Origin of the sequence: Streptomyces sp. NBC_00663, from assembly GCF_036226885.1 — a bacterium.
In the GTDB taxonomy this organism is placed as follows: domain Bacteria; phylum Actinomycetota; class Actinomycetes; order Streptomycetales; family Streptomycetaceae; genus Streptomyces.
The window spans coordinates 5,187,332-5,302,674 of the sequence record NZ_CP109027.1; the positions used below are offsets into that span (position 1 = coordinate 5,187,332).

Genomic DNA, 115,343 nt, shown 5'->3' on the forward strand with positions numbered 1-115,343 from the left:
GGCCCTGGAGGAGGGGGCGCGGTCGCTCGGCCTCGGCGGTGTTCCGGGCGAGCCCGAGCTCAGGCGGATCCTCTTCCGGTGGCAGACGGCCAGGAACGGCGGCCACGGCCTGTCGTTCCGTATCAGCGGACGGAGTCAGGACCCGCGCTCTGCCGAGCACCCCGACTTTCCCCGCTCGGCCGTGCGCGAGGCCCTGATCGCGGAGGGCGCCGCACCCGCCGGCCGGGTCTTCAAGGGCACCGGGCACCTCAACTCGGTGGTGCGGGTTCCCGGGGTCGACTTCCCCGTCGTCGTACGGCGCAAGGTGGCCAACGTCTGCCGACGCGAGCGCGGCTTTCTGAGTGAGCACGCGGTGCTGCGGGCCATCGAGCAGTCGGGGGCCGCCGTGGCGGTGCCGAGGTTCCTGGCCCTGGGGTCCAGCTACGAGGGGGAACCTTTCGCCATCCACACCTACGAAGGGCCGCAGGACACGGACCAGCCGCCCAACCACCCCGTGCACGGCCTGCTGCCGCACGAGGCGGACGGGCTCGTGGCCCAACTGCACGCCCTGACCACCGTGGACTACAAGCAGCTCGACCCCGCCGCGGGCCAGGGCAACTTCTATCCCTGGCTGAGCGAACAACTGGTCCTGCTCGTCGGCGGGCTGCCGAAGGAGTCCCAGCAGCTGGCCCGGATCCTAGGTCTGCCCGATGCCGCGCGCCTCCGCGAGATCCTGAAGCGGCACCGGGTGAGCCACCGCACGCCCACCCTGCTGCACGGTGACCTGAACCCGTGGAACCTGGTGCGCCGCCCCGGCAAGCGGGCGCTGACGATCATCGACTGGGAAATGGCCGTCGTGGGCGACCCGCTCTACGACCTCGTCCGGCACATGCACCTCACCCCGACCCGCCCGGAGATCCGCGAGCGCATGTTCCGTCGTTGGTCGAGCCTGCTGTCCCCCGAGCACACCGTCGCCTGGGAGCGGGACTGGGACGTCTACCGCTGGATCGAGATCGTGCGCTCCGCGTACATCGACCTCGACCGCCTCGTCACCGGCGCGAGCCTGGACGCCCCCAACGTCCGCCGGGCACTGGACTCCTACGCGATGACGCTGGCGTCGGCGACGGCGTCCCTCGGTCTCCCGGCGCGCTCGACGGCCAGTCCGCACCTGGCCCGGGCGCTCGCGTAGCCACCGCGCGACGGCCCCGCGACGGCCGGCACGGCCCGTGCCGGCCCGTGGGGTCACATCTGCAACACCACCTTCCCCACCACCCCCCGCCCCTCGATCCGCGCATGCGCCTCCCCGGCCCGGTCCACCGGGAACACCTCCCCGACCACGGCCCGCAACCGCCCCGCCGCGGCCTCCTCCAACGCCCGTGCCATGAGCCGCCGTACCTCGGCCGGCCCGAACTGCACGTCGCCGATGCCGAACACCTTGATGCCCCGCCGCCCGGCCTCAGCGCTGTCGACGCTCGCGAAGCCGCCGGTCGGCGCGCCGTGGGCGGAGAAGCGGCCGGTGTCCGCCGTCAAGGCGAGGGCCGCCGCCCCCAGTTGGCCGCCCACGCCGTCCAGGACCACGTCCGCCCCGTCTCCGCCTAGCGCCTCGCGAGCCCGTTCCGGCCAGTCGGCTCCCGCGATGTCCACGGCGGCCGTAGCCCCCAATTCCCTTACCAGCGCCAGCTTTTCCGCACCCCGGGCCAGGGCCGTCACCCGAGCGCCCCGGGCCCGCGCCAGCTGGACCAGCAGCGTGCCCATCCCGCCCGACGCGCCCAGGACGAGGACCCGGTCGTCGGCGCTGACGGCCGTCAGCTCCAGCAGGCCCGTCGCCGTCACGCCGTCGTGGACCAGGGCCGCCGCCGTGAGGAGGTCCAGGCCGGCCGGGACCTCCGTGAGAGACGGGACCGGTGCCGTGGCCTTCGACGCGTAGCTGCCGGTGACGAGGGAGACGACCCGGCGGCCCCGCCAGGCCCCGTCCACGTCCGGACCCACGGCGGCGACGACTCCGGACACGCCGCCGCCGGGGACGTACGGCGGTGTCGTCGGGAAGTACTCACGGCCCCAGCCCGCCCGTAGCTGCGTCTCCAGGAAGATCGTGTCGGCGTACGCGACCTCGATCAGCACCTCGCCCGGGCCGGGGGCCGGGTCCGGGAGGTCCACCGGGACCAGCGTCTCCGTGCCGCCGAACCCCTGCACCTGTGCCGCTCGCATGAGCTGCCTCCGTCGTTCGTCGTCGATGTGTCCGTGCGGGCAGTCTTCGACCTCGACCGGACTTGAGGTCAAGGGCGCCGGGCAGGGGCGTTGACGGGCTTCTGCCGCGGCGCCCTTACGCTCGACCCCATGGACGAGATCGGGCTGCGCGAACGCAAGAAACAGCGGATGTACGAGACGGTCTCCGAGATCGCGATCCGTCTCTTCCTGGAGAAGGGCTACGACGCTGTTCCGGTGACGGAGATCGCCGCCGCGGCCGAGATCTCCAAGCCGACCCTCTTCCGCTACTTCCCGGCGAAGGAGGATCTCGTCTTCCATCGCATCGCCGACCACGAGGACGAGGCCGCGCGGGTGGTACGGGAGGGGCGGGGGGCGCCGCTGGAGTCGTTGCGGCGGAACTTCCTGGAGGGGGTCGAGCAGGCCGATCCCATCACCGGGGTCAACGATCACCCCGCCGTCCGTGCGTTCTACGAGCTCCTCTACGGCACGCCCGCGCTCGTCGCCCGTATGTACGCCCACCTGGAGCGTTCCGAGGAGGCCCTCGCCGCGGCCCTCGGCGGTGACCTCGACGCGCGGCTGGCCGCCGGGCAGATCATCGCCGTACGCCGCGTCCTCGCTCAGGAGAACTGGCGGCGGATCGGGGCGGGGCAGGCCGCCGACGAGGTGCGGGCGGCGGCGCTCGGGGACGCCGAGCGGGCCTTCGATCTGCTGGAGGCGGCGCTGCCGCGGTACTCCTAGCCCAGCGACGGTGGGCAGCGGATGATGCTCGGTAAAAAATTTAACTCGGTAACGAAATGCCGGTAGGCTCGTTCCCATGACCTCACCCCACCCGGCCGCCCTCCCCGCTCTCCCCTCCCTTCACCTCGAACGCGCCCACCACGACGCCTGCCGCGCCGCCCTCGCCGCCATGGTGGACGGCGCCCAGGAGCAGGTCGTCGTCGGTGAGAACGTCTCCGCCTCCGGGGCCGACGCCGAAGTCCTCGGGTACCAGCTGCGCAGCAAGGCCAAGGAGATGCGGGAGCTGCCCGAAGGGCCGTTGTTCTTCGGCCGGCTGGACTTCGACGGCGGTGAGCACGCCGGGCAGGCCTACCACGTCGGCCGGCTCCGGATCAGCGAGCACCCCGCCGCCCCGCCCCTCGTCGTCGACTGGCGCGCCCCCGTCTCCCGCGCCTTCTACCAGGCGAGCGCCCACGACCCGCAGGGCGTCGCCGTGCGGCGGCGGTTCGGGTGGGCGCCGGGGAGCAAGGGGGAGTCGCGGGACCTGACCGGTCACGAGGACGAGCACCTGAGCCGGGGAGAGGACCGCGCCAGCGACATCCTCGTCCGCGAGATCGAGCGCCCCCGCGTCGGCCCCATGCGCGACATCGCCGCGACCATCCAGCCCGAGCAGGACGATCTCGTACGAGGTGATCTCGCCGTCTCCGTGTGTGTGCAGGGCGCTCCGGGGACGGGGAAGACCGCCGTCGGGCTGCACCGGGCCGCCTACCTCCTCTACACCCACCCGCAGCGCATCCGGCGCGGCGGCATGCTGATCCTCGGGCCCAACCGCACCTTCCTCTCCTATATCGCGGAGGTGCTGCCCGCCCTCGGCGAGACCGGCGTACGGCAGGCCACGCTGCCCGAGGAGATCGGCCGGCACCCGGTCACCGGCCACGACGACGCGCGCGCCGCCGCGCTGAAGCACGACCCGCGGATGGCCGAGGTGCTGCGGCGGGCGCTGTACGCGCGCGTGTCGGCGGCGAGGGCCGAGGAGATCGCGATTCCCGAAGGGGCGTACCGGTGGCGGGTGCCGGCCGGCGAGTTCGCGCGGATCGTGGCCGAGGTGCGGGCCGAGGAACCGCCGTACGCCGTCGGGCGCGAGCGGGTGCGGACACGGGCGGTCGGCCACCTCCGGGCGCTGGCCGAGCGGCGGGCCGGGCCGCCGCCGTACGCGTGGGTGCGCAAGATGTCGACGGCGGTCAGGCCGTACGTCGACGCCGTCTGGCCGCGGGTGCGGGCGGAGGAGGTCGTCGCCGAACTGCTGGGGACGGAAGGGGCGTTGGCCGTGGCCGCCGAGGGTCTGCTGGACGCCGACGAGCAGCGGGCGCTGCTCTGGGCCAAGCCGCCGCGGTCGTGGAAGTCGGCCCGCTGGTCGGCCGCCGACCTCGTGCTCCTCGACGAGGTCGGCGGGCTGATCGAGCATCCGGAGGGGTACGGCCATGTCGTCGTCGACGAGGCGCAGGACCTCTCCCCGATGGAGTGCCGGGCCATCGCCCGGCGGGCCGCGTTCGGCTCGTTGACCGTGCTGGGGGATCTGGCGCAGGGAACCACGCCGTGGGCGGCCCGCAGCTGGGGCGCGCTGCTCGCCCACCTCGGCCGGCCCGACGCCGCCGTCGTGCCGCTGACCACCGGGTTCCGGGTGCCGGAGGCGGTCGTAGGGCTCGCCAACCGGCTGCTGCGGCACCTGGACGTCGACGTGCCGGAGGCGCGATCCCTGCGCGGGGACGGGGAGTTGAGGATCCGGGAGGCGGGGGACGACCTCACCGGCGCGACGGTCGCCGCCGTGCGCGACGCCCTGGCCCGGGAGGGTTCGGTGGGCGTGATCACGGCCGACGCGGACGTGCCCCGGGTGCGGGCGGCCCTCGACGCGGCCCAAATCCCGGCGGCCGGCCCCGACGACCTGGGCGCCCGCCTGACCCTGGTCCCGGCCTCGCTGGTCAAGGGGCTCGAGTACGACCATGTCGTGGCCGTCGAGCCCGCGGCGATCGCGGAGGCGGAGGAACGGGGGCTGCACCGGCTGTACGTGGTGCTCACGCGGGCGGTGACGGGGCTGGAGGTGGTGCATGGACGGCCGTTGCCGTTCCAGCCACTCCCGTAAGTGGCGTGGCACACTTTTGCAAGCGGGTGCTTGCAACAGTTAGCGGTCGTGCGGCACAGTGGAGGCATGGCATCGCTGAACGTCGGCAATCTCGGTGAGTATCTGCGCGAGCAGCGGCGCAACGCGCAGCTGTCGCTCAGGCAGCTCGCCGACGCCGCCGGGGTGTCCAATCCGTATCTGAGCCAGATCGAGCGCGGGCTGCGCAAGCCGAGCGCGGAGGTCCTCCAGCAGGTCGCCAAGGCGCTGCGGATCTCCGCCGAGACGCTGTACGTCCGGGCCGGGATCCTCGACGCGGAGCGGGACCGGGACGAGGTGGAGACACGTGCCGTCCTCCTCGCCGACCCCACGTTGAGCGGGCAGCAGAAGCAGGTGCTGCTCCAGATCTACGAGTCCTTCCGCAAGGAGAACGGATTCGGGACCGACGCCGACACCGAGGCCGTCGAAGCCGACGGCACCACCGGCATACAGGACCGCGGCGACGACGCCGCGCCTGGCACCCGCACAGCCGACGGCGGCGACGCCGATCCGCAGCAGACGGCCAGTTGAGGCGGACGCACACCGATGCGGACGCACGACCGACACAGAGGCCACTGACCGCGGAACCCAAAACCCTCATCTGCAAGCGACCCGGGAGAACCATCACCATGGCCATCACCGACGACCTCCGCAAGACCCTCAGCGACCCCACCCCCCTCTACTTCGCCGCCGGCACCGCCGACCTGGCCCTCCAGCAGGCGAAGAAGGTCCCCGGCATCGTCGAGCAGCTGCGCGCCGAGGCCCCGGCCAAGATCGAGGCCGTCCGCGGTACCGACCCCAAGGCCGTCCAGGAGAAGGCCGCCGCCCGCGCCAAGGAGGCCGGTGCCAAGGCCAAGGAGGCGCAGGAGTCCCTCCAGGCCAAGGTCGGCGAGTTCATCGCGAGCCTCGACGGCGACATCAAGAAGCTCGGCAGCACCCTCGACGCCGATCTGAAGAAGTTCGGCGAGAGCGCCCAGGACTTCGCCCTGCGCGGCGTCGGCGTCGCCGCCGAGTACGCCGTGAAGGCGCGGGAGACCTACGAGAAGGTCGCCGAGCACGGCGAGCAGGCCGTGAAGACCTGGCGTGGCGAGGCCGCCGAGGAGATCGAGGAGCTGGCCATCGCCGTCGAGCCGAACGCCGAGCCCGTCGAGGTCAAGGCGGAGCCCAAGCCGGCCGCCGCCGCTCCGGCTCCCGCGCCCGCTGCCGCTTCGGCGCCGGCGAAGAAGACGGCCGCCAAGAAGGCTCCGGCGAAGAAGACCACCGCCAAGAAGACGACGCCGCCCGCGAAGTGACGACGGGCGCAGCTGTACAACGGGCCGGGCACCTCGGGGGTGTCCGGCCCGTTGTACGGGTACGGTGACCGCGTAATGACGAGCCGAGTCAGGTGGTGGACGTTGTGCTGATGCAGGGTTTCGCGGGATTGATGTGGCTGCTCTACCTCGCGATGCTGGCCTTCGCGGTGGTGGCCTTCGTGATGGCCGCCCTCTTCCGTGAGGACGCGTACCGCGCGGCCGACAAGCAGGGCAAGGGCTTCTGGCTGATCATCCTCGGCATCGCGGTGGCCGTGAACCTCCTGGTCCCGATGCTCTTCCTCCAGCTCGCCGGCCTGGTCGCGTCCATCGTCTTCTTCGTGGACGTCCGCCCGGCGCTGCGCCAGGTGTCCGGCGGGCGGGGCCGCAGGGGCGGCGGTTCGAGCAGCGACGGCCCGTACGGCCCGTGGAACGGCGGCCGGTAAAGGCTTTTCAGGGCGCGGGGCTGTTCCGATGCACGGCTCCGCGCGGGCGCGGCCAGCCACAACGGACGCGCACCCGGCACACCACAGGATCCAAAACGGCGCTCAGGCCGCCCGATCCAGCAGCACCACCGCCACGTCATCGGCCAGCTCGCCCCCGTTGAGCTCCCGCACCTCGTTCACGGCGGCCCGCAGCAGCGCCTCGCCCCGCAGCCCCTCCCTCAGCTGCCGGCGCACCATCTCCACCATGCCGTCCTGCCCGAGCCGCTCCCGCCCCGCCCCGATGTGCCCCTCGATGAGCCCGTCGGTGTAGAGCATCAGGCTCCACTCCCGCCCCAGCTCCACCTGCATCCGCGGCCAGCGGGCCCCGGGCAGCAGCCCGAGGGCGGGACCGTTGTTGTCGTACGGCAGCAGTTGTGCCGGCCGCCCCGGGCGGGCCACCAGCGGCGCCGGATGCCCGGCGAGGCACAGCCCGGCCCGGCGTCCGTCCGGCGCGATGTCGACCGTGCACAGCGTCGCGAAGATCTCGTCGTCGGCCCGCTCATGCTCCAGGACCTGCTGGAGCGTCCCCAGCAGCTCGTCACCGCACAGCCCCGCGAGGGTCAGCGCCCGCCAGGCGATCCGCAGCTCCACCCCGAGGGCCGCCTCGTCGGGCCCGTGCCCGCAGACGTCGCCGATCATGGCGTGGACGGTGCCGTCGGAGGTCCGTACGACGTCGTAGAAGTCACCGCCGAGCAGGGCGCGCGAACGCCCCGGCCGGTACCGGGCGGCGAACCGGAGAGTCGAACCCTCCAGCAGCGGTGTGGGCAGCAGCCCGCGCTCCAGGCGCCGGTTCTCCTGCGCCCGTACCCGGCCCTCCGCGAGCCGCCGCTCTGCGGTGTCGGAACGTTTCCGCTCCACGGCGTAACGGATCGCGCGGCTCAGCAGCCGACTGTCCAGTTCGTCCCGGAAGAGATAGTCCTGGGCGCCCACGCGCACCGCTTCGGTGCCGCGCTCGGCGTCGCCGGAGGCGGTGAGGGCGATCACGGCGTGCCGCGGGGCGAGCTGGAGCACGTGCTTGAGCACGGCGAGCTCGTCGTGGTCGTCGCCGCGCGCCGGGGCCGGCAGGGCCAGGTCGAGCAGGATGCAGTGGACGTCGTCGGTGAGCAGGCGCTCGGCCTCGGTGAGGTTGCGGGCCGTGCGGACGCGGATGGGGTTGCCGGCGGAGTCCAGGAGCTCGGGCACGAGCGTCGAGCCGCCGGGATCGTCCTCGATCACCAGCAGCGTCAGAGGGGTGCCGTGGTGCTTCTCGACCGTGCCGTCCTTACGCGGGGCCTCGTCCTTCGCAGGGCCGCCGAGGGGGCCGCCGACCGGGCCGCCGACTGCTGTCGCGGCCTGCGCCTGACCACCTTCCACGGCCGGGATCGCTCTCTGCCGCGGTACGGGTACGGGCATCGTCTTGGGTTCCTTCCCTCCCCCCGAGGGCATGGTGGGGCGAGGGACCTCGACCCACCGACGGGGACCATAGCGGTAGTCGGCGTCGCAACGGAATGGTGCACGGCACGCGGCTCCGCAGGCGGCCACTGTCATATGCCGCGTTCCCTACCGCAGTTGGACACCCCGCCCGAGGTGGCGGAATGACGAACGTCACGTCCACACCGGGTTTGTACGACGCCCGAGGTGCCCTGCGTCACGTGACCCCCGCCACGCGGCCTCACGCGTCCGGCCGCACCACCGCCAGGATCGGCATCGACCCCGCCCCCGCGATCGTCACCGTCCGCCCCGGCCGCGGGGCGTGCACGATCGCGCCGTCACCCAGGTACATCGCGACATGGCTGGCATCGGAGTTGTAGATGATGAGGTCGCCGGGCCGCATGTCCTTGACGTCGACCTTCTTCAGCTGCTTCCACTGCTCCTGCGAGGTCCGCGGAATGGGCTGCCCGGCACTGGCCCAGGCCTGCGAGGTGAGCCCCGAGCAGTCGTACGACCCCGGCCCCTCGGCGCCCCATTCATAGGGCTTGCCGATCTGCGCGGTCGCGTACGCCACGGCCTTCTTGCCCTGGGCGGACGCCTTGCCGTCGATCTCGTCGAGTATCCCGGAGTCGAGCCAGGCGGTCTGCGCCTTGTAGGCGGCCTGCTGCTCCAGCCGCGCGAGGCGCTCCTTCTCCTCCTTCTCCAGCTTGGACTCGAGTTCCTCGGCGGCGGCGATCCGCTTCTTGACCTTCTTCTTGGCGGCGGCCTTGGCCTTGCGGTTGGCCTCCAGCTTGGTCCACTGCGCGGAGGCGTCCTCGGCGTACTGCTCCAAGTCCTGCTGGGCGCGGGTCATTTCCGCCAGGAGCCCCTTGGTGGCGCGCTGCCCCTGGAGCACCCGCCCGGCGCCGTTGAGAAAGTCCTCCGGGTCGTCGCTGAGCATCAGCTGCGCCTCGTCGGGCAGTCCGCCGCTGCGGTACTGGGCGGCGGCCGCGGCCCCCGCCCGCTGCTTCAACTCGGCGAGCTTCTCCTGCCCCTTGACGATCTTCTTCGCCAACGCCACGATCGCGGCCGACTGCTGGTCGGCGGCCTCCTCGGCGGCGTTGTACTGGTCCGTGGCCACGGCGGCGTCGTGATAGAGGTCGTCCAGCTGGGTGCGTACGGCCTCAAGGTCCTTGTTGGTCACGGGGGTGGCGGACGCCGAGGGCGTCGGAGTGGGGGCCGGCGCCGCGAACGCCGTACCGGGCGCCGCCAGCACAGTGACCGCACAGACCACGGTCACGGCAACAGTCACCAGCCCACGCTTGCCCGCACCCATACCCCAGCCCCCATATCTGATTTACCGTCAGTAACTTACGGACGCCTGGGGATCGTGCCATGTCATGACAGAAAACGACAGAGGCAGTGCATCCCTCCCCCTGATCCACCCGCCCCATGACGATCTCCCCATCCTTGTGACGAACGACTCACAGAGATCGTTCCCCGCAGGTCAGCGACCCCGAGGCGCCAACGCCTCCCACGCCACGGTCACTTCGCCCTGCCGCCATCGCACCGGCCCGTCCAGCACCGGCCAGTCGGCCCGCAACTCCCGTACGGCCCGCATCCACCGCTGCCGGGCCCCGTACGACGCATAGGGCGCGGCAGTGGCCCACGCCCGGTCGAAGTCCCGCAGAAAGGCATGTACCGGCTCCCCGGGGACATTCCGATGGATAAGCGCCTTGGGCAGCCGCTCGGCGAGATCGGACGGCCGCTCCAGTGACCCCAACCGTGCCGCGAAGGTCACCGTCCGCGCCCCCTCCGGCCCGAGCGCGACCCACACATGCCGCCGCCCGATCTCGTCGCAGGTCCCCTCGACGAGCAGCCCGCCGGAGGCCAGTCGGGAGCGCAGCCGCTCCCAGACGGCCGCCACCTCGTCCTCGTCGTACTGGCGCAGCACATTGGCCGCCCGGATCAGCATCGGCCGCTGGGCAATCGGAATCTCGAACCCGCCGTGCCGGAACACCAGCCCGTCCTGTTCGTACGGTTTCGCCGCGGCGACCCGGGCCGGCTCGATCTCCACGCCCACCACACGCGCGCGTGGAGCGACGGTACGCAGCCGCGCGAGCAGCTCCACGGCCGTCCAGGGAGCGGCCCCGTACCCAAGATCCACGGCGACGGGATCAACGGCCCGCCGTAGCTCGGCACCATGAACGGCGGCGATCCATCGATCCATCCGCCGCAGCCGATTGGGATTGGTGGTCCCGCGCGTAACGGTGCCCACAGGACGACGGGCGGCGCGAGATGTCATACGTACGAGGTTATGCGGCACACGAGCCCCCCCGGCGCGGCCCCGACCCACAACGGGCCCGCACCGGCCGCCCCGCAACGCAACGCAAGCCCGAACAGTTGAGCGACCCACGGTAATGCGAGGGCAAAAACCGCCCAGCCCGGAATGGGAACGAGCCCCTCCGACGTTGCACCCCCTTGGAGGGCGCCCCACACCCTCCGTCCGGCATGCCCGCTGCAAGGAGGAAACGCCACGTGAGCCAGTACGTCAGCAGGCTCGGGCGTCGTTCCCCGGCCACGCCCCCGCGCCTCAGGCTGCACCGCCGCCCCCGCCGCGTAGCGATGCTCTCCGTGCACACCTCCCCCCTGCACCAGCCCGGCACCGGCGACGCGGGCGGCATGAACGTCTACATCGTCGAGCTGGCGCAGCGCCTCGCCGCGATCAACATCGAGGTCGAGATCTTCACGCGCGCGACCACGGCGTCCCTCCCGCCCACCGTGGAGCTGGCCCCCGGCGTCCTGGTCCGCCACGTGGACGCGGGCCCCTACGAGGGCCTCGCCAAGGAGGAGCTCCCCGCCCAGCTGTGCGCCTTCACGCACGGCGTGATGCAGGCCTGGGCCGGCCACCGCCCCGGCTACTACGACCTTGTCCACACCCACTACTGGCTCTCCGGCCACGTCGGCTGGCTGGCCGCCCAGCGCTGGGGCGTCCCCCTGGTGCACGCCATGCACACCATGGCCAAGGTCAAGAACGCCAACCTCGCCGACGGCGACACCCCCGAGCCCGCCGCGAGGGTCATCGGCGAGACCCAGATCGTCAACGCGGCGGACCGGCTCATCGCGAACACCACCGAGGAACGCGACGAACTCGTCCACCACTACGACGCCGACCCCGCCAAGGTCGCGGTGGTGCACCCCGGCGTGAACCTGGACCGCTTCAGCCCCGCGGACGGCCGCGCAGCGGCCCGCGCCCGCCTCGACCTCCCCCAGGACGCGCTCATCCCCCTCTTCGCGGGCCGCATCCAGCCCCTGAAGGCCCCGGACATCCTCCTGCGCGCGGTCGCCGTCCTCCTCGACGAACGCCCGGAACTCCGCTCCCGCATGGTCGTCCCGATCGTCGGCGGCCCCAGCGGCAGCGGCCTGGCCAAGCCGGAGGGTTTGCAGAAGCTGGCCGCCCGCCTGGGCATCGCGGACGTCGTACGCTTCCGCCCACCCGTCGGCCAGGACCAGCTCGCGGACTGGTTCCGAGCGGCGTCGCTGCTGGTGATGCCGTCGTACAGCGAGTCCTTCGGCCTGGTGGCGATAGAAGCACAGGCGGCCGGCACCCCGGTCCTGGCGGCCGCGGTCGGCGGCCTCCCGGTGGCGGTCCGCGACGGCGAGACCGGCTTCCTCGTACGGGGCCACAACCCCGCCGACTACGCGCGCGTGCTCGCGAACTTCGCCGACGACCCCCAGCTGACCGCCCGCGCGGGCGCCGCCGCCGCGCGGCACGCGCAGTCCTTCGGCTGGGACACCGCCGCGGCGGCGACGGCCGACGTCTACACGGCCGCGACCCAGGCCCACCGCCGTCACGTACGCTCCCACCATGGCTGACACGGAGAAGGCGGCGCAGGTCATCGAGGCCGTCCTCAAGGACAACGAGCTCGACTGGGAGAGCCCCGCCCCCGGCACCTACGTCGTCCAGCTCCCCGGCACCCGCAAACTGAAGACGACGGTCTCTCTCCTCGTCGGCCGCCACTCCCTCTCCCTGAACGCCTTCGTCATCCGCCACCCCGACGAGAACGAGCCCGGCGTCCACCGCTGGCTCCTGGAGCGCAATCTCAAGCTGTACGGCGTGAGTTACGCCGTCGACCGGCTGGGCGACATCTACGTCACCGCGAAGCTCCCGCTCGCCGCCGTCACCCCCGACGAGATCGACCGCCTCCTCGGCCAGACCCTGGAAGCGGCGGACGACAGCTTCAACACCCTGCTGGAACTGGGCTTCGCGACCGCCATTCGCAAGGAGTACGAGTGGCGCGTGTCCCGTGGCGAGTCGACCCGCAACCTGGACGCGTTCACGCACCTCACGCAACGTCCGGCGGACGGCCCCTCAAGCTGACGTGGCGTACCGCCCCGGTGTGACCCCCACCAACTTCCGGAAGTGCCGGGTCAGATGGGACTGGTCGAAGAAGCCGGTGGCCGCCGCGACCTCGCCGGGCCGCCGTCCCTCCAGCAGCAGTCGGCGGGCGCGGTCGACGCGGCGGGAGTTGAGGTACTGGTGCGGGGCGATGCCGTAGGCCGTGCTGAACGCCCGTACGAGATGGGCGGGATGGGCGTGCAGCAGTGCGGCGGCCTCCTCCAGGGCGACCCCTTCGACGACCCGCGCGTCCAGCAGCTCACGCAGCCGGCGGGCGAGCCCGGGGTCGGCGCGCGGGACGTCGGTGGCGAGGCGGGGCCGCAGATGTGCGGTGAGCCGCTCCCCGATGAACGTCAGCCTGCCGGCCGCCTCCAGCTCGTCGCCGGGATGGTCGAGGGCGTGGTGAAGCTGCCCCACGCGCCGCCGCAGGAGCGGGTCCCGCAGATCGGGGGTGTCCACGGCGGGCCCCACGAGATCCTCGCCCAGCACCGTGGTGTCGAGATAGACGACGCGTTTGCGGAAGCCGCCGGGGCCGGCGGGGGAGCCGTTGTGGGGGACGTGCGGCGGCAGCAGCGACACGGTGTCGTGCGGGGTGCCGTGCTCGTGCCGGTCGAGGTCGTACCGTACGGCCCCGTCGTCCACGATGAGCAGCGTCCACGCCTCGTGCACATGCATCGGATAGGCGTACCCGGTGAAGTGCGCGTGGAAGACCTCCCTGACACCCGGGACGGCCGGGCGCCAGGCGGAGACTTCCTGCCGGGCGGTCATGCAAAGAACGTACAAGACCGCGTCGGACCACGGCCCGCAAGCTTCCCGCATGAGTACTGAACCGATCCGCTTCGACACCAAGATCGCCGTGCTGCTGCGCGAGGACCTGGAGACCTGGCAGCGGCTGAACGTCACCGCGTTCCTCGTCAGCGGCCTCGGCACGGAGGTCCCCGAGGTGATCGGGGAGCCGTACGAGGACGCCGACGGAGTGCCCTCCCTGCGGATGTTCCGCCAGCCGGTGCTGGTGTTCGAGGGCACCAAGGAGACGCTGAGGACGGCTCACGCGCGCGTGCTGTCCCGTGCGCTGCCGCGCTCCGTCTTCACGAGCGACCTGTTCTCGACCGGCAACGACCGCGACAACCGGGCGGCCGTGCGGGCCGTGCGGACGGCCGACCTCGACCTGGTGGGGATCGCGGTGTACGGCCCGCGCAATGCCGTGGACAAGGTCATGAAAGGCGCGCGGATGCATCCGTGACGGAATCTGCACAGCGCTCGCGCAACCGCGCGGTGGGCGCAGGCCGCCGGGGCGAGTTGTCCGGTTCGCGGCCGCGGGGGCAACAGCTGTCGGCTCCCTGTGTGGGACGGGGTGTAGAGAAGCTGCCCCCAAACGGTGTGCGTGTCCTCATGGTTCGGGCGCGCCCCTGCTCAACTGCCGTGCCCCGGGAGCCGGGGAACTGGATGCCGGGCACGCTCCGTGGTTTGATCCTGCGCACCGCGCCCCGCCCGCTGTCCCCCGCGGGGCGGTTCCCCCCATGTGCTGTGCACCTCCATGTGAAGGGCAGTCTCCCCATGAACTCCGCTCCCCAGGTCCGGACCCTCGACCTCTCCGACGCCGAGCTCGACACCGTCTCGGGCGGTCTGGCCCCGCAGATCACCGTCACCGCCGGTGACACGACCCTCAGCAGCGACGACGTCCTGACCCAGCTCGACGGTGTCAAGGCGACGGCCCTGGGCGCCCTCGGTGGCACCCTCGGCGCGCTGCCGCACCAGGTCGGCGTGACGGTCGGTCTCTGATCCACCGACAGGCTCCAGGCCCCCTGCCCGCCGGGAAGTGCGGGCCGGGGGCCTGTCGCCGTCCGGTCAGGCCGCGCTGACCTCGGGCTCGGCGGCGGCGAGGGCCGGTGCGCCGGTGTTCGTCTCCTCGTCCGGCAGCCGCCGCATCAGGACCGCGTACCCCACTCCGGCCACCGTCCCGACGACGGCGCACAGCCCCCACAGCCACTCGGCGCCGTAGTGGTCGATGACGAGCCCGGACATCAGCGGGGCGACGAGGGCGGCGGCGGACCAGGACAGGGTGTACATGCCCTGGTAGCGGCCGCGGCCGTGCACGGGGGAGAGGCGGACGACGAGGCCGGTCTGGGTCGGGGCGTTGACGATCTCGGCGAGTGTCCAGACGCAGACGGTGAGGGCGAAGACGCCGATGGACCCGGCGAAGGCGGTGAGCCCGAAGCCGTACCCGGCGAGCAGGGACGAGATGACGAGCAGCCGGCGCGGGTCGCGGTGCTGGATGAACCGGGTGACCGGGATCTGGAGCGCGACGATGAGGACGCCGTTGACGGCGATCGCCATGCCGTAGTCGGCGGGCGTGAACCCGGCCTCGCCCATCGCCACCGGCAGTCCGACCGCGCCCTGCTGGAAGACGAGGGCGATGAGGAAGGACAGCCCGACGACACCCATGTAACGCCCGTCGCGCAGCACCGTCCCCAGGCCGACCTTCCCGTCCGCCGCCTTGTCGACGGGCGTGCGCTCGGGGCGTGACTCGGGCAGCTTCAGGAAGACGACGATCGCGCAGACGGCGGTCATGCCCGCCTCGATGAGGAAGCCGGCGAGATAGCTGAACTCGGCGATGAACCCGGCGCCCATGGAGGAGATCGCGAAACCGAGGTTGATGGCCCAGTAGTTGAGTGAGAAGGCCCGCACCCGGTCCTCGGGCCGCACGATGTCGGCCATCATCGCCTGCACCGCCGGCCGCGAGGCGTTGCTCGTCAGGCCGACGAGGAAGGCGACGGCGGCGATGGCGACAGGGTCGTGCATGAAGCCGAGCAGGGCGACGGAGGCAGCGGTGGAGGCCTGGGCGACGAGGAGCGTGGGCCGTCGCCCCAGCCGGTCCGTCATCACCCCGGCCCCGATGGAGGAGACGACTCCGCCGAGCCCGTGGAGGGAGGCGACGAGTCCGGCGTAGGCGGCGGAGTAGCCCCGGTCGAGCGTCAGATAGAGCGCCATGAAGGTGGCGACGAAGGCGCCGAGCCGGTTGACGAGGGTGCTGGTCCACAGCCACCAGAACTCGCGGGGGAGCCCGGAGACGGTCTCCCGCAGGGCGCGTCTCACGGTGACGAGTGGCATGGCGGATCCCCCGGTGCGGTAAGTGTCCCAAGCGGCGACCAGAACTTACGGCGGAGGCCGTCGGGGAGGCCACTCAATTAACAGATCCAGTCAACAGTCCGCCCATCGAGCGCCCGCGCGGGCGCCGCGGCCCTTGGATTACGCTCATACGCATGGCCGACGCACCGTACAAGCTGATCCTCCTCCGCCACGGCGAGAGCGAGTGGAACGCGAAGAACCTGTTCACCGGCTGGGTGGACGTCAACCTCAACGAGAAGGGCGAGAAGGAGGCGGTCCGCGGTGGCGAACTCCTACAGGCCGCCGGTCTCCTCCCCGACGTGGTCCACACGTCCCTCCAGAAGCGCGCGATCCGCACCGCCCAGCTCGCCCTGGAGTCCGCGGACCGCCACTGGATCCCGGTCCACCGCAGCTGGCGCCTGAACGAGCGCCACTACGGCGCCCTCCAGGGCAAGGACAAGGCCCAGACCCTCGCCGAGTTCGGCGAGGAGCAGTTCATGCTCTGGCGCCGCTCCTACGACACCCCGCCCCCGCCCCTTGAGGACGGCACGGAGTTCTCCCAGTCGGCGGACGCCCGCTACTCCTCCATCCCGCCGGAGCTGCGCCCCCGCACGGAGTGCCTGAAGGACGTCGTCGTCCGCATGCTCCCGTACTGGTACGACGGCATCGTCCCGGACCTCCTGGCCGGCCGCACGGTCCTCGTCGCCGCCCACGGCAACAGCCTCCGCGCCCTGGTCAAGCACCTCGACGGCATCTCCGACGCCGACATCGCGGGCCTGAACATCCCGACAGGCATCCCGCTGTCCTACGAACTGGACGCCAACTTCAAGCCCCTCACCCCGGGCGGCACCTACCTCGACCCCGACGCGGCAGCGGCGGCGATCGAGGCGGTCAAGAACCAGGGCAAGAAGAAGTAACCGTCACGATCATGCCCCTGAACTGCGCGGACGGCGCGGTTCAGGGGCATTTTCAGGTTCTGGGGTCAACCGGTGTGGGGGCGGGGTGCCCAGCGTCGTCGGCGGCTCGGCGGGCCGGTCTCAGATCATCAGGGTCACCGCGTGGACCTCGTCCGCCTTGTGGCCCGCGCGCTCGTGGACGCGTTGGACCGCCTCGGCCGAGGGGGCCTCCGAGAGGCAGTAGACCGTGCCGGACTCCGGGTCCGCCCAGGCGCGTTCGAAGTGGACGTTCTCGTCCTTCTCTATGGCGAGGTCTGCCTGGTGGGCCTCGCGCAGCTGGTCGGCGGTGATGCCTTCCATGCCGTGGTGTACGTCCATGAACCGGGTCATGGTCCGACACCTCCTTCCCGTTCCGCGCTCCCCTCCATGCTGCGCCCGGCACCCCGCCCGTGCGACCGCACAGCGAAGGGCCCCGGCGCGCACGCACACCGGGGCCCTTCACGTCGTACGAGATCCAAGCCGCCGTAGGTCAGCCGCACTGGCAGGGATTGCCCGACTGGCACCCGCACCCGCAGCCCGAGCCGCAGCCGCACGCGCCTATCAGCATCAGGTTCCTGACCTCGGCGGGCTGCTCGGTCTCGCGTTCCTGCGTGGGGTCGGGCGTCTTGCTGGGGGATTCGGCCATGGGTCCCTCCTCGGAACAGGCTGGATGCCTGTGTTCATTGCATGCCCGCCCAGGAGGTCGCATCAACGGCGCACTGAGGCTCGTACGCGCCCCGAACAAGCGCCATCACGCCGTCATCAGGCCGCCGCCGCGCCGCCGTCACGCCTTTGTTCAGGCTCCTTCCACGCCCGTCACCGGCTGGATGTCCGCCGCCTGAAGCTCGTCCGCGTGCTCACCCGTCACCAGGTACACCACCCGCTTCGCCACCGACACCGCGTGGTCGGCGAACCGCTCGTAGTAGCGGCCCAGCAGGGTGACGTCGACGGCCGTCTCGATGCCGTGCTTCCAGCGGTCGTCCAGCAGGTGCTGGAAGAGGGTGCGGTGCAACAGGTCCATCTCGTCGTCGTCCTGCTCCAGCTGGAGCGCCAGGTCGACGTCCTTGGTGATGACGACCTCCGCCGCCTTCGCCATCAGGCGCTGCGCGAGCTGGCCCATCTCCAGGATCGTGGCGTGCAGGTCGGCCGGGATGGCGCGCTCCGGGAAGCGCAGACGGGCCAGCTTGGCGACATGCTGGGCCAGGTCGCCGGAGCGCTCCAGGTCGGCCGACATCCGCAGCGACGTGACGACGATACGGAGGTCCGTCGCCACCGGCTGCTGCCTCGCCAGCAGGGCTATGGCCCGCGCCTCCAGCTCGTGCTGGAGGTCGTCCACCTTCTGGTCGGCCTCGATGACGCTCTCGGCCAGCTTCAGGTCGGAGTCGAGGATGGCCGTCGTGGCGCGCCCGATCGCCGACCCGACCAGCCGGGCCATCTCCACCAGACCGTCGCCGATCGAGTCCAGTTCCTCGTGGTACGCGTCCCGCATCAGGGGTCCCTCTCTTACGTCTGCCTCGGGGGTTCCGGGGGCCAGAACCAGCCTCCGGGAAGCCCGGGAAGGCTCCGGAGAACCGGCGCTGTGAACCCCACGCTCCCACGTTCGGCCCCGTACGCGTCGTTTTCCGCCACCCCAAATGAACCAACCCTGGCTCCAAGGTGAACTCTGGGCGACGAGTGTTCGAGGTCGCACCCCGATGGCTGTGGCCAGGACCGATCCCGTGCCTAACCTGGATGCATGGACGTGAACGCGGCGGTCGCCGCAGCGGCAGCGATCGCCGGAGTGCTCACCGGCGTGATCGCCATGCTGGCGTTCCGCTTCAGCGAGCGGGAGCAGAAGCGCCCCACACGTACCTCCCTGCACACCGACCCGGTGCTTCCGCCGGGCGTGGACACCGTCCTGTCCGTCCTCCGCTCCTCCGCGGTCGTCCTCGACGAGGCCGACTCCGTCGTCAAGGCCAGCTCGGCCGCGTACGCGCTCGGCCTGGTCCGGGGCGGGAAGCTGGCCGTGGAGCCCATGCTCCTGATGGCCCGGGACACCAGACGGGACGGGGAGATACGACAGGTCGAACTGGACCTCCCCAGGCGCGGCACCGGGCGCGGGGAGGCCCTCGCCGTCTCGGCCCGCGTCGCGCCCCTGGGGTCGCGTCTGGTGCTGCTCCTCGTCGAGGACCTCACCGAGGCCCGGCGCATCGAGGCGGTACGGCGCGACTTCGTCGCGAACGTCAGCCATGAGCTCAAGACGCCGGTCGGCGCGCTCTCCCTGCTCTCCGAGGCCGTCATGGACGCGAGTGACGACCCCGAGGCCGTGACGCGCTTCGCCGGCCGGATGCAGATAGAGGCGACCCGGCTCACCAACCTGGTCCAGGAACTGATCGACCTCTCCAGGGTCCAGAACGACGACCCTCTGGAGGACGCCGAGCCCGTCCGTGTGGACGAGCTCGTCGCCGAGGCCATCGACCGCTGCCGCCACCAGGCCGGCACCAAGCAGATCACCATGGCCTCCGGCGGTACGGCCGACCTGAGGGTCTGGGGCAACCGCGGCCAGCTCGCCGCCGCCCTCGGCAACCTCGTCGAGAACGCCGTCAACTACTCCCCGGCCCGCACCCGCGTCGGCATAGCCGCCCGCCGGGTGACCGCGCCCGGCGGGGACCTCATCGAGATCGCCGTGACCGACCAGGGCATCGGCATCTCCGACAAGGACAAGGAGCGCGTCTTCGAGCGCTTCTACCGCGTCGACCCGGCCCGCTCCCGCCAGACGGGCGGCACGGGCCTCGGTCTCGCGATCGTCAAACACGTGGCCGCCTCGCACGGCGGGGAGGTCACGGTGTGGAGCTCCGAGGGTCAGGGCTCCACCTTCACCCTGCGACTGCCGGAGGCGGGGGCCCCCCGCGACCGCGCACCACACCACCCCGGACTCGACGACGAGACCGGCGGGCCCACCGACTCATCCCCGTACGAACCGCTTCCCGCCCCGGAGGTCCTTCCGTGACCCGAGTGCTTGTCGTCGAGGACGAGGAGTCCTTCTCCGACGCCCTGTCGTACATGCTCCGCAAGGAGGGCTTCGAGGTCGCAGTGGCGACCACGGGGCCCGACGGACTCGACGAGTTCGAGCGCAACGGCGCCGACCTCGTCCTCCTCGACCTGATGCTGCCCGGCCTGCCGGGTACCGAGGTCTGCCGCCAGCTGCGCGGCCGTTCCAACGTCCCGGTCATCATGGTGACCGCCAAGGACAGTGAGATCGACAAGGTCGTAGGCCTGGAAATAGGAGCCGACGATTACGTCACCAAGCCGTTCTCCTCGCGCGAGCTGGTCGCCCGTATCCGCGCCGTACTGCGCCGCCGCGGCGAGCCCGAGGAGGTCACCCCGGCGGCCCTGGAGGCGGGGCCGGTCCGCATGGACGTGGACCGTCACGTGGTCACGGTCTCCGGCTCGAAGGTCGACCTCCCCCTCAAGGAGTTCGACCTCCTGGAGATGCTGCTGCGCAACGCGGGCCGGGTCCTGACCCGCATGCAGCTCATCGACCGCGTCTGGGGCGCCGACTACGTGGGCGACACCAAAACCCTCGACGTCCACGTCAAGCGCCTCCGCGCAAAGATCGAACCTGACCCGGGCGCGCCGCGGTACCTGGTGACGGTGCGGGGGCTGGGCTACAAGTTCGAGCCGTAGGCCGTAACCCGTAACCCGTAGCCCATACGCCGTCGTACGACGCACGAAGGGCGGGGCCTCCTTTTCGGGAGGTCCCGCCCTTCGTCGTACGGCTGGTTACTGGGCCGCGCTCTCGCTCGTCGTCGCGGAGGCCGACGCCTCGCCCGACGGGGTCGCCGAGCCCGTGGCGGACTCGGTGGGGGAGGGAGAGGTCTCGGCGGGGGCCGAGGGCATCTCGGTCGGGCCCCACTTCTCGAAGTAGCTCCCGGCCGGGACGACGAAGGCCTTCAGGCTCACGTCGCCGGTCTTGCTGAAGGAGAAGGTGACCTTCTGCGCGTTGCCGTCCTTGACGGCCTCGCTGCTGTTCTCCAGGACCGCGGTGGCGTTGCCCTTGCCGCCGAGGACGAGGGAGCCGCCGGCCGGGATGGTCAGCTTGCCCTTGCCCTTGGCGGGGGAGAGCTCGGCGGTGGCGCCGGCGCCGTCCACGGCGATCGCGTCCAGCGTCTGCGCGCTGGTGCCGTTGTTGAACAGGGTCGCGGAGATCACGGCGGGGCCGGTGGACTCCTGGTCGGGCTGGGTGATGACGACGGCGTTCTGCACCTTGATGTCGCCGACGGTGGTGGCCGCGTTGTCCGGCTTGATCTCCAACGTCTGGGCGTTGTTGCCGGCACCGCACGCGGCGAGCGAGGCGATCGAGAACGCGATGGCGGCGGCGGCGAGGGCACCGCGTCGATGGCTGCTGCTCACGGCGGCGGCAACTCCTTGACTCGAACGGGCGGGGACTGCATAAAGCCGCCCTAAGTGTCTGTCAGCGGCCTTAGGTTACCGAGCCGTTCCCGCGTCATCGCACCCGACCCTCCCCTCGGGGCGTCCGCTTCCCTCAGCAGGGCGTAGTCGGCGCTCGGGTCACCGGCTTCACAAGCGACTCCCTGGTCACTTTGGAGCAGTACTCGTCCGGCATTCACATAACAGCATGCGCATCCGCTCGCAAATCTTCCGTGAAGGAATCCGCGATCGCCCACGGAATTGATCAACGGGTGATCCGGTGGGCGCCGGTGATTGTGCGTGATCAATTCCGGAATCGGCGGGGAACGGACTCCGGACACCGAACGGAGTAGCGGAAGTCGCACACCTGGAACCAGACATATGGGGACGTTCGTCCTCTCTCGGAGGGCTCCGGATGCGTGTAACGTACGCGTTTCACCTCCCCCGGAGAGCCGCTCCGACCTGCGAATACTTTCTTCCGCTAGGCCTCCGCAGCACGTTCCTGTTGCTGTTGTCAAGCCCCGAGATATGCCCTGACCTGCGAAAACGCCATTCAGAACCCGCAGTTTCCGTGTTACCCTGGATAGCCACGGAAGGGGTACCTGTCACATGACGTTCAAGGTTGGCGACACCGTGGTCTATCCCCATCACGGGGCCGCGCTGATCGAGGCTATCGAAACTCGCCAGATCAAAGGCGTGGACAAGACCTACTTGGTGCTGAAGGTCGCCCAGGGTGACCTGACGGTACGTGTGCCAGCGGACAATGCGGAGTTCGTCGGCGTGCGTGATGTGGTCGGTCAGGACGGGCTGGACCGGGTCTTCGAGGTGCTGCGCGCGCCGTACGCCGAGGAGCCCACGAACTGGTCCCGTCGCTACAAGGCAAATCTGGAGAAGCTCGCCTCCGGCGATGTCATCAAGGTCGCGGAAGTAGTGCGTGACCTGTGGCGTCGTGAGCGCGAGCGTGGACTCTCCGCCGGTGAGAAGCGCATGCTCGCCAAGGCCCGCCAGATCCTGGTGAGCGAGCTCGCCCTCGCGGAGAACACGAACGAGGACAAGGCCGAGGCCCTGCTCGACGAGGTCCTCGCGTCCTGACGACGCCCGCTGCCGCCAGGCCCGGCTCAGCACACTGATAATGCCGCGGTGCCCGATGACGACGTAAAAGCTGTCGCCGGGCGCTGCGGCATGTTCATGCCCGGAAACATGCGTGCAGGCGCAGGCAATCGCAGGCATTCATCTGCATGCCCGTAATTCTTCGGGGGAAGCCCCCGATACTTGGCGTGCCGGGCCCGGGCACTGGCTCGACCGGCGCGTCACGGAAGGGTCCGGTCAAGGCGTCGCGCCCGGCACGCTGTCTGTCGTACCCACGTTGGCCGAGCACACAAACCTGACAGGAACCGATGTCTGACGATTCGCGCTCCTCGCTCGCGACAAGCCGTGCGGAAGCCCGTACCGCCGTCGTGATCCCGGCCGCCGGCCGGGGCGTACGCCTTGGCCCGGGCGCCCCCAAGGCGCTTCGCGCGCTCAATGGCACCCCCATGCTGATCCACGCGGTCCGCGCGATGGCCGCCTCCCGCGCGGTCTCCCTGGTCGTGGTCGTGGCCCCGCCCGACGGCGCCGCCGAGGTCAAGAGCCTCCTCGACGTCCACGCCCTGCCCGAGCGCACCGACTTCCTGGTCGTCCCGGGCGGCGCCGAGCGCCAGGACTCCGTCAAGCTCGGCCTGGACGCCCTGCCGCCGGAGTACGACATCGTCCTCGTCCACGACGCCGCCCGCCCGCTGGTCCCGGTGGACACCGTCGACGCCGTGATCGAGGCCGTACGGGACGGCGCGCCGGCCGTCGTGCCCGCGCTGCCCCTCGCCGACACGGTGAAGGAGGTCGAGCCCGCTTCGGTCGCGGGTGACCCCGAGCCGGTCGTCGCCACCCCCGAGCGCGCCCGCCTGCGTGCCGTGCAGACCCCGCAGGGTTTCGACCGCGCGACCCTGGTCCGCGCCCACGAGACGGTCACCGACAACGTCACCGACGACGCCGGCATGGTCGAGCGGCTCGGCCTCACCGTCGTGGTCGTCCCCGGCCACGAGGAGGCCTTCAAGGTGACCCGCCCCCTCGACCTCGTCCTCGCCGAGGCGGTCCTGGCCCGCAGGAGGCTCAACGATGGCTTCTGAGACGCCCGTGCTCCTGCCCCAGGTGGGCATCGGGACCGACATCCACGCCTTCGAAGAGGGGCGCGAACTGTGGTGCGCCGGTCTGAAGTGGGAGGGCGAGGGGCCGGGTCTCGCCGGCCACTCCGACGCCGACGTCGTCGCCCACGCCGCCTGCAACGCGCTGTTCTCCGCGGCGGGGCTGGGCGACCTCGGGCAGCACTTCGGCACCGGGCGGCCCGAGTGGTCGGGCGCCTCCGGCGTCGTACTGCTCACGGAAGCGGCCCGGATCGTGCGGGACGCCGGATTCCGGATCGGGAACATCGCCGTACAGGTCGTGGGACCGCGCCCGAAGATCGGCAAACGGCGGGACGAGGCGCAGAAGATCCTGTCCGAGGCGGCCGGCGCTCCCGTGTCGGTGTCGGGCGCGACCACGGACGGACTCGGCTTCCCCGGACGCGACGAGGGGCTGATGGCGGTGGCGACCGCGCTCGTCGTCCGAACCGCAGGGTGACTGTTATCCACATCCGTCCGATGCACTAGGCATCGCCTACTACCCTGGACCCGTGACTATTCGCCTGTACGACACCAACGCCCGGCAGATCCGTGACTTCGTCCCGCTCACAGCGGGCTGTGTCTCGATCTACCTCTGTGGTGCCACCGTGCAGGCCGCACCGCACATCGGGCACATCCGGTCGGGGCTCAACTTCGACATCATGCGCCGGTGGTTCGAGTACCGCGGCTACGACGTGACCTTCATCAGGAACGTCACGGACATCGACGACAAGATCATCAACAAGGCGGCCGAGCAGGGCCGCCCGTGGTGGTCGATCGGGTACGAGAACGAGCGGGCGTTCAACGACGGTTACACCGCGCTCGGCTGCCTGCCCCCGACCTACGAACCGCGTGCCACCGGGCATGTGACCGAGATGGTCGAGATGATGCAGGGCCTCATCGAGCGCGGTCACGCCTACGAGGCGGAGGGCAACGTCTACTTCGACGTGCGCTCCTTCCCCGGCTACCTGGAGCTGTCCCGGCAGGAGCTGGACAACCTGCTCCAGCCCGCCGGTGACGGCGAGACCGGCAAGCGGGACCCGCGCGACTTCGCCCTGTGGAAGGCCGTGAAGCCGGGTGAGCCGAGCTGGTCGACGCCGTGGGGGCGTGGCCGCCCCGGCTGGCACCTGGAGTGCTCGGCCATGGCGCACAAATACCTCGGCACCGCCTTCGACATCCACGGCGGCGGCCTCGACCTGATCTTCCCGCACCACGAGAACGAGATCGCCCAGGCCAAGGCCTTCGGCGACGACTTCGCGCAGTACTGGGTGCACAACGCCTGGGTCACCATGGCCGGCGACAAGATGTCCAAGTCGCTCGGCAACAGCGTGCTGGTCAGCGAGATGGTCAAGGCCTGGCGCCCCATCGTGCTGCGCTACTACCTCGGCACTCCGCACTACCGCTCGATGATCGAGTACAGCGAGGAGTCGCTGCGCGAGGCGGAGTCGGCGTTCGCCCGCATCGAGGGCTTCATCCAGCGGGTGGTCGAGAAGGCCGGGGGAGCCGTCGAGCCGTCCGCCGAGGTGCCGCTCGCCTTCGCCGAGGCCATGGACGACGACCTGGGCGTCCCGCAGGCGCTCGCCATCGTCCACACCACGGTCCGCCAGGGCAACAGCGCCCTGGCCGCCGACGACAAGGAAGCCGCCGTGGCCCGCCTCGCCGAGGTCCGCGCCATGCTCGGCGTCCTTGGCCTCGACCCGCTCGACCCGCACTGGGCCGGTGAGACCGACCGAGGCGAGGATCTGCACGGCGTGGTCGACAGCCTCGTACGCCTTGTCCTCGACCAGCGCGAGGCCGCCCGCGGACGGAAGGACTGGGCCACCGCGGACGCCATCCGCGACCAGCTCAACCAGTCCGGACTGGCCATCGAGGACGGTCCGCAGGGACCGCGCTGGAGCCTCGGCCCCCGCTGAGTCCCACCCCGGCCACGAAGATCGATTGTGCCGTCCGGCTCTCCGGGCGGCACACTTCATAGACGTACTCATAGACGTACGAACATTTCGACGACGTAGGACAGGTAGGTCATGGCAGCCAACAACCGCCGCATGTCCGGCAAGAAGGGCGCGCAGGTCGGCAGTGGCGGCCAGCGACGCAAGGGTCTCGAGGGCAAGGGCCCGACCCCGCCCGCCGAGATGCGCAAGAAGCACAAGGCGAACCGCATCGCGAACGCCAAGGCGAAGCAGGCGGCGCGCCGTCCCGCGCCGCGCGGCCGGGGCGGCAAGGGCACGTCCGAGATGGTCGTGGGCCGTAACCCCGTCTTCGAGGCGCTGCGCGAGGGCGTGCCCGCGACGACGCTCTACGTCCAGCAGTTCATCGACAACGACGAGCGGGTGCGCGAGGCGCTCCAGCTCGCGGCCGAGCGCGGCGGGATCAACCTCATGGAGGCCCCCCGCCCCGAGCTCGACCGTATGACCAACGGGCTCAACCACCAGGGTCTGGTCCTCCAGGTCCCGCCGTACGAGTACGCGCACCCCGAGGACCTCGCCAGCGCCGCCTACGACAACGGCGAGGACCCGCTGATCGTCGCCCTTGACGGCGTGACCGACCCGCGCAACCTCGGTGCCGTCGTCCGCTCGGTGTCGGCCTTCGGCGGCCACGGTGTCGTCGTGCCCGAGCGCCGCGCGGCCGGGATGACCGCCGGTGCGTGGAAGACGTCCGCCGGTACGGCCGCCCGTACGCCGGTCGCCCGCGCCACCAACCTCACGCGCGCGCTGGAGGGTTACAAGAAGGCCGGCATCGCCGTCGTCGGCCTCGCCGCCGACGGAGAGCACGAGGTCGGCACACTCGAGGCTCTCGACGGCCCGGTCGTCATCGTGGTCGGCAGCGAGGGCAAGGGCCTGTCCCGACTCGTGGGCGAGACCTGCGACTTCCGGGTCCGCATCCCGATGCCGGGCGGCGCCGAGTCGCTCAACGCCGGTGTGGCGGCCGGGATCGTGCTGTACGAGGCGGCGCGCCGACGCGCCTGAACACGCGTGCCCGTCCTCACCCGTACGGGGTAATCGGGGTGTTCTGCGCAAGCTTGACGCGGTCCGGACACATCCGGGCAGTCAAAGCAGTGTCCTAAGCACACGTCACTCGGTTAGATGAGTGTGGACACCAGAACACCCCGCACACCCACGGGGGACCGCTCGTCGGGCTTCAACTCCGGATTCGCCTCCGGACTCGACGACGCTCCCGCGCTGAGCATGGTGAAGGTGCCGAGCGATCCGGCGCAGATCATCGTCAATCACGCCAGCTTCCGCGTGCAGTTGGGCGCGACGACGAGACGCGCGGCCCAATCCCCGCGGATCGCCCGGCACTTGAGCGCCGCCGAGGACACCGCCCGGATGCCCGCCGTCGGCACCGCCGGCACCGGCGCGGCGCGCCGCCGGCCCGTCGTGTGGAGCGGCAGGTCCGCCCCCGACGACACCGGCGCCCACCGCCTGCTCCAGGCCGTTCGAGGCGGCGTCCGCCCGCTCGAGGAGCCGGGCGCCGCCGACGCCGGAGCCACCCAGGTCATCCCCCGCATCGACGTGGACAGCGGCTACGGCCCCGGCTACGACGACGCGTTGACCCAGACCGTCGAGACCCCCGTCGTCGGCGCCCAGCGCACCCACGAGCCCCTCCTGCCCGGCATGCGCACCGTCGGCAGCGCCTACGACGAGGAACTCGCCTACGCGGACGAGCAGTTCGCCGAAGCGGTCGACGAGGAGACCGGCACCCCCGGCAGGCGCCACGGCGACGACCCCGCCCGGCACGCCTACTACCCGGGCCGCCGGATGAACCTCGGCGTCGTCCTGCTCCCGCTGCGCATCTTCCTCGGCTTCATCTCCATCTACGCCGGCATGGGCAAGCTCTGCGACCCCGTCTACTTCGACGGCGGCAAGCGCGGCTCCATGGTCAAGTGGCTCAACACCCTGCACCCCTGGGAAGTCGCCGAGCCGCTGCGCCAGTTCGCCCTGCACCACCCCGTCGGCTCTGGCCTGGTCATCGCCTTCCTCCAGGTCATCGTCGGCGTCCTCACCATCCTCGGCTGCTGGCAGCGCGTCGCCGCCGTCGTCGGCGCGATGCTCTCCGCCGCGCTGCTCCTCACCGTCAGCTGGAAGAGCGTCCCCGCCTACGACGCGCCGGACATCATCTATCTCGCCGCCTGGTCCCCACTGATCATCGCCGGCGCCCCCGTCTACTCCATCGACGGCCGCCTCGCCGGCAGCGCCTGGCGCCGCCTCGGACCCCGCTCCGACATCTGGGAGCTGCGCCGCTACGTTCTGCGCCGCGGCGCCCTCGTCAGTGCCATCGTCATCGGCCTCACCCTCCTCATCGGCTCCCTCCTCGGCGGTGCCGTCCGCGACGCCGACCGGGTCGTCGTCCCGGGCCCCGGCGAGGCCCCGCGCAACGAACTCCCGGGCTCCCCGCTCCCGCAGGACCCGGCCAAGCACAAGAAGCGTCCCTCGGCCTCCACGTCCCCCACCCAGGGCGCCACGGCCGGTTCCACCCCCTCCGGCGCCGCGACCACCCCGGGCGCCACCCGCGACACCAGCACGGCCGGCACGCCCAGCCAGACCCAGGGCACCGGCCAGGCGCCGCCCCAGCAGTCCTCCCCGGCCCAGCAGGCCCCCAGCACCAGCGCAGGACCGACCGGCTCCACCGGCGGCACCGGCGGCACCGGCTCGAGTGGCGGCACGGACACCGGAGGCACCTCCTCCGGCGAACCGGGCCTGGTAGGCGGCCTGTTGGGGTAGAGGGGCCGGTGGGAGGCATCCTCGGGCAACCCACCGGCTGAACCGCAAGCCCGACGACGAAGGGCCCCGCAACTGCGGGGCCCTTCGTGATGTCCGTACCACGGGGGCCGCTAGCGGCCCAGCGCCGCCAACTCCGCGGCGGCCTCCGTCAGATCCTTCGCCGTGTCGATCGCCCGCCAGTACGCCCCCTGCGGGATCGGGAACCCGGCCAGCCGCAACTCCCGCGCCAGATGCGGGAACGTCGTCCGCTCGTGGTCCCCGCGCTCCGGGAGCAGCTCGGCGAACTCGGGCGAGAAGACGTAGACACCGGCGTTGATCTCGTACGTCGTCGGCGGGGCCTCGATGAAGTCGGTGATGTGACCGAACCCGTCGGTCTGCACGGCACCCCACGGGATCCGCGGACGCGCCAGCGCCAGCGTCGCCACCGCGTCGCGCTCGGTGTGGAAGTCCGCCATCTCGCGCAGCGAGAACCGGGTCCAGATGTCACCGTTGGTCGCGTACCAGGGCTTGTCGGGGTGCGGAAGGTGCGCCGCCGCGTACTTGAGGCCGCCACCGCGGCCCAGCGGCTCCTGCTCGATGACGGTCGTCACGTTCACCGGCAGATCGGCCGAGTCGAGCCACTTCTGTAGGACATCGGCGAGGTGGCCACAGCTGACCACCACGTCGGTCACGCCCTCCTCGGCGAGCCAGACAAGCTGATGGCCGATGATCGGCGTCCCCGTACCGGGGATCTCGACCATCGGCTTGGGCCGGTCGTCGGTGTAGGGGCGCAGCCGTGAACCCTGGCCGCCGGCCAGGACGACGGCTTGAACGGGGCGGGACGCGGCGTTCGGATCGGTCATGACCGAACTGTACGGCGCGTCCCGCCGGCGGCTTCTGCCGGTGACCGCTCAGCTGTTGCGGAGGCGGCCGCCTCAGGTGTGCGAGGCGGCCACACCCGTGGCGAAGGAGGTGTCGCAGACGGGCCGGGCGTACGACTGCGCACGCGTCGGGCCGTACACCCGCACCGCCGCACGGCCCAGGGCGCGGGCGATCGAGGCGCAGTGCTTCGCGAGCGAGGGACGGTCGTTGACGGCCTCCTGGAGGTGGGTGAGCGCGACACCAGGGTTCTCCTCCTGGAGCTCCGCGAGGAGCTTGTCACGCAGCACGTCCTGCGGGGCACGGGCCTTCGCACGCGCCGCCGAGATGTCGGAGGCGGTGAGCACCGAGTCCGAGGGGCTCCCCGTCCAGTTGACCCGGGTGACCGCGAGGGTTCCGGAGAGCACCAGGAAGACGGGCAGGACAAGGGCGAGCGTGCGGCCGATACGGCGGGCGGGGCCCCGGCCGCGACGCGTCTGTTGGTTAGTGGAGTGCTTCACGCGTGTGAGGGTAGCGCGGGGTGATGATTTGGCGACATTTAGTCACCGGTTCGGGGGATGAACTGGTGCCCCGAATTGGGTAAGGGGTTGACGCACACGGCTCGAAATGCCCGGTCTGTCGGGGTATTTGGTGGCAGTCTCCCGAACACGACAAGGGCCCCGCAGACGTCTGCGGGGCCCTTGTCGTCAACCTGGGTGATTTACCCGGGTTGTTCTGCTGTGGGTCAGTCCGACAGGCGGGCGCCCGTGGACGTCGAGAACACGTGGGTCTCGCCACCGCGCGGCACGACGTGCAGCGTGCTGCCCTTCTCCGGGACGTCACGGCCGCTGACACGGACGACGAGGTCCTTGGCGTCGGCGCCGACCTTCGCGGTGCCGTAGACGTACGCGTCGGCGCCGAGCTCCTCGACCACGTTCACCGTGACCGCGAGACCCTGCTCCGACTCCGCGCCGGCCACGTCGAAGTGCTCCGGACGGACACCGACGGTGACGGTCTTGTCCGTGGCCGCGGCGAGCGCCTCACGGTCCACCGGCACGACTGACTTGCCGAACTTCACACCGCCGTCGGTGATCGGGACCTCGACCAGGTTCATGGCCGGGGAGCCGATGAAGCCGGCGACGAAGAGGTTCGCCGGGCGGTCGTACATGTTGCGCGGGGTGTCGACCTGCTGGAGCAGACCGTCCTTGAGCACGGCCACCCGGTCGCCCATCGTCATGGCCTCGACCTGGTCGTGGGTGACGTAGACGGTGGTGATGCCGAGACGGCGCTGGAGCGAGGCGATCTGCGTACGGGTCGAGACACGGAGCTTGGCGTCGAGGTTCGACAGCGGCTCGTCCATGAGGAAGACCTGCGGCTCACGCACGATGGCGCGACCCATGGCGACACGCTGACGCTGACCACCGGAGAGCGCCTTCGGCTTGCGGGCCAGGTAGTCGGTGAGGTCGAGGATCTTCGCCGCGTCCTCGACCTTCTGCTTGATCTCCGCCTTCGGCACGCCGGCGATCTTGAGCGCGAAGCCCATGTTGTCGGCGACGGTCATGTGCGGGTACAGCGCGTAGTTCTGGAACACCATGGCGATGTCCCGGTCCTTCGGCGGCAGGTGCGTGACGTCACGGTCACCGATGCGGATCGCACCGCCGTTGACGTCCTCGAGCCCCGCCAGCATGCGGAGGGAGGTCGACTTGCCACAGCCGGACGGACCGACCAGAACGAGGAACTCTCCGTCCTCGATGTGGATGTCAAGACCGTCTACGGCGGGCTTCTCGGTGCCCGGGTAGATCCGGGTCGCCTTGTCGAACGAAACAGTGGCCATGGTGATGGGCCCCCTTCTACCGGCAGGAACGTGCCGGACGATCCGTTGTAGGAAGGTGGTGGTGTAGTCCACACAGGTGAACTTGGAGGGACGCTACCTGGCGTTTGCCGGATCTGTCAGTAGTCCGGGGCATGTGAACTTCGTCGAAATTTTCGAGAGGGCTCTGCCGGGACCTGGGTACACTGCACGGGCGCGTACGCGACAGACGTACGTCTGCCTCCTTAGCTCAGATGGCCAGAGCAACGCACTTGTAATGCGTAGGTCGTCGGTTCGAATCCGACAGGGGGCTCTCGTGATGCCCAGCCCAGACAGTGTCTGAGCTGGGCTTTTGTGTTCATCGGATGCGGCGTCGGCGACGTGCGCGGGCCGTGCGTCGGTCCTCGGTCTCAGTTGTGGTCTCAGTCGGGAGTTCCGGGCCCGGCATGAAGTGGTCTCCCATACGACGCATGGCGTCCTTGGAGAGGTGGGATCTGCCCTTCACGTAGCGGCGGGTCTGGCTGATCTGGGTGTGGCGGAGGATCTCCATGATCGTGGGCATGTCCACCCCGAGTTCGTTGAGGATCGTGCCGGCGGTGTGGCGGCTGCCGTCGTAGAGGCGGCGGTCGTCGATTCCGGCTTCCGCGAGGAGTTCCTTGAATTCCTCCCAGTCCTGGCGAGGGTCGAGGGGGCGGCCGTCCGGCCGCGCGAAGACCAGCTTGTGTTCCTCCCACGAGTCGCCGGCCGCGATCCGCATCGCTTCTTGCTGGGCTTGGTGCTCGCGCAGGTAGGGGATGAAGGGTGGCGGGATGGGCACGGGGTTCTGGCTCTTCTTGGTCTTCGGTCGGGTGAAAACGAGCCCGCCGCCTTTGCGCTCGGGGCAGACGCTCGCGTGCCTGGTGCAGCCCTTGGGGCAGGGCTTGGGGCACCCGCGTTTGTAGCTCTCGTGACGCTTGCAGCCGGGCGGGCACGGCTCGAAGCGGTGGAGGCGCGCGCCGCACGCGTGGGGGTCCTCGCAGCCGTGGCGCCACGTGAGCCGCTGGAGCTGCCACCGGGGGTGGAACAGCTCGTCGTCGAGGTCGACGTACGGCCACCGCAGACCGAGCGTCTCGCCCTGGCGAAAGCCCATGCCGACGCCGACGCACCACCGCATGAAGGTGGGGCGCCTTGCTGCGGCTTTCAGAAAGGCCTTGGCCTCTTCTTTGGTGAAGGGGTTCGCCTCGGTCTCGTCGACCGTTGGCGGGTCTACCAGGGTCGCCACATTTTCGACGATGAGGCGGCGGCGGTGGGCGATTTTCAGGGCGCGAGAGAGGATGCGGTGCACCTTGAGGACGTGGGACGGTGCGTGACCCTCGTCGAGCATGACGCGGTACATCCGCTCAAGATGTTCCGGCTGGAGCTTGTCGATCCGGTGCTTGCCAATGCCCGGGATGATGTCGTTGCGGGTCTTGGACCAGTAATCGTCCAGGGAACGCGGCTTGAGCTTCAGGGAAGCGATGTCGGTGAGGTAGGTGGTCATCCACTCTTCGACGGTGGGCTTGCGGCCGGCCTTGGGGGCGCGGCCCTTGTCGCGGAGGGCTTCCAACTCGCGGACCTTGCGCTTCACTTCAGCCTCGGTCCGGGCCCGGCGGTGGCGGCGGTCGGGGCTGCCGTCGTCCTTGACGCCCATGGTCACGCGGCCGTGCCACCAACCGTCGCTGCCCTCGTAGATGGACGACTCCATGTTCGCGTTGCGGGGGCTCATGTGCTCCTCCATGCGGGAGGCGGCCCCGGACTGGTGGTCCGGGGCCGCCTCGGGTGTGCGTGGGTTAGTTGGGCAGGGGTTCGAGGTTGTTCACGTAGGCCTCAAGGTCGCTTCGGCGGATGCGGCGGGCGCGACCGCGCTTGACGTACTTCAGGGACCCTTCGGCCATCAGCTCGTAGACGGTGGAGCGACCGAAGCGCAGGACCTTTGCGGCTTCGGTGGGGGTGTAGAGCAACTGGTCGGGTGCGAGGGCGGTGTTCATCAGGTGTCTCTCCTCGGAGGCTGCTCGGGGTGCTCTGAGAAGTTCGGGTGATGGGTGCGGCTGTCCGCGTCTGTCCGAGGCGCGGATTTCTGCGTCATCGCGTCACATACGTCATTCAGGCCTCTGAGCTGGGCTTATGTGGTGACGCGGATAGTGCAGGGCGTGTCACAGGGCGGGGGTGGGCTCTGTCATCCGTGACACGGATGACGCGGGATGACGCAGCGTTCGGCCGTCTGCGTCATCGCTGGAGCCGCTGGTCAGGGACCGGTTTCGTGGGGCTGGTGACGTGGGTGACGCAGCGTCTCTCTTCTTAGGAAAAGCAGAGGGGGTTGGTGTCTGTTGTGGTGCGCCGCTCAGGACGAGAAGAAGGAGCCGCTGCGCGGCACGTCTTGTGCAGCGGCGGCAGGCCGCCGCAACAGCAAGAAGAGCACCCGGCGCGGGGTGCTCCTCTTGCTTGTGCAGTTCAGAGGCGCGGTCAGAATGCCGCTTCCTGCTGGTGCGAGGGCTCGACCGTGGGGCGGGTCATCTCGATGTAGCGGGCTGCGCTGGTGCGGCCCCAGTCGATGAGGACGCCCCGTGCCGCGAGGGTCGGCTGTAGCCGCTTGAGCCGGTCGGAGAGAACCTTGCCGGTCGTGGGCCAGCCCTTGGGCAGGGGACGGCACTCCTCGCCGCTGTAGAGGCTGGTGAGGCAGTGCAGCCACTCCGATGACGTCATCCGGACCTCGGCGCCGACGTCGAGCCCCGCGGCGTGCTCCAGAACCGTCTGAGCCAACAGGTCGCCCTCGATGACGTCGTCGTTGAGGTCGTCGAGACTCGCCCGGTACGCGGCCAGTGCTCCCCAGCCGGTTGCCGCATCGAGCTGGGCGCACAGGTGGGCGAAGTCAGCCATCCGCAGGTCGGTGGGGGTGTCCGCCTGCGCGGCCCGCACCCTCACCGTCAGGTCCAGCAGGGAGCCGAGAACGACGGGGAGGATCTCCGCGTACTCCGTCCACAGCTCCGCCTCGGTGCGCCGCACCTGGGGCCGCACGAGGCGCAGCGGCAAGAGGCGTTCGGCGAGGTCGGGGCGGATGACGCCGACGTCGATCCCGGTCAGCAGCATGGGGCGCCGGTAGCGGGAGCGCACGACGTCACCATCGGTGAACAGCGCGCGCTTGATGCTCTCGGCACCGGTCACGATGCAGCACATGAGGTCGGACAAGTCCGGCGGCAGGTGGGAGAGGTTGTCCAGCGCGGTGACCCATCCGGCGGCAACCGCCGTGATCATGTTCTCCTCGTCCTTCGGGGCCCGACGCAGGTCGCCGCTCATTCCCTCGATGATCCGCACGAGCATCCGGCCGCCGGTGGACTTGCCGGCGCCCTGGGGGCCGGTGAGGAACGGGGCGGGAACGGGCACGGACGGCTCCAGGCAACCGATGAGCCAGGCGAGGGCCAGGCACTCGGTCTCCGCGTTGGCGAAGTTGCAGAGCCTGAGCAGGAGGTCGATGCCCTTGCCGTTGGTGTCCTTGACGGGCAGGGGCAATTCGCCGGTGAGCTGGGTGCGCCGCCAGCAGACCTCTTGGGGGTCGGGGGTGCGGATGTCCCAGCCGGTGGGGTGGATGCGGACGGACTTGCCGTCGGTGCGGCCCAGGTCCAGCCATGTGGCCCCGTCGTACCCAGGTGCCACGCGAATGTGGGTGGGCTGTACGTCCTCGGTCAGGGCGAGTGCTTCGATCAAGTCCAACGCCTCCTTGAGTGCTGTGCCGTTGAAGACGCCGACCCCGTCTTTGAAGAGGCCGACCATGAGTTCTTGGCGGTGGCTGCCGGTGGTGCCCTGGGAGCGGATGGGGCGGGCGACGGGGTGGCCGTTCTTCTGTGCGTAGACGGTGCCGTCGATGGTGCGGAAGTAGCGGAAGTGGGCTTGCGCGTAGTCGGTGATGATCTGGCGGGCCGGAGTCTTCTCGTCCTCGGACACGGTCACATCCCCAGTGCGGTGCGGGCGTTGGTCCACGCGTCGGTGCAGTGCCGGGCCGTCTCGCCCTTGGCCCGTGCGGCGGTGAACAGCCGGGCGACGTGCGTTTCGGTGAGGCAGCCGCACCGGCCATGGGTGGAGAGCACCGCGAGGAAGGTGCGGTAGACCGTCGCGTGGATCTCACTGCGGGCTTCCGTAATGCGCTGCTCCGCCATGGCGAGACCACGGGCGAGGTAAGTGGGCGTGCGGTGCGGGCAGGCGCCCCGAATGCCGGGTACGGGCGCTGTGAGTCTCTGTGGCGCGCCGAGAGGCTTGGGTGCCTGCTTTACCGCCAGGGAGCGCACAACGTCCGGCAGGGGCGCCGTGGCGCCCTCGCCGGGAGCAAGCCAACGGGCGTACTGCATAAGGGACTTGACGTCCACGCCGGGCCGAACCGCGTTGGATGACGGCATGGTGCCCCGGTAGATCCAGTGCTCGCCCCGCGTCGTCGGCACGGTCCGCGTGGCGGGCAGCGTGGCGCGAGCCCATTCGATGGCGCCTGTGCTGTCGAGGTCGACGACGGTGAGGCCTGCGCCGCCGGGGTGGTAGGCAACAGCCGCCGCCTCACGCCACGCGCGCGCCCACGCCGGGGAGTTGAGGACGTCAGGGTCTGTGGTGGCCGCCGCCCATCCGTGGCACGGGGCCGGGCAGGTGCAGCGGCCGGGGGTCCGCATGTTCGGCCGTCCCCCGCACGCGTTTCGCGTGCAGGTGGGGCAGTTCCCGAACGGCAGCTTCCCCGCCCGTAGCGGCAGTACGGGCAGGCCGCCAGCGGCGAGACGCAGAGCGGTCATAAGGTGCTCGTTCATGCGGCCACCTCCCACGTCTCGTGTGGCCTGGTCGTGCGGGAGCGCAGGAGGAGTGCGTAGGCGTGGCGGCCCTGTCGGGGGACGACGCCGTTGCCGATGATGCGGAGTTGCTCCTTGCGGGGGATGTCGGGCACAGCGGTGACCCAGCCGGCTGGCAGGCCCATCATCCATTCCGCGAACGCGGGAGACAGCCGGCGGTTGCCTCGGGTGCCCGGCTCGGTGGGGCAGGGCGCGGCCTGGCCGGTGACGTGCTCCCATCGGCGGATGGCCGGCCCGTAGTCGATGCCGTCCGTCGAGATCCATGTGCCGCTGTAGGGCAGGCGGTTGACGACGAATTCGTTGAGCGGGCGGGAGTTGTGGTCCATCAGGTTGGAGGCGCCGGACTTCCAGTCCCGTGCGGCCGGGGTGGGCAGCAGCGTCACGTTTCCGGCGGGGGTGCCGGCAGGCGTGTCACTGCGGTGCGCAGGTTCATCCCGCCCTTGCGCTTCGGGCTGGTGCCGGGGCCACCCGTGCCGTCCGAGGTGGTCGGGGTCGGCATCAGCGGGATGGCCAACTGCGAACCAGCGGTCGCGTTCGTGCGGGGCGCCGGTTTCGGGGTCACCAGCTCGTACACATGTCCACCGGACGTCATACCCGATCGCGGCCAGGTCCGCGGCGACGACGTCCAGCCCCCGCGAGCGGAGCGCCGCCACGTTTTCCAGGAACACGAGACGCGGTCGAATGTGGCCCACAGCCTCAGCGACGTTTTTCCAGACTCGCGACCACTGGCCATTGATCCCGTCCTTCCGTCCAGCGTTGGAGGTGTTGCGGCAGGGGAACCCGGCACTGATCACGTCCGGCCGGTACAGGGCACGAACCCACTCCCAGTCGGCGCGGGTGATGTCCCCGAGGTTGGGCACGCCCGGGTGCCGGTGGGCGTGCACGGCGGCGGCGTAGGGGTCGTTCTCTGCGAAGGCGACGACCTGGCCGCCGATGTGGGCGCGTACGGCGGCTTCCAGTCCGCCGTAGCCGGCACACAGGCCGACGATGCGGGCCGGCGTGTCTGGGGCTCGCCGGATGTCGGTGGGTTGCGTCATGCTGGGAGACCTCCAACAGGTCTGTAGAGGACTGGAGACAAGGGCGACCCCGGTTCTTGGCGGAATGGGGGGTCGCCCTGCCTGTTGCCGATCCAGTAGGGGGATGGTGTGTCTGAGGATCTGATCAGCGCTCGACTGCACGCACGGATTCAGCGGGACTTCCCGGACCCCGGTGCAGCGAAGGGGATAGAGGGCGCACTGCGGAAGCTCGCGGAAGAACTCCAAGACTCCCGACAGGACATGGAGCGTTTGTTGGCGGCAGCGGTGCTGTCCGCGAACGGAGACGTAAACGCGTTCCGCTCAGCAGTCCGCGTTGCCCGGGTGGACTGGCGTGACCTGCTCATGGATGGCGGGTTGGCCGACGAGGACTGGCCGGGTGTTCTGGATGAGGAACTGGGCAGCCGCCGGTAGCCCATGATCAGCCGTAGAACCTGTTCCGCTTGATCACTGCCTTGCGGATGTTGACGGTCGTTCCTCCGCCGTGGCCGCGCGTGCCGAGCACCTGCACGGCGAACCATCCGCCGAAGATCACGGCGGCGAGGACGATGAGCTGAGTGATCAGCGCAGTGAGCGCGGCGATGAACGTGGTCAGCAGAAGCAGCCCACCGCACACGGCGAGGAACCCGACGCCCCCAAGGGCAACGTTGACGGCCGCGCGGGAGACGGGCGGCTTGGCGACCACCGGTTCGGGCTGCATGGGGTTCATGGCGTAGCCGGTGACGACGCGGCCGTCGGGCAGGACGATGCTCGCCACCGCCGGGACGTGGCCCGGCTGGACGGGCACCATTGGGGCCGCCGGCTGAACGACGACAGGCTGTATCGGGGTGGGCTGGTGGACTTCCACGGCCCGCTCAGCGGCCGTGGGGCGGGCAGGTTCGGGGTACATGCGGAATCCCTTCCGAACGCGGGTCAGGGAGGCAGAGACACCCCCTTCCGGGGGCGCTATGGAGGGGGTCTCGGGGTCTGACCTGGGGTGCCTCCCTGCCTCCCTGAGTGATAATTCGTGCAGGTCAAGGCCAGGGAGGCGGGTCAGGGAGGGGTTCAGGGAGTTCTCCCTGCCTCCCTGACCCGGGGCGGCTCGCCTCCCTGTCACTCGGAGGCGGAAGCGGAACCGTCTGCGTCGCGGTTGGCGAGGGCGGTGGTGACGCGGTCGCGGGCGACGACCATGCGGCCGTCGGACTTGTACGGCTCCGCGCCGGCCGCGTCGAGAACGCGCTTAAGGTCGAGGAACGACCAGCCGCCGTACGCGTCCGCGTCCAACGCGGCGAGCCGGTTGATGACCTCCTGCGTGCGCACCCGGGCATCGCTGCCCAGCACGCCCGCGATGTCCGCCAACGCGTCCCGCTCCACACCCTTCTCGATGACGTGCAGCGTGGTGACGCCGCTGCGCATCGCCTTGGCGCGGGCGGCGATGGCCTTGGCGTCGTCGTCGCCGATGAAGTGCGTGCGCACCGTGATCGAGGACTGGCCCTTGGGGATGTCGATGCCGTCGGAGGCGACGACCAGCGTTCCCTTGTCCAGACCGGGGCGCAGCAGGTTGGGGGCGGCACCGCCGTTGACGGCCTTCTCCCCGAGCGCCATGACGGCCTGCGACTCCGTACCGAGGGCGAGAGCGGCGCGGGTGTGTGCGCCCTCGCGGACCAGCTTGGGGAGGTTCTGGTCGGTGGGGTCCTGGGTGCCCTGCCACATCAGCACGTTCACGACACGGCCCTGGTTGTGAATCTTACGAACGGCCATGAAGTACCGGCTGGTGGCCTTGGAACCGCCGTAGGGGCGGCCCTCCTCGTCCTTGACCGGGCACATGAACGCGACCTGTGCCTCGTCCACGATGCAGATCAGTGGATCGAAGACCATGCTCGGATCGTGCTGACGTGCGGCGATGCGGCGGTTCATCTCATCGACCACGGCTTCGACCATCTCGGTCGCTTCGATCACGTGCTCATCGGTCGGTCCCTGGATCAGGACCGTGGCGATGCCGTCGAACATGGCCCAGTCACCGCCCTTGAGGTCCGCAAGCCGGAATTCCACGGTCTTGTCGAGTGCGGCCCACAGAGCGAGAGAACGCAGGGAAGCGGTCTTGCCCTGGTTCGACAGGCCCGTGATGAGCAGGTGACGCTGATACAGGCTCAGGGCGGCGGCATCGCCGCGCAGATCCTGACCCCACGGCGCCCTGCCCGTCTTGTAGTTCGCGGTCAGGCTCTCGTCGGTGACCAGCGGCGAGGGCCCGATCGGCTCATCGAGCGCCCCGGAGTCGGCGATCCACAGTCGCACGGTGCGGGCGGCCTCGGGGATGGTGATGAACACTTCGTGTTCGTGCCGGGTGAGGTTCTCCGCGAGCTTCCTGCGCCGGTTCTGCACCTCGTTCGTCGACACTCCCGAGGGGAGGGTGACGTCGACCTCGACACCGCATCCGGCGATCGTGATCGGCGACAGCATCGACGCGCCGACGTCGCCCATCTCCTTGATGGCGTTCCTGAGGGCAGGGATGCCCAGGTCGCGCAGGGCCTTGACGACGATCGATGGGGTGATCGGCTCGCCCTCGCCGGAACGGACGTTGGCGGGCAGCGCCCACTGGGGTGCGGCCTGCTGATGCCGGCCGACCGACCACATGCCCAGCAGGCCGAACAGCGGGCCGAGGACGACCGCGTACGGCCAGATCACCTGAACGATGTGGATCAGCGCGCCGATGAACTCGATGGTGGCCGACAGCGGGGTGATGACGTCTTTGACTTCCTTGGTGTTCAGGGCCATCACGATGCCGAGGGCCACGAGGACAGCGATGCCCATGCCGGTGCCCGCGGCGACGCCCTTGGCTGCGTCCAGCGGGGAGTGCAGCAGGTCCATGCGGCGGCGGTGGCGGGCGTCGCGGAAGCGCTGGAGACGGTCCTCCCACTCCTCGGCCACCTCAAGGTTGCCCTGTGCTTCGGCGGCGCGGAGCATGCGCTCATAGCGGGCCCCGGTACGGCCGTCCCACGTGCGGCGGGCCATGATCCGGCCGCCGTTGAGGGTGTAGAGGGTGTGCCGGGCGATGGCGCGGCCGGTGGTCGTGGTGCGCTCGTCGGTGGCGATGCGCCGTATGGCGCGCCCGGAGCGCACCCACAACGGAACGAACGGGGCCGGGGCGGGGTCGGTGACCACGGTCAGCGTGGTCACGGTGCCCGTGTCGGCGGTCGGGTCGGTGTCCTTGTGCAGGTTGATGACGTTCTCGGTCATGCTGGGACTGCTCCTGACTGCCCTCATGGGGGCGGGAGTTGAGAGAAGAGCCGGGGCGGTCGGGACCGTGGCAGGGACGGCCGCCCCGACGCTCAAAGCGGGAACGTGCAGGTCACACAACGTGCAGGGGGTGGGCGGTGGGGATGCTCACCACCAACACCGCTTCCTCTTCGGCACGGGGTTCGGGCAGCCGTTGACCATGTGATCCACACACGCCGGGCAGTCCTGCCGGGGCTTGAGCCTGCGGTGGATGCTCTTGTCGTGGGCGTGCTGCCAGCACTGCGGACACTCACCCGGAGGCGTTTGTGTGGCGGCCATGGTCACCACCAGCCCGACGACTTCTTCGCGGCCTTGGCCTGCGCGTACTCGTTGACGATGCGCTGCCGCTCGGTCTGCAACGCGGTCATCTCAGTGGTCAGCCGGGTCAGAACCGACTGCTTTATGGCCGCCAGCTTCTGTTCCGCGCGGCCGGTGCTTGTGCCCCGCACCACCCGGTACGAGCCGCCCGCGAGCGCGCCCATGATCTGGCGACGCTCGGAACCGGTCAGCGGCCACCACTGCTCGTCGTGAACCGCTTGGATCTTGTCCTGCGTCTCCCGGATCTCCTTGTCCAGGCGACGGGTGTTGGGCTTGCCCATGGTCAGCCCCTTTCCTGGGTGAGAGGGGTCGTGGCACGGGTCAGGGAGATGGCGTCGGCGTCGACCGTGCAGCCTTGGGAGTCCAGCCACGCGACGACGCTTCGGAGGGCGCCGGCGCGGCCTTGGTCGGCGGGCACGGTCACGGTGCCCACGGCCCACGCCTGGCCCCTGCCCGGCGCGTTGACCCAGCCGTCCCAGTAGTAGGAGCACGCCAGCGGCGCGGTGTTGTTGCTGCTCACAGCACAACTCCTTGCTGATGATGGGGTGTTGGGGTTCAGGCGGCGGTGCGCTGTTCCTCTGCCGCCAGGCACAGTCCGCAGATGCCGTGCCGGGTCGACAGGCAGTAGGAGTAGGTGATCTGGCAGGCCGGGCAGGTGCGGCGGGCGTGCACCGCCAGGGCGAGGGCGCCCCACTTGCGCGAGGTCATCGGCCGTACCGGCAGCGCGAGATCGAGCCGGTAGAGGTAGGCCACGCGAGGGCCGCCGGTACGGCGGTTGATGCGCATGACCTGCGCCGCTACCGGCTGACCCCCCGGACGCAGACCCAGGGTCCGTAACTGCCGGCGTGTGGCCAACCCGTCGGGGGCGAGCTTCCACGGGTAGGTGGGTATGCCGTGCAGGGCGCCGGTGGGGTCGAAGCACTTGCCGTACACGCCGGACATCACGGCGCCCCGACAGTCTTCTTGGCCGCGCGCTCAGCGAGCAGCGCGTCACGGAGCTTGCGGGCGTTGGCCGGGGAGGTGTGGATCGCGCGGCGAATGCCCTCAGCGGTCACCTTCTTGTCCGACCAACCCTCCGCTGCGGTCCGTGCCTCATCGAGCAACTGGGCCCAGGTGCGCTTGGGCCGAGGCGATCGAGCAGCGTCGGGAACGCGCCCGGTCACGCCGCGCGGCGGAGTCGATGCCGCAGCGACCGAACGCGGTGCCGGGGCAGCGATCGGGGCGGCGGGCGCGGCGATCGAGGGCATCGGCTTGAGCGGGAGCATCGACTTACCCAGGTCGACCGCGACCGGTTCGGGCACGCTCAACCGGGACAGAGTGACGACCGGAGCGGGGGTCGATTCGGGCAGGTCAGCCATAGACCGTTTCCTGATGGTCTCAGTAGATTCCTCCGCATTCGCGGCCCGGGGGAGCGCCGGGGCGGTGGGGGTGTTGAACATGGCTGCGAGGGCGGCATCGGCGCCCTCGGTGACCCGATCGCGCTGCACGTCGAGCAGCCTCGATCCGAGCGCCGTGTCACCGACACCGATCCTGCGAGCCAGACGCCACGACTTGCGTTCCGACCACTTCCTGACCCAATCGGTCGGGTGCTGGGCGGCGCGGGCGCGGTGGTAGGCGAGGGCCTGTACGAGGTCGGCGGTGTGCCGCTCGTGCTCCGCGTCGCGGCCGTCGGTGTGCACCACGATCCGCCGGGCGAGGAACGCCATGCCCTCGGCTGAGACGGACATGCCCAGCGGGGTCAGGGCGTAGATGACGGTGCGGGCCGCATCGGGTGCGGCCATGGCCCCCATCACGGACGCGGCGGCGGGCAGTGCCCACAGTCCGAGTCGGACGATGCGTGGGGAGGACTGGCCCAGCATGGTCAGGCCGAGCAGGACCAGGGCGAGTACCGCGGTGGCGCCCTCGCCCGCTCCGAGCGCTCCGAGGGCGGTGCCGGTGCCGTAGGCGTGGCCGATGTTGCTGTACGTGCCGATCCCGCCGACCACGCCGGTGGCGAGCATGGGCACGAACGCGGCCGTCAACACTCCGATCTGAACCTTCGTCAACTCGGTCCGGTTCACCGCGCACCCCCGGCGGTCAGCAGGAGGGCGAGGACGAGCAGGGCCCCACCGGTCAGGGTGAGGTCGACCGCACGGCGCAGGCAGGTGAACTTGGCGACCGCCAGCCGGGACAGGCCCGCGACGTCGGCGGCGAGATCCCCGCCGTTGAGATGCTGGGTGATCTCCTGAGCGGTGAGGGTGGCCCACAGCGGGAAGCCGTGACGGCCGCGCAGGTCGGGGCGCACCGACCGCAGAAGCAGTCCGGCCGCCGCGACCAGCAGCGCCACCCCGGCGCCGCCCGCAACACAGGCGGGCACGTTCAGCGGCAGCTCCCGGGCGATCGTCCAGGCGCCGGCGAGGACCGCGCCGACGAACGCCAGGAGCAGTGCGGTCTTGTTGTCGGTGCGGGCGATCTCCGCCTTCAGCTCGGCGTGCGCGGCGGTCAGCTTCGGGTTGATGGTGCTCATGCCGCACCGCCGGTTGCGCCGGAAGCGCGGTTGGCCAGAGCCCGCCGCTCGGCGAGCACACGCCGGCGGGCGCGGCGGATGCGCCGGGCGTCCAGCTCGGTCGGCGTGCGGTCAAGGGTGATGATCTGCGCGTCGATCAGGTCGACATCCGCCAGGATCAGCGGCATCTCCCGCTCGATCGCGTCCAGCTCCGCGGCCGTCGGCTCCATGAAGTCGGCGAACGCGGTAACAGCGTCCTGAACAGTCACGATGGTGCTCATGGGTCGTGTTCTCCCTGGTAGGTGGAACGGCCCGAACAGCACCCCCGGAGTTGCCCCTCCGGGGGTGCGCGCCGTTGATGGGGAAAGCCGCACATCATGTGCGGCGCGGCCTACCGAGCGGCGGCCGAAGCGCCCCGACCAGGAGTCGAACCTGGCCTGCGACCATCGGGGCGGGTGCGCGAACCTGAGCCGCGCCGGCCACCTTTTTCGGGAGGTGACGGCCCGTCGTACGCGATATGGATCTGTGCCTCAGTCCCGCTCTTCCGAGGAATCGCAACTCGGTCTCTTCGCGCGGCGTATGCGCCCTTGGGCAGATCCGTTCTTTTGAGTCGGCACGTGTCCCTGACGGGAGATGACCGACTGGTCTCCACTCGCCTCGGCTGGTGTCGTCACGGCCGTCGTATCTGCGGTGGATCACGCTGTGGAGTTGTCAGTGCAGACGGGCACACTTAGTGGTGTTGCACCACCTGCTCAGCTTGTTGGTACAAGCTGATGCAGTGATGCTGCACCCACGGACAGTGAGTCGTCAAGGGGGTTGGGCCCGCATGTACCAACAAGTTGCGCGAGTGCGTCATGATGAGGGCATGAGCAAGCAGCCGAAGTACCGACAAGTTGCGGACGTCCTGCGCCGCGAGATCGCTAACGGCACCTACGCGGCCAACGGGGGCCGGCTGCCTTCTGAGAACGATCTACAGCAGCGCTTCGACGCGTCGCGGAACACCATCAGGAACGGCCTAAGCCTGCTGGTCGGCGAGGGTCTCATCTCATCCAGCCAGGGCCTTGGCTACGAGGTGAAGTCACAAGAGGTATTCGAGCTCAACGCCTCTCGCTTCGAGAACCTGACCTTCCCGCAGAACGGCGACGCCTACAGCACGGACGTCACCAACGCAGGGCGACGGCCGCACCAGACGTTCCGAGTCGAGATGCTGCCGGCGCCCCAAGAGGTCGCTGAGCGCTTGAAGGTCGAGCCCGGTACGACGGCAGTATTGCGGTTTTGTCATCGCTACGTGGACGACGTCCCTTGGTCCACTCAGGCGACCTATTATCCATCGTGGCTGGTCAACGCGTCCCCACGACTGGCTGAGCCTGGAGACATCGAAGAAGGGACGACCCGGTACCTGGCCGCTCAAGGCATCGAGCAAATCGGGTACTTCGACGAAATCGCCGCGCGGATGCCGACCCCGGAGGAGGCACGGCTGTTGGAGATCGGCGTAGGCGTACCGGTCCTGCTCTGGACGCGCACCGGCTACTCAGCTGACCGCCCCATCCGGTGCACCACCACCACCTTCCGGGGCGACTTGAACCGGATGAACTACGAGATCGGCGATCTGGCCGCCCGGAGCGAGAACACGTGATCATCACGCTTGCTGAGCCGCACGACGTAGCCAAGCTGCTGGCCTTCCGCGAGGAGGCCGCCGCTTGGCTACGCGGCCTAGGCTCCGACCAGTGGAGCCGCCCGTACCCCGCTGACAAGCTGCTCGCCACAATCGAAGCGGGCACGGTGTTCATGCTGCGCGACGGGCACACCACCGCTGGGACCATCACGCTCACCCCAGATGCCGAAGAGGGCCTCTGGACTGACGATGAACTGACCGAACCGTCGATGTTCATCAACAAGCTCACGGTCGCCCGTGAGTACGCAGGGCAGAACCTTGGCAGTCGCCTCCTCGACTGGGCGGGCGACCGGGCCCAGCGGGCGGGAGCCCGATGGATTCGGTTGGATGCATGGACGACGAATCATGCACTCCAGCGGTACTACCTGGAGCAGGGGTTCACGCACATTCGTACGGTCCGGGAGGGCGCGGCGGTGAACGGTGGCCCACGAGTCTCCGGTTGGCTTGCCCAGCGAACGGCAGAGCCAGCAGATCACGGATTCACGGACCGCACACCACCCCCATCACGGCTTCCGCTCGCGGCCTGAGCGTCGAAGCGAATCGCAGGAATTTCCCCGTCCCAACAAGCACTCGGTTCCGATCGGGCGCAGCTCCTGCCGTAGGCCGCACAGCACCGGCAGCGCTAACGCTCGCCCGCTTATGGACAGGCCCGCGGGCCTGAGTCGAGCACCCGTCGCAGCCACCCACGGTGCGAGCGTGGCTGCCGAGCCACATACAGATCAGCTCCTGCCTGGGCTCGCCAAGTCGGGCCGCACTCGGGTGGATTGACTGACTGCCAATCCTTCTGATAGGTGGGCAGCCTATGGCATGATCGTGTGCCTGTTGACTGGCAGAGGGTCCGGCGCTACGGCTCTTCGGGGAATGGGACGGACGGAAAAATGACGAACGGCGATTCAGCGATCACGCCAGAGGATCAAGAGGCGGCAGAGCAGCAGATCGTTGATCAGTCAAAGCGTATCGATTTCTACATTACAGAGTATTCGGTCGAGATTCTGGCCAACAAGATGCGCGATGGCGAATACGTGGTTCCCACTTATCAACGTGAATTTACCTGGGAACATGATCGCAAATCGAAGTTCATCGAATCCCTCATCATGGGCCTTCCAATACCCTTTGTTTTTTTCTGGGAAATGTCAGACGGCAGGCTGGAGATCGTGGACGGATCCCAGCGCTTGCGCACGCTGGAGCAATTCCTATTCGGCGAACTTAGGCTCGTCGGACTTGAAAAGCTATCTCTCCTTTCCGGCTTCACCTTTCACGACCTTCCAGAATCACGGCAGCGAAAGGTCCGTAATAGGTCGATTCGCGGGATCATTCTCAATGAGCATGCAGACGAGGCCGCGCGCCTAGACATGTTTGAACGGATTAATACTGGAAGCAAAAACGCGAATACTGCCGAAGTTCGCCGCGGAGCGCTTGCAGGTCCATTCATGGAATTGGTCATGGAGCTGTCCGAAGACCCGCTACTTCAATCGCTAGCACCTATGAGCTACAAGCGGAAGCTTGAACGTGGATACGACGAGCTCGTAACGCGCTTCTTCGCCTACAGCGATGGCCTGGCTACCTATAAGGATCGACCGTCCGACTTTATTTACGAGTACACCGAAAAGAAAAACGTTGAGTTCCGCGTCGATCGCAACGCTGCCGAGACGTACCGTAAGCGGTTCCATGAGACCATGAAATTTGTCGACCGCGTATTTCCTCACGGATTCCGCCGATCTGCTACAGGCACGGCGACACCGCGAGCGAGGTTCGAGAGTATTGCGATCGGCTCCTACTTGGCTCTCAAGGAGCGTCCCGAACTAGCGACGATAGACAGCGACAGAATCGCTGTAAGCGAGTGGACACAGGGAACAGAATTCACCCGCGCCATCGGCGCCGATGGCGCGAACGCCCGCTCTCGCCTTGAAGGGCGAATCAACTTCGTCCGATCTCGGCTGGTGGCAGTATGAGCACATCAGATCTGGTCACCTTCTTCGATGAAAGATTCAGCGAAGTCAGCGCTTATCTGGAACTACTAGAACAAGTAGAGATGGTAGCGCGTAATGGTCCGCCCAAGCTTGCAGGCTCGGAATATCGCATCACGGCGCCACAGCAGAAAATCCTATACTCCAGCGTCTACCTTCAACTTTATAATCTCGTTGAAGCGACTATGGCCAGGTGCATATCTGAGATAACAAAGGCAGCCGCAGCATCCGCGAGGTGGCAGCCCCACGAGCTTAGCGACGAGCTCCGCCAGGAGTGGGTCCGCAGTTCCGCACGCACTCATGCTGACATGGCCCCTGATAGCCGCTTGAAGTACGCCCTTCAAATGACTGATCATTTGGTCAACCAGCTACCTATCCGCGACTTCGAGATTGAGGCTGGTGGAGGGGGAAACTGGGATGACGAAGCCATTTATGCGATGGCTAAGAGATTAGGGTGCCAGATTACCATCAGCAGCACCGCTCTCGCGGGCGTCAAGCGTGTAAGACGGGATGGGATGGGATCGATGAAGTTGGTCAAGGATCGCCGAAATAGTTTGGCTCATGGTTCAATTTCGTTCGTGGACTGCGCCGATGGTATCATTGCGACGGAACTTCGAGAAATGTCGCAACAAGTTGAGAGTTACTTGCGCGAAGTAATCAAGTGCTTTGCTCACTATATTGATTCCTATATCTTTCTGCGGCCGGAGATACGGCCGAATGGTGGCACAACGTGAACGACCGTATCCCTGATATCGCTGCCGTGGACCTTTTCTGCGGCGTTGGCGGGCTCACTCATGGCCTTGTCAGAAGTGGCATCAATGTTCGAGCGGGCGTTGACCTTGATCCGCATTGCAAGTACCCATTTGAAGCAAACAACAGCGCACCATTCCTTGAACGCGACGTGAATGAGCTCAAGGCTGATGAACTCAAGGCTTACCTGAGCCCGGGCGATTACTCATTGCTGGCTGGGTGCGCGCCATGTCAACCCTTCTCCACTTACAGTCAAAGCGGGAGGAGTAAGAAGCGCGGTTTGGACTGGCAACTGGTCCTAAAGTTTGGCGCCCTAGTTGCCGAGTTGCAGCCAGATCTAGTCACCATGGAAAACGTGGCACAGCTCGCCCAGCACGAAGTTTTCGTAGATTTCTTGAAGTACCTGGATGGATATTCCGTCCATTATTCCATCGTCGAGTGCTCCAAAATTGGCGTTCCCCAGTCCCGTAAGCGGCTCGTGCTAATTGCCTCAAAATTGGGCGACGCTGGATTGAGCCTGGCAAGCCAGACCAACGCTCCCCTTCGAACCGTCCGGCAGGAGATCTCGAAACTTCCCGCCATCGCCGCCGGCGAGCAGCACAGTCGCGATCCTCTTCACACCGCAGCTTCGCTCAGCGAGATGAACATGCGCCGTATAAGGGCATCCAAGCCTGGTGGGACTTGGCGCGACTGGGATCCAGAGCTGATTGCCGCATGCCACCGAAAGACCACCGGGGCCACGTACCCGAGCGTCTACGGCCGAATGGAGTGGGATGCTCCCGCACCCACCATCACCACGCAATGCTTCGGTTTTGGTAATGGCCGCTTTGGGCACCCAACGCAGGACAGGGCCATCTCCCTCCGCGAGGCAGCTATGCTGCAAACTTTCCCTAGGAACTACAAGTTCCTCCCTAAGGGTGAGCAGGTTCGATTCAATCGCCTTGGTCGACTCATTGGCAATGCTGTTCCGGTTAGACTTGGTGAGGCTATCGGAAAAGTGATCATGGAGCATGTTCGATCAGTAGAAGGTGGTAAGAAGATGGAACCTTCGGATCGGCTTTTTTGACAAGCTTCGGTGTGTACGACAGTTCCTACTGTGGACCATTGTGGACAAGGCTGCCGAGGCTTGCCTGTGTCGCTGAACTGTGGAAATCGCCGAGGGGGAGCTAGCCTCCGGAGCAGCATGTGCCGTGAAGGCACGGAGAAATCCGTTCGAATGGCTTCCTCAGATGAGTGCTGCGGATCTACTGTTGGACTTTTTCCCTTTTGGGCAGAGCTTGCAATGCTCTGAACCATGCGGTTGGCAGAGTAGTCCCTCTCTAATCATCTTTTTGACCCCTTTGGCTGGCAAGGGGCCTTGCTTCGCCGTTTCTCGTGCTCTACGACGGGCTTCTATGGCGAGCATCTTCCTGTAGCGCGCATTCACGGTGGCTTTGGATTTGCGTCCGCCCATTGCTTACGTGCCTCCTTGTCTTTACACCAACCCCTGACGTAATAGCACCATTGAATCACCCCTCCAAGGACGACAGAGAAGGCGGCGAGCCAACGAGGGATGTTCTCGTCCGAGCGTCCCATTGGAATGAGAACGAGGCCGATTCCCGCCGCAAGGCATACGATCCCGATGTGGTAGGTCCACTCAGCCGTCCACTCCCACTTGCGTGCCGTGCGAGCATTCTCAATCTGTGCATGACGGAGGGACTCCGATTCGTCCGCAGTAAAGACGTGCGGGAGCCATTCCGTAATCTCCGCGTAGGAGTACATGCGGGCCCGCGCATTGAACCCGCATTGAACACATGCGACGAGAGCGATGGCAGCAAATGTGAGAGTAAAGAGCGCCCATCCGGGATATCGGATCATGTTTGGAGCCTGGGCAATAACGCCGACGGTGGCGGCGGAGAAACCTGCAAGGAGGGCAGCTGATCCACTAGCCATTGATTGCCGAGCAGCGGTCAGGCCGATGGGTGTCGGTCGGTACCAGCGCGCTTGGGGCGCCGCGCGGGGTGGCGGCTCAGGCTGATCGTGCGGGCAATGTCCCCAGCAGATGTGAAGGCCCACGAACCTCACCTACCTCATGCCTCTCACCATGGTTGGACGTGGCATGTCACGCTGCAAGTGGAGCAGTCGGCAACGGTGTGAACCTCATGCGAGTCCTCACGGCTGGGCCGTCTGTGGGCCATCCGAGAGCGGCCAACGACGACAGACGACGACACGGCGACAGCCCTCCCCTGCTCAGAGAGGGCGCCTCGGGTGCCAGCGCAGGTTCTCGTACGCGAAGGGGAGTTGAGGGAGTCCGGAGCTACCGCAGCGCTCGGAGCGTCTTCGGGCTGACATTGAGGTCAGCACGGTCTCAGTTGTGGTCTCGATACATGCAGGTTCCGCGAGCGCCCGCGGACGTCCACTGAAGTCCGCCATGCCTGCTGACCAGGAACGAAGCCCGTCTGGCGGACATCGGTGGACACCCCCGCATCGAGATCGGACAACTTGTAATGCGTAGGTCGTCGGTTCGAATCCGACAGGGGGCTCCAAGAACGGGCGGGGCCGGGCCTCCCGCGTTGCCTTGTTACCCCTGAGTGACCGTCCGGGTGCCAGGGTGGGGGCATGCGCGTACTGATCGTGGAGGACCACAAGGATCTCGCGGAGAGTGTCGCGAGGGGGCTTCGGCGGCATGCGATGGAGGTCGAGCTCGCGCACGACGGCGAGCAAGGACTGAGCCGGGCCTCCAGCGGGGTCTACGACGTCGTCGTACTCGACCGTGACCTGCCGCTCGTGCACGGTGACGAGATCTGCCGGGCGCTGGTGCGGCAGGGCTGTCCGTCGCGGGTGCTGATGCTCACCGCCGCCGGGACGCTCGCCGACCGGGTCGACGGCCTCGATCTCGGCGCCGACGACTACCTCGCCAAGCCCTTCTCCTTCGCCGAGCTCATCGCCCGCGTCCAGGCCCTCGACAGACGCGACCAGCCCGCCGTGCCCCCCGTCCTCGCCCGCGGGGACCTCGAACTCGACCCGGCCCGCCGCACCGTGCTGCGCGGCGGGCGCAGGCTGGAGCTGTCGCCGAAGGAGATGGCCGTCCTGGAGGTGCTGCTCGCCGCCGGCGGTGCCGTCGTCTCCGCCGAGGAACTGCTGGAGCGGGCCTGGGACCGGGACGCCGACCCGTTCAGCAACGCGGTCAAGGTCACCGTGAGCCGGCTGCGCCGCAAGCTCGGCGACCCGCCGGTCATCGAGACGCTCCCGCACGTCGGCTACCGCATCTGAGGACCCCGGTGGGCGTGTTGCGACGCGGAGGGCCGTACGCCAGCCTGTGAGGGAGGTAACCCGGGTGTGACCGGGGGTGCGGCAGCCTGGGGTCCGTGGCGCGTGTCTCGTAGGGGGAATGATGAGGGTACTGGTGGTCGAGGACCATACGGAGCTCGCGGACTCGATCACCAGAGTCTTCCGCCGCCAGGGCCTCGCCGTCGACACGGCCTACGACGGCGCGACCGCGCTCGACCTCGTCGAGGAGGTCGACTACGACGTCGTCGTCCTCGACCGTGACCTTCCCGACGTGCACGGCGACGAGGTCTGCGGTGAACTCGCCGCCAAGGGCGTGCGCACCAAGGTGCTCATGCTCACGGCCGCCGCCTCCATCGCCGACCGCGTCGAGGGGCTCGGCCTGGGCGCCGACGACTACCTCGCCAAGCCCTTCGCCTGGCCCGAACTCCTGGCCCGCACCCGCGCCCTGGGCCGCCGCGCCCACCCGGAGCGGCAGCCCGAACTCGTCCGAGGCGCCCTGCGCCTGGACCCCGCACGCCGCACCGTCAGCCACTCGGGCACCCAACTGCCCCTCACCACCAAGGAGTTCGGCGTGCTCGCCTATCTGCTCGGCGCCGAGGGACGGACCGTCCCGGCCGACGAGCTGCTCGCCAAGGTGTGGGACGAGGTCGCCGACCCCGGCACCACCACCGTCAAGGCGACCGTCAACCGGCTCCGGGCCAAGCTCCTCGACGCCTCCGTGATCGAGACCGTGCCCGGCCGGGGCTACCGGGTCTGACATGGCGCCGCCCCTCCTCGCCCGGCTCGCCCGAGCCCGCGACCGCGCACTGCGCTCCGCCCCCGCGTCCTGGCTGCGCGCCCTGGCCCGGCGCCTGACACCACGCCGGGTGCGGGTCCGCTTCGCGGTCCTCTTCGGCCTGCTGTTCATCGCGTCCGGCGCCGTCCTGCTCGGCATGACCTATCTGCTGGTCAACCGGCCCACCCACAGCAGCGTCGTCAAGTACGAGATCAACGGCGGCGACGGCGCGCAGCCCACGATCCACATCCAGCCCGGCGGCCAGAACGGCGGCGACGCCCCGCCACCCGAGTTCGCACTCGACGCCCAACTCCGCGAACAGGCCGCCCGGATGCACGAGGCCCAGATGCACGACCTGCTCGTGCAGTCCTGTATCGCCCTCGCCATCATGGCCTGTCTCTCCGTCGCGCTCAGCTGGCTGCTGGCCCGCCGGGTGCTGCGCCCCATGCGCACCGTCACCGCCGGCATCCGCAGCATCTCCGCCCGCAACGTCCATGAGCGGCTCGCCGTCGAAGGACCCGGCGACGAGATCAGCGACCTCGCCGACAGCGTCGACGGCCTCCTCGACCGCCTGGAGGCCGCCCTGGAGTCCCACAAACGCTTCGTCGCCAACGCCGCCCACGAACTGCGCACCCCGCTCACCGTGGAACGCGCGCTCCTGGAGGAGTGCCTGCTCGATCCCGACGCCACCGCCGCGTCGTTCCGCGAGAACTTCGAGCGCCTGCTGCGGATCAGCACCCACCAGGGAGCCCTGCTGGAATCCTTGCTCACCCTGGCCGTCAGCGAGCGGGGCATGGACCGCACCGAGCCCGTCGACCTGGCCGAGGTCGTCGAGTCCGTCCTGCTCACCCAGCTGTCCCGGACCGAACAGCAGGACGTACGGATCGCCGACCGCACCGAGCCGGCCCAAGTCGCCGGTGACACCGCGCTGCTGGAGCGGCTGGTCGCCAACCTCGTCCACAACGCCGCCTACTACAACGTGCCCGACGGGACCGTGGACGTCACCGTCCGCCGCCACGACCGGCACGCCGTCCTCACCGTCACCAACACCGGCCCCGCCGTCCCCGAGGAGCGCGTCGCCCAGCTCTTCGAGCCGTTCCAGCGCATGAGCCGCACCGCGGGCGACGGCCACCACGGCCTCGGCCTGTCGATCGTCCGGGCCATCGCCGCGGCCCACGACGCCGCCCTCACCGCCCGCCCCGGGCCGGCCGGCGGACTCGTCGTCGAACTCTCCTTCCCGCTCCTTGTCAAGGACGCGGAGCGATATGCGGTCTGGCCGCAGACACGCGCGGCAACCGCGTCCAAGTGACCAGAACGGCCGGTTGGACGACACCGTTCGCTAGGTATCGTTCTGATTGACCGGCCCCGGTCGTGAACGGGTTTTGGAGACGTTTCACCGGGCCATTCGGTCCACGGGGTGAGATTCCCAGGAGCTTCCCGAGTGGAAGCTCTTTTCCTTTGGAGAGGGAATTAGGGGTGAGGGGCGGAAAATGAGCGAGCGAATCGGCGGCGGCATTCCCCTGTCCGACAGCCAGGAGGGCATCTGGCGGGCACAGCGCCTGGCGGGCCCCCGCGCGCTCTACAGCGTCGGGCAGGCCGTCGAGATCACGGGCGCGCTCGACGTGCCCGCCTTCGAGGACGCGCTGCGCCGCACGGTCGAGGAGACCGAGATCCTGGGCGTGCGCTTCGTCGAGGACGCGGGCGGTGAGGTGCGAGTCGTGCCGGGGGACGCCGGAGGGCGGTCACCGCGAGTCCTGAGTGTCGAGGAATGGGACGGGACCGGCGGCGACCGGCGGGCGTGGCTCGAAACCCGTATGCGTGCCGAACTCGCCGCGGTCGAGGATCCGCTCGCGGCGCGACTCCACTCGTTCGTGCTCTTCAGACTTGACTCCGATCGGCACTGCTGGTTCCAGGGTTATAACCACCTTCTCCTCGACGGGTACGCGTGCACCCTGATAGCCCGGCGGGTCGCCGATCTGTATTCCGCTCTCGTGGCGGGCGGGGAATTTCCGCAGTGCGATCTCCTCTCGTTGAGCGAGGCCCTTGACGAGGAGACGCGGTACCGGAACTCGGCCGAATTCACGGACGATCGGCGTTATCTGTGCGACCGATTCTCGGATCGCCCGGAATTGGCGGAGGTCGCAGGGCTTTCCGTCGGCTTCGACCATGCCCTTCACGAAGACGCCGGACCGGTGCTGCGCACGAGCGGCGCCCTCGCACCCGCCGCCGTGGACGCGCTGCGTACCGCCGCGGCCGGCGCCGGCCTGCCGACGTCCCGGCTGCTCGTCGCCGCCGCCGGCGCCTTCGTGAGCGGCATGGCCGGGTCGTCCGAGGCGCTCCTCAGCCTGCCCATGACCGGCCGCGTGACCGAGACCGACCTGCGCGCACGCCTCACCCGGGCGAACATGCTGCCCCTGCGGTTCCCGGTCCCGGCCGGGGCCGGCCTGCTCGACCTCGCACGGACGGCCGACGGGGCCGTCGGCGCCCTGCGTCGGCACCAGCGGTACCGGGGTGAGCGGCTGCGCCGGGAACTGGGCTGGCCGGAAGGCGACCGCTGGCACTTCGGGCCGTATGTGAACATCCTGCCGCCCGCCGGAGAGCTGGCCTTCGGCGACTGCCGGGGCGTGGCACGGGACGTGTCGACCCGTGTCGTCGAGGACTTCGGCGTGCTCATCGACCGGACACCCTCCGGGATCGAGATCACCGTCGAGGCGAACGCGGCCCGCTATGACCGAGCGTGGACGCGTGCGGTTCACCGTTCCCTCGTCGGTTACGTGGAGCGCGCGGTTGCGGACCCCATGGCGCCGGTACGGCGGATCGGGGTCGCGGGGGAGGACGAGCGGGGCCTGGTGGTGGGGGAGTGGAACGCCACGGGGCGGGACGTGGATGCGTCGTCGGTGGTGGAGCGGTTCCGGGGGTGGGTGGCTGAGGCTCCGGGGGCGGTTGCGCTGTGGGCCGGGGGGCGTGGGTTGTCGTATGCGGAGGTGGATGCTCGGTCGGATGCGTTGGCGCGTGGGTTGGTGGCGCGTGGGGTGGGCCGCGAGTCTCGGGTGGGGTTGTGTCTGCCGCGTGGTGCCGAGATGGTCGTGGCGATTTTGGGGGTGTGGAAGGCCGGTGGGGCGTACGTCCCGCTGGACCCGGAGTACCCGTCTGACCGGTTGGCGTTCATGGTCGCGGACAGCGGGGCCGAGGTGGTGCTGGTCTCGGAGGAGACGGCCGGTCGTGTGGCTGCGGGTGTGCTCCTGGACGAGGTGGTGGGTGAGTCCGGTGTGCTGCCGGAGGTTGGTGAAGGTCAACTCGCCTATGTGATCTATACGTCGGGGTCGACCGGGCGGCCGAAGGGTGTGGCCGTCGCGCATGCTTCCGTGGCCAATCTGGCGTCCGTGATGCGTCCCGTCCTGGGCGTCGAACCTGGCGTTACGGCGTTGCAGTTCGCGTCCTTCAGTTTCGACGCGGCGGTGCTGGATGTTGCCGTCACGCTGGCCGGCGGGGGCACGTTGGCGATCGCCTCGGCTGAGGAGCGCCAGGATGCGGCTGCGTTGGCGGCCATGGTGAAGGCGGCCGGGGTGACGGTCGCGAGTGTGGTGCCTTCGCTTCTCGGGGCGTTGGAGCCGGGTGCTGTTGCCGGGGTCGGGAACTGGGTGCTGGGTGCTGAGCGCCTGGAGGCGGGGCTGGCGGCGAAGTGGCGTGAGGGTGCCCGGGTTTGGAACACGTACGGGCCGACTGAGGCCACGGTGATCTCGACTGCGGTGTTGCTGGAGGAGGGCATCACGGGTGAGGACGCCCCGCCTGCGATCGGCCGGCCTCTGGGCAATGTCCGTACCTATGTGCTGGATGCGTTTCTGCGGCCTGTTCCGGTGGGTGTGGCGGGTGAGCTGTATATCGCTGGTGGTGGTCTGGCGCGTGGGTATGTGAATCGTCCGGATCTGACGGCGGAACGGTTCGTCGCGTGTCCGTTCGATGAAGACGGCGGGCGGATGTATCGCTCCGGGGACCTGGCTCGGTGGACGGCGGACGGGCTGTTGGAGTTCGTGGGGCGTGCGGATGCTCAGGTGAAGATCCGTGGGTTCCGGGTGGAGTTGGGCGAGGTCGAGGCTGTTCTTGCCGCGCATCCGGGGGTTGAGCGGGCGGTGGCCGTCCTGCGGGATGGCCGTCTGGTCGGGTACGTAGTCGGTGGCGCGGAGGGTGAGGACGTACGGGCGTATGCCGGTACCCGGTTGCCGGAGTACATGGTGCCGTCGGTGGTCGTCGTGCTTGACGCGTTCCCGCTGACCGTCAACGGGAAGGTGGATCGGGCCGCCCTGCCGGTGCCCGAGGCTGCGGTGGGGGCTGGGCGGGCGCCGTCCACTGCGGGCGAGGAGGTGCTGTGCGCCCTGTTCGCGGAGTTGCTCGGGGTGGAGAGCGTGGGCGCGGAGGAGAGCTTCTTCGCGCTGGGTGGTGACTCGATCACGGCGATGCTGCTGGTGTCGCGGGCTCGCCGGGCGGGTCTGGCCGTCAGTGCGCGGCAGGTGCATGAGCTGCGGACGCCTGCGGCGCTGGCCGGGGTGGCGGCGCCGCTCGACGGGGTGGCGGATGGCTCGGTGGGTGGTGCGGTGGGCGGTGCGGTGGGTGGTGCCCGGCCGGTGGACTCCGCCGTGGGTGAGGTGCCGCTGACGCCGGTGATGCGGGAGGTGCTGGACCGGGTCGGTGCCGACGGTGTGCGCGAGGTCGTGCAGTCGATGGTGGTGGAGGCGCCGGCGGAGCTGGACGAGGTGGCGCTGCGGGGCGCGGTGGCGGCTCTGGTGGAGCGGCATGAGGTGTTGCGGGCGCGACTGGTGGCGGATCCCGGGCGGCTCGTGGTGCCTGAGCGGCTGGTGGTGCCGGTTGACGGGCTGGTGACGCGGGTCCGGGCCGTGGGCGCGGACTCGGGGGCGGACTCAGAGGCGGAGTCGGGCGCGGAGATCTCGGCGTTGGCCGAGGTCGAGGTCGCGGCTGCGGTGCGGCGGTTGGATCCCGTGGCCGGGGTGATGGTGCAGGTGGTGTGGCTGGACGCGGGGGCCGGGGCGGTGGGGCGGCTGGTTGTGGTGGCCTGTCACCTGGTCGTCGACGCGGTGTCCTGGCAGGTGCTGCTGCCGGATCTGTGGTCCGCGTACGAGAGCCTCGCCGCGGGGCGGACCGTGGAGTGGGACCCGGTTCCGGTGTCGTTCCGTGCGTGGGCGCGGGAGTTGGCGGCGCAGGCGGGGCGGCCGGAGCGGATGGCCGAGCTGGCGGCCTGGCGGGCGGTGCTGGAAGGCCCGCAACTACCGCTCACCGAGCTGCCGTTGGACCCGGCCGTGGATGTCGGCGCGACGGTTCGCGAGGTGTCGGTGTCGGTGCCGGCGGAGGTCACGGCGGCGCTGTTGACGGAGGTGCCGGCGGCGTTCCGGGCCAGGGTGGACGAGGTGCTGCTCACGGGCCTGGCCGGGGCGGTGGGTGAGTGGGCCGGGGCGGGCGGGTTCCTGGTGGACGTCGAGGGCCACGGCCGGGAGCCGCTCTCGGGCGGCCAGGACCTGTCCCGGACGGTGGGGTGGTTCACGTCCTCGCGTCCGGTGCGGTTGCGCGCGGGCGTCGATGCGTCGGTGCCGGGGAGGCCAGAGGGGTCAGAGGGGCCAGAGGTGCCCGGGGTGCCGGGGGTGTCCGAGGTGAAGGAGCGGGTGCGGGCGGTCCCCGGTGACGGGCTCGGCTACGGCCTGCTGCGGTATGTCCGTCCGGACACGGCCGGGGACCTGGCGGGCCTGCCGTCGGCACAGGTCGGCTACAACTTCCTCGGGCGGGTGGGGACGGGCGAGGGCTTCGGGGCGGGGAGCGCGCCGGACGCCTCGGTGATGCACGCCCTGGAACTGCTGGGCGCGGTACGCGACACGGCGGACGGTCCGGTGCTGGAGCTGCGGCTGGACTGCCCGGCGCGGCTGCTGGGCGAGGGCCGGGCGCGTGGACTGCTGGAGGCGTGGGCGGACCGGCTCGCCGCGCTGGTCGCGGACGTCCGCTCCGGGGCGGGCGGTCACTCGCCGTCGGACTTCTCGCTGGTCGCGCTGGACCAGGCGGGGGTGGAGGAGATCGAGGCGGCGGTGCCGGGGCTGGTGGACGTCCTTCCCGTCGCGCCGTTGCAGGAGGGCCTGCTGTTCCACTCCCTCTTCGACGAGGACGGAGTGGACGTCTATGTCGAGCAGCTCGTCCTGACGCTCGACGGCGAGGTGGACGGAGCCCGGCTGCGTGCCTCGTGGCAGGCGCTGCTCGACCGGCACACGGCGTTGCGGGCCGGATTCGTCCAGGTCGCGGACGCGGCGGGACCCGTGCAGGTCGTGGTCGACCGGGCCGAACTGCCCTGGCGCGAGGTCGATGTGACGGGCCTGGACGGGGACGGCGGCGCCGCCGCGGACCGGGTGGGCGTCGCGGAGCGGGCCGCGCGGTTCGACCTCGCGGCACCGCCGCTGCTGCGCGTGGCGCTGGTCCGCGAGGGCGCGGGCCGGTCGCGGATGGTCGTCACGCTCCACCATCTGCTGCTGGACGGCTGGTCGTTGCCGCTGGTGCTGCGGGAGTTGTGGACGCTCTACGCGGCCGGCGGCCGGGCGGAGGGGCTCGGTGCGCCGGTGTCGTCCCGCCCGTACTGGGCGTGGCTCGCCGGGCGGGACAAGGCGGCGGCGCTGGCGGCGTGGCGGGCCGAACTGGCGCCGGTCGAGGAGTCGGTGCTCGTCGCCCCGGCCGAGCCGAGCGCGACGACGTCCGTCGTCCTGGACCGGGTCACCGAGTGCACGAGCATCGAACTGTTGCGCGATCTTGAGCGGGTCGCCCGTGGCACCGGCGTGACCCTGAACACGGTGGTGCAGCTGGCCTGGGGGGTGGTGCTGGGGCAGCTGACGGGCCGGCGCGCGGTGACGTTCGGAGCGACGGTGGCGGGGCGTCCGGCGGAGCTCGCCGGCATGGAGACGATGCTCGGCCTGTTCATCAACACCCTGCCGGTGCGCGTCGATCTGGACCCGGCCCGTCCCGTGGGAGAGGCCCTGGCGGAACTGCACGCACGGCAGTCGGCGCTGCTCGACCATCAGCACGTGGGGCTGAGCGAGGTGCAGCGCGCCGCGGGCCCCGGCGCGACCTTCGACACCCTGCTGGCCTTCGAGAACTACCCGGGCGACCTCGACGCCCAGCCCCTCGGCACCGACCTCGCGCTCACGGCCACGGAGCTCCGCGAGTCGACCAACTTCGCGCTGGCCCTGGGCGTCACCCCCGGCGACGGCCTGGAGATCCGCCTCGACCACCGCGCCGACCTCTTCGACCGCCCCACCGCCGAGCGGATGGCCCGCCGCCTGGTGCGGGTGCTGGAGCAGGTGGCGGCCGATCCCAGCCTGCGGCTGCGGCTGCGGCTGGGCACTCTGAATCTGTTGGACGACTCCGAACGCGGGCTGGTGGTGGGGGAGTGGAACGCCACGGGGCGGGTGCTTGAGCCGGGTTCGGTGGTGGAGCGGTTCCGGGGGTGGGTGGCTGAGGCTCCGGGGGCGGTTGCGCTGTGGTCCGGGGGGCGTGGGTTGTCGTATGCGGAGGTGGATGCTCGGTCGGATGCGTTGGCGCGTGGGTTGGTGGCGCGTGGGGTGCGGGCGGAGTCCCGGGTGGGGCTGTGTCTGCCGCGTGGTGCGGAGATGGTCATTGCCATCTTGGGGGTGTGGAAGGCCGGTGGGGCGTACGTCCCGCTGGACCCGGAGTACCCGTCTGACCGGTTGGCGTTCATGGTCGCGGACAGCGGGGCCGAGGTGGTGCTGGTCTCGGAGGAGACGGCCGGTCGTGTGGCTGCGGGTGTGCTGCTGGATGAGGTGGTGGGTGAGTCCGGTGTGTTGCCGGAGGTTGGTGAAGGTCAACTCGCCTATGTGATCTATACGTCGGGGTCGACGGGGCGTCCCAAGGGTGTGGCCGTCGCGCATGCCTCGGTGGCCAACCTGGCGTCTGTGATGGGTCCGGTGCTCGGGGTTGAGCCCGGGGTGGTGGCGTTGCAGTTCGCGTCGTTCAGTTTCGACGCGGCCGTGCTGGATGTTGCGGTCACGCTGGCTGGCGGCGGGACGTTGGCGATCGCCTCGTCTGAGGAGCGGCTGGACCCCGCTGCCCTGGCCGGGATGCTTCAGGACGCCGGCGTGACGGTCGCGAGTGTGGTGCCCTCGCTTCTCGGGGCGTTGGAGCCGGGTGCTGTTGCCGGGGTCGGGAACTGGGTGCTGGGTGCTGAGCGCCTGGAGGCCGGGCTGGCGGCGAAGTGGCGTGAGGGCGCCCGAGTTTGGAACACGTACGGGCCGACTGAGGCCACCGTGATCTCGACTGCGGTGTTGCTGGAGGAGGGCATCACCGGCGAGGACGCCCCGCCCGCGATCGGCCGCCCCCTGGGCAACGTCCGCACTTATGTACTCGACGCGAGCCTGCGGCCTGTTCAGGTGGGTGTGACGGGTGAGCTGTATATCGCCGGGGGTGGTCTGGCGCGTGGGTATGTGAATCGTCCGGATCTGACGGCGGAACGGTTCGTCGCGTGTCCGTTCGATGACAGCGGCGGCCGGATGTATCGCTCCGGGGACCTGGCTCGCTGGACTGTCGACGGCCAGTTGGAGTTCGTGGGGCGTGCGGATGCTCAGGTGAAGATCCGTGGGTTCCGGGTCGAGCTGGGTGAGGTCGAGGCCGTCCTCGCCGCCCACCCGCAGGTCGAGCGGGCGGTGGCCGTCGTACGGGATGGCCGTCTGGTCGGCTACGTCGTCGGCGATGTGGACGAGGACGCGGTACGGGCGCATGCGGCGACCCGGTTGCCGGAGTACATGGTGCCGTCGGTGGTCGTCGTGCTCGACGCGTTCCCGCTGACCGTCAACGGCAAGGTCGACCGGGCTCTCCTGCCGGTGCCGGAGGTCGCGGCGAGTGAGGTGCGGGCGCCCGAGAACTCCGCGGAGAAGGCGTTCTGCGAGCTGTTCGCCGAGGTGCTGGGGCTGGAGAAGGTCGGGGTCGGGGACGGGTTCTTCGAGCTGGGCGGTGATTCGATCATGTCGATGCTGCTGGCTTCCCGTGCTCGGCGCGCCGGGTGGGTGGTGACGCCTCGGCAGGTCTTCGAGGAGAAGACACCGGAGCGGCTGGCGCTGGTGGCGGCCGTGACCGGGGACAGGGTGGAGGAGGCCGAGGACGGCGGTGTCGGTGAGGTGCCGTGGACGCCGGTGATGCGGTCCCTGGGGGCGGAGGCGCTGCGGGCGGGGTTCGCGCAGTGGATGGCGGTCGGCGCGCCCGCCGGGCTGGGGACGGAGGTGCTGACTGCGGGGCTCGCGGCGGTGCTGGCCGTGCACCCCATGCTGCGGGGAGGTGTGCGGGGCGGGTCTGACGGCCGCCCGGTCCTGGTGGTGCCGGAGGCCGATGCGGTGGACCTTTCCGGCCGGGTGGTGCGGGTGGATGCTGTTGGTGTTCCTGACGGCGGTCTCGACGACGTGGCCGGGGAGGCTGCCCGGGCCGCGGTCGCGGCGCTGGACCCGGTGGCGGGTGTCATGGTGCGCGCGGTGTGGGTGGACGCCGGGCCGGACCGCGTCGGCCGGGTGGTCGTCGTAGCGCATCACCTGGTGGTCGACGGGGTGTCGTGGCGGGTGCTGATGCCGGATCTCCGGGCGGCCTGCGAGGCTGTTGTCGCGGGACGGAAGCCGGAGGGCGTCCTGGAGTCGGGTGGTGCCTCCTTCCGTTCCTGGGCACGGCAGTTGGAGCGGGCGGCGCTGCGTGCGGAGCGGGCGGCGGAGCTGGACGGCTGGGTGGAGCTGCTGGCCCGGGCCGACGGGCTGCGGACGGTCGGGCCCCGGGCCGACGGGCTGCGGGTGGTTGGGGCCGACGGATTGCCGGTCGTTGGGGCCGGTGGACTGCGGGTGGTCGGATCGCGGGCCCTGGATCCGGACCGTGACACCGTCCGGACTCTCTCCCGCCGTGAGTGGACGCTGGCCGCCGATCGCAGTGCCGTCCTGGTGGGCCGTACTCCGGCGCTCTTCCACTGCGGTGTGCACGAGGTGCTGCTGGCGACGTTGGCGGGTGCCGTGGCGCGCTGGCGTCCGCGGGCCGGTGCCGGTGGGCTGCTGGTGGACGTGGAGGCGCACGGCCGGGAGCCGTTGGCGGAGGGCATGGACGTGTCCCGGACGGTGGGCTGGTTCACCGCGGTGCATCCGCTGCTGCTGGAGGTGTCGGATCTGGATCTGGACGATGCCGCGGTCGGCGGTGCCTCCGCGGGCGCGCTGGTCAAACGGGTGAAGGAGCAGGTGCAGGCGGTGCCGGGGGACGGCCTCGGACACGGTCTGCTGCGCTGGGCGAACCCGGACACGGCACGGGTGTTGGCGGATCTGCCCGTGCCGGAGATCGGTTTCAACTATCTGGGCCGGTTCGCCGCCGCCGGCCCGGACGACGGGCCGGTCCGCGCCTGGCAGACGGCCGGGGGCGCGGCGATGGCCGGTACGGCGGATCCCGACATGCCGGTGTCGCATGCGCTGGAAGCCGGCGCCCTGGTGGCGGACACCCCGGACGGGCCGCTGCTCACCCTCACACTGAGCTGGCCCGGCAGGCTGCTCGACGAGAGCCGGGCGGAGTGTCTGGGCCGGGCCTGGCTGGAGCTGCTGGAAGGCGTCGCCGCCCACACCGCCGACCCGTCGGCCGGCGGCCACACCCCCTCCGACTTCGCGCTGCTGGATCTCGACCAGGACGAGATCGAGGCCCTCGAATTCGAGTTCGCCGCCGACGACGACCACCACTGATCGCTGCGCCCGTCCTTCCCCATCCCCATCCCCTTCCCCTTCCTCTCCCTATCTCCCTCCCTTCTCCCGTCTTCCTTCGCTCTTCCCCAGCGCCCGCTCCGGGCCGTCCCTTTTGTGACTTCTGTCTGTGAGGAGATCTACGCGATGACCCGGACTCGGAACGCCATCGAGGACATCTGGCCGCTGTCGCCCCTTCAGGAGGGACTGCTGTTCCACGCGGCCTTCGGGGACGGGGCGTCCGACGTGTACGCGGGGCAGCGGGCCCTCGCCCTCGACGGGCCGCTGGACGTCGACCGGCTCCGCCGCTCCTGGGAGAGTCTGATCACCCGGCACGGCGCGCTGCGGGCCGGCTTCCGCCGGCGCAGGTCGGGCCAGGCGGTACAGGTGGTCGCCCGCCACGCGGAACTCCCCTGGCGGGAAGCCGACTTGAGCGGCCTGGCGCAGGAGGAGGCGGAGGCCGAGGCGGCCCGGCTCTCCGAGGCCGAACTGTCGGCCGGCTTCGATCTCGCGCGGGGTCCGCTGCTGCGGCTGCTGCTGATCCGCCTCGGCGGGCGACGCCACCGTCTGGTCATGACGACCCATCACATCGTGCTGGACGGCTGGTCGTTGCCGATCCTGGTCGACGAACTGTCGACGCTGTACCGGGCCGGAGGCGAGGCCGGGGCGCTGCCCCCGGTCCGCTCCTACAAGGATTACCTGGCCTGGCTGGGCCGCCAGGACCGGGAGGCGGCACGGAACGCGTGGCGCGCGGAACTGGCGGGGGCGGACGAACCGACCCTCGTCGCCCCGGCCGACCCCGCCCGGACACCGCTGCGGCCGGAGGCGCTGACCGTCGAATGCAGCGCGGAACTGACCCGAGCGCTGGAAACACTGGCCCGTGACCACGGGGTCACCATGGCCACGGTGGTGCAGGGCGCGTGGGCCCTGGTCCTCGCCCGGCTGTCCGGACGCCAGGACGTGGTGTTCGGCACCACGGTCGCCGGCCGCCCCACGGACCTGCCGGGCGCCGACTCGCTCATCGGCCTGTTCATCAACACCCTGCCGGTACGGGTCGAGCTGGCCGGCGGCCAGTCCGTCGCCGACCTGCTGCGTATCCTGCAAGCGCGCCAGGTCGCCCTCCTGGGCCACCAGCACCTCGGCCTCACCGAGATCCGGCAACTCACCGGACCCGGCGCCGAGTTCGACACACTCGTCGTGTACGAGAACTACCCGCGCCCGGCGGACGCGGCGCCGGACGGCCCCGATGCCCTCACCATCCGGCTCGACGGCCGGACGAGGGACGCCAGCCACTACCCTCTCGGTCTGATCGTCGGGCCGGGCGAGCGACTGGAGCTGCAACTCGACCACCGCACCGACCTGTTCGACCGGGCCCTCGCCGAACAGGTGCTCGGCGCGCTCCAGCAGGTACTCGAAGGCTTCGTGGCCGACCCGCGGACACCGCTGGCCCGCCTCGGCCTGCTGACCGGCGGCGAACTGACCCGCGTCACTCGGGACTGGCAGGACATCCAGCCCGAGGCGCCCACCGGGACACTGCCCGAACTCCTCGCCGGGCAGGTGCGACGGACACCGGACGCGATGGCCCTGGACTCGGACGACCGGACGTACGGCTACGCCGAATTGCAGGACGAGGCGGGCCGCCTCGCCCGGCACCTGATCACCCTGGGAGTGGGGCCCGAGCGCCGGGTCGCCGTGGTCGCCGAACGGTCGGCGGACACCGTCGTCGCACTCCTCGCCGTCTCCATGGCCGGCGGCGCCTTTGTCCCCCTCGACCCCGGGCACCCCGCCGACCGGCTCGCCCTCGTCCTGGAGGACGCCGACCCGGTCGCGGTCCTCTGCACCGAGGCCGGCCGCGCGCTGCTGCCGCAGGCCGCCCGGGACCGGGCGATCGCCCTCGACGACCCGCAGGTCGCGGCAGCGGTGGCACGCCAGGCACCCGGCCCGGTGACCGACCCCGAACGCACAGCTCCGCTGCGCCCCGCCAACGCCGCCTACGTCATCCACACCTCGGGTTCGACGGGGCGGCCGAAGGGTGTGGTGGTGTCGCATGCGGGGTTGGTGAATTTGGCGGGTGCGCAGGTTGAGCGGTTTGCGGTGGGTGTGGGTTCGCGGGTGTTGCAGTTTGCGTCGTTGAGTTTTGATGCGGCGGTGTCGGAGTTGTGTATGGCGTTTGGTGCGGGTGGGGTGTTGGTGGTTGCGGGGGCTGGGGCGTTGCCGCCGCGGGTGTCGTTGGGTGAGGCGTTGGTGCGGTCGGGGGCTTCGCATGTGACGGTGCCGCCTGGGGTGTTGGCGGTGGAGGAGGGGGTGTTGCCGGCGGGGTTGGAGACGTTGGTGGTGGCGGGGGAGGTGTGTGCGCCGGGGTTGGTGGATCGGTGGTCGGTGGGTCGGCGGATGGTGAATGCGTATGGGCCGACTGAGGTGACGGTGTGTGCGGCGATGAGTTTGCCGTTGGAGCCGGGTGCGGGTGGTGGTTCGGGTGTGGTGCCGGTGGGGCGTCCGTTGCGGAATGCGGGGGCGTTTGTGCTGGATGCGTTTTTGCAGCCGGTGCCGGTGGGTGTGCGGGGTGAGTTGTATGTGTCGGGGGTTGGGCTGGCGCGTGGGTATGCGGGGCGTGCTGGTCTGACATCGGAGCGGTTTGTGGCGTGTCCGTTCGGTGAGGGTGGCGGGCGGATGTATCGCACGGGTGATGTGGTGCGGTGGCGTGCGGATGGGCAGTTGGAGTTTTTGGGGCGTGTGGATGAGCAGGTGAAGATCCGCGGGTTCCGGGTGGAGCTGGGTGAGGTGGAGGCTGTTCTTGCCGCGCATCCGGGGGTTGAGCAGGCGGTGGCGTTGGTCCGGGACGGCCGCCTCATCAGCTACGTCGTCGGCGATACGGAGGGTGCGGACGGAGCGGAGCTGCGGACGTATGCCGGTACCCGGTTGCCCGAGTACATGGTGCCGTCGGTGGTCGTCGTCCTGGACGCCTTCCCGCTGACGGTGAACGGCAAGGTGGACCGGGCCGCCTTGCCGGTGCCGGACCTGGGTGCGGGAGCCTCTCGTGCGCCGTCGACCCCGACCGAGGAGGCGCTTGCGGCCCTGTTCGCCGAGGTGCTGGATCTGGAGCGGGTGGGGGCGGAGGAGAGCTTCTTCGAGCTGGGCGGTGATTCGCTGCTGGTGATGCGGCTGATCGCCCGGATCAGGTCGGCGTTGGGCGTGTCGGTCGGGGTTCGTGAAGTGTTCGCGGAGCCGACCGTGGCGGGTGTCGCGCGGCTGGTCGAGGGGGCCGGGGCGTCGACCGATGTGGCGCTGGCGAGGCGGGAGCGGCCTGAGCGGATGCCGTTGTCGTTCGCCCAGCAGCGGATGTGGTTCCTCAACCGCATGGACGGGGCGGGTACTGAGGGCGCCGCTGCCTACAACATGCCTTTCGCCCTTCGGCTGTCGGGGCGACTGGACGTGGCCGCGCTGGATGCGGCGTTGGGTGACGTCGCTGAACGTCACGAGAGTCTGCGCACGGTCTTCCCGGACGTGGAGGGCGTGCCGTATCAGGAGATCCGTGAGGGTGTCGAGGGGCGTCCTGTGCTCCAGGTGGTCGAGGCCGGCGAACGGTGGCGTGACGCCCTGCAGGAGGAGGCCGGGCGCGGATTCGATCTGGCAGCTGAACTGCCTTGGCGGACCAGCCTGTTGAAGGTCTCGGAGTCGGAGTGGGTGCTGCTCCTGGTCGCTCATCACATCGTCACGGATGCCTGGTCGATGGGTGTGCTGGCGGGCGACCTTCAGGTTGCCTACGGAGCTCGGCTCTCCGGGGAGACTCCGGGCTGGGAGCTGCTTCCTGTCCAGTACTCGGATTACGCGCTGTGGCAGCGCGAGGTGCTGGGTGAGCTGGAGGACCCGGACAGTGCGGGGGCGGCCCAGGTCGCGTTCTGGCGGCGGGCGTTGGAGGGGGTGCGGCAGGAGACTGCGCTGCCGTTCGACCGTCCGCGAGGGGCGGTGCCGACGTTCCGTAGTGGGTCGGTTCCGGTCGGGGTGGATGCGGGGACGCATGCCCAGTTGGTGGAGCTGGCCGCGCAGGGCGGGGCGACCATGTTCATGGTCGTGCACGCGGCGCTGGCACTGCTGCTGGCCCGGATGGGGGCGGGCGAGGACGTCTGCGTCGGCACCCCGGTCGCCGGGCGGCCGGATGCGCAGTTGGAGGGGCTGGCCGGGTTCTTCGTCAACACGCTGGTCCTGCGGTCCGATGCTTCGGGGAACCCCACGTTCGGTGAGCTGCTGGCACGGGTGCGCGAGGCTGATCTGTCGGCGTACGCGCATCAGGACGTGCCGTTCGAGCGGCTGGTGGATGAGCTGAACCCGGCGCGTTCCGCGGCCCGGAATCCGCTGTTCCAGGTGATGCTGGCGCTTCAGAACGTGCCCGAGGCCCGGTGGGAGTTGCAGGGGCTGTGGGTGGAGCAGGTTCCGCCGGTGGAGGATCCGGCAGCCCGTTTCGACTTGGCGGTGGACCTCAGCGAGCAGTGGAACGAGAGCGGTGCCCCGGCCGGGCTGGGCGGGGGGATTCTCTACGCGGCCGATCTGTTCGATGAGCGGACGGTTCGCGGGCTGGCTGGGCGGCTGGTGCGGGTGCTGGAGCAGGTCGCGGCCGATCCGGAGGTGCGGCTGAGCGATCTGGATCTGCTCGGTGAGTTTGAGCGGGCCCTGGTGGTGGGGGAGTGGAATGCCACGGGGCAGGTGCTTGAGCCGGGTTCGGTGGTGGAGCGGTTCCGCGCCAGCGTGGTCAGGGAGCCGGGGGCGGTTGCGCTGTGGTCCGGGGGGCGTGCGTTGTCGTATGCCGAGGTGGACGCGCAGTCGGATGCGCTTGCGCGTGGGTTGGTGGCGCGTGGGGTGGAGGCGGAGTCCCGGGTGGGGCTGTGTCTGCCGCGTGGTGCGGAGATGGTCATCGCCGTTCTGGCGGTGTGGAAGGCCGGTGGGGCGTATGTGCCCCTTGACCCGGAGTACCCGTCTGACCGGTTGGCGTTCATGGTCGCGGACAGTGGGGCCGGGGTGGTGCTGGTCTCGGAGGAGACGGCCGGTCGTGTGGCTGCGGGTGTGCTGCTGGATGAGGTGGTGAGTGACTCCGGTCTCCTGCCGGATGTCACCGGCGTCCAACTCGCCTATGTGATCTATACGTCGGGGTCGACCGGGCGGCCGAAGGGTGTGGCCGTCGCGCATGCTTCCGTGGCCAACCTTGCCTCGGTGATGCGGCCCGTCCTGGGCGTCGAACCTGGCGTTACGGCGTTGCAGTTCGCGTCGTTCAGTTTCGACGCGGCGGTGCTGGATGTTGCGGTCACGCTGGCTGGCGGGGGCACGTTGGCGATCGCCTCGTCCGAGGAGCGGCTGGACCCCGCTGCCCTGGCCGGAATGCTTCAGGACGCCGGCGTGACGGTCGCGAGTGTGGTGCCTTCGCTTCTCGGGGCGTTGGAGCCGGGTGCTGTTGCCGGGGTCGGGAACTGGGTGCTGGGTGCTGAGCGCCTGGAGGCCGGGCTGGCGGCGAAGTGGCGTGAGGGCGCGCGGCTGTGGAACACGTACGGGCCGACCGAGGCGACCGTGATCACCACCGCAGTGCTCCTGGAGGAGGGCATCACCGGTGAGGACGCCCCGCCGGCGATCGGTCGCCCCCTGGGCAACGTCCGCACCTACGTGCTCGACACGTTCCTCCGCCCGGTCCCTGTCGGGGTCACAGGTGAGCTGTACATCGCCGGAGACGGCTTGGCGCGCGGTTACATCAACCGCCCGGACCTGACCGCGGAACGCTTCATCGCCTGCCCGTTCGATGAGGACGGCGGCCGGATGTACCGCACCGGTGACCTGGCCCGCTGGACCGCCGACGCTCAGCTGGCCTTCGTCGGCCGTGCCGACGAGCAGGTCAAGATCCGTGGCTTCCGGGTCGAACTCGGTGAGGTCGAGGCCGTCCTCGCCGCCCACCCGCAGGTCGACCAGGCGGTGGCCGTCGTACGGGATGGCCGTCTGGTCGGCTACGTCGTCGGCGATGTGGACGAGGACGCGGTACGGGCTCATGCGGCGACCCGGCTGCCGGACTACATGGTCCCGGCTGCCGTGCTGGTGCTGGACGTGCTGCCCCTGACCGTGAACGGCAAGGTGGACCGGGGTGTGCTGCCGGTGCCGGAGCTGAGTGCCGGCGCTTCCCGTGGGCCGGTGACGGCGACGGAGGAGGCGCTGTGCGGGCTGTTCGCCGAGTTGCTCGGCGTGGAGAGCGTCGGGGCGGAGGAGAGCTTCTTCGAGCTCGGCGGTGATTCGTTGCTGGTGATGCGGCTGATCGCCCGGATCAGGTCGGTGCTGGAGGTGTCGGTCGGGGTCCGTGAGGTGTTCGCGGAGCCGACCGTGGCCGGTATCGCGAGGCTGGTCGAGAGTGCCGGGGCGTCGGCGGGCGTGGTGGTGTTGGCGCGTCGGGAGCGGCCCGAGCGGGTGCCGTTGTCGTTCGCTCAGCAGCGCATGTGGTTCCTCAACCACTTGGAAGAGGTCGGTGCGGAGAGTGCGGGCGCCGTCTACAACCTGCCGCTGGTGCTGCGTCTGAACGGGCGGCTGGACGCTGCCGCGCTGGCTGCGGCGTTGGGCGACATCGCCGACCGGCACGAGAGTCTGCGCACGGTCTTCCCGGACATCGAGGGCGTGCCGTATCAGCGGGTGCTGGTGGGGGCGGACAGTCGTCCGGAGCTGGTTGTGGTCGAGGCGGGTGAGCGGTGGCGCGAGCTTGTGGAGGCTGAGATCGGGCGTGGCTTCGACGTCGGGGCCGAACTGCCCTGGCGTACCACGCTGTTGAAGGTCTCCGAGGCGGAGTGGGTCCTGCTGCTGGTGGCCCACCACATCGCCACCGACGCATGGTCGATGGGCGTGATAGCAGGCGATCTCCGGGACGCCTATCGGACCCGACTCGCCGGGGAGGACCCGGGCTGGGGCCTGCTCCCTGTCCAGTACGCGGATTACGCGCTGTGGCAGCGCGAGGTACTGGGTGAGCTGGATGACCCGGACAGTGCGGGAGCGGATCAGGTCGCCTTCTGGCGGCGGGCGCTGGAGGGCGCGCCGCAGGAGACGGCCCTTCCGTTCGACCGTCCGCGGTCGGCGGTGCCGACGTTCCGGAGTGGGTCGGTTCCGGTCGGGGTGGATGCGGGGACGCATGCCCGGTTGGTGGAGCTGGCCGCGCAGGGCGGGGCGACCATGTTCATGGTCGTGCACGCGGCGTTGGCTGTGCTGCTGGCCCGGATGGGGGCCGGGGAGGACATGTGCGTCGGCACGCCGGTCGCCGGGCGGCCGGATGCGCAGTTGGAGGAGCTGGCCGGCTTCTTCGTCAACACGCTGGTCCTGCGCTCGGATGTGGCAGGGGACCCGTCGTTCGTCGAGGTGTTGCGTCGCGTGCGTGAGGCTGATGTGTCGGCGTACGCGCATCAGGACGTGCCGTTCGAGCGGCTGGTGGATGAGCTGAACCCGGCCCGCTCCGCGGCCCGGAATCCGCTGTTCCAGGTGATGCTGGCGCTCCAGAACGTGCCCGAGGCGCGGTGGGAGCTTGAGGGACTGACTGTCGAGCAGATCCCGCCGCAGATGGCTCCCGCCCGTTTCGACCTCTCGGTGGGCCTCAGCGAGCAGTGGTCCGGCCAGGGTGTCCCGGCCGGTCTGGATGGCGGGATTCTCTACGCGGCCGATCTCTTCGATGAGGGGACGGTTCGTGGGCTGGCCGGGCGGCTGGTGCGGGTGCTGGAGCAGGTCGCGGCCGATCCGGAGGTGCGGCTGAGCGCTCTGGATCTGCTGGAGGAGTCCGAGCTGGCGGCGGTCGTCGAGGAGTGGAACGCCACGGCTGAGGCGCTTGAGTCCGGTTCGGTGGTGGAGCGGTTCCGCGCCAGTGTGGCCAGGGAGCCCGGGGCGGTTGCGCTGTGGTCCGGGGGGCGTGCGCTGTCGTATGCCGAGGTGGATGCCCGGTCGGATGCGTTGGCGCGTGGGCTGGTGGCGCGTGGAGTGCGGGCGGAGTCCCGGGTGGGGCTGTGCCTGCCGCGTGGTGCCGAGATGGTCGTGGCGATGTTGGGGGTGTGGAAGGCCGGTGGGGCGTACGTCCCGCTGGACCCCGAGTACCCCTCCGACCGGCTGGCCTACATGGTCGCCGACAGCGGGGCCGAGCTGGTGCTGGTCTCGGAGGAGACGGCCGGTCGCGTGTCCGCGGGTGTTCTGCTGGATGAGTTGGCGACCGATTCCGGCGTGCTGCCGGAGGTCGGATCCGAGCAACTGGCGTACGTCATCTATACGTCGGGGTCGACCGGGCGTCCCAAGGGTGTGGCCGTCGCGCATGCCTCGGTGGCCAATCTGGCGTCCGTGATGCGTCCCGTTCTCGGCGTTGAACCTGGCGTCACGGCGTTGCAGTTCGCGTCCTTCAGCTTCGACGCGGCGGTGCTGGATGTTGCGGTCACGCTGGCCGGCGGGGGCACGCTGGCGATCGCTTCGTCCGAGGAGCGCCAGGATCCGGCTGCCTTGGCGGCCATGGTGGAGGCGGCCGGCGTGACGGTGGCGAGCGTGGTGCCGTCGCTGCTGAACGTGCTGGAGCCGGAGGCGGTGTCCGGGGTCGGGAACTGGGTCCTGGGCGCCGAGCGCCTGGAAGCCGGCCTGGCGGCCAAGTGGCTTGCAGGCGCCCGGGTTTGGAACACCTACGGCCCCACCGAGGCCACTGTGATCACTACCGCCGTGCTGCTGGAAGACGGCATCACGGGTGAGGACGCTCCGCCCGCGATCGGTCGTCCCCTGGGTAACGCCCGTACGTATGTGCTCGACGCGTATCTGCGTCCTGTCCCGGTCGGTGTGACGGGTGAGCTGTACATCGCTGGGGACGGCTTGGCGCGCGGCTACGTCAACCGCACCGACCTGACGGCGGAGCGGTTTGTGGCGTGCCCGTTCGGTGAGGGCGGGGGGCGGATGTATCGCTCTGGTGACCTGGCTCGGTGGACGGCGGACGGGCTGTTGGAGTTCGTGGGGCGTGCGGATGCGCAGGTGAAGATCCGTGGGTTCCGGGTCGAGCTGGGCGAGGTCGAGGCCGTCCTCGCCGCTCACCCGCAGGTCGAGCGGGCGGTGGCCGTCGTACGGGATGGCCGTCTGATCGGGTACGTCGTCGGTGGCGCGGACGATGAGGACGTACGGGCGTATGCGGCGACCCGGTTGCCGGAGTACATGGTGCCGTCGGTGGTCGTCGTGCTCGACGCGTTCCCGCTGACCGTGAACGGCAAGGTCAACCGTGAGGCCTTGCCGGTGCCGGATCTGGGGGCGGGTGCTTCGCGTGAGCCGGTGACTCCGGCCGAGGTGGCGCTTGCGGTTCTGTTCGCCGAGGTGCTGGGGCTGGAGCGGGTGGGGGCGGAGGAGAGTTTCTTCGAGCTGGGTGGTGATTCGCTGCTGGTGATGCGGCTGATCGCCCGGATCAGGTCGGTGCTGGAGGTGTCGGTCGGGGTTCGTGAGGTGTTCGCGGAGCCGACGGTGGCGGGTGTCGCGCGGCTGGTCGAGGGTGCTGGGGCGTCGGCGGGTGTGGTGGTGTTGGGGCGTGGGGAGCGGCCTGAGCGGGTGCCGTTGTCGTTCGCCCAGCAGCGGATGTGGTTCCTCAACCGGATGGACGGGGAGGGCGCTGAGGGCGCCGCTGCCTACAACCTCCCGTTCGCCCTGCGGCTGACCGGCAGCCTGGATGTCCAGGTGTTGCAGGCGGCGCTGTGGGATGTCGCCGATCGTCACGAGAGTCTGCGGACGGTCTTCCCGGACGTGGAGGGCGTGCCGTATCAGGAGATCCGTGAGGGTGCCGAGGGGCGTCCTGTGCTCCAGGTCGTCGAGGCCGGCGAGCGGTGGCGTGAGGTCATTCAGGGCGAGGCCGAGCGCGGGTTCGATCTCGCGGTCGAGTTGCCGTGGCGTACCTCGCTGCTCAGGGTCTCGGAGGCGGAGTGGGTGCTGCTGCTGGTGGCCCACCACATCGCCACCGACGCCTGGTCGATGGGCGTGCTCGCCGGTGACCTGCAAACGGCGTACCGGTCGCGGTTGAACGGTCAGGCACCGGAGCGGGAGCTGCTTCCTGTCCAGTACGCGGATTACGCGCTGTGGCAGCGCGAGGCGCTGGGCGAGCTGGACGACCCGGACAGTGCCGCGTCGGGGCAGGTCGCTTTCTGGCGGCAAGAGTTGGACGGGGCACCGCAGGAGACGGTGCTGCCCTTCGATCGTCCGCGGTCGGCGGTGCCGTCGTTCCGGAGTGGGTCGGTTCCGATGGAGGTGGACGCGGGGACGCATGCCCGGTTGGTGGAGCTGGCCGCGCAGGGCGGGGCGACCATGTTCATGGTCGTGCACGCGGCGTTGGCTGTGCTGCTGGCCCGGATGGGGGCCGGGGAGGACGTCTGCATCGGTACGCCGGTTGCCGGACGGCCGGATGCGCAGTTGGAGGAGCTGGCCGGCTTCTTCGTCAACACGCTCGTTCTGCGGTCCGATGCTTCGGGGAACCCCACGTTCGGTGAGCTGCTGGCGCGGGTGCGCGAGTCCGACCTCGCGGCGTACGCGAACCAGGACGTGCCCTTCGAGCGGCTGGTGGATGAGCTGAATCCGGCCCGTTCCGCCGCCCGTAACCCACTGTTCCAGGTCCTGTTGGCGCTTCAGAACGTGCCCGAGGCCCTCTGGGATCTCGAAGGGCTGGCGGTCGAGCAGATCGCGCCTCTGGCGGATCCCCCGGCTCGCTTCGATCTCTCCCTGACGCTGAGCGAGCGCCGGTCGGAGGGCGGGGCCGCCGGTGGTCTGCGTGGCGGGATCCTCTACGCGGCCGATCTGTTCGACGAGGGGACGGTCCGTGGGCTGGCCGGCCGGCTGGTGCGGGTGCTGGAGCAGGTTGCCGCCGATCCGCAGCTGCGGCTGAGCGCCGTAGAGGTGCTGGAACCGGGGGAGAGGTCCACGGTCGTCGAGCAGTGGAACGGGCCCGTGAGCGAGGTCGAAGCCGCGACGGTGCTGGAGCTGTTCCAGGGGTGGGTGGCGCGGACGCCTGAGGCGGACGCCCTGTGCTCCGAGGACAAGACGCTGTCGTACGCCGAACTGAACGCGCGTTCCGACGCGTTGGCGCGCGGACTGGTGGCGCGTGGTGTGGGCCGGGAGTCCCGGGTGGGGCTGTGCATGCCGCGGGGGCTGGATGCGATCGTCGCGATCCTGGCGGTGTGGAAGGCCGGTGGGGCGTACGTCCCGCTGGACCCGCAGTATCCGTCGGACCGGCTGGCCTACATGGTCGCCGACAGCGACGCCGAACTCGTCCTGGTCGCACCCGAGACCGCCGACCGGCTGGCCGACGGCGTGGAGACGGTCCTGCTCGACGAGCTGGACGGCGACTCGTCCGCACTGCCCGACATCGTCCCTGATCAGCTCGCCTACATCATCTACACCTCGGGTTCGACGGGGCGGCCGAAGGGTGTGGTGGTGTCGCATGCGGGGTTGGTGAATTTGGCGGGTGCGCAGGTTGAGCGGTTTGCGGTGGGTGTGGGTTCGCGGGTGTTGCAGTTTGCGTCGTTGAGTTTTGATGCGGCGGTGTCGGAGTTGTGTATGGCGTTTGGTGCGGGTGGGGTGTTGGTGGTTGCGGGGGCTGGGGCGTTGCCGCCGCGGGTGTCGTTGGGTGAGGCGTTGGTGCGGTCGGGGGCGTCGCATGTGACGGTGCCGCCTGGGGTGTTGGCGGTGGAGGAGGGGGTGTTGCCGGCGGGGTTGGAGACGTTGGTGGTGGCGGGGGAGGTGTGTGCGCCGGGGTTGGTGGATCGGTGGTCGGTGGGTCGGCGGATGGTGAATGCGTATGGGCCGACTGAGGTGACGGTGTGTGCGGCGATGAGTTTGCCGTTGGAGCCGGGTGCGGGTGGTGGTTCGGGTGTGGTGCCGGTGGGGCGTCCGTTGCGGAATGCGGGGGCGTTTGTGCTGGATGGGTTTTTGCAGCCGGTGCCGGTGGGTGTGCGGGGTGAGTTGTATGTGTCGGGGGTTGGGCTGGCGCGTGGGTATGCGGGGCGTGCTGGTCTGACGTCGGGGCGGTTTGTGGCGTGTCCGTTCGGTGAGGGTGGCGGGCGGATGTATCGCACGGGTGATGTGGTGCGGTGGCGTGCGGATGGGCAGTTGGAGTTTTTGGGGCGTGTGGATGAGCAGGTGAAGATCCGCGGGTTCCGGGTGGAGCTGGGTGAGGTGGAGGCTGTTCTTGCCGCGCATCCGGGGGTTGAGCAGGCGGTGGCGTTGGTGCGGGACGGCCGCCTCATCAGCTACGTCGTGACGGGTTCGAGCGCCGACGTGGACGCGACCGCTCTGCGCGCCTTCGCTGCCACGCGTGTGCCGGATTACCTGGTGCCGTCGGTGGTCGTCGTGCTCGACGCGTTCCCGTTGACCGTGAACGGCAAGGTCAACCGTGAGGCCTTGCCGGTGCCGGACTTGGGTGCGGGAGCCTCTCGTGCGCCGTCGACCCCGACCGAGGAGGCGCTTGCGGCCCTGTTCGCCGAGGTGCTGGATCTGGAGCGGGTGGGGGCGGAGGAGAGCTTCTTCGAGCTGGGTGGTGATTCGCTGCTGGTGATGCGGCTGATCGCCCGGATCAGGTCGGTGCTGGAGGTGTCGGTCGGGGTTCGTGAGGTGTTCGCGGAGCCGACGGTGGCGGGTGTCGCGCGGCTGGTCGAGGGGGCCGGGGCGTCGACCGATGTGGCGCTGGCGAGGCGGGAGCGGCCTGAGCGGGTGCCGTTGTCGTTCGCCCAGCAGCGGATGTGGTTCCTCAACCGCATGGACGAGACCAGCGCTTCCGCCTACAACATGCCCTTCGCGTTGCGGCTGACCGGCAGCCTCGATGTCGAGTCGCTACAGGCCGCCTTGGCTGACGTTGCTGATCGTCACGAGAGTCTGCGGACGGTCTTCCCGGACGTGGAGGGCGTGCCGTATCAGGAGATCCGTGAGGGTGCCGAGGGGCGTTCTGTGCTCCAGGTCGTCGAGGCCGGCGAGCGGTGGCGTGACGCCATGCGGGAGGAGGCCGGGCGGGGCTTCGACGTACGAGGCGAACTGCCCTGGCGGACCACGCTGTTGAAGGTCTCGGAGTCGGAGTGGGTGCTGCTCCTGGTCGCTCATCACATCGCTACGGATGCCTGGTCGATGGGTGTGCTGGCGGGGGACCTTCAGGTTGCCTACGGTGCTCGGCTCTCCGGGGAGGCTCCGGGATGGACGCCGTTGCCGGTGCAGTACGCGGATTACGCGCTGTGGCAGCGGGAGACACTCGGTGAGCTGGACGACCCGTCGAGCCCAGGAGCGGGTCAGGTCGCGTTCTGGCGGCGGGCGTTGGAGGGGGTGCCGCAGGAGACTGCGCTGCCGTTCGACCGTCCGCGTCCGGCGGTTCCGTCCTTCCGTAGTGGGTCGGTTCCGATGGAGGTGGATGCGGGGACACATGCCCGGTTGGTGGAGCTGGCCGCGCAGGGCGGGGCGACGATGTTCATGGTCGTCCATGCCGCGCTGGCCGTGCTGCTGGCCCGGATGGGGGCAGGCGAGGACCTGTGCCTCGGCACCCCGGTCGCCGGGCGCTCGGACGCCCAACTGGAGGAGCTGGCGGGCCTCTTCGTCAACACGCTGGTCCTGCGGTCCGATGCTTCGGGGAACCCCACGTTCGGTGAGCTGCTGGCACGGATCCGGGAATCTGATCTGTCGGCGTACGCGCATCAGGACGTGCCGTTCGAGCGGCTGGTGGATGAGCTGAACCCGGCCCGTTCCGCGGCCCGTAATCCGCTGTTCCAGGTGATGCTGGCGCTCCAGAACGTGCCGGAGGCCAGGTGGGAGTTGCAGGGGCTGGCGGTCGATGAGGTCCAGCAGACGGACGACCTCGTGGCCCGCTTCGATCTCTCTCTTTCGCTGAGCGAGCGCAGGTCGGAGGGCGGCGCCGCTCGTGGTCTGCGTGGCGGGATTCTGTACGCGGCCGACCTCTTCGATGAGGGGACGGTTCGTGGGCTGGCCGGGCGGCTGGTGCGGGTGCTGGAGCAGGTTGCCGGTGATCCGGAACTGCGACTGAGTGACCTCGACCTGCTCGACGAGCCCGAGCGGGTGTCGGTCGTCGAGGAGTGGAACGCCACGGCTGAGCCGCTTGAGTCCGGTTCGGTGGTGGAGCGGTTCCGCGCCAATGTGGCCAGGGAGCCGGGGGCGGTTGCGCTGTGGTCGTCCGGGGGGCGTGCGGTGTCGTATGCCGAACTGGATGCCCGGTCGGATGCGCTTGCGCGTGGGCTGGTGGCGCGTGGTGTGGGCCGGGAGTCCCGGGTGGGGCTGTGTCTGCCTCGTGGTGCGGAGATGGTCGTCGCCATCTTGGGGGTGTGGAAGGCCGGTGGGGCGTACGTCCCACTGGATCCCGAGTACCCGTCTGACCGGTTGGCGTTCATGGTCGCCGACAGCGACGCCGAACTGGTGCTGGTCTCGGAGGAGACGGCCGACCATGTAGCCGCAGGTGTGCTGCTGGATGAGTTGCTGAGTGACTCCGGTCTCCTGCCGGAGATCGGTAGCGACCAACTGGCCTATGTCATCTATACGTCGGGGTCGACGGGGCGGCCGAAGGGGGTGGCCGTCGCGCATGCTTCCGTGGCCAACCTGGCGTCTGTGATGCGTCCCGTCCTGGGTGTTGAACCTGGGGTCACGGCGTTGCAGTTCGCCTCGTTCAGCTTCGACGCGGCGGTGCTGGATGTTGCGGTCACGCTGGCCGGCGGGGGCACGTTGGCGATCGCTTCGTCCGATGAGCGGCTGGACGGTGCGGCGCTTGCGCGCATGATCGAGGCGGCCGGGGTGAGCACGGCGAGTGTGGTGCCTTCGCTCCTCGGGGCGCTGGAGCCGGACGCGGTGTCCGGGATCAGGAACTGGGTCCTGGGTGCTGAGCGCCTTGAGGCCGGGCTGGCGGCGAAGTGGCGTGAAGGCGCGCGGGTTTGGAACACGTACGGGCCGACCGAGGCCACCGTCATCACCACCGCAGTCCTCCTGGAGGAGGGCATCACCGGCGAGGACGCCCCGCCGGCGATCGGCCGCCCCCTGGGCAATGTCCGCACCTACGTACTGGACGCGTTCCTGCGCCCGGTCCCTGTCGGGGTCACAGGTGAGCTGTACATCGCCGGAGACAGCTTGGCGCGCGGCTACATCAACCGCCCGGACCTGACGGCGGAACGCTTCATCGCCTGCCCGTTCGACGAGGACGGCGGCCGGATGTACCGCACCGGCGACCTGGCCCGCTGGACGGTGGACGGTCAGCTGGCGTTCGTGGGCCGTGCCGACGAGCAGGTCAAGATCCGTGGCTTCCGGGTCGAACTCGGTGAGGTCGAGGCCGTCCTCGCAGCCCACCCGCAGCTCGATCGAGCGGTGGCCGTGGCCCGGGACGGCCGTCTGATCGGGTACGTCGTCGGAGACGCGGACGCCGAGAACGTACGGGCGTATGCGGCGACCCGGTTGCCGGAGTACATGGTGCCGTCGGTGGTCGTCGTACTCGACGCGTTCCCGCTGACCGCCAACGGCAAGATCAACCGTGCCGCCCTGCCCGCCCCCGACCTCGGCGCGAGCGGTGGTCGTGCGCCGGCCACTGGGACCGAGGAGGCGCTTGCGGCCCTGTTCGCCGAGGTGCTGGACCTGGAAGCCGAGGCGATAGGCGCGGAGGAGAGCTTCTTCGAGCTGGGCGGCGATTCGCTGAAGGTGATGCGGCTGATCGCCCGCATCCGCTCGGTGCTGGAGGTGTCGGTCGGCGTCCGCGAGGTCTTCGCCGATCCGACCGTGGCCGGTATCGCAAGGCTGGTCGAAAGCACCACAGCGTCGACGGGTGTGCTGCTGGCGCGTCGGGAGCGCCCCGACCGGGTACCGCTGTCCTTCGCCCAGCAGCGCATGTGGTTCCTCAACCGCATGGACGAGACCAGCGCGTCCGCCTACAACATGCCCTTCGCTCTCCGCCTGACCGGCAGCCTCGACACCGAGGCCTTGCAGTCGGCCCTGGGGGACATCGCCGACCGGCACGAAACCCTGCGCACGGTCTTCCCGGACATCGAAGGCGTGCCCTATCAGGACATCCGCGAGGGTGCCGAAGGACGCCCCCGCCTCCAGGTGATCGAGGCTGGCGAGCGCTGGCGTGACGCCATGCGGGCCGAGGCGGGACGTGGGTTCGATCTGGCGGCCGAACTGCCGTGGCGGACCATGCTGCTGAAGGCCTCGGAGTCGGAGTGGGTCCTGCTCCTGGTGGCTCACCACATCGCCTCCGACGCCTGGTCGATGGGCGTGCTGGCCCGCGACCTACAGAGCGCCTACCGCGCCCGCCTCGCAGGGGAGGCCCCGGGGTGGGAGCCCTTCCCCGTCCAGTACGCGGATTACGCGTTGTGGCAGCGCGAGGTACTGGGTGAGCTGGACGACCCGGACAGCGCCGGAGCGGGGCAGGTCGCCTACTGGCGACGGGAGTTGGAGGGCGCTCCCCAGGAGACGGTGCTGCCCTTCGACCGCCCGCGTCCGGCGGTGCCGACGTTCCGTAGTGGGTCGGTACCGGTGGACGTCGATGCGGGGGCGCATGCCCGGCTGACGGAGTTGGCGGCGCAGGGCGGGGCGACGATGTTCATGGTCGTCCATGCCGCGCTGGCCGTGCTGCTGGCCCGGATGGGGGCGGGGGAGGACATCAGCGTCGGCACCCCGGTTGCCGGGCGTTCGGACGCACAGCTGGAGGATCTGGCCGGGTTCTTCGTCAACACGCTGGTCCTGCGCTCGGACTTGGCGGGGGACCCGTCCTTCGCCGAGGTGCTGCGCAGGGTGCGCGAGACCGACCTGTCGGCGTACGCGAACCAGGACGTGCCCTTCGAGCGGCTCGTCGACGAGCTCAACCCGGCCCGTTCCGCCGCCCGCAATCCGCTGTTCCAGGTGATGCTGGCGCTCCAGAACGTGCCCGAGGCCCTCTGGGACCTCGAAGGGCTGGCGGTCGAGCAGATCCCGCCGGCGGAAGACCCCCCGGCCCGCTTCGACCTCTCCCTGACGCTGAGCGAACTCCGCTCGGAGGGCGGCGCAGTCGACGGTCTGCGGGGCGCGATTCTCTACGCGGCTGATCTCTTCGACGAGGAGACCGTCCGCCGGCTGGCCGAGCGGCTGGTGCGGGTGTTGGAGCAGGTCGCGGCCGATCCGCGGCTGCGGCTGAGCGACGTAGAGGTGCTGGAGGAGGCCGAGCGGGCGGCGGTCGTTGAAGGATGGAACGCCACGCATCAGCAGGTCGACACCGCGACCGTGCTGGAGCGGTTCCGTATCAGTGCGGCCGGGGCGCCGGAGGCGGTGGCGCTGTGGTCCGAGGGCCGGGCGCTGTCGTATGCCGAGGTGGACGCACGGTCGGACGCGCTCGCGCGTGGGCTGGTGGCGCGTGGCGTGGGCCGGGAGTCCCGGGTGGGGCTGTGCCTGCCGCGCGGTGCCGAGATGGTCGTGGCGATGTTGGCGGTGTGGAAGTCCGGCGGGGCGTATGTGCCCCTTGACCCGGAGTACCCGTCCGACCGGCTGGTGTTCATGGTCGCCGACAGCGACGCCGAACTCGTCCTGATCGCGCCCGAGACCGCCGACCGGCTGTCCGCGGAGGTCGACACCGCCCTGCTCGACGAACTGGACGGCGACGCGAGCGAGCTGCCGGATGTCACCGGCGTCCAACTCGCCTATGTCATCTATACGTCGGGGTCGACGGGGCGGCCTAAGGGGGTGGCCGTCGCGCATGCCTCTGTGGCCAACCTGGCGTCTGTGATGCGTCCCGTCCTGGGCGTTGAACCTGGGGTCACGGCGTTGCAGTTCGCCTCGTTCAGTTTCGACGCGGCCGTGCTGGATGTGGCGGTCACCCTCGCCTCGGGCGGGACGTTGGCGATCGCCTCGTCCGAGGAGCGGCTGGACCCCGCTGCCCTGGCCGGAATGCTTCAGGACGCCGGCGTGACGGTCGCGAGTGTGGTGCCCTCGCTCCTCGGGGCGCTGGAGCCGGACGCCGTAGCCGCGATCAGGAACTGGGTCCTGGGCGCCGAGCGCCTTGAGGCCGGGCTGGCGGCCAAGTGGCGCGAGGGAGCGCGGGTTTGGAACACGTACGGGCCGACCGAGGCCACCGTGATCACCACCGCGGTGCTCCTGGAGGAGGGCATCACCGGCGAGGACGCCCCACCGGCGATCGGTCGCCCCCTGGGCAATGTCCGCACCTACGTACTGGACGCGTTCCTGCGCCCGGTCCCTGTCGGGGTCACAGGTGAGCTGTACATCGCCGGAGACGGCTTGGCGCGCGGCTACATCAACCGCCCAGACCTGACCGCGGAACGCTTCATCGCCTGCCCGTTCGACGAGGACGGCAGCCGGATGTACCGCACCGGCGACCTGGCCCGCTGGACCGCGGACGGTCAGCTGGCCTTCGTCGGCCGCGCCGACGAGCAGGTCAAGATCCGCGGCTTCCGAGTCGAACTCGGTGAGGTCGAAGCCGTCCTCGCAGCCCACCCGCAGCTCGATCGAGCGGTGGCCGTGGCCCGGGACGGCCGTCTGATCGGGTACGTCGTCGGAGACGCGGACGCCGAGAACGTACGGGCGCATGCGGCGACCCGGCTGCCGGAGTACATGGTGCCGTCGGTGGTCGTCGTACTCGACGCGTTCCCGCTGACCACCAACGGCAAGATCAACCGTGCCGCCCTCCCCGCCCCCGACCTCGGCGCGAGCGGTGGTCGTGCGCCGGCGACCCCGACCGAGAGGGCGATCGCGGCCCTGTTCGCCGAGGTGCTGGACCTCGAAGCCGAGGCGATAGGCGCGGAGGAGAGCTTCTTCGAGCTGGGCGGCGATTCTCTGAAGGTGATGCGGCTGATCGCCCGCATCCGCTCGGTGCTGGAGGTGTCGGTGGGCGTCCGTGAGGTCTTCGCCGATCCGACCGTGGCCGGTATCGCAAGGCTGGTCGAGAGCACCACAGCGTCGACGGGTGTGGTGCTGGCGCGTCGGGAACGCCCCGACCGGGTGCCGCTGTCCTTCGCCCAGCAGCGCATGTGGTTCCTCAACCGTATGGACGAGACCAGCGCGTCCGCCTACAACATGCCCTTCGCTCTCCGCCTGACCGGAAGCCTCGACACCGAGGCCTTGCAGTCGGCCCTGGGGGACATCGCCGACCGGCACGAAACCCTGCGCACGGTCTTCCCGGACATCGAAGGCGTGCCCTATCAGGACATCCGCGAAGGTGCCGAGGGACGCCCCCGCCTCCAGGTGATCGAGACCGGCGAGCGCTGGCGTGACGCCATGCGGGACGAGGCCGAGCGCGGCTTCGACGTTCGAGGCGAACTGCCGTGGCGTACCACGCTGTTGAAGGTCTCGGGGTCGGAGTGGGTGCTGCTCCTGGTGGCTCATCACATCGCCACGGACGCCTGGTCGATGGGCGTGCTGGCCCGCGACCTACAGAGCGCCTATCGCGCTCGTCTCGGCGGGGAGGCTCCGGGATGGGAGCCGCTCCCCGTGCAGTACGCGGATTACGCACTGTGGCAGCGGGAGGTGCTGGGCGACTTGGACGGCGACAGCGACGGCGACCGCGACAGCGGCAACGGGCCCGGCACGGGTACCGGGCAGGTGGATTACTGGCGGCGGGTGTTGGAGGGCGCGCCGCAGGAGACGGTGCTGCCGTTCGACCGTCCGCGTCCGGCGGCGCCGTCGATCCGCAGCGGGTCGGTTCCGGTCGGGGTGGACGCGGGGACGCATGCCCGGCTGACGGAGCTGGCGGCGCAGGGCGGGGCGACGATGTTCATGGTCGTTCATGCCGCGCTGGTGGTGCTGCTGGCCCGGATGGGAGCCGGGGAGGATGTCTGCGTCGGTACGCCGGTCGCGGGCCGGTCCGACGTACAGCTGGAGGAGTTGGCGGGGTTCTTCGTCAACACGCTCGTGCTGCGCTCCGACGCCTCCGGTGACCCCACCTTCGGTGACCTGCTGGCGCGTGTCCGGGAGACCGACCTGTCGGCGTACGCGAACCAGGACGTGCCCTTCGAGCGGCTCGTCGACGAGTTGGGTGTGGCGCGTTCCGCCGCGCGCAATCCGCTGTTCCAGGTGATGCTGGCGCTCCAGAACGTGCCCAAGGCGCAGTGGGACCTGGAAGGGCTGGCGGTCGAGGAGATACCGCCCGCGTCCGACCCGGCCGCACGGTTCGACCTGTCGGTGGCCCTGAACGAGTTCCACACCGCCGAGGGCGAGCCGGAGGGTATGCGGGGCGGCATCCTGTTCGCGGCCGACCTGTTCGACGAGGACACCGTCCGCCGGCTGGCCGGGCGGCTGGCGCGGGTGCTGGAGCAGGTCGCGGCCGATCCGCAGCTGCGGCTGAGCGCCGTCGAGGTGCTGGACGAGGCCGAGCGGACCACGGTCGTGACGGAGTGGAACGCCACGGCCCGCGACGCGGACGACGTCACCACGGTCGTGGAACGGTTCCGCGAGTGGGCCGCACGGACACCGACGGCGGTGGCGCTCCGCTTCCTCGGCCGCTCGCTGACGTACGCCGAGGTGGATGCCCGGTCGGACGCGTTGGCGCGTGGGTTGGTGGCGCGTGGTGTGGGCCGGGAGTCCCGGGTGGGGCTGTGTCTGCCGCGCGGGGCCGAGATGGTCATCGCCATCTTGGGGGTGTGGAAGGCCGGTGGGGCGTACGTCCCGCTGGATCCCGAGTACCCCTCCGACCGGCTGGCCTACATGGTCGCCGACAGCGGGGCCGAGCTGGTGCTGGTCTCGGAGGAGACGGCCGACCGTGTAGCCGCAGGTGTTCTGCTGGGTGAGGTGGCGAGGGACGCCGGTGTTCTGCCGGACGGGGTCGCATCCGGCCAACTGGCCTACGTCATCTATACGTCGGGGTCGACCGGGCGCCCCAAGGGCGTGGCCGTCGCGCACGCCCCGGTGGCGAACCTGGCCACCGCCATGCGCCCGGTGCTGGGTGTCGAACCCGGGGTGACGGCCTTGCAGTTCGCGTCGTTCAGCTTCGACGCCTCCGTCCTGGACGTCGCGGTGACGCTGGCCGCGGGCGGCACGTTGGCCATCGCCTCGTCGGAGGAGCGGCTGGACCCCGCTGCCCTGGCCGCCCTGGTGGAGACCTGCGGTGTCGAGGTCGCGAGCGTCGTCCCGTCGCTGCTCGGGGTGCTGGAGCCGGAGGCGGTCCACGGGATCGGCAACTGGGTGCTGGGCGCCGAGCGGCTGGAGGCCGGACTGGCCGCCAAGTGGCGGGCGCGGAGCCGGGTGTGGAACACCTACGGTCCGACCGAGGCCACCGTCATCACCACGGCGACGCTGCTGTCGAAGGGCCTCACCGCCGAGGATGCGCCGCCGCCCATCGGCCGCCCCCTGGAGAACGTCCGGACCCATGTCCTGGACGCCTATCTGCGGCCCGTGCCGGTAGGGGTGCCCGGCGAGCTGTACATCGCCGGCGACGGTCTGGCCCGGGGCTATGTCAACCGCCCGGACCTGACGGCGGAACGCTTCATCGCCTGCCCGTTCGATGAGGACGGCGGGCGGATGTACCGCACCGGTGACCTGGCCCGCTGGATGGCCGACGGACGACTGGAGTTCGTCGGCCGCGCCGACGAGCAGGTCAAGATCCGTGGCTTCCGGGTCGAACTCGGCGAGGTGGAGGCCGCTCTGGCCGCCCACCCGGAGGTGAAGACGGCCATAGCGGTCGTGCGCGACGAGCGGCTGATCGGCTATGTGCTGCCCGTGTCCGGGCAGGAACCGCGGGCCGACGCGGTACGGGAGTTCGCCGCCACCCGGCTGCCGGACTACATGGTGCCGTCCGCCGTCGTGCTGCTCGACGCTCTGCCGTTGACCCTGAACGGCAAGATCGACCGCGCCGCCCTGCCCGAGCCGGAGCGCGCGGCGGACGGTGGCCGTGCGCCGGCGACCCCGACCGAGAGGGCGCTCGCGGCCCTGTTCGCCGAAGTGCTGGACCTGGAAGCGGACACGGTCGGGGCGGAGCAGAGCTTCTTCGAGCTGGGCGGTGACTCGCTGAAGGTGATGCGGCTGATCGCCCGCATCAGGTCGGTGCTGGAGGTGTCCGTCGGGGTCCGTGAGGTGTTCGCCGAGCCGACCGTGGCCGGTGTCACGCGGCTCGTCGAGACCGCCGGGGCGTCGGCGGGCGTGGTGCTGGCGCGGCGGGAGCGGCCCGAGCGGGTGCCGCTGTCCTTCGCCCAGCAGCGCATGTGGTTCCTCAACCGCATCGAGGGGACCGACAGCGACGGGGCGGGGGCTTCCGCCTACAACCTCCCCTTCGCCCTGCGGCTGACCGGCACCGTCGACACCGAGGCCCTTCAGTCGGCGCTGTGGGACATCGCCGACCGGCACGAGAGCCTGCGCACGGTCTTCCCCGACGTGGAAGGCGTGCCGTACCAGGAGATCCGCGAGGGCGCCGAGGGGCGGCCACGGCTGCGAGTCGTCGAGGCCGGTGAGCGGTGGCACGAGCTCATGCAGGACGAGATCGGGCGCGGCTTCGACGTACGGGCCGACCTGCCCTGGCGGGCCTCGCTGCTGAGGATCTCGGAGACGGAGTGGGGCCTGCTTCTGGTGGCCCACCACATCGCCTCCGACGGCTGGTCGATGGGGGTGCTGGCCAACGACCTCCAGGCCGCCTACCGCGCCCGCCTCGCGGGTCGGGCCCCGGAGTGGGAGCCGCTTCCCGTGCAGTACGCGGATTACGCGCTGTGGCAGCGGGAGACGCTGGGCGAGCTGGACGACCCGGACAGTGCGGGGGCGAGCCAGATCGCGTACTGGCGGGGCGTGCTGGAGGGGGCCCCGCAGGAGACGGTGCTGCCCTTCGACCGCCCGCGTCCGGCGATGCCCTCGTTCCGCAGCGGGCAGGTGCCGGTCCGGGTGGACGCGGAGACGCATGCCCGGCTCGTGGAGCTGGCGGCGCAGGGCGGGGCGACGATGTTCATGGTCGTCCATGCCGCGCTGGTGCTGCTGCTGGCCCGGATGGGGGCCGGGGAGGACGTCTGTGTCGGTACGCCGGTCGCCGGCCGCTCGGATGTGCAGCTGGAGGGGCTGGCGGGGTTCTTCGTCAACACGCTCGTCCTGCGCTCCGACGCCTCCGGTGACCCCACCTTCGGTGACCTGCTGGCCCGTGTCCGGGAGACCGACCTGTCGGCGTACGCGTATCAGGACGTGCCGTTCGACAAGCTCGTCGACGAGCTCAACCCGACCCGGTCGGCGGCCCGTAGTCCGCTGTTCCAGGTGATGCTGGCGCTCCAGAACGTGCCCGAGGCGCAGTGGGACCTCGAAGGGCTGGCGGTCGAGCAGATCCCGCCGGCTGAGGACCCCGCGGCGCGCTTCGACCTCTCGTTCTCCCTGGGGGAGCGGTGGTCCGGGCAGGGCGTCCCCGCCGGGATGGGCGGCGGGATCCTCTACGCGGCCGATCTGTTCGACGAGGAGACCGTTCTTCGGCTGGCCGGGCGGCTGGTGCGGGTGCTGGAGCAGGTCGCGGCCGATCCGCGGCTGCGGCTGAGCGACGTGGAGGTGCTGGAGGAGTCCGAGCGGGCTGCGGTCGTGGCGGAGTGGAACGCCACGGCGATCGAGGCCGACACCTCGACCGTGCTGGAGGGCTTCCGGGAGCGGGTGGCTGAGGCACCAGGGGCGGCTGCGCTGTGGTCCGGGGGGCGTGCGCTGTCGTATGCCGAACTGGACGCCCGGTCGGACGCGTTGGCGCGTGGGCTGGTGGCGCGTGGGGTGGGCCGGGAGTCCCGGGTGGGGCTGTGTCTGCCGCGCGGTGCCGAGATGGTCGTGGCGATGTTGGCGGTGTGGAAGTCCGGCGGGGCGTATGTGCCCCTTGACCCGGAGTACCCGTCCGACCGGCTGGTGTTCATGGTCGCCGACAGTGACGCCGAGTTGGTGCTGGTGACGGCCGAGACCGCCGACCGCTTGTCCGCGGAGGTCGACACCGTCCTGCTCGACGAGCTGGCGAGCGAGTTCGGCACGCTGCCGGACGTCGGCCGCGATCAACTGGCCTACGTCATCTATACGTCGGGGTCGACGGGGCGGCCGAAGGGTGTGGCCGTCGCACACGCTTCCGTGGCCAACCTTGCCTCGGTGATGCGTCCCGTCCTGGGTGTTGAACCTGGCGTCACGGCGTTGCAGTTCGCGTCCTTCAGCTTCGACGCGGCGGTGCTGGATGTTGCGGTCACGCTGGCCGGCGGGGGCACGTTGGCGATCGCTTCGTCCGATGAGCGGCTGGACGGTGCGGCGCTTGCGCGCATGATCGAGGCGGCCGGGGTGAGTACGGCGAGTGTGGTGCCTTCGCTCCTCGGTGCGCTGGAGCCGGATGCCGTTGCCGGGGTCGGGAACTGGGTCCTGGGTGCTGAGCGCCTTGAGGCCGGGCTGGCGGCGAAGTGGCGTGAAGGCGCGCGGCTGTGGAACACGTACGGGCCGACCGAGGCGACCGTGATCACGACTGCGGTGTTGCTGGAGGAGGGCATCACCGGTGAGGACGCCCCACCGGCGATCGGCCGCCCCCTGGGCAACGTCCGCACCTATGTGCTCGACGGGAACCTGCGGCCTGTCCCTGTCGGGGTGACGGGTGAGCTGTACATCGCCGGGGATGGTCTGGCGCGCGGTTACATCAACCGTCCCGATCTGACGGCGGAGCGGTTCGTCGCCTGCCCGTTCGATGAGGACGGCGGCCGGATGTACCGCACCGGCGACCTGGCCCGCTGGACGGTGGACGGTCAGCTGGCCTTCGTCGGCCGTGCCGACGAGCAGGTCAAGATCCGTGGCTTCCGGGTCGAGCTCGGCGAGGTCGAGGCCGTTCTCGCCGCCCACCCGGACGTGAGGACGGCCGTGGCGATGGTCCGTGAGGACCGCCCGGGCCATCCGCGCATCGTCGGTTACGTCCTTCCGGGCGACTCCCCGGCCGGGACCCTGGAGGCCGGCGGTCTGCGGGAGTTCGCGGCGACCCGGCTCCCGGACTACATGGTCCCGTCGGCCGTCGTGGTCCTCGACGCGCTGCCTCTGACGGTCAACGGCAAGATCGACCGGGCCGCCCTGCCCGTGCCCGACCCGGAGAGCGACGGCTCGGGTCTTCTTCCCCGGAACGGCACCGAGGCGCTGCTGTGCACCCTGTTCGCCGCGGTACTGGGCGTCGACCGGGTGGCCGCCGACGGCAACTTCTTCGATCTGGGCGGCAATTCGGCGCTGGCGATGCATCTCGCGGGCCGGGTCCGGTCGGAGACCGGTGCCGAGCTGAACCTGAAGCAGTTCTTCGGCGATCCGACGCCGATCGGCGCGGCGCGCATCCTGGGCACGAAGTCGCGTCCCTCGCTGCTCCCGGTCGCGCACGAGGGCGGTGAGGCGCCGGCGACGGCCGGACAGCGGTTCCTCTGGCGGCGTGCCGCGGCCGACCCGGGTACCCGGGCCCTCCAGTCGTCCGTCGCCCTGCGGCTGCGCGGGGAACTCGACCGTGACGCGCTGCGGGCGGCGCTGGCGGACGTGGCCGAACGGCACGACATTCTGCGGACGGTGTTCGCCGAGACCCCGGAGGGCGGGCTGGTCCAGCGGATCCTGGACGCCGACGACCCCGCCGTACGCCCGGATCTTCCGGTCGTCACGGCGACCGAGCGGGAGCTGCCCGCCGTGCTGGCCGCCGGTGCCGCCCGGCACTTCGATCTCGCGCGCGAAACCCCTTGGGCGCACACGCTGTTCGAGCTCTCCGAAACCGACCATGTGCTGCTTCTCGTACTGCATCGGATCGGTGGCGACGACGCGTCCCGGGACGCCCTCGTGCGCGATGTGTCCGTGGCGTACGGCGCGCGCTGGGAGGGCCGGGCGCCGGAGCGGGCACCCCTGCCGCTTCAGTTCGCCGACTACGCGGTGTGGGAGAGCAGGCTGCTGGCGGGCACGGAGCCGGAGTGGGAGTCGGAGCCGCAGTCGGATGCGTCTGCGTCTGCGTCTGGGTCGGCATCGGCGTCGGCGGCGGCCTCGGTTGAGAGCGTTGCCGGTGATCAGATCGCGTACTGGAAGGAGGTGCTGGCGGACGCGCCGTCCGCGATCACCCTTCCCGTGGACCGGCCGCGCTCCGAGCGGCCGAGCCGGCGGACCGGGGCGGTGCCGCTGCGCGTACCGGCCCCGGTGCATGTCCGGCTGATGGAGACGGCCCAGCCGCTCGGTGTGACCTCGGTCGCCGTCGTGCACGCCGGGCTGGCGATGCTGCTCGCCCGGATGGGAGCCGGCACCGATCTGGTGCTGGGCGCGGTGGCACCGCGGCCGACCGGCGAGGGTGAACTGGAAGCCGTGGTGGGCCCGTTCGCCGGGCTGCTGCCGCTGCGCACCGATGTCTCGGGCGACCCGACGTTCCGGGAGATGCTCGGCCGGGTCCGGGAGACCACCGAGGAGGCGGAGCGGTCCGGGGACGTTCCGTTCGCGCGGATCGCCGAGGCGCTCGGGGTCGCGGACGCGGCACCGGGTGACCCGCATCCGCTCGTCCAGGTCGCCCTGGACGTCCGGGACGACACCGCGGCGAAGTGGGACGTGCCCGCGGTCCCGGGCCTCGACGCCTCGCTCGTCGGCCTCGGTGCCGTGGCGTCCGCGTTCGATCTGACGGTACGGCTGACCGACCGGCACCGGGACGACGGCGGACCCGACGGCCTCGACGGCACCCTGGACTACGCCGAGGAACTGTTCGACCGGGCCACCGCCGTCGGTCTCACACGGCGTCTGCTCCGTCTCCTCGGGCAGGTGGCGGCCGAGCCGGAACTGAGGCTCAGCCAGATCGACATCCTGCTCGGCGAGTCCGAGCGCCGGCAGCTGACCGAGGACTGGAACCGCGGCGCGGCCAAGGTTCCGGACGGCACCGTGCTGCCGGCGTTCGCCGAGGCGGCGGCCCGCGATCCGCGCGCGGTGGCCGTCCAGGACCGGTACGGCTCCCTCAGCCGCCGGGCCCTGGACCGGGCGTCCGCGTGGCTGGCCGCCTGGCTGGAGCGGCGCGGGGTGGGTGCGGGCGACGTCGTGGTGGTGGCGGTACGGCCCGGCACCGACTGGGCGGTCGCCGTGCTCGGTGCCCTCCGGGCCGGCGCCACCTGCGTGATCGCACGGGCGGACGACCCCGCGGGGGCGTTGTCGGCGGCTGCCGGGCTGGGCTGTGCACGGGTGGCCGCGGTCGTGCTGTCGTCGGGCGGTGGCGGGGAGAGGGCCTCCGGGGCGGCGACGGTGCCCGTCCTGCGGGTGGCGGACGCGATCCGGGCCGGGGGCAGGCGGCTGCGCCGTCCCCCCGTCCTGCCGGACCCGCTGCCGTCCCAGCCTGCGGTGCTGCTTCCCGGGGAGTCTCCGGACGGCACGCTCGTGGGCGAGCTGGTGGACCACCGGTCCCTGCTCGGCCGGGTGATCGACCGCCAGGCGTCCTCCCCGTCGACGGAGCCGACCGCCACCGCGATCCGCTTGGCCGCCGACTCACCGTCCACCGACCTGCTCATCGGTCTGCTGGCCGCGCTGAGCGGGGGACGTACGGTCGCGGTGGAGAGCGCCACGATGCCCGCGGGTGAGCGACTGAAGGGTGGGGCGGGGGCCGAACGTGGTGGTCTCCAGCTCGTGCCGCAGTCGGACGGCGAGGCGACCCGGTCGCACCTTGAGCTGACGCGGTCGGAGCATCGGGCGGCCCATCCCGACCAGGAGGTGGCGCAGCCGCACCGCGCCCCCACCCCGGTCCTGATCCCGGCCCCGCTCTCCCTCCCCCGTACCGCTCGTGCCTATGTGCTCGACGAGTGGCTGCGGCCGGTGCCGGCCGGGGTGGCGGGGGACCTGTATGTGGCGGGGCCGTCGCTGGCCCGGGGCTATGCCGGGGCGCCGGCCCGCACCGCGGGAAGTCTGGTCGCCGATCCCTTCGGGCGCGGCGGTGATCTGATGCTGCGCACCGGGCGGCGTGCCGCCTGGACCTCGGACGGGCTGGTGCAGCCGCGCGCGGCGCTGGCCGCCGGTGCCGGTCTGACGGCGCCGCGGCGGGCCGGGCGGCGGCGGGACGACCTCGACGCGCTGCTGTCGTTGCAGAGCGGCGGGTCTCGTACTCCTCTGTTCTGTCTGCACCACAGCACGGGGCTGGCCTGGTCCTACGCCGCGCTGCTGCGCCACCTTCCGCAGGATCTGCCGGTCTACGGCCTTCAGGCGCCCGGGTTCACCGACCGCAGGGCGATGCCGGGCAGCGTGCCGGAGCTGGTGGCCGACTACGTCGACCGGATCCGCTCGGTGCAGCCCGAGGGGCCGTACCAGCTGCTCGGCTGGTCCTTCGGCGCGGTGCTGGCCCAGGCCATCGCCGCGGAGCTGGAGGAGCGGGGCGAGGAGGTCACGCTGCTGGCGCTGCTGGACGGGTTCCCCGGCGGACACCACCGGATCGACGAGGACGGTCCCCGGCAGGACGGCGACGGCGACGGCGGCGATGGCTATGCCGGCGGCAGCGGTGGCGGTGGCGGTGTGGACGGGACACACGTCCGGATCGACGGCGCGGCGGACCAGGAGGGGCGGGCCCTGCTCGACGGGCCGGGGGCGGCGAGCCCGCCGGCCGACTCGTTCACCGTCAACGTGGAGGAGACGAAGGAGCACATGATCCGGCTGGCGCAGGGGCACACGCCCCGGCGGTTCGGCGGTGGCGCGCTGCTGTTCCTGGCCACCGAGGGCGACCTGGCCCAGCTGTCGCTCGCGGCGGCACGCACCACCTGGGAGCAGTACATCGCCGCGCCCATCGAGGGGTTCGAGATCGCCGCCGACCACGTCGGGATGCTCCGGGGCACGCACGCCGAGGCCATCGGCCGGGAGGTCGCCCGGCGCCTGGTGACACCCGGACCCACGGCAGACCACAAGCCCGTGTCAGAAAGGTAGGACTCGCATGACTCAGTCGTTCGAGCTTCCGGTCGACAAGCGCCGGAACGTCCTGGACCCGGTGCCGGAGCTCCTGGCACTCAACGCGCGGGCGCCGCTGTTCCGGCCCCCGGGCGGGATGCCCCACTGGATCGTGACCGATCGCGAGGTGGTGCGGCAGATCCTCGCCGACGCCGAACGGTTCTCCAGCATGCCGCCGCCCGAGCCGGACGGCCGCAAGCCCGATCCGCACCCGGGGAGTCTGCTCCAGACCGACGGGGCCGAGCACAGCCGGCTGCGGCGGCTGGTGGCGCCGATGTTCACGGTGCGGCAGATGAAGGCGCTGGAGCCGATGATGGCGCGGATCGTGGACCAGCGGCTGGAGGTGCTGGAGCGGGCCGGCCGCCCCGCCGACCTGATGCGGTACTTCGCCCGGCCGGTGTCGGGCCTGATCCTCGCCGAGCTGATCGGCCTGCCCCGCGACGACCTGTCCGAGCTGTCCCGGCTCGGCGACCACCGGGCGTCCGGGCACAGCCCGCGCCGGCACCCGGCGACGTCGGAGTACGTGGGGCACTTCCGGAAACTGGCCGCGGCCCAGCGCCGCGATCCGGGCGAGGGCCTGGCCGGGATGCTGATCCGCGAGCACGGGGACGCGGTGTCGGACGAGGAGGTGGCCGGCATCTGCGAGAGCGTCGCCAACGGCTCGATCGAGAACACGGCGGAGACCATCGGCCTCGGCGTCCTGGCGCTGCTGTGCCGTCCCGACCAGCTGGCCCTGCTGCGGGAGCGGCCCGAGCTGATGGACCGGGCGGTGGAGGAGCTGCTGCGCTATGTGTCGGTGGTGGCGTCCGTGTCACCGCGTACCGCGCTGGTGGACGTGGAGATCGGCGGTGAGCTGATCAAGGCCGGTGAGGTGGTGTCGTGCTCGGTGTTCGCCGCGAACCGCTGCCCCTACGGCGGCGACGACGGCACCGCGGACCGGCTGGACATCGCCCGGGAGCCCGCCAACCACCTGGCGCTGGGCTTCGGCGTGCACTTCTGCCTGGGTGCGGCGCTGGCGCGGCTTCAGCTGCGCATCGCGCTGGCGGGGCTGCTGGAGCGGTTCCCCGGGCTGCGGCTGGGCACCGGCGTGGAGGAGCTGCGGTTCCGGTCGCTGGCACCGCAGTTCGGTGTAGAGACGCTGCCGGTCCTGTGGTGAGGCCGGTGGCTGACACGGCGGACACAGCAGACAGCACGGACACCACAGTCGCGGCCCGGGTGGAGATCCGGGTGGACCGGGACAGCTGTGTGGGCTCGGGCGCCTGCGCGCTGTTCGAGCCGGACTTCTTCGACCAGTCGGAGGAGGACGGCCTGGTGGTGCCGCGGGTGCGTGAGGCGGGCCCGGAGGCGCTGCCCGCGCTGCGCACGGCCGCGTCCCGCTGTCCCGCCCGCGCCATCGTGCTGGTGCCGGCCGACGGACCGGAAGGCGCCTGCGACGGTCAGGCAAGTGCCGGGTGGGACCGCTCTGACTGAACGGTCCCGCGGGGCGCCCGTTGCAACCCTGGTGTGACCGGGCGCCCCGTAGAACTTCTGGTATGCCGAATAACCATCAGAAGCGCGTGACCGGGCCCCTCCTGGCGGTGCTGTCCGTGGCGACAGCGGGAGTACTTCTCGCCGGCTGTTCGTCGGGCGACAAGGACGCGAACGTGACCAGCGAGGGCGGCTCGAACTCCTCCGCCGCCGCGGGCGGCACCGACAGCGCGGGCGTGGCCTACGCGAAGTGCATGCGCGAGCACGGTGTCTCGGAGTTCCCCGACCCGGAGAAGGACAGCGGGGGCGGCGTGAAGCTCGTCATCCCGCAGGGCGTCGACCAGAACTCGCCGACCTTCAAGTCGGCCCAGTCCGCCTGCCAGAGCCTGCTGTACCAGGGCGACACCGGTGACGCCGCCGGCAGCCGCGCCTTCGACGCGACGAAGGTCGCGGCCTGGGCGAAGTGCATCCGTGAGAACGGCGTGCCGGGCTTCTCGGACCCGCAGGTGAACGGGAACACGATCGTCATCGACGCCAACGCGGCCGGCCTGTCCGGGCGGGACGATCCCAAGTTCTCCAAGGCCGCGGAGGCCTGCTACAGCATCCGGCCCGGCGGCACCCTCGCCTTCATGGGAGGGCCGCAGCAGTGACCAGTCAGGAGGAGGGGACCGTCGCGCGGACGGTCGCCCAGGAAGCGCCGGCCCCCGCGGAAGCGCCGGGCGTCGAGGGCGGGGAGCTGGAGCTGCGGCCCGAGGCCGTCCCCTCCTTCGACGGGAGCGGCGCCGCCGGGGACCCGGAGCCGGTGGACCGGCCCCGCCGTCGCCGCCGCGGGATGCGCGTCGTCCTGGTCACCGCGTGTGTGGTGGTGGTCGCCGCGGTCGCGGCCGGTGCCGCCCTCGGGGTGTTCGGCGGCGGGGACGACGACCCCGAGGCGAAGGCGCCGTCCGGGCCGCCCGCCACGACCCAGGTCAAGCGGACGACGCTGACCAGCTCGCAGGCGCTGGACGGTCAGCTCGGGTACGGCGACACGGTGGCCGTGCAGGCCCCGGCCGCGTCCGGCTCGGCGCAGTCCGGGCAGGCGCAGGGCGGTGGCGGGGCGGGCGCCGGGATCGTCACCTGGATGCCCTCGGACGGCGACACGATCACCCGCGGCAAGCCGGTCTACAAGGTCAACCAGCAGTCCGTACCGCTGCTTTACGGCTCGGTGCCGCTGTACCGGACGCTGAAGCCGGGCGTCAGCGGTAGCGACGTCAAGATGCTGGAGAAGAACCTGAAGGCGCTCGGCTACGGCGGCTTCACGGTGGACGACGACTACACCTCGGACACGGCCGACGCCGTCGAGGAGTGGCAGGACGACCTGGGCCGTGCGGAGACCGGGCAGGTGACGGCCGGCGACGCGGTGGTGGCGTCCGGCGCGCGGCGGGTCGCCAAGGCGGAGCTCGCGGTCGGCGACAGCCTCACCGGTGACGTGCTCACCTGGACGGGCACCGACCGGGTCATCTCCGTGGACCTTCCCGTGCAGTACGCGGACCTGGCGAAGAAGGGCGGGAAGTCGACCGTCACGCTGCCGGACAACACCACGGTGACCGCCGTGGTGACGGACATCGGCACGCCGACCTCGTCCGGCGACTCCGCGGGCTCCGGCCAGGACCAGCAGAACTCCTCGGACTCGGGCTCCTCGAACGCGACCGTTCCGGTCGAGCTGAAGGTCGAGGACGCCAAGAAGCTCGGCGCCTACCAGGCCGCCTCCGTCAGCGTCGAGTTCGCGGCGGAGACCCGCGCGAACGTGCTGGCGGTGCCGATCAGCGCCCTGTTCGCGCTGCCGGGCGGCGGCTACGCGGTCGAGGTGGTGACCGGGTCGACGTCGGAGTACCGCAAGGTGCAGCTCGGCACGTTCGGCAACGGCATGGTCGAGGTCTCCGGCACCGGCATCACCGAGGGCACGGTCGTGGGGGTCCCGAAGTGACCGTCACCGCCCACCCGGTGATCGAGCTGGCCGGGGTCGGCAAGTCGTACGGGGACGTGGCCGCCCTGGTCGAGGCGGACCTGGTGGTCCACCGCGGCGAGATGCTCGCGGTCGTCGGCCCCTCGGGCTCGGGCAAGTCCACCATGCTCAACATCATGGGCACCCTGGACCGGCCCACCTCGGGGACGGTGGCGATCGCCGGGCACCCGGTGGACTCCCTCAACGACCGTGAGCTGTCGGCGCTGCGGGCCGGCACTATCGGCTTCGTCTTCCAGCAGTTCCATCTCGCCGCCGGGGTGCCCGCGCTGGACAGCGTGGCGGACGGTCTGCTGTACAGCGGACGGCCGCGCCGTGAGCGGCGCCGGCTCGCCGAGGTGGCGCTGCGCAGGGTGGGCCTGGGGCACCGGCTCGACCACGAGCCGCAGCAGCTGTCCGGCGGTGAGAAGCAGCGGGTGGCGATCGCCCGCGCGGTGGTCGGCGATCCGCCGCTGCTGCTGGCCGACGAGCCGACCGGCGCGCTGGACTCCCGCTCGGGGACGGTGGTGATGGAGCTGCTCCACGAGCTGCACGAGGCCGGGACGACGGTCGTCGTCATCACCCACGACCGGGACATCGCGGGGTCCCTGCCGCGCGAGGTCAGGGTGCGGGACGGCCGGATCGAGCACGACTCGGGATCACCGGGGCCCCGGGCCCTGGCGCACACGGGGGTGGAGCGATGAGTACGGCGTATTCGGCGCTGCCGGCCGAACGGCAGCGGCCCTGGGCCGATCTGCCCCCGCCGCCGCGTCCCCGGGCGGCCCGGCTGAGCCTGTCGGACGTGGCCCGGGTGGGCGGCTGGGGTCTGCGGTCGCGGCCCATGCGGGTCTTCCTGTCCGCCCTCGGTATCGCGATCGGGATCGCGGCGATGATCGGCGTGGTGGGTATCTCCACCTCGTCGACGAACGATCTGAACAAGCAGTTGGCGGCCCTCGGCACCAATCTGCTCACGGTCGCCCCGGGCACCACCATGACGGGCGACAACGCCCATCTGTCCGACGACGCCGTCGCCATGATCACGAACCGGCCCGAGGTGATCTCGGCCTCCGCGACGGGCACCACGGACGCGAAGCTCTACCGCAACGACCGGGTGCCGGCGGTGGAGTCGGGCGGTCTGACGGTCAGCGCGGCCCGTACCGACCTGCTGCGTTCCATCGGCGGGAAGATCGTCGACGGCCGCTGGCTCAACGAGGCCAACAGCCGCTACCCCGCCGTGGTGCTGGGCGCGGAGACCGCGCGGAGCCTCGGCATCCACCGGGCCGGGACGGATGTCCAGGTGTGGCTCGGCAACCGCTGGTTCACCGTGGTCGGTCTGCTGGCCCCCAACGAACTGCTGCCCGCCCTTGACACCCAGGCTTTCGTGGGCTGGACGGTGGCGGAGAAGGAACTGTCCTTCGACGGCTATCCGACGACCGTCTACACGCGGGCGAAGGACGAGGACGTCGAGAAGGTGCACAGCGTGCTGGGCCCGACGGTCTCCCCGGAGGACCCCAACGAGGTCAATGTCTCCCGCCCCTCCGACGCGCTGGCCGCCAAGCACGCCGCGGACAAGTCGCTGAGCGGGCTGCTGCTCGGCCTCGGCGGGGTCGCGCTGCTGGTCGGCGGGGTCGGGGTGGCCAACACGATGGTCATCTCGGTGCTGGAACGCCGCTCGGAGATCGGACTGCGCCGCTCGCTCGGTGCGACCCGGGGCCAGATCAGGATCCAGTTCCTCGCCGAGGCGCTGCTGCTGTCCGGGCTCGGTGGTGTGGGCGGTGTGCTCCTTGGCATCGGGGTGACCGACGGCTACGCCGCCTACCAGGGCTGGGCCGCCCTGGTGCCGCTGTGGGCGATGGCCGGGGGACTGGCCGCCACGCTCGCCATCGGCGGGCTGGCCGGCTTCTACCCCGCGGTCCGAGCGGCCCGGCTCCCTCCGACGGAGGCCCTCGCGACCAACTAGCCGCCCTGGACGGTGGCTTGACATTCCGGACCGCGGCGCCTTCGTCGCCATCCCCCGCCGGCGGGGGCGCCGCACCCCGGTCGTCCGGTGTCCAACTGCCCGGGTCGGCCGGTTGGACGACCCTGTCGCGCCGGACGCCCGCAGGTCAGACTGTGGTCCGGCTCCGCCCCGCCCTCCAGAAAAGTGAATATCTATTGCCGCGGATTGTTCCCCGAATTGGTGAACCTTGTTCGGCCCAATGGCTCGGGCTAAGGTTTTCCTATCCGACAAGGAATTAATTCGATCCGCGGGAGTGGCTATGGCAAACCCGTTCGATGATGAAGACGGGGCCTTTCTGGTGCTCGTGAACAGGGAGAATCAGCACTCGTTGTGGCCTGCATTCGCTGAAATTCCGAATGGCTGGCGGCTCGTTTTCGGAGAGGCCTCGCGCAAGGAATGCCTCGCCTATGTGGAGGAGAGCTGGACGGATCTCCGTCCGCAGAGCCTCATCGACGCGATGAAGGAGACCGAGGCGGCCCGCTAGTGGCCCGCCCGACCGCAGCGACGCTACCCAGGGAGTACCTGTGGCCATGATGGGCGGACCCGTCATGATCCGGTCCGACGGACCGGATTCCTCGAACAACACCCAGCGGGCGAAGCCCGGAACGACGAAGAGAATCATCCCGTACACCCGCGGGCACCGCCGCTCCATCGGCTTTCTCGTGGTCTGCACCACGCTGAACGCCCTGTGCGCGGTGGCCCCGCCCCTGCTCCTGAAGTACCTGATCGACGACGGCATCATGGCCGGCGACAACCGGACCGTGGCCTGGCTCGCGGGCGCGGCCGCCGCGGTCTCCGTGCTGGCCGCGCTGGTGGGGTTCGGGGAGAGCTGGTTCTCCGCCAAGGTCAGTGAGGGCCTGGTCTACGACCTGCGGGTGCAGGTCTTCGACCATGTGCAGCGCCAGTCGCTCGCCTTCTTCACCCGCGCCCAGACCGGCGCGCTGGTGAGCCGGCTGAACACCGATGTGATCGGCGCCCAGCAGGCGGTCACCCAGATGCTCTCCACGGTGGTCTCCGCCGCGCTGACCGTCCTGTTCGTGCTCGGCACGATGTTCTACCTGTCCTGGACGATCACCCTGATCTCCCTGGCACTGGTCCCGTTCTTCATCCTCCCCGGCCGGCTCGTCGGCCGTCGGCTCCAGGGCCTGGCCCGGCGGCACATGCAGGTCAACGCCGAGATGGGCTCGCTCATGCACGAGCGGTTCAACGTCGCCGGCGCTCTCCTCGCCAAGCTCTACGGCCGCCCGGACCGGGAGACCGCCGGGTATGCGCGGCTCGCCGCCCGCGGCCGGGACATCGGGGTGCGTAACTCGGTGTCGATGAAGCTGCTCTTCCTGTCGAGCATGTTCATCGGCTCGATCGCCACCGCCGTGGTCTACGGCGTCGGCGGGACGCTCTCGGTGAACGGCGTCTTCGAGGTCGGCACCCTGGTCGCCCTCGCCACGCTGCTCACCCGGCTGATGGCGCCGGTGGGGCAGCTGTCCAACGCCCAGGCCGACGCGATGACGGCGCTCGTCAGCTTCGACCGGCTCTTCGAGATCCTCGACCTGAAGCCGCTGGTCACCGAGAAGCCCGACGCGGTGGCGCTGCCGCCCGCCGCGTCCCGCGACACGGCCCCCGGCGTCGAGTTCCGCGGGGTGTCGTTCCGGCACCCGCGGCCCGCCGACGTCTCGCTGGCCTCGCTGGAGGACTTCGCCACGCCGACGCCCGAGCGCGAGGGCGACACCTGGGCGCTGCGCGACCTCAGCTTCACCGTGCCGGCCGGCAAGCTCACCGCGCTGGTCGGCCCGTCCGGGGCGGGCAAGACCACGGTCACCCATCTGGTGCCGCGGCTGTACGACCCGGAGGAGGGCACCGTCCTCATCGACGGCCGCGATGTGCGCGACCTGACGTTGCAGTCGCTGAGCGACACGGTCGGCATGGTCACCCAGGACGGGCATCTGCTGCACACCACCATCCGGGAGAACCTCCTCTACGCCCGCCCGGACGCCACCGAGGAGGAACTGGTCGCGGCCTGCCGGGCCGCCCAGATCTGGCGGCTCGTCGCCTCCCTGCCCGACGGCCTGGACACCATGGTCGGTGACCGCGGCTACCGGCTCTCCGGCGGCGAGAAGCAGCGCATCGCCATGGCCCGGCTGCTGCTCAAGGCCCCGCCGGTGGTGGTGCTCGACGAGGCGACCGCGCATCTCGACTCCGAGTCCGAGGCCGCCCTGCAACTGGCCCTGAAGACCGCGCTCGCGGGCCGCACCTCGCTGGTCATCGCGCACCGGCTGTCCACCATCCGGGACGCGGACCAGATCATCGTCCTGGACCAGGGGCGGATCGCGGAGCGCGGTACCCATGACCAACTGCTGGCGCTCGGCGGGCTCTACGCCGAGCTGTACCGCACGCAGTTCGCCGCGCCGGCCCTCGCCGACGAGGAGCCGGCCGAGGTCGAGGAGATGCCGCAGCAGCGAGTGCCGGAGCCGGTGGGCCACGGCCACGGGGGGCCGGTGTTCTTCGGCCCCGGTGGCCCCGAAGGGCCTGGTGGGCCCGGTGGGCCGGGGATGCCGGGACCCGGCCCGGGACCCGGACCGCGGCCGATCGTCTTCGGCCCCGGCCCCCAGGGGCCCGGCGGACCGGGAGGCCCCCGACCCCAATGAGTACGGCCCGCGAGACCGGTGCCCGCGACGCTCCCACAGCGTCGCGGGCACCTCTTCGTCCGGCTCCTTCGTCCCGTCCTTGTCCACACCCCCTAGAGGTAGGGGGGGAGGCCGGCTCGAACCGCAGGGGTTTCGCCCAGGATGTCGGGCTGTTAATTTCGGTCACATCTGAAGCATGCAAATGTCGACCTTGTGAAATCGCTCCCCCCACATTCTGGCAACCGGCGATGGATTTTCGGCAGAAAGCGTGTTCGGACGAGAAATTCTTCTTCGTGGACGGCAACCGCCTTTCGCAGCAGCGTGGGGATGTAAGGAGCTGGGGTGGAGTCCGAGGGAGCAATAAGTCAGCAGCCCGTCGTGGAGGTGGAGATCGGCTCGTTGAGCCTGTCCGGATCACCGCGGTTGGCGGGGGAGAGAACGGAGCACATTCAGGTACTCGCGGCAGCGCAGAACCCGCTGCCACCGATCACGGTGCACCGGTCGACGATGCGGGTCATCGACGGCTACCACCGGCTGAAGGCGGCCCGGCTGCGCGGCGAGAGCACGATCGCCGCCCGGTTCTTCGACGGGGACGAGGCCGCGGCCTTCGTCCTCGCGGTCCAACTCAATGTCCACCACGGTCTGCCGCTGGCGCTCGCCGACCGCAAGCGGGCCGCCGAGCGCATCGTCGTCTCCCATCCGCAGTGGTCCGACCGCAGGGTCGCCTCGGTCACCGGGATCGCCCCCGGGACCGTCGGCGAGATCCGCAAGCGGGTCGTCCAACTGCCGGGCCCGGAGGGGCGACGGCTCGGACAGGACGGCAGACTGCGACCGGTCGACGGCAGTAGCGGCCGCATCCTGGCCGGTGAACTGCTCACGGAGAACCCGGAGCTGTCGCTGCGTCAGGTCGCGCGGGCGGCCGGGATATCCCCGGAGACCGCCCGGGATGTGCGCAACCGGCTGCGCAACGGCGAGGACCCGCTGCCCCGGCAGCGCCGGCGCAAGGAGGCGGAGACCGAACCCGGGGAGCCGCCCGGCCGCGGGGAGTTCGGGGCGCTGCGACTCGCCCGGCCCGCTCCCCGTACCCGCCCGGACATGGCGTCGGCGCCCGACCGAGCCGTGCTGATCAAGCGGCTGAAGGCCGACCCGGCACTGCGTTTCACCGAGACCGGCCGCAATCTGCTGCGCCTGCTCGTTCTGCACTCGCTGCGCAAGGAGGAGTGGGAGGCGATCGTCAGCAACGTCCCGCCGCATTGCAGCGACATAGTGGCCGATCTCGCCCGGCAGTTCGCCGACCTCTGGTCGGAGTTCGCCGAGCGGGTCAGGGACGACGTCGCACAGATCGGCTGAGAACGGACTCCGGAATGTCGACCGTCGCGAAAGTTGCCGCTTTCGCGACGGTTTTCCGATTCCCGGACGCCGTTGTCGCGAGGGGGTGCCGGCGACGAGGTGGCGTGAATCCTTCGCTCGTTATTCATCGGCGATTCCTGTGTATTCCTTTTGGGTTCCCCATGAAATTCCGGCCGAACGCTGTCCGAAAATCGCCCCCATTACTCGCGTCGAGTGGCCGAAATATTGCCGTGCTGGCGCTAATGAGCCGGTATCCTGACGATTTAGTCGCAGGTCAGACGCGGTGTTGTTCTGGCCTCAATCACTTTGAGTGTTCGCGAGTTGATGGCGCCACGTCAGCCAACTTCGGGGTGCGCTGACGCGGCGGCGTAGGTACGGGGGGTACCTGTGAAGCTCAACGAAAGGGACGCAGAACTCGGTCTGCTACGAGGGCTCCACGAGGAGTGCGTGGCCGGAAAGGGAGCCCTGGTCGTCGTCAACGGCCCGGTGGGCTGCGGCAAGACCGCCCTGGTCCGCGCATTCGCCGAGCAGGTCAGCGAGCGGGGAGGAACCTTCCTGTCGGTGACCGGCGCCGCGAGCGAGAGCCTCGACCGACTGGGCCTGATCGACCAACTGGTGACCGCGATGCGGGCGACGGGCGCGGCCGACGGACCACCGGCCGCCACGGAGCTCGCGAAGGCCGCGGAGGCGAGCGGACGCGTACCGCGCGCGCTCATGCAGCGCCTCCACCGGTCCGTCGCCGAACTCGCCGGACGCCGGCCGCTCGTCCTGCACGTCGACGACGTGCACTTCGCCGACGAGGCGTCCTTGCAGTGCCTGCGCTATCTCGTACGACGTATCGACGCGCTGCCCGTCCTGGTCGTGCTGACCGAGAGCGCCGGCCACGACCGGGCCCTCGCCACGCTGCACGCCGAGACCCTGCACCTGCCCCACTGCCGGCGGCTGCGGATCGGACCGCTCACCGTCGACGGGGTCGCCGCGTATCTGGCCGGGCAGCAGGCGACGCGTGCCGCGGGGCAGCGGAACGCCGAACCGTGGGCCCGGGCCAGTGGCGGGAACCCCCTGCTGCTGGACGCCCTGGTCGAGGACACCGCCCGGCGCGGCCCGGACCAGGCCGCGGGGCCGGGCGCCCCGACACCCCACGAGGCGTTCCGGAACGCCTTCCTGCGCTGTCTGCACCGCGGTGAGCCGACCCTGCTCGCCGTCGCGCGCGCCGCCGCGGTGCTCGGCGACTCGGTCACACCGGCGCTGATCGGCGCCCTCCTCGGGGCGGACGCGACCTCCGTGCGCTGGAGCATCACCGAGCTGCGCGCGGCCGGTCTGTTCTCGGACGCCTGGTTCGGCCACGAACGCGCCCGGCTGACCGTCCTGGCGGACATCCCCGGACCGGACCTCACCGCCCTGCGGGCCCGCGCCGCCGGACTGCTCCGGGCGAGCGGCGCCCCGGCCGCGGTGGTGGCCCGGCAACTGCTCGCGGCGCACGACTCGGCCAAGGCCCCCTGGCAGCTCGACATCCTCCGTGAGGCGGCGCGCGAGGCCCTCGCCGCGGGCGACATCGGCGCCGGCGTCGACTTTCTGCGGCACGCCTCCCGCCTCTGCACGGACGCCGACCAGGAGGCGGAGGTGATCGCCGCCCTCGCGGAGGCCCAGTGGGCCGTCGACCCCGCGAAGACCTCCCGGTACCTCCCGCAGCTCAGCCGGATGGTGCGCGCGGGGCTGCTGACCGGGTCCGACGCCCTGGTCGTGGTGAAGCAGAAGGTGTGGCGGGGCGACTTCGCACAGGCCGACGACCTGCTGCGGATCATTGAGGCGCGCGAAGGGGCGGGGCCCGAGCACGCCTGGGACACCGGTCCCGAGCATGGCTGGGAGGCCGACCCCGAGCGCACCTGGGACGCCGGTCCCGAGCGCGCCTGGGAGGCCGGCCCCGAGCACTCCCGGGGCACCGGCACCGAGCACTCCTGGGACGCCGGTCCGGCGCACTCCTGCGACTCCGGTCCGGCGCACTCCTGCGACGCCGGCCCCGAGCACGCCTGGGACACCGCGGGGTACCCCTCTGCCGTCAACCGCTCGGACCCCGCCCTCGTCCGGCTCTGGCTGTCCTTCTGCTGCCCCGGCCTGCGACGCGCCCGTACGACGGACCGCACGACGGACCGCACGCCGGCCGGTGGCGCCACCACCGCCCCCACCGCCCCGACGGCGGGCCGGCCGGCCGTGATGGCGCCGCACGCGTTCCTCACCCTCGCCGCCGGCCTCGTCGCGGCCGAGCGGGGCCGGCCCGCGGGCGGGCTGCTGCGCGGTAGCGGCACGGTCAGCCCGTTCGCGGACCCCCTGGTGGCCCTGATCTACCTGACCGGGGCCCAGCGCCTGGACGAAACGATGCTCCTGGCGGAGCGGCTGCTGGACGAGCCCCACAACCGGCGGGTCCCCATGGGCCGCGCGCTGCTGGAGACGATCCGGGCGGCCGCCGCCCTGGGCCGGGGCGATGTGGCCGGCGCGGGCGAGGCCGCCGCGACCGCGCTCGACCTGGTCAGCGCCGAGGCCTGGGGCATCGCGATCGGTCTGCCGCTGGCCCTGGCGATCCGCGCGGCGACCGAGGGCGGCGATCTCGAGACCGCGCGGGCCTGTCTCGACGTGCCCGTTCCCATGGTCATGTTCGGCACGCCCTTCGCGCTGCCCTACCTCCACGCCCTGGGCCGCTTCCGCCTCGCCCTGAACCGGCCGCGCGCGGCCCTCAGGGACTTCGAGTCGTGCGGCGAGCTGATGGCGAAGTGGCAGCTCGACTCCCCGGAGCTGGTGGACTGGCGCAACGACGCGGTCGCCGCCCTCATCGCGCTGGGCGACCGGCAGCGCGCCCGGGAACGGGTCGAGGAACACCTCGCCCGGCTCGGCGACCGGCCCAGCCGGGCCCGCGGCACCGCCCTGCGTCATCTCGCGGCCGTGAGCCCGCCCCGGCACCGGCTGCGGCTCCTGGAGGAGGCGGTGCGGGTCCTCGACGCCTGCGGTGACGGTCTGGAACGGGGGCGGGCCCGGGCCGAGGCGGAGATCGCGCGCCGTGCGGCGCAGGCGCGGACCGACGCGCCCGGGTCCATGGATCCGCCGGCCGTGCCGTGGGACGCGCCGTCCCCGCCGGGCCGGGACGCGCTGCCCGCGCCGCTGGCCGAACTCACCGACGCGGAACTCCGGGTCGGCGCGCTCGCCGCCGCCGGCCGCACCAACCGGGATATCGCCGACCGGCTCTCCATCACGGTCAGCACCGTGGAACAGCACCTCACGAAAATATACCGGAAATTGAAGGTGCGTGGCAGGGCCGATCTCCCGGCGTCAATCACCGGTCTTTCCGAGGTCTCCTGATCTCCGAATGCAGGGTGAATAACTCCCCGTCCAAGTGACGGTTTCGGGCTGTTGGACAGAGTTGTGACCGGGATTGCGATCGTGTGATTCTGGGTGCCGAAATCAACCTGCCTAAACCGAATCCACCGGGGGGAATTCCATGGGCCTGGAACGTGCGCCGGAAGAATCCCCGGAAACCGAACGGGCCGTGGCCGACAACCGGGCGGCCTTCGACCGGACCGGGCTGCGGGCGGGCCGGCCCGACCGGCCCGGCCCGGCCGACACCACCGTGAAGATCCTCGACCGGCCGTGGGCGGCGCCGATCGCCCTCAGCCCCGCCGCCGCCCGCACGGACCGGCCCGCCCTGCTGTGCGCGGCCGACGCGGCGGGGCTCCCCGTCGTGCACCCGCTCGTTCCGCACGGCCTCGCGCACCGGGAGCCGCCGGCTGCCGGGTCTGCCGCTCTGCTGCTCCCTCTGGGCTCCCGGGACGGCGCCGATCCCCCGCGGCCCGTCCCGGGACACTCTCTCCCCGACTGGGCGGAGGTGGAGCGGCTGTGCGCCACGTCCGCGCTGCCCGTGCTCGTCGCGGGAGTGCGTACGGCGCTGGACGCGGCCCGCGCCCTGGAGGCCGGGGCCGGTGGTCTCGTCACCGACTCGCTGGCGGCGCTGCCCGAGCTCGCCGCGGCCGTGGGCGGCCACCGTCCCCTGCTGCTCGGCGGCGGCATCCGCACCGGCGCCGACGTCCTGGTGTCCCTCGCCTCGGGGGCCGACGCGGTCCTCGTGGGGCGACCGGTGCTGGACGCGCTGCTCGCCGACGGGGAGGCGGGCGTCGCCGAGGTGCTGGCCACGCTGGTGCGCGAACTGGAGCAGGCCATGACCTTCACCGGCACCGCCTCGGTCGCCGAGGCCCGCCCCGACAGTCTGCGGATCGGACACCGCCCGCCGGCCGCCCGGCCGAGCCCCGGGCCCGACGTCGGGTACCCGCTGCGCAAGGACGATCTGCACCCGAGCCTCTCCGACCCCGTCCTGGACACGATGACCTTCCTCAACGAGGTCACCCACCGTTTCCCGGACGCGATCTCCTTCGCGCCCGGCAGGCCGTACGACGGCTTCTTCGACACCGAGCAGATCTTCACGTACCTGCGCGGCTACCTGGACCACCTGAGGGCCGAGGGTGCCACGGAGCAGGACATCCGTACCGCCATGTACCAGTACGGGCCCACCGCGGGGCAGATCCGGGAGATCGTCGCCGACTCGCTGCGCAAGGACGAGGACATCGACGTACCGCCCGAGTCGATCGTGATCACCGTCGGCGCCCAGGAGGCCATGCTGCTGGTGGTGCGGGCGCTGACCGCCGGACCCGAGGACGCGCTGCTGGTGGCGAGCCCCTGTTATGTGGGCATCACCGGCGTGGGGCGGCTGCTGGGCGTGCCGGTGACCGCCGTCGAGGAGCGGGCGGACGGGTTCTCCTGCGCCGACTTGGAGGCCGCGATCCTGCGGGAGCGCGCCCGCGGACGGCGGCCCCGCGCCCTGTATGTGATCCCCGATCACTCCAACCCGTCCGGGACCACGATGGACCTGCCGACGCGTCGCGCGCTGCTGGAGGTGGCCGAGCGGCACGGCATCCTGCTCATCGAGGACAGCCCGTACCGCCGGGTGAGTCCCGGCACGCCACTGCCGACGCTCAAGTCCCTGGACCGGTCCCGCCGGGTCGTCCACCTCGGCTCGTTCGCCAAGACGGTCTTCCCGGGTGCCCGGGTCGGCTTCGCCGTCGCCGACCAGCAGGTGGTCGACGACGACGGCCGGACCGGTCTGCTGGCCGGCGAACTCGCCAAGATCAAGAGCATGGTGACGGTCAACACCTCGTCCCTGAGCCAGGCCGCCGTGGCGGGCGCCCTGCTGGCCGGCGACGGCCGCCTCTCCGTGCTCAACGCGGAACCGGCCGCCTACTACGGCGACGCCATGCGGACCACACTGCGCGCCCTGGACGCTCGGCTTCCGCCGGCCCGGCGTACCGCCCTCGGCGTGCGCTGGAACGAGCCCACCGGCGGCTTCTTCCTCACCGTCCAGGTCCCCTTCCGGGCGGACAACACGGCCCTGACGCGGTCGGCACAGGAATTCGGCGTCATCTGGACGCCGATGAGCTACTTCTATCCGCAAGGCGGCGGCCATCAGGCCCTCCGTCTCTCCACCAGCTATCTGACGACCGCCGATATCGAGGAAGGCACCGAGCGGCTCGCCCGGTTCATCGAGGCACAGGCTCCGGCGTCGTGAACTCCGCGGAAAGGCGAGGCAAGTGAGCGGGAACTGCAACGCACAACGATCGCGGTCCAAGCCGCGAATGTGGGGGTGGACTTTTCGATGACAGTCAGCCTGGACCGGCCGCCGCTGGCCCTGACCGGTGACGGCGCCCTGAAGACGCCGTACCGGCCGCGGATCGTCGGGGTGGGGACGGCCGCCTCGGCCGTCACCTACTCCCAGCAGGAGGTGCTCGACGCGTTCGGCATCACCGATCCGAAGATCCAGTCCGTCTTCGCCAACAGCGCCATCGACCGGCGCCATCTGACCCTGCCGGAACCGGACATCGACGGTGTCCGCGCCCCCGAGCCGCAGGGCGACCTGATCGACAAGCACAAGACCATGGCGGTCGAGATGGGCGCCGAGGCACTGCGCGCCTGTCTGAAGCGGGCGGGTGCCGAACTCTCCGATCTGCGGCATCTGTGCTGTGTGTCGTCGACCGGTTTCCTCACCCCCGGCCTGAGCGCCCTGATGATCCGTGAGCTGGGCATCGACCGGCATTGCAGCCGCAGCGACATCGTCGGCATGGGCTGCAACGCGGGCCTGAACGCGCTGAACGTCGTGGCCGGCTGGTCCGCCGCGCACCCCGGTGAACTCGCCGTCGTGCTCTGCACGGAGGCCTGCTCGGCGGCGTACGCCATGGACGGCTCGATGCGGACCGCGGTCGTCAACAGCCTCTTCGGTGACGGTGCCGGAGCGATCGCCCTGATGGCCGGGCCGGGTGACGAGGCGTCCGGGACCACCGAGGGCCCGACGGTCCTGAAGTTCGCCAGCTGCATCATCCCCGAGGCGATCGGCGCGATGCGCTACGACTGGGACCGCGAGCTGGACCGGTTCAGCTTCTATCTCGATCCCCAGATCCCCTACGTCGTCGGCGCCCACGCCGAGATCGTGGTCGACCGCCTGCTCGGGGACACCGGGCTGCGGCGGAGCGACATCCGCCACTGGCTCGTGCACTCCGGCGGCAAGAAGGTGATCGACGCGGTCGTGGTCAACCTCGGGCTGACCCGCCACGACCTGCGGCACACCGTCGGCGTCCTGCGGGACTACGGCAACGTGTCGAGCGGATCGTTCCTTTTCTCGTACGAACGGCTCCTCGACGAGCAGGTGACCCGGCCCGGCGACTACGGAGTGCTCATGACCATGGGACCGGGCTCCACGCTCGAGACGGCGCTGGTGCAGTGGTGACGACAGGAGAGAGCGCAGTGAGTGACCTGAGCGGCGTGCCGACACTGACCATCGACGGCTCCCAGCCGCTGTCGATCAGGACCGTCAAGGACGTCACCGTCCTGTGCGACGAGGCGGAGGACCGGGGCGGGGCGGTGATCCTGCGCGTCACCGGCGCACCCGCGCCGGGCTGGGCCGACGGGCTGGACGTCGCCCTCGTCACCAAGTGGGAACGGGTGCTGCGGCGGCTCGAACGGCTGCCCGCGGTGACCGTCGCGCTCGCGAGCGGCGACTGCGGCGGAACGGCCCTCGACGCCTTCCTCACCGCCGACGTCCGGATCGCGACCCGCAGCAGTCGGCTGCTGCTGCCCTTCGAGGGGGAGGCCACCTGGCCCGGCATGGCCGTCTTCCGGCTCGCCCGCCTGGCCGGTGCCGCGCGCGCCCGCCGTGCCGTTCTGTTCGGCCAGCCGGTCCAGGCCCCCGAGGCGCTGATGCTGGGTATCGCCGACGAGCTGACCGAGACCCCCGACGCGGCGGCGGCCACCACCGTCGAGCGCCTCAAGGGCCTCTCCGGCAAGGAGGTCGCCCTGCGCCGCCAGCTCTTCCTCGACGCGGCCACCACCAGCTTCGAGGACGCCCTCGGCCCGCATCTGGCGGCCTGCGACCGCGTGCTGCGGCGCACCGCCGAGGAGGCCGCCTGATGGTGGCGTCCAGCGATGAGACGCAGCAGTGGTCGGCCCTGACGGAGGCCGCCGAGCAGGTGGACAAGGCACTCGCGTCCCTGCCGGAGCCGACCCGCCGCACCCCGCACCAGCGCGCCGAGGCCGAAGGGGCGAAGAAGCGGGCCCGCGCCCTGCGCGCCCGCTTCCTGGACGTCCACGCCGACACCGTGTACGACCGGCTCACCGAAGGGCGCACCCGTAGCCTGCGCGTCGACGAACTGGTCGCGGCCGCCGCGGACGCCTACCCCGCGCTGGTACCGGACGCCTCCCGTCTCGCGCAGGAGCGGAGCCGTCCGCAGGCCGACAAGGAAGGCCACGAGATAGACCAGGGCATCTTCCTGCGGGCCGTCCTGCGCTCGCCCACGGCCGGCCCGCACCTCCTCGACGCCATGCTCCGGCCGACCGCCCGCGCCGAGCGGCTGCTCCCGGAGTTCCTGCGCACCGGCGTGGTGGAGCTGGAAGCCGTACGGCTGGAACGCCGGGACGGTGTCGCACGGCTGACGATGTGCCGGCACGACCGGCTCAACGCCGAGGACAACCAGCAGGTCGACGACATGGAGACCGCCGTCGACCTGGCTCTCCTCGACCCGGACGTGCGGGTCGGGCTGCTGCGCGGCGGGGAGATGAGCCACCCCCGCTACCGCGGCAAGCGGGTGTTCAGCGCGGGCATCAACCTGAAGAACCTCAGCTCAGGGGACATCTCCCTGGTCGACTTCCTGCTGCGCCGCGAACTCGGCTATATCCACAAGCTCGTCCGCGGTCTGCGCGTCGAGGGCGCCGGGGCGCCGTGGCACTCGCCGTACGTCGAGAAGCCGTGGGTCGCCGCCGTCGACGGCTTCGCGATCGGCGGCGGCGCCCAGCTGCTGCTGGTGTTCGACCACGTCCTGGCCGCGTCCGACGCCTACCTCAGCCTCCCGGCGGCCAAGGAGGGGATCATCCCCGGCGTGGCCAACTTCCGCTTCAGCCGGTACGTCGGGCCCCGGCTGTCCCGTCAGGTGATCCTGGAGGGCCGCCGGATCTGGGCCTCGGAGCCGGCAGCCCGGCTGCTGGTGGACGAGGTCGTGGACCCGCAGGAGCTGGACGACGCCGTCGAGCGGAGCCTGGCCCGCTTCGACGGCGAGGCGGTGCTCGCCAACCGGCGGATGCTCAACCTCGCCGAGGAGCCCGCCGAGGCGTTTCGCGCCTACATGGCGGAGTTCGCCCTCCAGCAGGCGCTGCGGCTCTACGGGGAGGACGTCATCCACAAGGTCGGCAAGTTCGCGGCGAGGTCCGCGTGAGCGCCGCCGGCCGTTCCCGGGTGCGGTACGAGAAGAAGGACCACCTCGCCCACGTCACCCTCGACCGGCCCGAGGTGCTGAACGCGATGGACCTGCGGATGCACGAGGAACTCGCCGGTGTCTGGGACGACGTGGAGGCCGACGACGACATCCGCGCGGTCGTCCTGACCGGGGCGGGTGAGCGGGCCTTCTCCGTCGGACAGGACCTGAAGGAACGCAGCCGCCTCGACGGCGCGGGCACCCCGCGCACGACCTTCGGCAGCCGGGGCCTGCCCGGCTGGCCCCGGCTCACCGAACGGTTCACCCTGTCCAAACCGGTGGTGGCGCGGGTCAACGGCTACGCCCTCGGCGGCGGCTTCGAGCTGGCGCTCGCCTGCGACCTCGTCATCGCCTCGCACGACGCGGTCTTCGCCCTGCCCGAGGCCAAGCTCGGGCTGATCCCCGGCGCGGGCGGCGCGTTCCGGCTCGCCCGCCAGCTGCCCCTGAAGACCGCGATGGGGTACCTGCTCACCGGGCGCTCCATGGACGCGGCGACCGCGCTGCACTTCGGGCTGGTCAACGAGGTCGCCGACGACGAGGAAGGCGATTTGGACCGCCGGGTGGCCGCCTGGACGGACGACCTGGTGCGCAGCGCGCCCCTGTCGGTGCGGGCCATCAAGGAGTCCGTGATGCGCTCGCTCGACCAGCCGCTGGAGGAGGCGTTCGCCACCCGCTATGTGTGGGAGGAGCGGCGCATGCAGAGCGAGGACGCCGTGGAGGGCCCCCGTGCCTTCGCGGAGAAACGCGCTCCCGTGTGGTCCGGCCACTGAGCCGGAGGAGGAACGACGGAAGGACCTGCCGATGCCGCTCGCGCGCGTCAACGGGATCGAACTCAGTTACGACGACCATGGCCCCGCCGACCGGGCGGAGCCCGTCGTGATGCTCGCCGGCACCGGCGGGCCGGGACGGATCTGGCGGAGCCACCAGGTCCCCGCCCTCAGGGCGGCCGGCCACCGGGTGATCACGCTCGACAACCGGGGCATCCCGCCGACCGGGCCGTCCGTCGTCGGCTTCACCCTCGCCGACATGGCCGCGGACGTCGCCGCGCTGATCGAGCGCCTGGGGGCGGGCCCGTGCCGGGTGGTGGGCCACTCGCTGGGCGGGCTCATCGCGCAGGAACTCGTCCTCGCCCGGCCCGAACTCGTCAGCCGTGCCGTGCTGATGGCCAGCTGCGGACGGGCGGACGCGCTGATCGCCGCCATGTCGGCGGCCGACATCGAGCTGGCCGACAGCGGCGTCAAGATCCCGCCCTCGGTGTCGGCGTACCAACACGCCCTACAGAACCTCTCGCCCCGCACGCTCAACTACGAGGACGGGCTGCGGGACTGGCTCGGCATCTTCGAGCTCTCCGCGCCCGACCCGTCGACGATCCGCGCGCAACTCGGCCTTGAGGTCATCCCGAACCGCCTTCCGCACTACCGCCGGATCAGGCGCCCCTGCCTCGTCATCGGGTTCCAGGACGACCTGGTCGTCCGCCCGCATCTGTCACGCGAACTCGCCCTGGCCATCCCGGGCGCCCAGTACACGGAGATCCCCGGCTGCGGCCACTACGGCTATCTGGAGCGGCCCGACGCCGTGAACGAGGCGCTCATCGCCTTCCTCGCCGACTGAGCGGACGCCAGGACGGCTCAGAGGGCCCGCAACCGCCGTACGACCTCCAGCTGTTCCGTCTCCAACGGGCGGCCGTCCTCGATCTCCCACAGACAGTTCTGGAGGACCCGCCCGAGCGTCCAGGCACGCGCGCGTGCCCGGTCCAGACCCAGGACGTCCGTCAGGGCGTCGAAGCGCCAGCGCACCTCGCCGGGGTCGAAGCGGTTGTCGATCGCGGGCAGCAGGTCGAAGCCGGGGTCGCCGGCCAGCGGCTTGGGGTCGATGGCGAGCCAGTCCGCGCGGTCGGCGCCGAGGACGTTGTCGTAGTGCAGGTCCCAGTGCAGCAGCCGGTCGCCGGGCTCGTCCACGACCTCCGCCACGGCGGCGGCGCAGTCCGCGACCAGGGCCCGTGCCTCCGGGTCGGCGATCCGGTCCAGTGCCGACGGCGTGCGCTCCAGCATGGCCGAGGCGATGTCGCCCAGCGCGCGCATGCCGTCCGGGGCCGGTGAGGCGGTCAGGTGGGCCAGGAGGCGGGCTATGACGAGGACGGCCCGGCGGGAGTCGGGGTCGTAGGACAGCATGCGGCGCGGGTCGAGGCGTTCCAGCAGGATCGTGCCGGTGGCCGCGTCGTGGTCGAGGAGGCGTACCGCGCCGTCGCCGTCCCAGACGCGCAGGGCGACGGGCTCGCCCTCGCTCTCCTCGTCGAGCAGTTGCAGTTTCAGGACGGCTCCGGTGCCGTCCGCCCGCAGCACGGGCAGGACGAGGGCGCTGACGCCGTGCATGGCCGCGCCGTCCGGCCGCAGTCCCCAGTCCGCCAGGAAGCGCTCCGCCTGTTCCGGGAGCCCGGCGATGAACGCCCGCCCCGCCGCTCCGTTGAACTTCTCCTGCGCCGCCGCGAGTCCGGCCGGAATGTCGATCACGCCGCGAGCGTACCGGCGTGGGTAAATCGGCTCATGCGAATGAGGCGGGGCCTGCACAGGGTGTGGACGTACGTGCGCGGCGCGCCCGGCACGTACATCTGGCTGGCCGTCCTGTTCGTGACGACCGTCGCCCTGCATCACATGTCGCCGGAGTTCGAGGAGCAGTTCCTGCGCCAGCGCTCGACCAACATCCGTGAGCTGTCGAGCAATCCGGTGCGGGTGCTGGTCTCCAGCGCGATGTGGATCGACGGCGGGGTCTGGCTGCCGTACGCCGTCCTGTACTCCGTCTTCCACGCGCCGGCCGAGCGCTGGCTGGGGACGGCGCGCTGGCTGGCGGTCTGCGCGGCGGCGCATGTGCTGGCGACCCTGATCAGCGAGGGGGCGCTGCTGTGGGGCATCCGGCACGGGATGGCGCCCGAGTCGGCCGTCAACACCCTTGACATCGGCGTGAGTTACGCGCTGGCCGGGGTGGTGGCGGTGCTCGCGTACCGGATCCCGGTGCCCTGGCGGGCGCCGTACGCCGCCGCCGTGCTGATCGTCTACGGCGTGCCGCTCGTCACCGGCCGGACCTTCACCGACCTCGGCCACTTCACCTCGGCGCTGATCGGATTCGCGTGCTATCCGCTGGTCAGAGGCCGGGAAAGACCACGAAATCCGAAGGAGACAGCGGCGGCCGTGGGCGGCTAACGTCCCCGCATGAGCAGCTCGGCCAACGCTGTCGTGAACGGCGGCATCTCGTTCTGGTTCGCGGACGACGGTTTTCCGGCGGTACGGGAGCCCCTCGCCGGTGACGCCACGGCGGACGTGGTGATCGTCGGCGGCGGTTACACGGGCCTGTGGACCGCGTACTACCTCAAGAAGGCGGCCCCCTTCCTGCGCGTCACCGTCCTGGAGCAGAAGTTCTGCGGCTACGGCGCCTCGGGCCGCAACGGCGGCTGGCTCTACAACGGCATCGCGGGCCGCGACCGCTACGCGAAGCTGCACGGCCACGAGGCGGCGGTGCGGTTGCAGCGGGCGATGAACGACACCGTCGGCGAGGTCGTCCGGGTCGCCGAGGACGAGGGCATCGACGCGGACGTCCACCAGGGCGGCGTGCTCGAAGTGGCCCGTACGCCCGCCCAGTTGGCCCGGCTGAAGGACTTCCACGCGCACGAGCTGTCGTACGGCGAGAAGGACCGCGAGCTGTACGACGCCCGGGGGACGGCCGAGCGGATCCGGGTCGCGGACGCCGTCGGCTCCTCCTGGACCCCGCACGGCGCGCGCCTGCACCCCGTGAAGCTGGTGAAGGGGCTGGCCGCGGTCGTCGAGGCGCTCGGGGTGGTCATCCACGAGGGGACGCCGGTGACGGAGATCCGGCCGAAGCACGCGGTGACGCCGTACGGCACGGTCCGCGCCCCTTATGTGCTGCGCTGCACCGAGGGGTTCACGGCGAGCCTCAAGGGCCAGCGACGGACCTGGCTGCCGATGAACTCGTCGATGGTGGTCACCCAGCCGCTGACGGACGAGCAGTGGGAGACGGTCGGCTGGGACGGGCGCCAGGCGCTGGGCGACATGGCGCACGCGTACATGTACGCGCAGCGCACGGCCGACGGGCGGATCGCGCTGGGCGGACGCGGGGTGCCGTACCGCTTCGGCTCGCGGACGGACAACGACGGCCGGACCCAGGAGGCGACGGTCGAGGCGCTGCGCGAGATCCTCGTGAGCTTCTTCCCGTCACTGGCCGGGGTCGCCGTCGAACACGCCTGGTCGGGCGTGCTGGGCGTCCCGCGCGACTGGTGCGCGACGGTCACGTTGGACCGGGCTACGGGCCTCGGCTGGGCCGGGGGTTACGTCGGCTCGGGCGTGGCCACCACCAACCTCGCCGCCCGCACCCTGCGCGACCTGGTGCAACTGGACTCCGGCCAGGCCGGCCGGACCGCTCTCACGGATCTGCCGTGGGTCGGACACAAGGTCCGCAAGTGGGAGCCGGAACCGTTCCGCTGGCTCGGCGTCCAGGGCATGTACGCGACGTATCGAGCGGCGGACCGGCGGGAGGCGGCGTCGCACGCGGCGGGGTCGTCGCGGTTGGCGCGGTTGGCGGATCGGGTCGCGGGTCGGCACTGAGCGCCGCGGTCGCGGGACGCACTGAGCGCCACCGGCCGGCTCACGCCACCGATTCCGGTACGGGAGCCTGCGCCGCCGCTCCCTGCCCGGACGGCTTCGCCGTCACCATCAGCGCCGCCACCACCCCCGCCAGCAGCATGATTCCCGCCGCCCACCAGATCGCGACCGTGTACCCGTGCACGACCGCCTCCTTCGTGACCAGGTCCCGGTCGGCGCCGCCGCTCAGGTGGGCCGCTACATAGGCCGCGCTGCTGGTCGTGGCGATCGTGTTGAGCAGGGCCGTGCCGATCGAACCGCCCACCTGCTGGGAGGTGTTGACGGTGGCCGAGGTGACGCCGGAGTCCTGCGGAGCCACGCCCGCGGTCGCGGTGGCGAAGACCGGCATGAAGGTGAGGCCCATGCCGAGGCCCATGAGGATCAGGGCGGGGAGGATCTCCGTCGGATAGTCGGAGTCGATCGTCATCCGGGTCAGGATCACCATGCCGCCCGCGGCGAGGACCATGCCGGGAGCCATCAGCATCCGGGGCGGCACGCGGTCCATCAGACGGGCCGAGATCTGCGTGGAGCCGATGATGATCGCGGCCGTGAGGGGCAGGAAGGCCAGGCCGGTCTTGACGGGTGAGTAGGCGAGGATCACCTGGAGGTAGTAGGTCATGAACAGGAACAGGCCGAACATGCCGATGACGGCGAGGCCCATGGTCAGGAAGCAGCCGGCCCGGTTGCGGTCCTTGACGATGTGCAGGGGGAGCAGCGGCACGGGGGCCCTGGTCTGCCACCACACGAAGGCCGACAGAAGGACCACGCCGGCCGCGAAGAGCCCCAGCACCAGGGAGTCCGTCCAGCCGCGCGGCTGGGCCTCGCTGAAGCCGTAGACGATGGCGACCAGTCCGCCGCAGCCCAGCAGCGCGCCGGGCACGTCCAGGCGGACGTCCGCGTGTCCGGGGCGGTCGTGGAGGAGGGCCAGCGCGCCGAAGACGGCGACGACGGCGATGGGGACGTTGACGTAGAGGCACCAGCGCCAGTCGAGGTACTCGGTGAGCAGCCCGCCGACGATGAAGCCGATGGCGGAGCCGGAGCCGGCGAGGGCGCCGTAGATGCCGAAGGCCTTGCCGCGTTCCTTGGGGTCCGTGAAGGTCGTGGTCAGAAGGCTGAGCGCGGAGGGGGCCAGGACCGCGGCGAAGACGCCCTGAAGGGCTCGGGCACCGAAGAGCATGCCGGAGTTCTGGGCCGCGCCGCCGAGGGCGGAGGCGGCGGCGAAGCCGATGAGGCCGATGACGAACGTGCGTTTGCGGCCCACGAGGTCGGCGATCCGGCCGCCGAGCAGGAGAAGGCCGCCGAAGGCGAGGGTGTAGGCGGTGATCACCCATTGCCGGTTGGCGTCGGACATGCCCAGGTCCTCCTGTGCGGAGGGGAGGGCGATGTTCACGATGGTGGCGTCGAGGACGACCATCAGCTGGGCGAGGGCGATGATCACCAGGCCCCACCAGCGGCGGGGGTCGGCCTGATCCGGTTCACCTGTTTGGGTGACACTCACCCCGTCAGAAGACCATGAATCGGGACGTACCGCATCCGCGAGAGGCGCCTCATCGTCGAGCTCTGTGGTGGCTCATGGTCGAGCCTCGCGGCGGCTCATGGTTCGAGTACGACCTTCCCGGTGGTCCCCCGTGTCTCCAGCGCCCGGTGCGCGGCGGCCGCCTCGGCGAGCGGGAAGCGCTGCACCGCCGGGGTGAGGCGGCCCACGGCGGCCTCGGTGAGGGCGCGTAGTTCCAGCGTGCGGACGGGGTTGGGGCCGCCGGCCTTCCGCATCATCACGGGGCCGAGGACCTGTTCGGAGACCCCGTCGACGAGGTGCGGCGCGCCGCCCTGGATGCCTTCGGCGGACCAGCCGAACACGAGGTGCCGGCCGCCGGGGGCGAGGAG

78 protein-coding genes and 1 tRNA gene (2 of these 79 running past the window's edge) are annotated in these 115,343 nt (G+C 70.6%); 49 read left to right on the forward strand and 30 right to left on the reverse strand.

What is annotated here, in order from left to right; translation table 11 throughout:
• Nucleotides 1-1,168: the 3' portion of a phosphotransferase gene (locus OG866_RS23770; RefSeq protein WP_329337592.1), read on the forward strand. It extends 935 nt beyond the left edge of the window; only the last 1,168 of its 2,103 coding nucleotides appear in the window; its start codon lies off the left edge, out of view; it ends in the stop codon at nucleotides 1,166-1,168.
• Between the two features lie 53 nt (nucleotides 1,169-1,221).
• Here OG866_RS23770 and OG866_RS23775 read toward each other — a convergent pair whose 3' ends face one another.
• Complete coding sequence (locus OG866_RS23775; protein ID WP_329337594.1) at nucleotides 1,222-2,187, reverse strand: zinc-binding dehydrogenase; 966 nt, start codon at nucleotides 2,185-2,187, stop codon at nucleotides 1,222-1,224.
• A 129-nt stretch (nucleotides 2,188-2,316) separates the two neighbouring features.
• Here OG866_RS23775 and OG866_RS23780 point away from each other — a divergent pair, with 129 nt between their 5' ends.
• The 5 genes from OG866_RS23780 to OG866_RS23800 all read left to right on the forward strand — a co-directional run bounded on the left by OG866_RS23780 (nucleotide 2,317) and on the right by OG866_RS23800 (nucleotide 6,794).
• On the forward strand, nucleotides 2,317-2,925 hold the full coding sequence (locus OG866_RS23780; RefSeq protein WP_329337595.1) for a TetR/AcrR family transcriptional regulator: 609 nt from the start codon (nucleotides 2,317-2,319) through the stop codon (nucleotides 2,923-2,925).
• Between the two features lie 76 nt (nucleotides 2,926-3,001).
• Nucleotides 3,002-5,044 (forward strand): HelD family protein, encoded by a 2,043-nt coding sequence (locus tag OG866_RS23785; protein WP_329337597.1) that lies wholly within the window; start codon nucleotides 3,002-3,004, stop codon nucleotides 5,042-5,044.
• A gap of 66 nt (nucleotides 5,045-5,110) precedes the next feature.
• A complete protein-coding gene (locus OG866_RS23790; RefSeq protein ID WP_329337599.1) occupies nucleotides 5,111-5,590 on the forward strand; it encodes a helix-turn-helix domain-containing protein in 480 nt (159 codons plus the stop codon).
• Nucleotides 5,591-5,688: 98 nt separating this feature from the next.
• Nucleotides 5,689-6,351 carry a hypothetical protein gene (locus OG866_RS23795; RefSeq protein WP_329337601.1) on the forward strand — a complete coding sequence of 221 codons (663 nt, stop codon included), beginning with the start codon at nucleotides 5,689-5,691 and terminating at the stop codon, nucleotides 6,349-6,351.
• Between the two features lie 110 nt (nucleotides 6,352-6,461).
• On the forward strand, nucleotides 6,462-6,794 hold the full coding sequence (locus OG866_RS23800) for a DUF2516 family protein (RefSeq protein WP_228049618.1): 333 nt from the start codon (nucleotides 6,462-6,464) through the stop codon (nucleotides 6,792-6,794).
• Nucleotides 6,795-6,896: 102 nt separating this feature from the next.
• Here the strand turns inward: OG866_RS23800 and OG866_RS23805 are convergent, their stop codons facing one another.
• The 3 genes from OG866_RS23805 to OG866_RS23815 all read right to left on the reverse strand — a co-directional run bounded on the left by OG866_RS23805 (nucleotide 6,897) and on the right by OG866_RS23815 (nucleotide 10,527).
• Complete coding sequence (locus OG866_RS23805) at nucleotides 6,897-8,225, reverse strand: PP2C family protein-serine/threonine phosphatase (protein WP_329337603.1); 1,329 nt, start codon at nucleotides 8,223-8,225, stop codon at nucleotides 6,897-6,899.
• 259 nt (nucleotides 8,226-8,484) lie between these two features.
• Complete coding sequence (locus OG866_RS23810; protein WP_329337605.1) at nucleotides 8,485-9,558, reverse strand: C40 family peptidase; 1,074 nt, start codon at nucleotides 9,556-9,558, stop codon at nucleotides 8,485-8,487.
• 171 nt (nucleotides 9,559-9,729) lie between these two features.
• Complete coding sequence (locus tag OG866_RS23815) at nucleotides 9,730-10,527, reverse strand: class I SAM-dependent methyltransferase (protein WP_329337607.1); 798 nt, start codon at nucleotides 10,525-10,527, stop codon at nucleotides 9,730-9,732.
• A 233-nt stretch (nucleotides 10,528-10,760) separates the two neighbouring features.
• On the opposite strand from OG866_RS23815, the gene mshA reads away from it, so the two are divergent.
• Nucleotides 10,761-12,098 (forward strand): D-inositol-3-phosphate glycosyltransferase, encoded by a 1,338-nt coding sequence (gene mshA / locus OG866_RS23820; protein ID WP_329337609.1) that lies wholly within the window; start codon nucleotides 10,761-10,763, stop codon nucleotides 12,096-12,098.
• The gene (locus tag OG866_RS23825; RefSeq protein ID WP_329337610.1) at nucleotides 12,091-12,603 is read left to right on the forward strand and encodes a YbjN domain-containing protein; all 513 of its coding nucleotides are present in this window, start codon (nucleotides 12,091-12,093) and stop codon (nucleotides 12,601-12,603) included. Before mshA ends, OG866_RS23825 begins: the two co-directional genes overlap by 8 nt.
• Here the strand turns inward: OG866_RS23825 and OG866_RS23830 are convergent.
• Nucleotides 12,595-13,389, reverse strand: coding sequence for an AraC family transcriptional regulator (locus tag OG866_RS23830; RefSeq protein ID WP_329337612.1), 795 nt, complete (start codon nucleotides 13,387-13,389; stop codon nucleotides 12,595-12,597). The genes OG866_RS23825 and OG866_RS23830 overlap by 9 nt on opposite strands.
• Nucleotides 13,390-13,438: 49 nt before the next feature.
• Between OG866_RS23830 and OG866_RS23835 the strand changes: the two genes are divergently transcribed.
• On the forward strand, nucleotides 13,439-13,864 hold the full coding sequence (locus OG866_RS23835) for a DUF2000 domain-containing protein (RefSeq protein ID WP_329337614.1): 426 nt from the start codon (nucleotides 13,439-13,441) through the stop codon (nucleotides 13,862-13,864).
• A 314-nt stretch (nucleotides 13,865-14,178) separates the two neighbouring features.
• A complete protein-coding gene (locus OG866_RS23840; RefSeq protein ID WP_329337615.1) occupies nucleotides 14,179-14,403 on the forward strand; it encodes a hypothetical protein in 225 nt (74 codons plus the stop codon).
• A 66-nt stretch (nucleotides 14,404-14,469) separates the two neighbouring features.
• Here the strand turns inward: OG866_RS23840 and OG866_RS23845 are convergent, their stop codons facing one another.
• A complete protein-coding gene (locus OG866_RS23845) occupies nucleotides 14,470-15,732 on the reverse strand; it encodes an MDR family MFS transporter (RefSeq protein WP_329337616.1) in 1,263 nt (420 codons plus the stop codon).
• A gap of 152 nt (nucleotides 15,733-15,884) precedes the next feature.
• On the opposite strand from OG866_RS23845, the gene OG866_RS23850 reads away from it, so the two are divergent.
• On the forward strand, nucleotides 15,885-16,646 hold the full coding sequence (locus tag OG866_RS23850) for a phosphoglyceromutase (protein WP_329337617.1): 762 nt from the start codon (nucleotides 15,885-15,887) through the stop codon (nucleotides 16,644-16,646).
• A 120-nt stretch (nucleotides 16,647-16,766) separates the two neighbouring features.
• Here OG866_RS23850 and OG866_RS23855 read toward each other — a convergent pair whose 3' ends face one another.
• The 3 genes from OG866_RS23855 to phoU all read right to left on the reverse strand — a co-directional run bounded on the left by OG866_RS23855 (nucleotide 16,767) and on the right by phoU (nucleotide 18,153).
• Nucleotides 16,767-17,015, reverse strand: coding sequence for an SCO4226 family nickel-binding protein (locus tag OG866_RS23855; protein ID WP_329337619.1), 249 nt, complete (start codon nucleotides 17,013-17,015; stop codon nucleotides 16,767-16,769).
• A gap of 139 nt (nucleotides 17,016-17,154) precedes the next feature.
• Nucleotides 17,155-17,310: a hypothetical protein gene (locus OG866_RS23860; protein WP_329337621.1), complete on the reverse strand. Its 156-nt coding sequence runs from the start codon at nucleotides 17,308-17,310 to the stop codon at nucleotides 17,155-17,157.
• A 150-nt stretch (nucleotides 17,311-17,460) separates the two neighbouring features.
• The gene (gene phoU, locus OG866_RS23865; protein ID WP_329337622.1) at nucleotides 17,461-18,153 is read right to left on the reverse strand and encodes a phosphate signaling complex protein PhoU; all 693 of its coding nucleotides are present in this window, start codon (nucleotides 18,151-18,153) and stop codon (nucleotides 17,461-17,463) included.
• Between the two features lie 246 nt (nucleotides 18,154-18,399).
• Here phoU and OG866_RS23870 point away from each other — a divergent pair, with 246 nt between their 5' ends.
• Nucleotides 18,400-19,653, forward strand: a complete 1,254-nt coding sequence (locus OG866_RS23870) for a sensor histidine kinase (protein WP_329337623.1) — start codon at nucleotides 18,400-18,402, stop codon at nucleotides 19,651-19,653.
• Complete coding sequence (locus OG866_RS23875) at nucleotides 19,650-20,330, forward strand: response regulator transcription factor (RefSeq protein ID WP_015659563.1); 681 nt, start codon at nucleotides 19,650-19,652, stop codon at nucleotides 20,328-20,330. The genes OG866_RS23870 and OG866_RS23875 overlap by 4 nt, the downstream gene beginning before the upstream one ends.
• A gap of 96 nt (nucleotides 20,331-20,426) precedes the next feature.
• Here OG866_RS23875 and OG866_RS23880 read toward each other — a convergent pair whose 3' ends face one another.
• Complete coding sequence (locus OG866_RS23880) at nucleotides 20,427-21,056, reverse strand: DUF461 domain-containing protein (RefSeq protein WP_329337625.1); 630 nt, start codon at nucleotides 21,054-21,056, stop codon at nucleotides 20,427-20,429.
• A 627-nt stretch (nucleotides 21,057-21,683) separates the two neighbouring features.
• Here OG866_RS23880 and OG866_RS23885 point away from each other — a divergent pair.
• The 6 genes from OG866_RS23885 (at nucleotide 21,684) to OG866_RS23910 (ending at nucleotide 27,987) form a co-directional block, all read left to right on the forward strand.
• A complete protein-coding gene (locus OG866_RS23885) occupies nucleotides 21,684-22,166 on the forward strand; it encodes a CarD family transcriptional regulator (RefSeq protein ID WP_003953493.1) in 483 nt (160 codons plus the stop codon).
• A gap of 305 nt (nucleotides 22,167-22,471) precedes the next feature.
• Complete coding sequence (gene ispD, locus OG866_RS23890) at nucleotides 22,472-23,236, forward strand: 2-C-methyl-D-erythritol 4-phosphate cytidylyltransferase (protein ID WP_329337627.1); 765 nt, start codon at nucleotides 22,472-22,474, stop codon at nucleotides 23,234-23,236.
• Nucleotides 23,226-23,726 (forward strand): 2-C-methyl-D-erythritol 2,4-cyclodiphosphate synthase, encoded by a 501-nt coding sequence (gene ispF / locus OG866_RS23895; protein ID WP_329337629.1) that lies wholly within the window; start codon nucleotides 23,226-23,228, stop codon nucleotides 23,724-23,726. Before ispD ends, ispF begins: the two co-directional genes overlap by 11 nt.
• A 52-nt stretch (nucleotides 23,727-23,778) precedes the next feature.
• Nucleotides 23,779-25,179, forward strand: coding sequence for a cysteine--tRNA ligase (gene cysS, locus OG866_RS23900; protein ID WP_329337630.1), 1,401 nt, complete (start codon nucleotides 23,779-23,781; stop codon nucleotides 25,177-25,179).
• A gap of 111 nt (nucleotides 25,180-25,290) precedes the next feature.
• Complete coding sequence (gene rlmB / locus OG866_RS23905) at nucleotides 25,291-26,232, forward strand: 23S rRNA (guanosine(2251)-2'-O)-methyltransferase RlmB (RefSeq protein ID WP_329337632.1); 942 nt, start codon at nucleotides 25,291-25,293, stop codon at nucleotides 26,230-26,232.
• A gap of 117 nt (nucleotides 26,233-26,349) precedes the next feature.
• Nucleotides 26,350-27,987: a DoxX family protein gene (locus OG866_RS23910; RefSeq protein ID WP_329337633.1), complete on the forward strand. Its 1,638-nt coding sequence runs from the start codon at nucleotides 26,350-26,352 to the stop codon at nucleotides 27,985-27,987.
• 110 nt (nucleotides 27,988-28,097) lie between these two features.
• On the opposite strand, the gene OG866_RS23915 is transcribed toward OG866_RS23910, so the two are convergent.
• The 3 genes from OG866_RS23915 to OG866_RS23925 all read right to left on the reverse strand — a co-directional run bounded on the left by OG866_RS23915 (nucleotide 28,098) and on the right by OG866_RS23925 (nucleotide 30,658).
• A complete protein-coding gene (locus OG866_RS23915) occupies nucleotides 28,098-28,829 on the reverse strand; it encodes a nucleotidyltransferase family protein (RefSeq protein ID WP_329337635.1) in 732 nt (243 codons plus the stop codon).
• 72 nt (nucleotides 28,830-28,901) lie between these two features.
• On the reverse strand, nucleotides 28,902-29,345 hold the full coding sequence (locus OG866_RS23920; RefSeq protein ID WP_329337636.1) for a hypothetical protein: 444 nt from the start codon (nucleotides 29,343-29,345) through the stop codon (nucleotides 28,902-28,904).
• 224 nt (nucleotides 29,346-29,569) lie between these two features.
• Nucleotides 29,570-30,658 (reverse strand): ABC transporter ATP-binding protein, encoded by a 1,089-nt coding sequence (locus OG866_RS23925; protein ID WP_329337638.1) that lies wholly within the window; start codon nucleotides 30,656-30,658, stop codon nucleotides 29,570-29,572.
• A 215-nt stretch (nucleotides 30,659-30,873) separates the two neighbouring features.
• Between OG866_RS23925 and OG866_RS23930 the strand changes: the two genes are divergently transcribed.
• A tRNA-Thr gene (locus tag OG866_RS23930) sits at nucleotides 30,874-30,947 on the forward strand.
• Between the two features lie 45 nt (nucleotides 30,948-30,992).
• Here the strand turns inward: OG866_RS23930 and OG866_RS23935 are convergent.
• The 5 genes from OG866_RS23935 to OG866_RS23955 form a co-directional block, all read right to left on the reverse strand.
• Nucleotides 30,993-32,378, reverse strand: coding sequence for a tyrosine-type recombinase/integrase (locus OG866_RS23935; RefSeq protein ID WP_329337640.1), 1,386 nt, complete (start codon nucleotides 32,376-32,378; stop codon nucleotides 30,993-30,995).
• A gap of 64 nt (nucleotides 32,379-32,442) precedes the next feature.
• Nucleotides 32,443-32,640 carry a helix-turn-helix domain-containing protein gene (locus OG866_RS23940; protein ID WP_329337642.1) on the reverse strand — a complete coding sequence of 66 codons (198 nt, stop codon included), beginning with the start codon at nucleotides 32,638-32,640 and terminating at the stop codon, nucleotides 32,443-32,445.
• A 475-nt stretch (nucleotides 32,641-33,115) separates the two neighbouring features.
• Nucleotides 33,116-34,591: an ATP-binding protein gene (locus tag OG866_RS23945; RefSeq protein WP_329337644.1), complete on the reverse strand. Its 1,476-nt coding sequence runs from the start codon at nucleotides 34,589-34,591 to the stop codon at nucleotides 33,116-33,118.
• Nucleotides 34,592-34,593: 2 nt separating this feature from the next.
• Nucleotides 34,594-35,433 carry a bifunctional DNA primase/polymerase gene (locus OG866_RS23950; RefSeq protein WP_329337646.1) on the reverse strand — a complete coding sequence of 280 codons (840 nt, stop codon included), beginning with the start codon at nucleotides 35,431-35,433 and terminating at the stop codon, nucleotides 34,594-34,596.
• A complete protein-coding gene (locus OG866_RS23955; protein ID WP_329337648.1) occupies nucleotides 35,430-36,509 on the reverse strand; it encodes a DNA cytosine methyltransferase in 1,080 nt (359 codons plus the stop codon). The genes OG866_RS23950 and OG866_RS23955 overlap by 4 nt, the downstream gene beginning before the upstream one ends.
• Before the next feature lie 108 nt (nucleotides 36,510-36,617).
• Between OG866_RS23955 and OG866_RS23960 the strand changes: the two genes are divergently transcribed.
• On the forward strand, nucleotides 36,618-36,920 hold the full coding sequence (locus tag OG866_RS23960; RefSeq protein ID WP_329337650.1) for a hypothetical protein: 303 nt from the start codon (nucleotides 36,618-36,620) through the stop codon (nucleotides 36,918-36,920).
• A 7-nt stretch (nucleotides 36,921-36,927) separates the two neighbouring features.
• Here the strand turns inward: OG866_RS23960 and OG866_RS23965 are convergent, their stop codons facing one another.
• The 9 genes from OG866_RS23965 to OG866_RS24005 all read right to left on the reverse strand — a co-directional run bounded on the left by OG866_RS23965 (nucleotide 36,928) and on the right by OG866_RS24005 (nucleotide 42,845).
• The gene (locus tag OG866_RS23965) at nucleotides 36,928-37,395 is read right to left on the reverse strand and encodes a hypothetical protein (protein ID WP_329337652.1); all 468 of its coding nucleotides are present in this window, start codon (nucleotides 37,393-37,395) and stop codon (nucleotides 36,928-36,930) included.
• 203 nt (nucleotides 37,396-37,598) lie between these two features.
• Complete coding sequence (locus OG866_RS23970) at nucleotides 37,599-39,722, reverse strand: FtsK/SpoIIIE domain-containing protein (protein WP_329337654.1); 2,124 nt, start codon at nucleotides 39,720-39,722, stop codon at nucleotides 37,599-37,601.
• Nucleotides 39,723-39,869: 147 nt separating this feature from the next.
• Nucleotides 39,870-40,040, reverse strand: coding sequence for a pRL2-8 (locus OG866_RS23975; RefSeq protein WP_329337656.1), 171 nt, complete (start codon nucleotides 40,038-40,040; stop codon nucleotides 39,870-39,872).
• Nucleotides 40,041-40,042: 2 nt separating this feature from the next.
• Nucleotides 40,043-40,360, reverse strand: coding sequence for a hypothetical protein (locus tag OG866_RS23980; protein ID WP_329337658.1), 318 nt, complete (start codon nucleotides 40,358-40,360; stop codon nucleotides 40,043-40,045).
• 2 nt (nucleotides 40,361-40,362) lie between these two features.
• Nucleotides 40,363-40,599 carry a hypothetical protein gene (locus OG866_RS23985; RefSeq protein ID WP_329337659.1) on the reverse strand — a complete coding sequence of 79 codons (237 nt, stop codon included), beginning with the start codon at nucleotides 40,597-40,599 and terminating at the stop codon, nucleotides 40,363-40,365.
• Nucleotides 40,600-40,634: 35 nt separating this feature from the next.
• Nucleotides 40,635-41,021, reverse strand: coding sequence for an RRQRL motif-containing zinc-binding protein (locus tag OG866_RS23990; protein ID WP_329337661.1), 387 nt, complete (start codon nucleotides 41,019-41,021; stop codon nucleotides 40,635-40,637).
• On the reverse strand, nucleotides 41,021-42,079 hold the full coding sequence (locus tag OG866_RS23995) for a conjugal transfer protein (RefSeq protein WP_443063656.1): 1,059 nt from the start codon (nucleotides 42,077-42,079) through the stop codon (nucleotides 41,021-41,023). The genes OG866_RS23990 and OG866_RS23995 overlap by 1 nt, the downstream gene beginning before the upstream one ends.
• 56 nt (nucleotides 42,080-42,135) lie before the next feature.
• Complete coding sequence (locus OG866_RS24000; protein ID WP_329337665.1) at nucleotides 42,136-42,585, reverse strand: Pycsar system effector family protein; 450 nt, start codon at nucleotides 42,583-42,585, stop codon at nucleotides 42,136-42,138.
• Entirely contained in the window at nucleotides 42,582-42,845 is a 264-nt protein-coding gene (locus tag OG866_RS24005) for a DUF6284 family protein (RefSeq protein ID WP_329337667.1), read from the reverse strand. Before OG866_RS24005 ends, OG866_RS24000 begins: the two co-directional genes overlap by 4 nt.
• Nucleotides 42,846-43,429: 584 nt before the next feature.
• Here OG866_RS24005 and OG866_RS24010 point away from each other — a divergent pair.
• The 26 genes from OG866_RS24010 (at nucleotide 43,430) to OG866_RS24135 (ending at nucleotide 110,421) form a co-directional block, all read left to right on the forward strand.
• Nucleotides 43,430-44,200, forward strand: coding sequence for a GntR family transcriptional regulator (locus OG866_RS24010; RefSeq protein ID WP_329337669.1), 771 nt, complete (start codon nucleotides 43,430-43,432; stop codon nucleotides 44,198-44,200).
• On the forward strand, nucleotides 44,197-44,766 hold the full coding sequence (locus OG866_RS24015; RefSeq protein ID WP_329337671.1) for a GNAT family N-acetyltransferase: 570 nt from the start codon (nucleotides 44,197-44,199) through the stop codon (nucleotides 44,764-44,766). Before OG866_RS24010 ends, OG866_RS24015 begins: the two co-directional genes overlap by 4 nt.
• Before the next feature lie 351 nt (nucleotides 44,767-45,117).
• Nucleotides 45,118-46,191 carry a DUF262 domain-containing protein gene (locus OG866_RS24020; protein WP_329337673.1) on the forward strand — a complete coding sequence of 358 codons (1,074 nt, stop codon included), beginning with the start codon at nucleotides 45,118-45,120 and terminating at the stop codon, nucleotides 46,189-46,191.
• Complete coding sequence (locus tag OG866_RS24025; RefSeq protein WP_329337675.1) at nucleotides 46,188-46,940, forward strand: MAE_28990/MAE_18760 family HEPN-like nuclease; 753 nt, start codon at nucleotides 46,188-46,190, stop codon at nucleotides 46,938-46,940. The genes OG866_RS24020 and OG866_RS24025 overlap by 4 nt, the downstream gene beginning before the upstream one ends.
• Entirely contained in the window at nucleotides 46,937-48,022 is a 1,086-nt protein-coding gene (locus tag OG866_RS24030; RefSeq protein WP_329337677.1) for a DNA cytosine methyltransferase, read from the forward strand. The genes OG866_RS24025 and OG866_RS24030 overlap by 4 nt, the downstream gene beginning before the upstream one ends.
• Nucleotides 48,023-49,554: 1,532 nt before the next feature.
• On the forward strand, nucleotides 49,555-50,208 hold the full coding sequence (locus OG866_RS24035) for a response regulator transcription factor (RefSeq protein ID WP_329337679.1): 654 nt from the start codon (nucleotides 49,555-49,557) through the stop codon (nucleotides 50,206-50,208).
• Nucleotides 50,209-50,329: 121 nt separating this feature from the next.
• Nucleotides 50,330-50,983 carry a response regulator transcription factor gene (locus OG866_RS24040; RefSeq protein ID WP_329337681.1) on the forward strand — a complete coding sequence of 218 codons (654 nt, stop codon included), beginning with the start codon at nucleotides 50,330-50,332 and terminating at the stop codon, nucleotides 50,981-50,983.
• Nucleotide 50,984: 1 nt separating this feature from the next.
• Nucleotides 50,985-52,310, forward strand: coding sequence for a sensor histidine kinase (locus tag OG866_RS24045; RefSeq protein ID WP_329337683.1), 1,326 nt, complete (start codon nucleotides 50,985-50,987; stop codon nucleotides 52,308-52,310).
• Between the two features lie 181 nt (nucleotides 52,311-52,491).
• On the forward strand, nucleotides 52,492-61,749 hold the full coding sequence (locus OG866_RS24050; RefSeq protein ID WP_329337685.1) for a non-ribosomal peptide synthetase: 9,258 nt from the start codon (nucleotides 52,492-52,494) through the stop codon (nucleotides 61,747-61,749).
• 144 nt (nucleotides 61,750-61,893) lie between these two features.
• Nucleotides 61,894-90,537 carry a non-ribosomal peptide synthetase gene (locus tag OG866_RS24055; protein WP_329337686.1) on the forward strand — a complete coding sequence of 9,548 codons (28,644 nt, stop codon included), beginning with the start codon at nucleotides 61,894-61,896 and terminating at the stop codon, nucleotides 90,535-90,537.
• Nucleotides 90,538-90,544: 7 nt separating this feature from the next.
• Nucleotides 90,545-91,714 (forward strand): cytochrome P450, encoded by a 1,170-nt coding sequence (locus OG866_RS24060; RefSeq protein WP_329337687.1) that lies wholly within the window; start codon nucleotides 90,545-90,547, stop codon nucleotides 91,712-91,714.
• A 5-nt stretch (nucleotides 91,715-91,719) separates the two neighbouring features.
• Entirely contained in the window at nucleotides 91,720-92,028 is a 309-nt protein-coding gene (locus OG866_RS24065; RefSeq protein WP_329337689.1) for a ferredoxin, read from the forward strand.
• Between the two features lie 86 nt (nucleotides 92,029-92,114).
• Nucleotides 92,115-92,675 carry a hypothetical protein gene (locus tag OG866_RS24070; protein ID WP_329337690.1) on the forward strand — a complete coding sequence of 187 codons (561 nt, stop codon included), beginning with the start codon at nucleotides 92,115-92,117 and terminating at the stop codon, nucleotides 92,673-92,675.
• Entirely contained in the window at nucleotides 92,672-93,991 is a 1,320-nt protein-coding gene (locus OG866_RS24075; protein ID WP_329337691.1) for a peptidoglycan-binding protein, read from the forward strand. Before OG866_RS24070 ends, OG866_RS24075 begins: the two co-directional genes overlap by 4 nt.
• Nucleotides 93,988-94,710 carry an ABC transporter ATP-binding protein gene (locus OG866_RS24080; protein ID WP_329337693.1) on the forward strand — a complete coding sequence of 241 codons (723 nt, stop codon included), beginning with the start codon at nucleotides 93,988-93,990 and terminating at the stop codon, nucleotides 94,708-94,710. Before OG866_RS24075 ends, OG866_RS24080 begins: the two co-directional genes overlap by 4 nt.
• A complete protein-coding gene (locus OG866_RS24085) occupies nucleotides 94,707-95,966 on the forward strand; it encodes an ABC transporter permease (protein ID WP_329337695.1) in 1,260 nt (419 codons plus the stop codon). The genes OG866_RS24080 and OG866_RS24085 overlap by 4 nt, the downstream gene beginning before the upstream one ends.
• Before the next feature lie 298 nt (nucleotides 95,967-96,264).
• Nucleotides 96,265-96,489 (forward strand): MbtH family protein, encoded by a 225-nt coding sequence (locus tag OG866_RS24090; RefSeq protein WP_329337696.1) that lies wholly within the window; start codon nucleotides 96,265-96,267, stop codon nucleotides 96,487-96,489.
• A gap of 46 nt (nucleotides 96,490-96,535) precedes the next feature.
• The gene (locus OG866_RS24095) at nucleotides 96,536-98,647 is read left to right on the forward strand and encodes an ABC transporter ATP-binding protein (RefSeq protein ID WP_329337698.1); all 2,112 of its coding nucleotides are present in this window, start codon (nucleotides 96,536-96,538) and stop codon (nucleotides 98,645-98,647) included.
• A 357-nt stretch (nucleotides 98,648-99,004) separates the two neighbouring features.
• The gene (locus tag OG866_RS24100; RefSeq protein WP_329337700.1) at nucleotides 99,005-99,976 is read left to right on the forward strand and encodes a ParB/RepB/Spo0J family partition protein; all 972 of its coding nucleotides are present in this window, start codon (nucleotides 99,005-99,007) and stop codon (nucleotides 99,974-99,976) included.
• Nucleotides 99,977-100,363: 387 nt separating this feature from the next.
• Complete coding sequence (locus OG866_RS24105) at nucleotides 100,364-103,327, forward strand: helix-turn-helix transcriptional regulator (protein ID WP_329337701.1); 2,964 nt, start codon at nucleotides 100,364-100,366, stop codon at nucleotides 103,325-103,327.
• A gap of 139 nt (nucleotides 103,328-103,466) precedes the next feature.
• Nucleotides 103,467-105,581 carry an aminotransferase class I/II-fold pyridoxal phosphate-dependent enzyme gene (locus OG866_RS24110; protein WP_329337703.1) on the forward strand — a complete coding sequence of 705 codons (2,115 nt, stop codon included), beginning with the start codon at nucleotides 103,467-103,469 and terminating at the stop codon, nucleotides 105,579-105,581.
• 87 nt (nucleotides 105,582-105,668) lie between these two features.
• A complete protein-coding gene (dpgA, locus tag OG866_RS24115; protein ID WP_329337704.1) occupies nucleotides 105,669-106,793 on the forward strand; it encodes a 3,5-dihydroxyphenylacetyl-CoA synthase DpgA in 1,125 nt (374 codons plus the stop codon).
• A 17-nt stretch (nucleotides 106,794-106,810) separates the two neighbouring features.
• The gene (dpgB, locus tag OG866_RS24120) at nucleotides 106,811-107,473 is read left to right on the forward strand and encodes an enoyl-CoA-hydratase DpgB (RefSeq protein ID WP_329337706.1); all 663 of its coding nucleotides are present in this window, start codon (nucleotides 106,811-106,813) and stop codon (nucleotides 107,471-107,473) included.
• Nucleotides 107,473-108,771 carry a (3,5-dihydroxyphenyl)acetyl-CoA 1,2-dioxygenase DpgC gene (dpgC, locus tag OG866_RS24125; protein ID WP_329337707.1) on the forward strand — a complete coding sequence of 433 codons (1,299 nt, stop codon included), beginning with the start codon at nucleotides 107,473-107,475 and terminating at the stop codon, nucleotides 108,769-108,771. Before dpgB ends, dpgC begins: the two co-directional genes overlap by 1 nt.
• A complete protein-coding gene (gene dpgD / locus OG866_RS24130) occupies nucleotides 108,768-109,580 on the forward strand; it encodes an enoyl-CoA-hydratase DpgD (protein ID WP_329337709.1) in 813 nt (270 codons plus the stop codon). Before dpgC ends, dpgD begins: the two co-directional genes overlap by 4 nt.
• A gap of 31 nt (nucleotides 109,581-109,611) precedes the next feature.
• Nucleotides 109,612-110,421, forward strand: a complete 810-nt coding sequence (locus OG866_RS24135; RefSeq protein WP_329337711.1) for an alpha/beta fold hydrolase — start codon at nucleotides 109,612-109,614, stop codon at nucleotides 110,419-110,421.
• 17 nt (nucleotides 110,422-110,438) lie between these two features.
• Here OG866_RS24135 and OG866_RS24140 read toward each other — a convergent pair whose 3' ends face one another.
• Nucleotides 110,439-111,320 carry an aminoglycoside phosphotransferase family protein gene (locus tag OG866_RS24140; protein WP_329337713.1) on the reverse strand — a complete coding sequence of 294 codons (882 nt, stop codon included), beginning with the start codon at nucleotides 111,318-111,320 and terminating at the stop codon, nucleotides 110,439-110,441.
• 33 nt (nucleotides 111,321-111,353) lie between these two features.
• Between OG866_RS24140 and OG866_RS24145 the strand changes: the two genes are divergently transcribed.
• Together OG866_RS24145 and OG866_RS24150 are read left to right on the forward strand one after the other, a co-directional pair.
• Nucleotides 111,354-112,007, forward strand: coding sequence for a rhomboid-like protein (locus OG866_RS24145; protein WP_329337715.1), 654 nt, complete (start codon nucleotides 111,354-111,356; stop codon nucleotides 112,005-112,007).
• A gap of 9 nt (nucleotides 112,008-112,016) precedes the next feature.
• Entirely contained in the window at nucleotides 112,017-113,423 is a 1,407-nt protein-coding gene (locus OG866_RS24150; protein ID WP_329337717.1) for an NAD(P)/FAD-dependent oxidoreductase, read from the forward strand.
• Nucleotides 113,424-113,463: 40 nt separating this feature from the next.
• Here OG866_RS24150 and OG866_RS24155 read toward each other — a convergent pair whose 3' ends face one another.
• Together OG866_RS24155 and OG866_RS24160 are read right to left on the reverse strand one after the other, a co-directional pair.
• Nucleotides 113,464-114,957 carry an MFS transporter gene (locus tag OG866_RS24155; RefSeq protein ID WP_329337719.1) on the reverse strand — a complete coding sequence of 498 codons (1,494 nt, stop codon included), beginning with the start codon at nucleotides 114,955-114,957 and terminating at the stop codon, nucleotides 113,464-113,466.
• Between the two features lie 95 nt (nucleotides 114,958-115,052).
• Nucleotides 115,053-115,343 carry the 3' end of a zinc-binding dehydrogenase gene (locus OG866_RS24160; protein WP_329337720.1) on the reverse strand. The gene runs 690 nt beyond the window's last position, so only the last 291 of its 981 coding nucleotides appear in the window; its start codon lies beyond the right edge, outside the window; the stop codon is at nucleotides 115,053-115,055.

Bases quoted from the DNA above. Each gene is read 5' to 3' on its own strand.
- OG866_RS23990 (WP_329337661.1), bottom strand. From the start codon at position 41,021: ATGTCCGGCGTGTACGGCAAGTGCTTCGACCCCACCGGCGCCCTGCAC.
- ispD (WP_329337627.1), top strand. From the start codon at position 22,472: ATGTCTGACGATTCGCGCTCCTCGCTCGCGACAAGCCGTGCGGAAGCC.
- OG866_RS23795 (WP_329337601.1), top strand. From the start codon at position 5,689: ATGGCCATCACCGACGACCTCCGCAAGACCCTCAGCGACCCCACCCCC.
- OG866_RS24000 (WP_329337665.1), bottom strand. From the start codon at position 42,585: ATGAGCACCATCAACCCGAAGCTGACCGCCGCGCACGCCGAGCTGAAG.
- OG866_RS23845 (WP_329337616.1), bottom strand. From the start codon at position 15,732: ATGCCACTCGTCACCGTGAGACGCGCCCTGCGGGAGACCGTCTCCGGG.
- OG866_RS23940 (WP_329337642.1), bottom strand. From the start codon at position 32,640: ATGAACACCGCCCTCGCACCCGACCAGTTGCTCTACACCCCCACCGAA.
- dpgC (WP_329337707.1), top strand. From the start codon at position 107,473: ATGGTGGCGTCCAGCGATGAGACGCAGCAGTGGTCGGCCCTGACGGAG.
- OG866_RS24025 (WP_329337675.1), top strand. From the start codon at position 46,188: ATGAGCACATCAGATCTGGTCACCTTCTTCGATGAAAGATTCAGCGAA.
- OG866_RS24055 (WP_329337686.1), top strand. From the start codon at position 61,894: ATGACCCGGACTCGGAACGCCATCGAGGACATCTGGCCGCTGTCGCCC.
- OG866_RS23780 (WP_329337595.1), top strand. From the start codon at position 2,317: ATGGACGAGATCGGGCTGCGCGAACGCAAGAAACAGCGGATGTACGAG.
- OG866_RS23785 (WP_329337597.1), top strand. From the start codon at position 3,002: ATGACCTCACCCCACCCGGCCGCCCTCCCCGCTCTCCCCTCCCTTCAC.
- OG866_RS23860 (WP_329337621.1), bottom strand. From the start codon at position 17,310: ATGGCCGAATCCCCCAGCAAGACGCCCGACCCCACGCAGGAACGCGAG.
- OG866_RS23800 (WP_228049618.1), top strand. From the start codon at position 6,462: ATGCAGGGTTTCGCGGGATTGATGTGGCTGCTCTACCTCGCGATGCTG.
- OG866_RS24085 (WP_329337695.1), top strand. From the start codon at position 94,707: ATGAGTACGGCGTATTCGGCGCTGCCGGCCGAACGGCAGCGGCCCTGG.
- OG866_RS24050 (WP_329337685.1), top strand. From the start codon at position 52,492: ATGAGCGAGCGAATCGGCGGCGGCATTCCCCTGTCCGACAGCCAGGAG.
- OG866_RS24045 (WP_329337683.1), top strand. From the start codon at position 50,985: ATGGCGCCGCCCCTCCTCGCCCGGCTCGCCCGAGCCCGCGACCGCGCA.
- rlmB (WP_329337632.1), top strand. From the start codon at position 25,291: ATGGCAGCCAACAACCGCCGCATGTCCGGCAAGAAGGGCGCGCAGGTC.
- OG866_RS24095 (WP_329337698.1), top strand. From the start codon at position 96,536: ATGATGGGCGGACCCGTCATGATCCGGTCCGACGGACCGGATTCCTCG.
- OG866_RS24145 (WP_329337715.1), top strand. From the start codon at position 111,354: ATGCGAATGAGGCGGGGCCTGCACAGGGTGTGGACGTACGTGCGCGGC.
- OG866_RS23775 (WP_329337594.1), bottom strand. From the start codon at position 2,187: ATGCGAGCGGCACAGGTGCAGGGGTTCGGCGGCACGGAGACGCTGGTC.
- OG866_RS24060 (WP_329337687.1), top strand. From the start codon at position 90,545: ATGACTCAGTCGTTCGAGCTTCCGGTCGACAAGCGCCGGAACGTCCTG.
- OG866_RS24005 (WP_329337667.1), bottom strand. From the start codon at position 42,845: ATGAGCACCATCGTGACTGTTCAGGACGCTGTTACCGCGTTCGCCGAC.
- OG866_RS23965 (WP_329337652.1), bottom strand. From the start codon at position 37,395: ATGTACCCCGAACCTGCCCGCCCCACGGCCGCTGAGCGGGCCGTGGAA.
- OG866_RS23915 (WP_329337635.1), bottom strand. From the start codon at position 28,829: ATGACCGATCCGAACGCCGCGTCCCGCCCCGTTCAAGCCGTCGTCCTG.
- OG866_RS23975 (WP_329337656.1), bottom strand. From the start codon at position 40,040: ATGGCCGCCACACAAACGCCTCCGGGTGAGTGTCCGCAGTGCTGGCAG.
- ispF (WP_329337629.1), top strand. From the start codon at position 23,226: ATGGCTTCTGAGACGCCCGTGCTCCTGCCCCAGGTGGGCATCGGGACC.
- OG866_RS24040 (WP_329337681.1), top strand. From the start codon at position 50,330: ATGAGGGTACTGGTGGTCGAGGACCATACGGAGCTCGCGGACTCGATC.
- OG866_RS23855 (WP_329337619.1), bottom strand. From the start codon at position 17,015: ATGACCCGGTTCATGGACGTACACCACGGCATGGAAGGCATCACCGCC.
- OG866_RS23790 (WP_329337599.1), top strand. From the start codon at position 5,111: ATGGCATCGCTGAACGTCGGCAATCTCGGTGAGTATCTGCGCGAGCAG.
- OG866_RS24010 (WP_329337669.1), top strand. From the start codon at position 43,430: ATGAGCAAGCAGCCGAAGTACCGACAAGTTGCGGACGTCCTGCGCCGC.
- OG866_RS23850 (WP_329337617.1), top strand. From the start codon at position 15,885: ATGGCCGACGCACCGTACAAGCTGATCCTCCTCCGCCACGGCGAGAGC.
- dpgA (WP_329337704.1), top strand. From the start codon at position 105,669: ATGACAGTCAGCCTGGACCGGCCGCCGCTGGCCCTGACCGGTGACGGC.
- OG866_RS23925 (WP_329337638.1), bottom strand. From the start codon at position 30,658: ATGGCCACTGTTTCGTTCGACAAGGCGACCCGGATCTACCCGGGCACC.
- OG866_RS23830 (WP_329337612.1), bottom strand. From the start codon at position 13,389: ATGACCGCCCGGCAGGAAGTCTCCGCCTGGCGCCCGGCCGTCCCGGGT.
- OG866_RS24110 (WP_329337703.1), top strand. From the start codon at position 103,467: ATGGGCCTGGAACGTGCGCCGGAAGAATCCCCGGAAACCGAACGGGCC.
- OG866_RS23910 (WP_329337633.1), top strand. From the start codon at position 26,350: ATGAGTGTGGACACCAGAACACCCCGCACACCCACGGGGGACCGCTCG.
- OG866_RS23870 (WP_329337623.1), top strand. From the start codon at position 18,400: ATGGACGTGAACGCGGCGGTCGCCGCAGCGGCAGCGATCGCCGGAGTG.
- OG866_RS24035 (WP_329337679.1), top strand. From the start codon at position 49,555: ATGCGCGTACTGATCGTGGAGGACCACAAGGATCTCGCGGAGAGTGTC.
- OG866_RS24135 (WP_329337711.1), top strand. From the start codon at position 109,612: ATGCCGCTCGCGCGCGTCAACGGGATCGAACTCAGTTACGACGACCAT.
- OG866_RS23835 (WP_329337614.1), top strand. From the start codon at position 13,439: ATGAGTACTGAACCGATCCGCTTCGACACCAAGATCGCCGTGCTGCTG.
- OG866_RS23885 (WP_003953493.1), top strand. From the start codon at position 21,684: ATGACGTTCAAGGTTGGCGACACCGTGGTCTATCCCCATCACGGGGCC.
- OG866_RS23935 (WP_329337640.1), bottom strand. From the start codon at position 32,378: ATGAGCCCCCGCAACGCGAACATGGAGTCGTCCATCTACGAGGGCAGC.
- OG866_RS23840 (WP_329337615.1), top strand. From the start codon at position 14,179: ATGAACTCCGCTCCCCAGGTCCGGACCCTCGACCTCTCCGACGCCGAG.
- OG866_RS23995 (WP_443063656.1), bottom strand. From the start codon at position 42,079: ATGCTCGCCACCGGCGTGGTCGGCGGGATCGGCACGTACAGCAACATC.
- OG866_RS23805 (WP_329337603.1), bottom strand. From the start codon at position 8,225: ATGCCCGTACCCGTACCGCGGCAGAGAGCGATCCCGGCCGTGGAAGGT.
- OG866_RS23955 (WP_329337648.1), bottom strand. From the start codon at position 36,509: ATGACGCAACCCACCGACATCCGGCGAGCCCCAGACACGCCGGCCCGC.
- OG866_RS23810 (WP_329337605.1), bottom strand. From the start codon at position 9,558: ATGGGTGCGGGCAAGCGTGGGCTGGTGACTGTTGCCGTGACCGTGGTC.
- OG866_RS23980 (WP_329337658.1), bottom strand. From the start codon at position 40,360: ATGGGCAAGCCCAACACCCGTCGCCTGGACAAGGAGATCCGGGAGACG.
- OG866_RS23815 (WP_329337607.1), bottom strand. From the start codon at position 10,527: ATGACATCTCGCGCCGCCCGTCGTCCTGTGGGCACCGTTACGCGCGGG.
- OG866_RS23970 (WP_329337654.1), bottom strand. From the start codon at position 39,722: ATGACCGAGAACGTCATCAACCTGCACAAGGACACCGACCCGACCGCC.
- phoU (WP_329337622.1), bottom strand. From the start codon at position 18,153: ATGCGGGACGCGTACCACGAGGAACTGGACTCGATCGGCGACGGTCTG.
- OG866_RS24090 (WP_329337696.1), top strand. From the start codon at position 96,265: ATGGCAAACCCGTTCGATGATGAAGACGGGGCCTTTCTGGTGCTCGTG.
- OG866_RS24020 (WP_329337673.1), top strand. From the start codon at position 45,118: ATGACGAACGGCGATTCAGCGATCACGCCAGAGGATCAAGAGGCGGCA.
- OG866_RS23825 (WP_329337610.1), top strand. From the start codon at position 12,091: ATGGCTGACACGGAGAAGGCGGCGCAGGTCATCGAGGCCGTCCTCAAG.
- OG866_RS24150 (WP_329337717.1), top strand. From the start codon at position 112,017: ATGAGCAGCTCGGCCAACGCTGTCGTGAACGGCGGCATCTCGTTCTGG.
- OG866_RS23950 (WP_329337646.1), bottom strand. From the start codon at position 35,433: ATGAACGAGCACCTTATGACCGCTCTGCGTCTCGCCGCTGGCGGCCTG.